Raw genomic sequence first — 111,524 nt, forward strand, 5'->3', positions numbered from 1 at the left:
GAGCCGAACGCGTGAGCGAGCGTCCCCTCACGATCTGGCTGGTGGCCGGGGAGGAATCCGGCGACCAGCTCGGCGCCAAGCTGATCCGCGCGCTGCGCGCCGTCTCGGACCGCCCCCTGGCGCTCGCCGGCGTCGGCGGCGACGCCATGGCGGCGGAGGGGATGGCCTCGCTGTTTCCCCTCGAGGACGTGGCGGTGATCGGCTACCTCGCGGTGGCGGCGCGGATCCGCCTGCTGATGCGGCGCATCCGCCAGACCGTGCGGGCCTGCGTGGCGGCCCGTCCGGACGTGCTGGTCATCATCGACAGCCCGGGCTTCACCCACGCGGTGGCGAGCCGGGTCCGCCGGCAGCTGCCGGACCTGGCGGTGGTCGACTATGTCAGCCCGAGCGTCTGGGCCTGGCGCCCGTGGCGGGCGAAGACCATGCGGGGCTATATCGACCACGTGCTGGCCCTGCTGCCCTTCGAGCCGGACGCCCACCGGCGCCTCAATGGTCCGGCCTGCACCTATGTCGGCCACCCGCTGATCGAGCGCCTGGGCGAGCTGCGGCCGGGCCCCGCCGAGGCCGAGGCGCGGCAGGCCCCCTCCCCCGTCCTCGCCGTGCTGCCGGGCTCCCGCCGCTCCGAGATCGAGCGGCTGATGCCGATCTTCGGCGCCGCCCTGGCGCAGGTGCGGGCGCGCGGCCATGCCTTCACGGTCGAGCTGCCGGCGGTGGCGCGCCACCGCGCCCTGATCGAGCGCCTCGCCGGTTCCTGGCCGGTGCCCCCGCGCCTGATCGACGGCGAGGCCGACAAGCTCGCGACCTTCCGGCGGGCGCGGGCGGCGCTCGCCGCCTCCGGCACCGTGACGCTGGAGCTGGCGCTGGCCGGCGTGCCCATGGTGGTGGCCTACCAGGTGCCGAAGATCGAGGAGGTGATCGTGCGCCGCCTGATCCAGGTGCCGACGATCGTGCTGCCGAACCTGATCCTGGGCGAGAACGCCATCCCCGAGCTGATCCAGTCCGACTGCACGCCGGAGCGCCTGGCGGCGGCGCTCGGCCCCCTCCTGCCCGAGGGCCCGGCCCGAGCGGCGCAGGACGCGGCGCTCGCCCGCCTCGACGCCGCGATGCGGCTGCCCGACGGCGACGATCCGAGCCGCAGCGCCGCCCGGATCGTGCTGGCGGCGGGACGGGGCCGGACGGCGTGACCGCTCAAGGGGTCCAGCCCCGGACGTCGGCGCCGCCGAACACGACCTGGTTGCGCAGCGGCGGACGCGACAGCCCGTAGAGCATCGGCGCGGTGCCGTCGCTCGCGGCCTCGAGCGCCGCCGCGTGCTCGGGCGACAGCCTCAGCCCGAGCGCCGCGACGTTGTCGCTCACCTGCTCGGTCCGGCTCACCCCCATCAGGGTCGAGGCGACGCCCGGCCGCCCCACCACCCAGGCGAGAGCCACGCGGGCCGGCGTCTCGCCGGCCTCGGCGGCGACGCGCCTGAGCGCGTCGACGATTCCCCAGTTGCGCTCGGTGAACAGCGTGTCGCCGAAGGGATTGTCGCCGTCGAGCCGCCGGCCGCCCGCCGGGCGCTCGCCCGGCCCTGCCGCCTCGTTCGGCACGCCGCCCCGGCGCGGCGGGCCGGCCTCGACGGCGGCGCGGTCGTACTTGCCGGTCAGGAGGCCGTAGGCGAGCGGGCTCCAGGGCACGAGGCCCATTCCGAAGGCCCGGCCGAGGGGCGCGTGCTCATTCTCGACCCCGCGCTCGACGAGGGCGTAGAAGTATTGCAGCCCGATCGGCATCGGCCCGCCGCGCAGCCGCGCCAGCGTGGCGACCTCGGCCACGTACCAGGCGGGCGTGTTGGACAGGCCCCAGTAGCGGATGCGGCCCGCCCGGATCAGGCCCGTCATCGTCTCCAGCAGTTCCTCGGCCGGGGTGAGGCCGTCCCAGACATGGACCCAGTAGAGGTCGATGAAGTCGGTGCGCAGCCGTGCCAGCGAGCGCTCGAGGGCGGCGCGGACGTGCCGCGCGCCGTTGCCGCCCTCGTGCGGGCCCCGGCCGGTCGCGAAACCGGATTTCGTGGCGATCACCAGCCGCTCGCGCAGGCCGCGTTCCGCCACGAGCCGGCCCACCATGTCCTCCGACCGGCCGCCGGCATAGACGTCGGCCGTGTCGACGAAGTTGCCGCCGAGTTCGACGTAGCGGTCGAACACCGCGCGGCTGCCGGCCTCGTCCAGGCCCCAGCGCGGCGTGCCGAAGGTCATGGTGCCGAGGGCAAGCGGGCTGACGAGGAGCCCCGAGCGGCCGAGGGCGCGATACGATTGGAGGTCCATCAGGGCCTGTCTCCTGTCTCGTCGGCGCGGGGCCGCGACCGATCCGGGGGCGAGACGCGGCGAGGATGGACCGGGGCCGGCCCGCCGATTAGACGGGGCGCACCGCACGGGTTGCTGAAGGATTCTCAGCAGTGGATCGCGATCTCTGGTCCGGGCTCGCCGTCTTCGCGGCCATCGTCGAGGCCGGCAGCTTCGCGCGGGCCGCCGTGCGGCTCGGCCTGTCGGCCTCCGCCCTCAGCCACGCGATGCGGACGCTCGAGGACAAGCTCGGCACCCGCCTCATCGACCGGACCACGCGCTCGCTGGCGCCGACGCAGGCCGGCGCGGAGCTGCTGCTGAGCCTCCGCCCCGCCCTGGACTCCGTCGAGGGCGCCCTCGAGACCCTGGCCTCGTCCCGCGCGCGGCCCGCCGGCCGCGTCCGGGTGAACGCCCATCGGACGGCCGCCGTGCACGCCGTGCTGCCGCGCCTCGCCGGCTTCGCGGCCGCGTATCCCGACATCGCGGTCGAGCTCGTGGTCGATGACGGCCTCGTCGACATCGTGGCCGAGCGGTTCGATTGCGGGGTCCGGCACGAGGGCGAACTCCAGCGCGACATGATCTCGGTCCGCATCAGCGATCCGGTGCCGCTCGTCTTCGTGGCCGCCCCCGCCTACCTCGCAGGCATTGCGCCGCCGCAGGGGCCCGACGACCTCGGCCGGCACCGCTGCCTGTGCTACCGCTACACCTCGTCCGGCACGATCCACGTCTGGGATTTTTCCGGCGGCGGGCGCCGGTTCGAGCGGACGGTGCCGGGCGCCTTCGTCACCAACGACGTCGATCTGATGCGCGACGCCGCACTCGCCGGCCTCGGCATCGCCAGCCTGCCGCAGCCCTGCGTCGAAGCTCAGATCGCGACCGGCGCGCTCGTCGAGGTCCTGGCCGGCTGGGCCCCGGTCCTGCCGCCCAACCACCTCTACTATCCGAGCCGCCGCCAGCCGAGCGCCGCCTTCCGCGCCTTCGTGGAGGCACTGCGGATCTGAAGGCGGCCGCGCCTTACCGGCCCCTCAGGTAGTCGAGCATCGTCCCGGCATCCGAGACCTTGAGGCCGACCCCGGGCGGGTCGTCGCGAAAGCCGGGCTCGACGAACATCTTGACGATCCTGCCGTCCTCGACATGCATGGAGTAGCGCCAGCTGCGCATCCCCATCCCCTGCCGGCCGCGCCTGACCAGCATGCCCATCTGGCGGGTGAAGTCGCCGTTGCCGTCCGGCAGCATGAACACCTTCTCGATGCCCTTGGACTTCGCCCATTGGTACATCACGAAGGCGTCGTTGACCGAGAGGCAGACGACCTGGTCGATGCCCAAAGCGGCGAAGTCGCCGGCATGCTGCTCGTAGCCCGGCAGGTGATCGTCCGAGCAGGCCGGCGTGAAGGCGCCGGGCACGGCGAACAGCACGATGCTGCGGCCGCCGAACACCGCGGCGGAGGTGACGTCCTTCCACTCGAACGGATTCGGCCCGCCGAGCGCATCGTTCCTGACGCGGGTGTGGAAGGTCACGTCCGGGACGGTGGCGGGCGGCATGGGCGACCTCGTTCGCTGAGCGGCGCGGATGGGCCGGAGCCTAGCCCCGGGCCCAACCTGTCGCCACGGCAAAAATCGGCTTGCCGGACGGCCGGACCGACGGCGCCGGCACGGCCCAGGATCGGAGTCGCGTGTCAGACATCGACCGTTCCCGATCGCGGCAAACCGTTCCGGCACGATTCCGCGACAAAGTCGCGCTTTCAAGAATCGTGCACCATATGTTTGTGTCTGTTGATATCCCGCCCCGGTGCCTATTTAACCTCCCGTAACGGGGGCCGGACCGCGATCCCGTGTGGCTCAGCCGACGGCACGGGGGTTCCTGATGGTCGACATCTCGGAGAAGCCGGATCTCGGCGGCCTCGGGCCCGCCGTGACGGCCCGCGGCCCGCGCGCCGTGACCGACACCCACTCGGACATCTTCTTCGCCGCCGTCGAGACGACGCGGATGCCGATGATCGTCACCGACCCGCACCAGCCGGACAACCCGATCGTCTTCGCCAACCAGGCCTTCCTGCGCATGACCGGCTACACGCCGGGCGAGCTGGTCGGCACCAATTGCCGCTTCCTGCAAGGACCCGAGACCGACCGCGAGACGGTGGCGGAGGTGCGCCGCGCCATCGCCGAGCGCAAGGAGATCGCCACCGAGATCCTGAACTACCGCAAGGACGGCTCGACCTTCTGGAACGCGCTGTTCGTCTCGCCGGTCTACGATCAGGCGGGCGAGCTGGTCTATTTCTTCGGCTCGCAGCTCGACGTGTCGCGCCGGCGCGACGCGGAGCTGGCGCTGCACCAGGCCCAGAAGATGGAGGCCTTAGGCCAGCTCACCGGCGGCATCGCGCACGACTTCAACAACCTGCTGCAGGTCATCAGCGGCTATACCGACGTGGTGCTGGCGCTCGCCGAGCACCCGACGATCGACGTCGCCCGGCTGCTCGGCGCCGGCGCGGCGATCCGCGCCGCGACCGACCGCGCCGCCAGCCTGACCCACCAGCTCCTGGCCTTCGCCCGCAAGCAGCGCCTCGACGGCCGCGCCGTGAACCTCAACACCCTCGTGCGCGGCATGAACGAGATCAGCGGGCGCACGCTCGGCGATCACGTCGTGGTCCGCACCGACCTGTCGCCCGAGCTGTGGAACTGCCGCATCGACCCGACCCAGGCCGAGGTCGCGATGCTCAACCTGCTGCTCAACGCCCGCGACGCGATGCCGGGCGGCGGCACCGTGACGATCACGACCGAGAACCTGACCGTCGACGACGAGACGGCGCTCGTCCTGATGGTGCGGCCGGGCCCCTACGCGGTGGTGCAGATGCAGGATACCGGCACCGGCATGCCGCCCGAGATCCTGGCGCGGGTGCTGGAGCCGTTCTTCACCACGAAGGACGAGGGGCGCGGCACGGGCCTCGGCCTCGCGATGGTGTACGGCTTCGCCCGGCAATCCGGCGGCACGGTGCGGATCGCCTCCGAGCCCGGGCGGGGCACCACCGTGCGCCTGCTCTTCCCGGCCACCGACCAGGCCGTGACCGCCGAGCGCCGGCCGGCGCCGCGGGCCACGGACCGTACCGGCACCGAGACGATCCTGGTGGTCGACGACCGGCCCGACGTCGCCGATACCGCCAAGGTGATCCTGGAGGATTTCGGCTACACGGTCCTGGTGGCGCACGGCGCGCAAGGAGCACTGGACGTCCTCGACGGCCACGACACGGTCGACCTGCTGTTCTCCGACCTGATCATGCCCGGCGGCATGAACGGCGTGCTGCTGGCCCGCGCCGCCCGCGAGCGCCAGCCGCGCATCAAGGTGCTCCTGACCACCGGCTACGCCGAGGCCTCGATCGAGCGGACCGATGCCGGCGGCAGCGAGTTCGAGATCATCAACAAGCCCTACCGCCGCCTGGAGCTGGCGCGGCGGGTGCGGCTGACGCTGGATGGGCCGACGGGGGTGGGATAGCGCAGCCGGCCAGCCTCGAGACGCGGAGTTCCGGCGTTTCCGACCGGCAACACGGCCGTGGCATGCCGCAAAGCAATGGCCCGCACGCCTGGTGGCCGAGCCAGGCGCAGACGGGTTTGCCGGACGGTCCCGACGGCCCCTCCTCCGGCCGGACGGGTCGTCTCAGGGTCGGCATCGCAACCTCGCCACCGGCTTTGCAGGCGACGCAGAAGGTCAAGCGGGTATGCCTGACGACCGGCGACGGCACTCGGGTCGCGCGGCACCCCCGGATCGCGGCCGCCTCCGGTGAGCCGGCTCACCAGCGCGAGGGAGCCCGGCGGACAGCATAGGGCGTGCGCAGCGACCCGGTGACGATGGCGTCGATCCGGGATGGGGCGGCGTAGCGGGCGCGGCCCTGCGACGCGACGAAGTTCGGCACGGCGGCACGACCCTCAAGGCCGCCCGGTGCGAGCGCCGGCGGGATCCCGGCCGGGGCGGTGTAGCTCTGCGCACGCGCGGACAGGGCTGAGAGCGCGATGAGGACGGCGGTGACCGGGAGCAGGGCCGGAATCGACAGGCGAGCGGACATGCGAAGACTCCAGGTTGCTGTCGGGCGCCGCGGAGACGCCCCACCTGGATGCGGATATGCTGTGCAGGACCGGCTTATCAATCGGCAGGGCCGGCACGGACATCGCGCAATCCGGCCGGAACCGCCCTCCGCCTCGACCCGGGAGAGCGTCGAGTCATGGCGGAACAGCGATTCAAAACAATGATTTGCCGGAATTTTTGAGATTTTCGCCAGACCCCGCGCGCCGCGCGCGGCCATGTGCGGTACGGTACGCACCCGCACGGTGCGCCGGCCCCACCCGGAACCCAGGACGGGTGGGACTCAGGTGCGGGCCCGCCCGACCTCGCGTGCCCCTGGCCAGATGCCTCGGCCGGTCCGTTCCGGAACCCACCGTGTTCCGCAGCACCGTGCCCGTTCTCGCCTCTCCGCCGGCCCGCGCCTATCGGTCGGCGCACCGGCCGGACGCGCCCCTGCCACGGCGCCCGGCGGCACGGAGGGCATCGCGAGCCACGCAACGAGGCGAAGACGGTCCGCAGCGGCAACACCGTGCCATTTCCGCCCTCCCGCCCTTGATCTCGCGCGCGCGGATCCGGCAGCGGCGCGGCAATCCAGGGCTGGAGCGGTGAGTGATCAGAACACGTGGAACGCCACCCCGGCCAGGAAGCTCTTCTCTTCCGTGCCCTTGAACGTCGCCGTCTCGACGTTGCCGAACTTGTTGAGCCAGTACTGGAAGCCGACGAAGACGTCGACCTTGTTGGGCTGGTCGTAGACGAGCTTGCCGACGTCGAGCACGAGGTTGGTGCGCGACAGGAATTCGAGGCCGCGCGGCGGATTGAACGCGTAGGCCGTGAGATCCCGGCTGATGCCGCGGCCCTTGGGCAGGACGATGTTGTTGAACCCGGTGACGCTGAGCGGCAGGCCGGTGAAGGACAGCGGAAAGCTGTAGACGATCTCGAATTCCGGGACGGTGTTGAAGCTCTGGTCGCGGTCGGGCTGCGTGTTGAACCCGTTGCGGTTCCACTCCTTGTAGGCATGGGCCGAGAGGTTGAGGAAGCCCGCCGGCACGTCGAACGCGATGTTCAGGCCGCCGACGACGTCGCGCTTCTTCGAGCCGAAGGCGTCGTTCTGCGAGTTGGCGTCGAAGCCGAAGGAGAGCGACACGTCCTTGACGAGGCCCGCCACCGCGAAGGCCTTGGTATTGGTGAGCGCGTTGAGGCTCAGCGTGCCGCGGTAGAGGCCGTAGGCTTCGGTGTTTCCGTAATCGGCGAAGTAGGGCGCCCCGATGCTGCCCGGCGGGTTGGTTGTGCCGGCGGGAAACTGCGAGCCCGATTTCAGGATGTCGAGCGAGAAGAAGTTGGTGCCGTAGGCCCAGGCATCCGCGTGCGCGATGTTGAGGATCTGCTTGGGCGCCTCACGGCTGCGGAAGGTCCCGTTGGCCTGCAGGATCTGGACTCCGGGTGTCACGGTCGGGAACTGGTAGCGGTAGCTGATCTGGGTGTCCGAGAACACGAAGAACGACGCGTCGACCGGCGGGACCACCGCGGCCGGAGCCTTCTTGGCCGGAACATCGGCAGCGCCGGCCGGACACATCGCCGCCACTCCGAGAACGGCCGCGGTGAGAATCCTGGCGAACATCGGCTCATTCCTTCCAAAAGTCCGCCCGTCCCGCAGCAACCGATGTGCCAGTCACGGAGAGCCCCATCCGGTCGACTTGCCCTCCTCAAGGGAACGTCACATTTTCGCAACATCGTGGGCGGAGAGCGCATGCGGACATCCCCGGAGCGGGCCCGTGCCGCATCACTGTGCCGGGCCACGGCCGATCGCGTGCCGAGCCGCCGCGCCCCAGACGTGGACGACCGCGGTGGCGAGCGGAGCCGTTGGCCCGTCCCTTGCTCCGACGGATGGGCCCGTCACGCCTCGCTCGCGCGAGTTCCGGAGCCGCCCGCCTTGCTGAAATCCGCCCTGATCGTCCTCGTCCTGGCCGGCTCCATGAGCGCCGCCAACGCCCAGTCCTACACGGCGCCGAGCCCCACCGACGTGCCGACCACCGCGACCCGGACCCTGAGCAAGGCCGACCGCAAGGTCGCCTGCACCGGCGCGGCGGACCGGCGCGGCCTTCGTGGACTGACCCGGCAGCAGTTCCGGGCCGCCTGCCGCGGGCGCCCGATCCCGCGATCCGTCAACTGACATGAGCGGTGAGATGACCGGTCCTCAATGACGCTCCGGCTCCGTTCTCGGATGTTCGCCCAGCCTGAGGGCCTCCAGGAGCCACCGCGTCCTGTCGGACATCCAAGTAGGGTCAGCGAGCTGATGCGTCAGCATCGTGGGCCGCCGGTACGATGCCGCCGCGCCTGTGAAAGGACTCGTTCGAAGGCGCCGAAGGCATCCTCGTCCACGCCTCAGTGGACTGTTGCACCATGGGCTCGTGAGGCTGCCGAGACCGACTCAGCTCAGAGCGCCTTGGCGAGATGGACCGCGACGCCGCCCAGAACGGCTCCTCGCGCTCGACGCCGTAGCCGGCCCGCCGGTAGAAGTCGACGTTGCTGGCATATGCCTGGTTCGTCCCAAGCTTGATCGTCGTGTGGCCGAGCGTGCGCGCATCATCCTCAGCCCGCCGCAGCATGCGCCGGCCGAGCCCTTGCCCCTGCTGCGCGGGCGCGACCGCGAGGTTCTCGACCCAGAGGTGATCGGCGCGCGGGATCGTCTCGATCAGCGCGACGAGGGCACCGTCCTGCTCCAGCAGGTCGAAGCGGTGCAGGCGCACGGCCAGCGCGTAATCGGCCGTCATCGGGACCGGCTTCCGGCCGGTCGCCGGGATCCACTTCGCGTAGGCCTGCCTCACCAGGGCCTGGATCGCAGGCACGTCCGCCTGCGTGGCGGAACGCAGGGTGTCCGCCCCATCCGGCCCCGCGACCGCCGTCACCTCGATCCTCGACGAGGGCGTCCGGCCGCGCCAGCGCCGCGACGACAATGACAGTGACGGCGGCGGGCCCGTCGGAGGCCCAGCGCACCCGGCGTACCTGCCCAAGCGCGGGACAATCGTCGGCCCGCGTCAGGAAGAATGTCGCCTTGGAGATGTCGGGCCGTCCGAGGCTGGCCGCGGCGAGCAGCGCCTCGACATTGTCCATCGCCTGCCCGAGCTGGTCTGCGAACGTCGCGTGCATCCGGCCGTCCGGCGCGACGCCGAAATGGCCCGAGACGAAAAGGGTGCGGCCGGCCGGGACCTCGCGGGCGTGAGTGTAGATCGTGCGGAACTCCTCCGGCACGGTCCAGATAGCCGGCGGTTCGATGGTCTTTGAACCGCTCCGGGTTTCCCGGAGGCTCCAACTTCTGAGAGGATGGAGGCATGACGAAGCGAACAGCCCCTTTTTCGCCTGAGGTGCGCGAGCGCGCGGTGCGGATGGTGCGCGACCATGAAGGCGAGCACGGCTCGCAGTGGTCGGCGATCCAGTCGATTGCGGCTAAGGTCGGCTGCTCGGGCGAGACGCTGCGGAACTGGGTGCGTCAGTCCGAGCGGGATCAGGGCGTGCGTCCTGGCCAGACGACGGACGAGCGCGAGCGGATCAAAGCACTGGAGCGAGAGGTTCGCGAGCTGCGACAAGCCAACGAGATCCTGCGCAAGGCGTCGGCGTATTTCGCGATGGCGGAGCTCGACCGCCGGTCTCGGCCATGATCAGCTTCATCGACGAGCATCGAGAGGTCTACGGGGTCGAGCCGATCTGCAGGGTATTGCCGATCGCCCCGTCGACCTACTACGCGCATGCTGCCCGGCGCGCCGATCCGGACAAGCAACCGGCTCGTGCTCGCAGCGACGCGGCGTTGATGATCGAGATCCAGCGTGTGTTCGAGGCGAACCTCTGCGTCTACGGCGTGCGCAAGATCTGGCGGCAACTGGCCCGGGAGGGGATCGTGACCGCGCGATGCACGGTGACGCGGCTGATGCGCCGATTGGGCTTGGCGGGGGTGGTGCGGGGCAGGACCGTACGCACCACGATCTCCGACCCGGCCGCAGCTTGCCCCCTCGACCGCGTCAACCGTCAGTTCAAGGCTCCCCGGCCGAATGCCTTGTGGGTCAGCGACTTCACCTACGTAGCGACGTGGTCGGGCTTCGTGTACGTGGCCTTCGTCATCGATGTGTTCGCTCGGCGCATCGTCGGTTGGCGAGCCTCACGCAGCGCTCAGGCAAGCTTCGTTCTGGATGCTCTGGAGCAGGCATTGCACGAGCGTCGTCCCGTCCAGGGCAGCGGGCTGGTGCATCACTCGGACCGCGGCTCGCAATATTTAGCTCTACGGTACACAGAGCGCCTGGCCGGAGCGGGCATCGAGCCGTCGGTCGGCAGCGTCGGCGACTCTTACGACAACGCCCTGGCAGAGACGATCAACGGCCTGTTCAAGGCGGAGGTGATCCACCGGCGAGGACCCTGGCGCTCCTTCGAGGCGGTCGAGTACGCCACCCTGGAATGGGTCGACTGGTACAACCACCGTCGCCTCCTCGCGCCCATCGGCAACGTCCCTCCCGCCGAGGCCGAAGCGCGCTATCATGCCCACGTCGGTGACCAAGCCCTGGCCGCCTGACCCAAGACAAACAGCCTCCGAAAAACCCGGAGCGGTTCACTTCATGGTTTTCGACTTGGCTTGCGCCCCCGTGCCCCCGAGAGATCGGGCTCCACTGCACGGGGCAGGTGAGGCCCCCGCCGCGTTCCGCGCCGGGAGGCTCGGGAAAACGCGATCCGGTGTGGGTGCAAGCGAGCGGCGAGCGGGCCGCTCAAGCTGGCGAGGAGCTAAACGCCCCCGTCACGCCGACCGCGTCGAACGCAGCGTCGACGTCGGACGATCAACGTCTGACAGACCAAGCTCATCAGATGACGCAAGGGCAAATTCCTCTTGAAGGCAACCGACCCGCTGCAAATCGTGTATGGCGATGCGGCAGTTTCAGGAGGGTCCCGACGCACAGGTCACTGATCGGGCTTCTTGGGTGTTCTCAGCCACGGAAATCCAACAGCCGACCGCTCCGCCTCCCAATCGACGGGCAGGTCCAAAATTTCGAGAAGTGTCGGGTCGCGCTCCAGCATGTGATTGAAACCTACGACCGAAGGTCGGTCGTCCTCATCGTGATCATCTCCACATAGGCACTGCCAATCGCCATCCGCGCGGCAAACGAGCAAGACTGGCCAACGCCGGTATAAGACGTGAGCGCAGACGAAGCAGGCCGTTTCCGCCATCCAACCCTTCCTCAACACCGCGTTGGACGTCTCGAACGCCCAGATACAAAACCGGAAGCTGCTCCCCGCTGGAATGGGAGGCCGCGCGACGTGTCGCCAGCCTGAGTAACTTGGCAGGACGACATTCCGTAACGACACCTTTAGCCTATCGTCGAACTCGCAAAGCAAGCTCTGTCAAGTCCCCTGCGACACCGCGCAACCGCTGACGGAATGTCGCGCGCTGCTCCCCGCAGTCAGGCGATCCGATCAGGAACCGGCATCCAGATCATATGTTATCGAACCACTCACCACGGCACACCGCATATCGAGGGAGATACCCGAATGGCGGACAAGAAGCAACAGTCTCAGTCGCACAATACTGACGACAACACCCGCCACAACCACAAGAATCCGGAAGCGCCGAACCAGGGCACCGTGCAGCACTCGGATGACGGGCGCCTGAAGGAGAACCGCGAGAAGGGCATCCATCGCGGCGACAAGGAGTAGATTTCCCCTCGACGGGAACGGGAGGGCCGCCGCGAGGCGGCCCTCTCTTTTTGGTCACGCCGCCGGGCGACCGTCGCGCCAGGGGCGCAAGGGGCCCGGGATGCGGAAATCGCGCGGCACCGCGAAGTCGCGGGCGGCGCCGTGGGCGGCCGCGAGCCCGCGCGGGAAGCCGCTGCGGTTGTGGTACTCGTAGGCACCCCGCGGGGCCGGGCGCTTGTCGGCGGTGAGGCCCTGGACGCAGGCGATGTCGGCGAGCGTCACGCCCGCCACCGCGACGGTGGCGAGCGCCAGGTTGCCGGAGCGGGGGTTGTCGCCCTCGAAGCCGGTCGCCAGGGTGGCGAGGTCGAGGGCGTCGCCCGCGACCCGGCCCCAGATCCACGGCGTCGGATCGTGGCTCATCAGGATCGCGGCACCGGTCGCGACCTCGCGGGCGCCGTAGGCCTGGATCAGGGCCTCGCGGCCCTCAAGGCCGAGGGCCCGGCAGAGCGCGCGGGGCGCCAGGATCTCGGCGAGGCCGAGCCCGATCGAGAACCAGCCGAGGCCGCGGGCCAGCGCATCGTGCGCGGAGCGCGAGCGGGGATCGACACTCCTCTTCATGGCCGGATCATCACCTTGATGCAGCCGTCCTGCTTGTCGCGAAACGTCCGGTACATCTCCGGCCCCTGCTCCAGCCCGACCGTGTGGGTGATCACGAAGGACGGGTCGATCTGCCCCTCCTCGATCCGCCGCAAGAGGTCGTCGGTCCAGCGGTTGACGTGGGTCTGGCCCATCCGGAAGGTCAGGCCCTTGTTCATCGCCGCGCCGAACGGCACCTTGTCGATCAGGCCGCCATAGACGCCCGGGATCGACAGCACGCCCGCCGGCCGGCAGGCCATGATCATCTGGCGCAGCACGTGCGGCCGGTCGCTCTCCAGCATCACCGCCTGCTTGGCGCGGTCGTAGAGCGAGTCGAGCGAGGTGGTGGCGTGGGCCTCCATCCCGACCGAGTCGATGCACTTCTCCGGCCCCTTGCCGCCGGTCATGTCGTTGAGCCTGGCGACGACGTTCGACTCCTCGGTAAGGTCGATCGTCTCGGCGCCGCCGGCCCGCGCCATGGTCAGGCGCTCCGGCACCCGGTCGATGGCGATGACGCGCCTGGCCCCGAGCAGGATCGCCGAGCGAATCGCCATCTGGCCGACCGGGCCGCAGCCCCAGATCGCCACATTGTCCTCCGGTTGGATGTCGCACTGCACCGCCGCCTGCCAGCCGGTCGGGAAGATGTCGGAGAGGAACAGGAGCTTCTCGTCCGGGATGCCCTTCGGCACCTTGATGTGGGTGGCGTCCGCGAAGGGCACCCGCAGGTACTCGGCCTGGCCCCCGGCATAGCCGCCGGTGAGGTGGGTGTAGCCGAACAGGCCCGCCGTGGTGTGGCCGAAGGCGGCCGCGGCGAGCGCGGCGTTGCGGTTGGTGCGCTCGCAGACCGAGAAGTTGCCGCGCCTGCATTGCTCGCACTGGCCGCAGATGATGGTGAACGGCACCACGATCCGGTCACCGACCTTCAGCGTCGTGTTGTCCCGGCCGACCTCGACCACCTCGCCCATGGTCTCGTGGCCCATGATGTCGCCCGACTTCATGCCCGGCATGAAGTGGTCGTAGAGGTGCAGGTCGGAGCCGCAGATGGCGCAGGAGGTCACCTTGATGATCGCGTCGCGCCCGTCCTCGATCGTCGGATCGGGAACCGTGTCGCAGCGGATATCCGCAGTGCCGTGCCAGACGAGGGCCTTCATCGCTGATCGGTCTCCGAGGCTCGTGCCGCACAAGGCCGGGATTGGCCTTTTGGCGCGCACGGACCGTCCTCCGGCAGGATGCTAATACTCCCTACCGGTAGTCGGTATTGCTCGGACAACCGATCAGCGTCGGGGCTGTTCCTTGGGGTTTCTCCTCGGTGTCGCGCGCCTTCAGCGCGGGCGGGGCGCGGCACCGCCGCGGCGCAGCTCCAGGGTCGCCCAGCCCTCGATCAGGCGGCGCCGGCGCAGGCGGAACCCTTGCGCCGCGTAGGCCGAGAGCACGCCCGGCACGTCGCGGGGGATCAGGCCGGAGAGGACGAGCGTGCCGTCGCTCGCCACCGCGCGGGCGAGGCTGGGCGCGAGCCCCCGCAGCGGCCGGGCCAGGATGTTGGCGAAGACGAGGTCGAAGGCGCGGGTGTGGCGGGCGAGCGGGTGGCGCAGGCCCGGCGCCTCGTAGAAGGCCATCCGGTTGGCCAGCCCGTTGAAGGCCGCGTTGGTCCGCGCGGTCGCCACCGCCTCCGGGTCGAGATCGCCGGCGACGACGGTGTTGTGCAGGAGGCGCGCGGCGGCGAGCCCCAGGATCCCGGTCCCGGTGCCGACGTCGAGGATGCGGTGGGGCCGGCGCCGTTTCACCTCGTCGACGAGGGCGAGGAGGCAGCCGAGCGTCGTGCCGTGGTGGCCGGTGCCGAAGGCGAGCGCCGCCTCGATCTCGATCGGCAGGTCGTTCGCCCGAACCCGGCCGCGGTCGTGGGAGCCGTGGACCAGGATGCGCCCGGCCCGCACGGGCTTGAGCCCTTCGAGCGAGGCGCGGACCCAGTCCTGCTGGTCGATCGCCGCGAAGGTGGCCGCGTCGGCGGCATCCCCGACGATCGGGCGGATCAGTTCGCGCACCGCCTCCGCGTCGGGCTCGTCCGAGAAATAGGCCTCGAGCCGCCAGGTCCTGCCGTCCTCGGCCTCGAAGGCCGCGACCGCGGTCTCGGTCGGGTCGAAGACCTCGCCGATCAGGTCGGTCATGGCGCGGGCCGCGCGCTCGTCCGTGTCGAGACGCAGCACGTGGGTCGGGCGGTGGGGCGGCAGGCCTTCGAGCATGCCGGCGCCCATAGCATCCGCGCCCGCCGCCGTCACCGCCCCGTCACGCCCGCGCGGCATCAGGTCGGCGGCCCTCGAGGCCTTGGAACCGGCAGACCGAATCGGCGTTCATAGCGGCGCCGGTCGCCAGAAGCCGGCCGTCGAAGGATCGTGCGATGCGTACCCGAGTTCGCGAGCAGGTTCGGCCGGACATGTCCGCCGGGCAGGCCCAGACTCCCGTCCGGGACACACTCAACCGGCGCCGTGCGGCGCTGCTCACCGCCGAGGACACGGCCCTGCCGGGCCGCATGCTCGTGCTGCTCAGCCGCCTTCACCGCAGCGAGATGCTGCCGAAGGCCGAGTCGGAGAAGGCCGGCGCCTGAGGCGCCGGCACGTGCTGAAGAAGGCCGGCGCCCGGGGCGCCGGCAGGGAGTGGAAAAAGCCGGCGCCCGGGGCGCCGGCACGGGGTCACGCCCCCAGCCGCGAGCCCGTGCGGGCATCCGGCACGTAGCCGCGGTTCCAGGTCGGGCTGATCACCACCTCGTTGAGGCAGACGTGCTTCGGCCGCGTCGCGACGAACAGGATCAGCGCCGCCAGGTCGTCGGGCTGGAGCATGCGGGCGCGGTCCTCGGCGCTCACCGGCACCGGGCGCTTGTCGAGGATCGGGGTCGCGACCTCGGCCGGGCACAGCACCGTCGAGCGGATGCCGTTGACGCATTCCTCCATGTTGATGCTGTGGCTCATCGCCACGACGGCGTGCTTGGCCGCCGTGTAGGCCGGGCCGCTGACCGGGCTGACGAACCGCCCGGCCCAGGAGGCGGTGTGGATCAGCACGCCGTCGCCCTGCCGGCGCATCAGCGGCAGGACCGCGAGCGAGGCGTAGAAGGCGCTCGACAGGTTGGCCCCGATCACCGCCTGCGCGCCCTCCGGCGACAGGGCGTCCCAGCGCCGCTCGCGTACGTTGCTGCCCGCATTGCTCACCAGCACGTCGAGCCGGCCGAACCGCGCGGCGATGCCCTCGACGATGGCCGTGATGCGGGCCGGATCGGTGACGTCGCCGGACTCGACCGTCGCCTGCCCGCCGGACGCCGCGATGCGCTCCGCCACCGCCCGCAGCGGCTCCTCCCGGCGCCCGGTGAGCACCACCTGGGCCCCCGCCCCGGCGAGCGCCAGCGCCGCCGCCTCGCCGATGCCGCTGCCCGCACCCGTCACCCAGGCGACCTTGCCGCTGAGGTCCTGCGTCATGTCCGTCTCCACCCTGGCTGTTCTGCGGTCCGGCGCCACGAAGGCCCGCCCGGGCCTGCGCCCCGGTCCCTTCTCTGCCAAGCCATGACAGGAGCGCGCAAGAGCGCCGGGCGGCGGATGGCGGGAGAGACCGGTCAACCCGGGCGCCGGACGTCACCGCCTGGGCCGATCGAACGCGATCCCGGCGAACTCGCCGCGACGCCACACCAGGGCGGCGCGACGCGCGAGGTTCGCGTGCCGGATGACGATCCAGAACCGGTCGGTCAGGGCGTACCGCTTCGACACTCCGATCTTGGCGCCCCCGTCGGAGAGATCGCGCACGATGCAGTGCACGCGGTCGCTGTGCGACAACAGGATCGTCGCCGGCATCGAAGTCCTGTGCCGCTGACAGGCCCTCTTCTCGTCGGCCCGGGCGCCGGACGCGCCCGCCTCGTCTCCGGTCGCGATGGTCGTAGCGTCGTTCATCTGCGCCGAGCCCTCAACCATGCATGCGCGCCCTCTTCATCATGACAGGTCGCCCCTCCACCGGGAGGACTCGACCGGAGCAGGAGGCGGCATTCTGTCCGCAAGGGTTAAGCAACTCCTGCGTGTCCTGCGTGAAAATCCATGTGCCGAACCAACGGCCGTTCCCGGCAGGGGAGACGATCTCCGGGAGGCGCGATCCGCCCGCGAGCGCGACGTGGCCCACATGCGCAGGCCGGCGACCAGGCTTGCGCCCGGTCCGGACCGTCGCTATACCGCCGCCATCCCGCCGGGCCAGCTCCCATCGTCTAGCGGTCCAGGACGTCGCCCTCTCACGGCGAAAACAGGGGTTCGAGTCCCCTTGGGAGCGCCATTTCACCCGCATCGAGACATCGCCGCCGGTCCCCTGGGCGACCCGGCAGTGATGAAGCGGGCACTTCAGAGGCCGGGACGCCTCGGGCGCAGGCCATGGCCCCCATCGCTTCTCCGTCGCTCACGGACCTCCTCCGCGCCGGACGTCCCCGACCTCCCCTCGCTCGGCGACCGTCACCGGCGCGTGACATCGCCATGAGGCCGGGCTGCGCCGGCCGCACCGCTCGCGAGCGGCACAAGACCACGCGACGATCAATCCAGTCATTCCAACCTTCAATCCATCCCTGACAATTCCAGGTTGTTAACACGCGTGAATATTTCGCCCTCACAGTGTCACAGATCGAAATCCTGGAGGAAATCGGCTTGCCTCGGATCGTCGAGGTTGATTTCACTGTTTCTTAACCCGCATCATCGGGTCATGGCGCGAAGGCAAGAGGAGCGCGATGTTCGGACGGCGCAGGGAGGCGGCACCGGCAGACGGACTGATCCGGCACCATGTCCGGCTGAACCGTGACGGAGCGGAGCAGGAAGGGTGCCTGATCTATCGCGGGGACCGGCTCGTCTCCGTGGCGATCCGCCTGGAGCCCGGCACGCCCCACCCGCCGGAGCACCGGCACAAATGGCGCGTGGCCGAGATCGACGGCCCCGGCGAGGCGCTCGCGGCGGCCCCGCTCTTCGACACGCCGGACGCCGTGGCGGACTGGATCGCCCGCCGCCTGCCGCACCCGGCACCGAGGCCGTGGCTGGACCCGCACCTGCTGCCGTGAGGCGGCCGGACCATCACTGGAACCGGGCCGTGCCGATCCGCCACGCACCCTCGATGTCGACCGCGAGGCCGAGACGCCCGATCTGCCGGCGGATGAACGGCAGCGTCCCGGGATGGTGCGCGGCGTAGCCGTTCATCGCGACCCACAGGGCCACGTCGTCCGACAGGCGCCTGGCATAGTCGCCCGAGCACCACTGGCCGCGGATGTCGAGGCCGAACCGCTCCAGGCGGGCGAGGAGGTCGCCCTCGTCGAAGACCCCGAAGCTGCGGTCCCGGCGCGGCCAGCCGCGGGCCGTCAGCCCGTACAGGACCCCGCGCGACGGGCTCCAGTACTCGAGCGCGCGCACCCGCGGCCGGAGGGCGCCCTCGGCGAGGCGGTTGCCGGGCCGGCGCTCGATCACCGCGACCGTCGCGTCGAGCCGCCCGAGCAGCTGCAGCGTGTGGACCGCCGACCCTTCGGAGAACACGATCCGCTTCGCGCGGCGCATGAACCGGACCTGGTCGGCGACGTCGTGCAGCTCCGGGTGCAGCACCGTCGCCCCGGCCCGCTCGAGGATGTTCGCGAGGTACGGCTCGCCCGCGAGCCGTCCGTCCGGCCACCGCGCCCGGGAGACGAACAGCAGCTCGATGTCGCGCGCCGGCGCGGCGTGGCCCGCCACGATCGCGTCCATCAGGTCCAGATGCGCGCGGCCCGGGCCCGGGCCGTCGAGCCGCTCGGCCTGGCGCGGGACGTGGAGCAGGCGGAACCGGGTCGGCTCGCGGACCAGGAGGACGCGCTCGGGCCCGACGCCGAAATGCGCGAGGATCTGCCAGAAGAAGGCGGGCGGCTCGCAGGCCGCGTCCGGCGCGCTGCTGAACACCAGCGGCAGACCGGGATCCGACCGGCTCGCCTGCGCGATCCGCATGCCGAAATCGGCGATCATGTGCCCGTAATGGTGGCAGACCGGACCGCACCAGATCCCGGCCGCCGCCTCGCGCCGCACCGCGGCCGGGCGCGGGCGCCGGTCGGAAGGAACCGGCAGGCGACCGCGGCAGTGCCGCGCCGCGAGTTGCCAGGCGAAACCGGGAAACACCGGCCCGCCCCGGAAGATGCCCGCGTTCCGAGCCTGCCTGAACAGACCGGCACTGTTCTTCAGATATTGTGTCGGCATGACGTCGATATGCCGGAAATCGATGAAATCTGTGTTTCCACCCATTTTATGATCACTTTATTTGTTATATTTTTTATCAAACGACGCAAATCTCTCTCGGATTTTTTGCCGCTTATCTCAATATTGCCCGATCTGACCCTACGGCGGCAACCCCTCTCGCATTAGACCGATCGACATAATGACTGTCGCGTGCCGCGCAGGCGGGACGTATCCGACGCCTCCGGCAGAGCGTCGGCGGGCCCGGTGTCGCGGCATGACTGGGGTGCGGGGACATGCCGCGATCCGGCCAGCCCGCTTCACGAGAACGGGCAGGGTCCCGGGTGCGATGCCGGCCGCCTCGGTCCGCTCAAGCCGGCCTGTCGACCCAGGTGCGCCGGCGCACGCCGTGCCGGACGGGCCGGGCCCATATCCCCTTCACGTCGCTCACGTCCCTCCGCGCCCAGACCCTGCTGGGTCCCTGTGAGACGCCGGGATGAAGACGACAGGAGGTCACCATGATCCGGTTCGTCACCGCCGCCACGGCGGCTGCCCTCGTCGCCCTGCCCCTCTCGGTCGCGCACGCCAATGGCGGCGACCGCGAGCCGGCCGGCGGCGCCTTCATGAGCAGCTACGTCACCAATCCCTACGCCACCACCCGCTCGCCCGCCGAGGCCCGGCCGCTCGACCGGCCGACGCCCTGGTTCGTGCCCGAGACGACCGGCTCGGTGCGCGCCCTCCCGGCCCGGCCGCGGACGCACCGCTGACACGACGTCATCCCGTCGCCACGGTCCCGAGGGTAAGCTCCCGCTTTCTCGATAGCGGGAGCGCCGAGGGGAAAGATGACACAGCCGTCGCTGAACCGATCGCAGCAGGCCGAGGCGGCCGAGGATGCCGGCTCGAACCCGAGCCCGAACCCGACCCTCGGCGAGGTCGTGGCCCGGCGCTTCGACCGGCGCGAGATCCTGCGCGGGGGGCTCGCGGTCGCGGCGATCTCGGCGACGCTGGCGCCCCGGGCCGTCGCGGCGGCCGGCGCGCCCGAGACCTTCCCGTTCCGCGAATTGCCGGCCGGCGCCGACGAGCGCCACCACGTGGCGGAGGGCCACGACGCCGAGGTGCTGATCCGCTGGGGCGATCCCGTCCTGCCGGGCGCGCCGCCCTTCGACCCGCACAGGCAGTCGGCGGCCGCGCAAGCGCAGCAATTCGGCTACAACAACGACTTCCTGGGCTTCTTCCCGCTGCCCGGAGCGGCGGATCCCGCCGGCCACGGCCTCCTCGTCGTCAACCACGAATACACGAACGAGGAACTGATGTTCCCGGGCCTCGGCCGGCAGGACGGCAAGGCCGCCTTCGCGGGCATGAGCCGCGACCTCGTCGACATCGAGATGGCGGCCCATGGCGGCTCGGTGATCGAGATCCGGCGCGAGGACGGGCGCTGGCGCGTGGTGCCGGACTCCCGTTACGCGCGCCGCATCACTGCGACGACCCCGATGCGGTTCTCCGGCCCCGCCGCCGGCTCGCCCCGCCTGCGCACCGGCGCCGACCCGGAGGGCCGGACGGTCCTCGGCATGATCAACAACTGCGCGGGCGGCGTCACCCCGTGGGGCACGTGGCTGACCTGCGAGGAGAACATCAACTACTACTTCCAGGGCCGCCTGCCCGAGGGCTCAGCCGAAGCGCGCAACCACAAGCGCCTCGGCGTGCCGGCGAACCTCTACGGCTGGGGCCGATTCCACGAGCGCTTCGACCTCGCCAAGGAGCCGAACGAGCCGAACCGCTTCGGCTGGGTGGTCGAGATCGATCCCTTCGACCCGGGAAGCGTGCCGGTGAAGCGCACCGCCATGGGCCGCTTCAAGCACGAGGGCGCGGCCGGGCTGGTGGCGGGCGACGGGCGCTACGTCGTGTTCCAGGGCGACGACGAGCGCTTCGACTACGTCTACCGCTTCGTCACGCGGGACCCGGTCAACATGGCGGATCGGTCAGCCAACCGCGACATCCTCGACCACGGCACCCTGTCGGTCGCCCGCTTCGACGCCGACGGGCGCGGCACCTGGCTGCCGATCGTGTTCGGGCAGGGCCCGCTGACGCCGGAGAACGGGTTTCGCGACCAGGCCGACGTGCTGGTCGAGACGCGCCGGGCCGCCGACCTGCTCGGCGCCACCAAGATGGACCGGCCGGAGGACGTCGAGGCCAACCCGAAGACCGGCAAGGTCTACGTGATGCTGACCAACAACGTGCGCCGCAAGGCCGACCAGGTCGACGCGGCGAACCCGCGGCCGGACAATCGCTTCGGCCACATCGTCGAGCTCTCGCCCGAGGGCGGCGATTTCGCGGCCGCGGGCTTCACCTGGGAGGTGCTGGTGCGCTGCGGCGATCCGTCGATCGCGGCGGTCGGCGCCACCTTCTCGTCGGCGACGACGAAGGACGGCTGGTTCGGCATGCCGGACAATTGCGCCGTCGACGGCCAGGGCCGCCTCTGGGTCGCCACGGACGGCAACTCGCCCTCCAAGACCGGCCGCACCGACGGCATCTGGGGTATGGAGACCGACGGCACCCGCCGCGGCACCGCCAAGCACTTCTTCCAGGTCCCCCTCGGGGCCGAGATGTGCGGCCCCTACTTCACTCCCGACGACACCACCTTCTTCGTCGCCGTGCAGCATCCCGGCGAGGCCGACGAGGAGGACCCGAACGCCACCCCGGCGACCTTCGAGAATCCGGCGACCCGCTGGCCCGACTTCGACCCCGCCCTGCCCCCACGCCCGGCGGTGCTGGCGATCACGAAGCGGGGCGGGGGAACGGTCGGGACCTGATCAAGATCAACCCATTGCATCGCGTCGCAGCCCGCACTCGGCCTTGCTGCTCATCCTCGCCCCTGTGCTTCGCCCGGACACCCGGGCGAGGCTGCGAACTCGCCATGCTTGTCGGCTTAGCCAGCGCCTGCGAACGAGTCCGTTCGACGACGCGGCGGTATGATCCGCCGGTCGTGCGCCTCGACGGGTGGACGCGTCGTTTCCGCTTTCGAGCAGGATGTCATCCCAGTCGATGGACTTCGACTTGGCGTCTCGCCGGGAGGTCGGTGCAACGTCCTGACGCGGTCACCGCGCGATGCGGCATATCGCGAGAACACGAGGAAGGACTGCGCCGTCGTCCGCGCTCGGCGGGCCAAAACGAAATCCCGCTCGACTCGCGCCCTCTCCAGGCGGAAGCGGCTCAACGCGAGCTTGCGCTTCATCGTACGGGAGGGCGGCACGATGTGAGTGCGTCCGATGGACTCGACGACGTCGAGACCATCGTGCCCCATCTGAAGGTTGTTCCACCACAAGCACTTGCGTGGGGAGTGGTGGGCCCGGCAGGACTCGAACCTGCAACCAGACCGTTATGAGCGGTCGGCTCTAACCATTGAGCTACAGGCCCTTAGTCTTTGTCTTCAGTAACTTAGCGCCTAGTCTGTTGTTTGGCGACAGCTTCGGCAACAGAAACGGCGACAGAAACCCCGCTCGTGGTACCCGCGCGCAGCCGTTCCGGCAAGCCCCTCTCACCGTTCCGCCGCCGGTTTGCGACCTCGGTTGCCCCGCATCGCGGCGACCGCATCGCCCCTGTGATCCGGGTGATGATGTGCGTAGTGCCGGCGCAGAACGGCCTCACCCATGCCGGCGAACCCGGCCACCTCCCAGGTGGGGATTCCCTGTTGCATGAGGTGCGTCACGGCCGAGTGCCGGAGGGTATGCGGCGAGATCCCCTCCCCCAGGCCGGCAAGCGCGACGGCATTCGCGAACCCGACCTTGACCCGCGTCACTGCCTGTCCGCGCCACTCGACGACGTAGTGCCCGCCTGCCGGCGCCGGCATGCCGGCCCGCGCGGCTTCGTCCCGTGCCTCGAGCGCCATCCGGCGCCAGCGGCGGAGATGCACCAGGATCGACGGCGGCAGGCGGACCGGCGGCTGCCGCTTGTTGGTCTGCTGTGCGCCCTCGCGGAGGCGGTAGAACACGCCGCGGTCGAGGTCGAGGTATGAGCGGCCGGCCGCCACCTCCCAGCTCGCCGTCAGCACCGCGCCCGGGCGGCTCGCGGTCGAGTAAGCGAGCAGGATGAACCGGACGAGGTGGCGCATCGTGTATCGACCGGTGGTCGTGTTGCCGGCTTTCGCGCCCTTGCCGCCGGCGACACCAGGCCGGTCACCCTCTCGAGCACGCCACGCGGTCCAGACCAGCCGGGCCACATCCGAGCGTGACAGCCAACGTTCCCGCGCCTCGCCCTTCTTCGGCAACGCCACCTTCACGAGTTCGCGGTGGTAGCCCTCTCGGTGATGGTGGCCGATCGCCGCCGAGAGATCCTGCAGATCTCGACGGGCGCCGCCCTGCGACGGCCGGGACGCCACGTAGGCCCGGCAGGTCGCACCCTTCACCTGCGCCAGGGTCTTGGTGCCCCGCCACTCCGAAAGTCGGGCGATCCGCTTCGCGATGGCTTGTGGTCGGGGTGCGGGGCAACCACGTCGTCGACGTAGATGCTCAGGACGTCGGCGATCGAGATGGCATCGAGACCACGTTCGGTGCGCGCCGGCCGGTGGACCGCCCTGAGGTAATCGGCGAGGGCTTGATGAGCCTCTGCAACTTGGCCTGGAGTGCATCCTGTGGGGTGCATCTTGGCACCGTCGCGGATGACCCATCGGGAGGCGCGGGTGATTCGGCCGGAAGCGTCTCGGCGCGCGGGGACGAGGTAGAGGCGGGGTCCTTTGGCGGGACGTGGCATAGCACCCTCATCCGCTCAATCGCGGCATGCGTTGTGACGTCTTTCCCGGCGATCCGCTCGATGGCAAGCCGGCCGCGAGACGCCTCGCGGCGCAGTCCGGCCGCAGTCATGCCGCCACCCGGGAACGCGAGACGTACGGCATCCGCCAGACGCAGCGGCGTGGTCCGCGTGATCTCGGTCGGTGCGGCAAGCGCGGTGCGCGGCATCTATACCCCCTCCCCGACACCGGCGACTCGGATGCCGGCCGCCAGCGTCGGGACGTGCATCTGGATCGCCGTCACGGCGATCCGGTCCCGGTTGTGGCCGACGAAGGCCTGCGCCCGCTCGACCTGCGCCGCGGCGTCGACCACCACGACCGGGATCAGGTCGATGCCCGGGTGAGTGGCCGCCGCGATGGCCGAGTGCTGGCTGTCGATCACCGCGAGGCCGTCTTCGGTCCAGGCGACGATCGGCCGCTTGAACCGGCGCCAGTCCCACCGCTCGACGATGCGGCGGATCGGGCGCAGTGAGGCCTCGGAGAGGTCGCGCTGGCAGCCGGCTTTCACCAGGAGGTCGGTCGGCTTGATCCAGGTCACCCCGGGTTTCGGGGTGGTGGGCTGGCCTGGGTGGATCTCGGCGAGGGCTTGGGCGGCCATCCGGCAGCGGTTCATCACTGCGCCCTCGCCAACGGAAAGGCCTGCGCGGCCGCTCGCGGAATCAGGCACACAAGCTGTTGATTCGATGCAGATTTTACCGCCGCAAGGTTCGAATTCAGGGCTGCGGAATCACTCGCCCTGAGGGCGGCCGCGAGGTGCTGCAGGTACTGGCCGCCCATGCAGGTTGCTTCGGTCTCCTCGGAGCTATGCGGGGATTTGGGTGACGAGGTCGGTCAGGGTTCGCGGTGATCAGGGTTCGGGGTGACCTCGGTCCCGTCCCGGAAGATGAGGCCGGCCACCACTTTCGGCACCTGGTTCTCGCCCATCAGCCGCCGCCAGGTCTTGGCGGCCGCCATCACGAGCTTGAATACCACCAGCTTGGCGGTCGTGGGCGAGAGCGCTCCCTTCGTGCGCACCGTCCGGTGCCGGACCGTCGCAAACACGCTCTCGATCGGGTTCGTCGTTCGCAGGTGGTCCCAGTGCTCCGCCGACATGTCGTAGAACGACAGCAGAGCTTCCTTGTCCTTTGTCAGACATTCACTCGCACGGGCATACTTCACCCCGTACTTCTCCACGAACACGTCCATCGCCACCTCGGCTTCCGCTCGCGTGGACGCGCCCAAGATCTCGCGCAGATCCGCCTTCATCGTCGATTGCAGCGACTTGGGTAGCTTGTTGAGGACGTTGGCCGTCTTGTGTTGCCAGCAGCGCTGTCCTCCAGTACCTCCCCGAACTGACCGAGGATCGCGAAGCTATCGAGTTCGCCCGCCCCGTCGCTAAGCCGCCGCGCCTGCCTTCTACCCCCGACCGGCCCGGCGGTCCGAAGCCGCCACGGCGTCTGGGATAAGGCACGCGAAAAAAACGGTCGCGGCCTGAAACCTTCCCGTCCAGCCCTCCGTACCGGTGGCTGACCTCGACTAGCGCGGGGCCAACACAAGAGGCGGGACGAGCCACATGCCAGATCTTCAGCACGAAATCGCAGATCTCGCGACTGTCGACCGGCACATCGCTGAAGTAGAAGAACGTGCTACCAAGTTGTTCATTGACATAAGGAGAAGTCGAGCCGCTAGGTTGAATACCACCGAAGCTGAGAGAACTCTCCAAGCAATCATGGAGACGCTAGACGAATGGCGCATGCGTCGGGATTTCATCGTAGACACCATGGAGCAAGGTGACCAGTAGATTCGGATGCTGGGGTCAGGCGGACGTCGGCAGGCGGGCTGCTTGCCGGCTGCACCCGGCGACGAGACCCACGCCTCCGGCTCCGTCTTCGGCCACGGCTTGATCTCCATCTTCCACCCGGTCTCGGCGGTGTGGCGGGCGTAGTGCGCCTCCATGTCCTTCATCACCGAGACGTCGCGGGAGCCGCAGGCCGAGAATCGCAGGCGCAGGGCCATGTCCGGGAACGGCAGGTCGTCCGGGAACGGGTCGGTGCTGAAGACGACGCGATGGTGGCTGCCGCAGCAGGTCGCGGCGGCCGTGGTCTCGCCTCGCACGACAATTACCCGGCGTCGATGGCGGGATCGCTCGGCCCTGCTCATCGTGGTTCGCGGCGTCTCAATCGATCTTTAGGAAAGCCCCTTGCCACCACCGCTACCAGAGCTTTGCGAGCCCTCTGACGTAGTCACCTCTCTAAACCTAAGCATGTACGGCGTTGTGTTCGGCGTTAGCCGGGCCACGCCGATGATAGCGCCGCCAGTTGCAACCTCAAGCTGTTCCACTGGGAGCTCCCCTTCTGGCATGGGGGCGAGATCCTCGGTTGGCGAGGCGCCGGTTTGGGAAGGGACTTGTACCGAGGGCATGGTCATCTCCCGGACTTGCCGCCAATCATGAAAAGGTATCCTACACTCGTTAGATCGGGAAGCCTGCGCAAATCTTGTCAGACACGCCAGTGGTGCCGCGGCGCACCGCGCCTGCCTTCCCGATCCGGCAATCTTCCGCCCTCGTCGGAAAGCGCCGGAGGAGGCAACGGATGTCGGAATATAGACAAACTGCTCATGACTCGTCCCACAGCGCCTCGGTCAAGGATCGATATGCAACTGGCGAGATCTCCGACGCCGATCTGGAGACCGTCTCTGGGGGCTTAATCCAGGAGGTGATGGCGAGCCTCACGCTTATGAGCGTAATGCTCAGCAACGTATCAAAAACTCGCAGCGAGATCTCGATGACCTTCGCGCGGAACGCCCGCGCTTAGAGCACCATACGATTCCAGTTGCTGCCTCAGTTTAGACACCTACACTCGGGCCTGTCGCAAACGCGATCGGGGTCAGGGTGTATCTTGTGGATCCGGGCGAATTCCCTCCTGCGACCACGGCGACGAAGTCCGGGCTGCGCTCGGGCCAAGTATGGACCCAGGTGATCGGGTTGTCGGTCATCCGACCGGCGCCGGCAGGATCGCCGTCTTCACCGCGTTCCGCTTCTGCGCGCCGTCACGCCCTCCCGCGCCAGCACCTCCGTGCTGTAGGCGTTCGCCCGGACCGCCGCGGCGACGTCGAGGCGCCTGCCGTCGATCTCGCGCACGGCCGGCTTCGACGGATCGGCGAGGTAGGCCGCGATCGCCGCGTCGAGTGCGTCGGCGGTCAGGAGCTTCGCCTTGTAGGCATCACCGCCGATCATGTGACCCCTGCGCAGCCGTCTCGACGATCATAAGCCGCAGCGTCGTCGCATCCGCGCTCTCACACATCGCCTCGCGCATCCGGCGCAGCGCCTCCGCCTTGTCGGGCATCAGCAGCAGTTCGAGGCTTCGGCGTCCAGGCGGGCCCGGCGTGTCGTCACGCCGTCCGGCAGGATGCTGGGGCGGCCGGCGGGCGTCAGCAGGCGTCGCGCTCCACCCGGGCCCAGCCCAGCACGCGGGCGAGCACGACGAGTTGCATGGTCTCGTGCTGCGGGCGCTCCCGCATCCCCTCGTCGGCGGGGCCGGCTCCGACATCTTCGCGTTCCAGGCCGGCGACTTCCAGGCCGGGGTGTTCGATCGGGTGACGGACTTCCACGAGGCGGCCGGGGACACCGACGTCCTGCTCTTCCAGGGAATGTCGCCGGAGAGCCTGGAGGTGATGCAGCAGGGCGACGACGTCCTGGTCAGCACGACGCAGCTGGGCGGCACCGGTGGCGTGATCGTCCAGAACTTCACCGTGGCCCAGATCCAGGATCAACTCTTCTTCAACTGATGCCGGATGAGCTCACCTGCCTCGTGGACCTTGCGGTCCGGCGCTCTGCCGGGCCGCAAACTCGATCAGTGACGACGGTCCGTCCAGAAGCTTCGCTTTGCAGGTCTCGCCGCCGGTCATCGCTTGAACTCCCAGATCGGGATCATGCCCGGCATCTTCACCGGCTCGTTCGCCTAAATGGGATCGAGGTTATCGATGGAGGCAGCACGCTCGCCGTGGGGTTCCAGGGCGCGGATGGCCGAGAGGTGGCTTTGCTCGTACCAGCTTTCGCTGCACGCGAGCTGCGCGCGCGGCTCTCCGACAACTTCAGGGCGGCAAACCGAAGGACGGAGGAAGTTGTAATCACGTAATCACGTTTTTCTTACGCCGCTCTGACCGCTGCAAGAAAGCGAGTAACCTCCGCGTCGAGGCGGCTCGCATGCTGCGCCAGCTCCTGGGCGGCACCCAGCACTTGAGCCGAGGCCGCTCCCGTGCTCCCCGCGCCGTCCTTCACCTGCACGATGCTCACCGTCACCGAGTGCGTGCCCTGAGCCGCTTGCGTGACGTTGCGCACGATCTCCTGGGTGGCAGCTCCCTGCTCCTCCATTGCCGCCGCGACGCTCATCGAGATGGTGCGCAGTTCCGCGATCGTGCGTCCAATCGCCTGGATGGCCTCGACCGCCTCGCGCGTCTCACCCTGAACAGCCGAGATGTGCCCGGCGATCGTCTCCGTTGCCTTCGCCGTCTGACCGGCGAGCATCTTCACCTCGCCAGCGACCACCGCAAACCCGCGGCCGGCCTCGCCCGCGCGGGCAGCCTCGATCGTGGCGTTGAGCGCCAAGAGGTTTGTCTGTCCGGCGATGTTGGTAATGAGCGCAACGACGTCGCCGATCCGCTCAGCGGAGGAAGACAGCTTGCGGATCATCGCGTCGGTGCGCTGCGCGTCGCTAGCGGCGCGTTCAGCGATGGCGGAGGAGCGGGTAACCTGCCCGGCGATCTCGTGGATCGAGGAGGCCATCTCCTCGCTGGCCGCCGCCACGGTCTGCACGTTGGCGGAGGCCTGCTCAGCGGCGGAGGCGACGGAGACGGAGTGCCCAGTGGTGGCAGTCGCGGTGTCATTCATCGACCGGGCGGTGACCTCCATCTCATTCGAGGCGGCAGACAGGCCCTGTGTCAGGGCGGAGACCTGGGCCTCGAATTGCTGGGTGAGTGCGTCGAGCGCCTGGGCGCGGCGCATCTTGGCGGCATTCTCGATGGCGCCGGCTTCATCCGCCTCTCGCTTGGCGATCATGGCATCCTTGAACACCTGGACGGCGCGCGCCATCGCGCCGATTTCGTCACGCCGTTCAGTGCCTTCAATCGTAACCGTAAGGTCGTTCCCGGCCAGCCGCGTCATCACCCCTGTGGTAACGAGGAGCGGACGGGTGACGCCGACCAGCACGGTAAACACACCGAATGCGCTCGCCAGTATGGCAGCCACGAGGCACATTGTCAGAAGCGTCTTGGACCATACCGCGACGGTCTGAGCACTCGCGAACTCGTTCTTCGTCTCTGTGAGTTGGTAATTCGAGAGACGGGTCAACACTTCATTCGTGGGCTGTATCATGCCGTTGAGCGAGAGATGCATGGTAGGATATTTGTCAATAGACTGATTACGCAAGAACTGAATGATATCAGCAATGGTTTTGTCATTGTTGTCAATTTGCGATTGCATGTCGTTGACGATTTTTCTCTCCTCAGGTGTGATATAGGTGGATAGATAATCCGACCAAATTTTCGCAATGTCTTTATTCAGAGACTCGATTTTTGGCGCAGCATCACTGGGAGCGAGTTGTTTCTCCCTAACAGAACGTGATGTACCGACAATCTCATCGTAGAGGGTGCGAATGCTTATGAATTGCCCGAGGCAGATCACACGATCTTCATATACTGTCTTGAGGCTCGCATTGCTGGACCAAAGGGCAATCAGACCGGCGGCAGTAGTTGCGAGCAGGAGCCCTATAAGAACGCTCAGGCAGCAGATAAGCCGGCCTTTGATGGTGCTCAACATAGGGGTTCTCTGTTATGCGGCCTAAGACGGGCTGAATTAGCAATTACGCTTCACCGTAAGATGCTTGGCTTAAATAGTTTAAAAAAAGATAAGCTGATTTTCGATGCGAGTTGATGTTTCTCATCCATGGGTTGCGCACTACGTATTCTGCACAGTTTAGCGTTACAATAGTGGCTAAAGCGTCGTTGGGCATTCTCGGCAAACGACGCTGGCCTAACCCGAATGGACACCCGCGCCGGTCTTGGATCCTAACCCCGAACGGCCGCAGCGCGTCCTTGGCCGCCGCGTGCGCCTGCGTTCCCCACCGCTCGAAAAAACTCGCCGCACTGCCGGTCCATTTCGGCTCATTCGTCGGGCTTGAGCCCGGGACAGGGCGGCACGCCGGGCGAGAGGCTGGCGAGGCCGCGGGACCGGGCGAGGATGATGGGAGCGCGCGAGATGGCGCAATGACTGCGGCGTCGGCTACAGGAACGCTACAGATTGACGTGAACCGATCGCGAACGTTCCGCGATGACCGGGGGCACTTAGCCTTGATTTTGCTCAGGAATTTCGGTGAGCCGGACGTTATGAGCGGTCGGCTCTCACCATTGAGCGACAGGCCCACGGCTTTCGTCTTCGAGACCTTGCCGCCCCATCTGCCATCGGGGGGCAGCTTCGGCGACGCGATCCTCGCCCGTAGGTACCCGGGCAGCGGCCGCCGGGCAAGACCCCGACGGTCGCGAGTCAGGACCACTCGGAGAGGATCCCGCCGAGCGGGGTGGAGAGCAAGGTGCCTGTTTTCGGCGATGGCCTCGCGGATGGCGCGCAGGGATGCAGGTGCGTCGGGGATCGCCTCATCCCCGACGCCGCGCCCCACCGCGGACTTAAGCACACCCTACCCACCCGGCACGCGGGATTGACGCCCTCCGGAAGACGCGGCCTGATCCCGCCCAAGGCCGGCCGCGCAGGACCGGCCCGCGAGGGAGACGCACGGGATGGCGCGTAGCGCTGAGCAGGCCGGGGCGATGCCGCGGCGCGGGGCACCGTGAGGGCCGGCCTGAACGGACGGGCGCCCGGCCTCGACGGGCCGGCGCCTGTCCTCGACCGACCGGAGGCCGGCCGCGACGAGGCGGAGGCGGTGCGGGCGCGGCTCCACGCGCTGCGGACCGGCCTGGAGGCGGGCCTGATCGGGGCGGCGGGCCTCGTCGAGCGGTTGCTGATCGGGCTCCTCACCGGCGGCCACCTGCTGATCGAGGGGGCGCCGGGCCTCGCCAAGACCCGGGCGGTCAAGCGCCTCGCCGACGGGCTCGACACGGGCTTCGCCCGGATCCAGTGCACCCCCGACCTGATGCCCGCCGACCTCACCGGCACCACGGTCTGGCGGCCCGACGGCGGCCGCTTCGAGTTCCTGGCCGGCCCCCTGTTCCACTCCCTGGTGCTCGTCGACGAGGTCAACCGGGCGCCCCCGAAGGTGCAGTCGGCCCTGCTCGAGGCGATGGCCGAGCGCCAGGTCACGGTCGCGGGCCTCACCCACCCGCTGCCCGACCCCTTCATGGTGGTGGCGACCCAGAACCCGATCGAGCATGCCGGCACCTTCCCGCTGCCCGAGGCGCAGCTCGACCGCTTCCTGCTCCACGTCGTGGTGGCGATGCCCGACGAGGCCGCCGAGCGCCGCATCCTCGACCTCGTCGAGGGCGAGATGACCGAGGAGGCCGCCCCGATGCCGGTGCGCCTCACCGCCGAGGAACTGCGCGCCGCCCGCGCCGCGGCGCTCAAGACCCACGTCTCGCCGGCGCTGAAGGATTTCCTCGTCCGCCTCGTCGCCGCCACCCGCGGCGGACCGGCGGCGCCCGACCTGCGGGCCGCCATCGAGCACCCGGTCTCGCCCCGCGGCACCCTGGCGCTGATGCTCGCCGGCAAGGCCCGGGCCTACCTGCACGGGCGCGACCACGTCGTGCCGGACGACGTCGTGGCGCTCGCCGGCGACGCGCTCGCCCACCGCCTCGCCCTGACCTGGCGGGCCGCCGCCGAGGGGCAGACCGCCCGCGCCCTGGTCGCCGGCCTGCTCGACCGGGTGCACCCGCTCTGAAGGGATCGTCCGTGGCACCGCCGCCCAGCCCCGACCCGCTCAGCCGTCCCGGCATCGCCGTCGAGGCCGGCGCCCTGATGGGCCTGCGCCACCTCGCCCGGCGCGGCGGGGCCGGGACGACGCGGGCCCGCGCGGGGCTGCCCGGCGGCATCGTCACGCGGCGGCGCGGGCGCGGCACCGAGCCCGACGACGTGCGCCCCTGGGCCGAGGGCGACGACGTGCGCCACATCGACCGCAACGCCACCGCCCGCACCGGGACGCTCCACGTGCGCACCCACCACGAGGAGCGCGACCGCGCCGTGGTGCTGCTGGCCGATTTCCGGCCCTCGATGCTGTTCGGCACCCGCCGGGCCCTGCGCTCGGTCGCGGCGGCGGAAGCCCTGGCGCTCCTCGGCTGGCGCATCGCCGGCGACGGCGGCCGCGTCGGCCTCTGCGTCGCCGCGGCCGAGCCGCTGGGCCTGCCCCCGTCGGGCGGCGGGCGCGGCATGGCGGCCCTGTGCGGGGCGCTCGCCCGGGCGCACGGCGCGGCGCTCGCGGCCCCGCCGCAGGCCGACCCGCCCCTGGGGCCAGCCCTGGAGCGGGCCCGCGCCCTGCTGCCGGCGGGCGGGCACCTGGTGCTGGCGAGCGCCCTCGACGCCCCGGGCGACGGCTTTTCGGACAGCCTCGCGGCCCTCGCCGAGCGGATCTCCCTGAGCCTGATCCTGGTGAGCGACGCCTTCGAGCGCGCCGCGCCGCCCGGCCTCTACCCCTACGCGATGCCCGACGGCCGGCGCGGCACCGCCCGGATCGGCGCGACGCGGCCGGCAGCGGACGACCGGCTCGGGGCCGTCGCGCATCTCGGCCTCACCGCCCTGCGCCTCGACACCGAGACCGGGCCGGAGGGCTTCGTGCCCCTGATGGAGCGGCTCGATGCCGTGCTGTGAGGCCAGTCAAGCCGCCCTCGCGGCCTTGCGCGGCCTGCACCCCCCGCCCGATCCGGGGCTGGTGCGGCCCGCGATCCTGGCGGCCATCGCGCTCGGCCTGGCGCTCGCCGGCCTGGCCGCCTGGCTGCGGCCGCGGCTTCGTGCCCGCCCGGTTAGGCGGGCCGCCCTGGCGGAGCTCGCCGCCGCCCGCGCCCTGCCGCCGGGCGAGCGCCGCGTCGCCCTGGCGCGGCTGAGCCTGCGCCTCGCCCGCAGCCTCGGGGTCGAGGGCTTGGGCGGCCTCGACGCGCGCCTGCGCACCGACTTCTTCGGGAGCGGCCCCGGCCGGGTCCTGAGCCAGGACCTCTACGCCCCGGGCCCCGCCCCCGACCTCGCCCCCGTCGAGGCCGGGCTCGCCCGCCTCGTCGCGTCCTTGCGGGCGTGAGAGGACCCGCGATGGCCGGCCTCGCCTCCCTCGACTTCGCGGCGCCGCTCGCCGGCCTGCTCCTGCCGCTGCCCCTCCTCGCCGCCCGGCTCCTGCCGCAGCGGCCGGGCGGCAGCGGCGCGCTCGCGGTCCCGGCCTCGATCGTGTCCGGGCTCGACGGCGGCGGGCGGCTCCGCGTCGGCGCCCGCGGGCGCGGCGCCCTGACCTGGCTCACCTGGATCGCCCTCGTGGCGGCGCTCGCCGGGCCGCGGCTGGTGCTGCCGGGGGCGGCGCTGCCGGCCTCGGGCCGCGACATCGTGCTGGCCCTCGACCTCTCGGGCAGCATGGAGCGGATCGACTTCTCCCTCGACGGCCGCACTACCTCGCGGCTCGCGGCGGTCAAGCGCGTCGGCGCCGGCTTCATCCGCCGCCGGGCCGGCGACCGGGTCGGCCTCGTGATCTTCGCCGACCAGGCCGACGTCGCCGCCGCCCCCTCCTTCGACACGCAAACCGTCGCCCGGGCCCTGGAGGAGGCCGAGATCGGCCTCGTCGGCCGCTCCACCGGCATCGGCGACGGGCTCGGCCTCGCCCTCAAGCGCCTCGAACCCCTGCCGGGCCCCGCCAAGGTGGTGGTGCTGCTCTCCGACGGGGCCAACAATGCCGGCCAGACCACGCCGCGGGACGTGGCGGCGCTCGCCCGCGACCTCGGCATCCGGGTCCACACCATCGCGCTCGGCCCCCGCGACCTCGCGGATGCCAACGGCGAGCAGGACGTGGTCGATTCGGACGCCCTGCGCGACGTGGCGACGACGAGCGGCGGCCGCTTCTTCCGGGTGCGCACCACCGACGACCTCGCGGGCGTGGCCGACAGCATCGACGCCCTCGAGGGCGGGCGCGACCGGGCCCCGCCGGTGCCCTTATCCCGCGACCTCTGGCCCTGGCCCGGCGCCGTGGCGCTCCTCGGCACCCTCGCGCTGCTGCTGATGCGGAGGGCGGGATGACGGAAGGCCTCACCCTCCTGCGCCCGTGGTGGCTCCTCGCCCTGCCGCTCCTCGGGCTCCTGGCCTGGCGCGCCGCCTCCCGGGCCGCCCCCCTCGGCGACTGGGTGCGGGCGGTGGAGCCGCACCTGATGGCGGCGCTCGCCGCCCGCGGCGCGGTGCGGCCGGGCCGGCGCGGCGGCCAGGCGCTCCTCGCTCTCGCGGGGATGCTCGTGGCGCTCGGCCTCGCCGGCCCGGCGCTGGAGCGCCGCGACACCGCGGGCTTCCGCAATCTCGACGCCACGATCCTGTGCCTCGACCTGTCGCGCTCGGTCGCCGAGGGCGGGCGCCTCGGCGAGGCCCGGGCCCTGGCGCAGGGGCTGGCCGAGGCCGCCGGCACGCGGGCGGTCGCGGTCGTCGCCTATGCGGGCGACGCCTATCTCGCGGCGACGCCGACCACCGACCGCGACAGCCTCGCGACGATCCTGTTCGCCCTCGACGGCGCCACCGTGCCGGACCGCGGCAGCCACCCGGCCCGGGCGCTGGCGCTCGCCCGCCGCACCCTGGCGGAGGGCGCGGTGGTGACCGGCGACGTGGTGCTCGTGAGCGACGGCGGCGGCCTCGACGACGCGGCCGCGCGCGAGGCGGCGGCGCTGGCGCGCGAGGGCCACCGGCTCCACACGGTGCTGGTGCCGGGCCCCGCCCTGCCGCCCGAAGCGCCGCGGCCGGACGGGGCCGGGCTCGCGCGCCTCGCGGCCTCAGGCGGCGGCACGGCCGGCAGCCTCGACGCGCCCGGCCCGGTGCTGGCGGCGGTGTCGGAGAGCGTGGCCCGCCACCTCGCGGACGGGGGCTACGCGGTGCTGGCCTGGCAGGATCTCGGCCGCTGGCTCGCCGGCCTCGCGCTGCTGCCGGTCCTGCTGCTGTTCCGGCGGAGCGCCTGATGCGGGCCGTCCTCCTGGCGATCGGCGCCCTCGCCCTCATGGTCCTCGCCGTCGAGCCCGCCGCCCTCGCCCGCCTCCTTCTCGGGGCCGGGCTGCCGGGGCTCGCCGCACAGGTCGCCGACGACCCGGCCTGGCGCGGCACCGCCCTCTATGCCGCCGGCCGCTACGCCGAGGCGGCGGAGGCCTTCGCCGGATCGCCCTACAACCGCGGCAACGCGCTGGCGCGCGCCGGCGATCTCAAGGGGGCGCTCGCCGCCTACGACGCCGCCCTCGCCCGCGATCCGACGGACGAGGACGCCAAGGCCAACCGCGAGCTGGTGGCGCGCCTCCTCGACACGCCCGACGCCCCCGGCGGCCGCACGGCCGGGCAGGCCAATGCCCGGGCCGACGCGGCGACGCGCTACGCCACCAAGACCGAATCCGACGCCGACGACCCCGGCACCGCCTCGACCGGCGAGGGTCTGGCCGGCCACCGCGAGGCCTCATCGGCGGCCGACTCCCCCGGCAACGCGAAGGCGGCCCGCACCGGCCGGGCCGAGCAGCGGGCGGTCGATCCCGGCCGCGGCCAGGCCCGCGGCTCGGCCAGCGACGCGGAAGGCGGCGGGCGCCAGGGCGGCGGCAATGCCAGCGTGTCCGAGGTGATCGAGCGCGAGGTGCGGCGGGTCTCGAAGAGCTTCGAGGCGCGGGAGATCCGTCCCGACCGGCACTGGCTCGCGACCCTGCCGGACGATCCCGGCCGCTTCGTGCGCCTGCGCATCCTCGCCGAGCAGACCCGGCGCCGCGCCGCCGGCACCGCGGTGCAGCCGGGGAGCAACCCATGGTGAGGTGGCTCCTCCTCCTCGTCGCCGCCTCCCCGGCCCTCCTCACCCCGGCCCTGGCGCTGGAGGACGGCGACCTGACCCTGACCGTCGCGGCCGAGACCGCCGGCAAGGCCGCGCCCTACCCGCGCGAGATGGTGCTCCTGCGCATCCGCGGCACCTACCGGGCCCAGATCGCGCTGGAGGACTTGCGCCAGCCGAGCCTGCCGCATTTCGGCTGGACCCAGCTCGGCCGCGACCGCTGGTTCCGCACCGCGATCCAGGGCCAGGAGGCCCGCGGCTTCGAGCGCACCGTCGCGGTCTTCCCGCAAGGGGCCGGCCGCTTCGTCATCGATCCGTTCGTGCATCGCCTGACCCTCGTCGACAACGGCGAGCGCCGGCTGATCGAGGTACGCTCCCCGCCCCTGCCGCTGGAGGTCGCGGCCTGGCAGGGGCCGGGCGGGCCGGACGCGCCCGAGCCGTGGTGGCTGCCGGCGCAGGACCTGACGGTGACGGACGTCTGGGAGCCCGAGCCGGAGAACCTGAAGCTCGGCGAGCCGGCCCGCCGCACCGTGACGCTGGAGGCGCGCGGCCTCACCGCCGACACCCTGCCGCCGCGGCCGGTTTTGCGCACCCGCGGCGTCCTCACCTTCGCCGGGCCGGTCGAGCGCCAGACCCGCATCACCCCGGACGGGCCGGTGGCCCGGGTGACCTATCGCTGGGACGTGCGCCCCGGCGTGCCGGAGCCGGTCACGCTGGCAGCGGTTCCGGTTCCGTGGTTCGACACGAAGGCGCGGGTGATGCGCGAGGCCGAGATCCCGGCCCGCATCGTCGGGGGCCGCGCCGCCAAGGCAGCGGACGAGGCACCGACTCCCCCGGCCTCGCCCTGGCGCGCGGCATTGGCGGGGCTCGCCGCCTTCGGCCTCGGCCTCGGCGCCTGGGGCAGGTTGCGACGCCGCGAGGCCCCGGCGGGCCCCGCCCTGCGGGCGCTCGCCCGCGCCGCCCGGCGGCGGGACGCGCGGGGCGTCCACGCCGCCCTCGCGGAGGCCGCCCGCCGTGACGCAGGCCTCGCCGCCTCCTGGCGCGCCGATCCCCGCACCGGCCCGCGCCTCGCCGCCCTCGACGCCGCCCTGTTCGGGGAGGGTCGCGCCCCGCTGCCGGATCTCGCCGGCCTCGCCCGCGATCTCGCGCGCATCCGCCCGCCCGCCTCGGCGCCGGACGCGCTTGCCCCCCTCGACGGGCCGCGGCCGACGCGGCGCTGAGCCGGCCCTCACGGGCGTGATGCCGTCGGCTGCGCGTCCTGCAGGTTCTGTCCGATCAAAGAAAAAGGCGCGACTCTCTCCCCTCCCCACGGGCGGGGAGAGGACTCGGGGATCAAAGATCCCACGTCCCGTTCAGGGAGCGCAGCAAGCCCGCGCAGCGAACCGCGGGTTCGCCGCGGGGGTGAGGGGGTGTCTCCGGATGAGGCTCCTCCGGCACCACCTCCTCACCCTCGCTCCGGCTTTCGCCTGCACTCCTCGCTTGCACGACAGGGTGCAAGCGACCCTCTCCCCGCCCGCGGCTTGCGGATTCACACAACGGCAGTGCGCATCGCCTCTCCCCGCGGGCGGGGAGAGGGCTCCGGCGACTTTATGGTCGACGGAGCGAGGCGGAGCCGATGGTGAGGGGGAGGTGCCGGAAGAGCCTCATCCGGAGATACCCCCTCACCCTCGCTCCGGCTTCGCCTGCGCTGGCTGTGTCTCCTGAACGGAGACACAGCCCTCTCCCCGCCCGCGGGGAGAGGGGTAAACCCGCGCTTCACAGTCTCTGGACAGCCCTGCCCCGTTGCTCGACCGGGACCGGGCCTGCATACCCCCTCGCTCGAAGCCTGAAGGGTCGCTGACCGCCATGACCGACACTCCCCGCCTCGGCGCCCGCGTGATGGCGCTGATCGACGATCTCGCCCGCCACACCGACGAGCCCGGCCGGCTCACCCGGCTCTACCTGTCGCCGGCCCACCGGGCGACCGCCGAGGCGGTGCTTGGCCTGATGCGGGCCGCCGGACTCGCGGCCCGGATCGACGCCGCTGGCAGCGTGGTCGGGCGGATCGAGGGGCGCGAGCCAGGGCTGCCGGCCCTGGTGCTCGGCTCGCACATCGACAGCGTGGTCGATGCCGGGCGCTACGACGGCCCGCTCGGGGTGGCGGCGGGGCTGGTGGTGGCCGAGGAGCTGTCCGGCCTGCCCCTGCCCTTCGCCCTCGAGGTGGTGGCCTTCGGCGACGAGGAGAACGTGCGCTTCCCGACCTCGCTCTCGACCTCCAAGGCCTGGGCCGGGCAGTACAAGCCGGACTGGCTCGACGGCCGCGACGCCGCCGGCACCACCCTGCGCGAGGCCTTGCGCGGCTTCGGCGGCGATCCGGACGGGATTCCGGCCCTCGCCCGCCGGCCGGCCGAGATCGCCGGCTACCTCGAGGTCCATATCGAGCAGGGTCCGGCGCTCGAGGCCGCCGCACAGCCGGTCGGCGTGGTGTCGGCCATCGTCGGGCTCACCCGGGCGCGCTGCACCGTGACGGGCGAGGCCAACCACGCCGGCACCGTGCCGATGGGGATGCGCCGGGACGCCCTCGCGGCCGCCGCCGAGATGGCGCTCGCGGTCGAGCGCCTGGGCGAGGGCGTGCCCGGCGCGGTCGCCACGGTGGGGTCGCTCGCTGTGGTGCCGGGCGCCGTCAACGTGATCCCCGGCCGGGTCGACTTCACCCTCGACGTGCGCGCGCCGGACGACGCGGATCGCGAGAGCCTGTTCCAGGCGATCCAGGCCGAGTGCCGGACAATCGCCGCGCGCCGCAGGCTCGGCTTTTCGTCCGAGACCTTCATGGACAACCAGGCGGTCGCCCTCGATCCGGGCCTGCAGGCCGCGCTGGAGCGCACCGCCCGGCGCCTCGGCCACGCGCCCCTGCGGCTGCCCTCCGGCGCCACCCACGACGCGGTGGCGATGGCCGCGCTCGGGCCCTCCGCGATGCTGTTCGTGCGCTGCCGCGGCGGCATCAGCCACAACCCGGCCGAGTCGATCACCGTGGAGGATGCCGACGCGGCGACGCGGGTCCTCCTCGGCACGGTGCGCGACCTCGCGGGCCTGACGGGCTGAGAGCCAGTTTGATCGTCTCCCAAAGGATTGACACCCTCAATGTCATTCCGGGGCCGCGCAGCGGAGCCCGGAATCCAGATGCACAGGTGATTTTTCAAGAACACAGGGTGCGTTCCGCTTTATTCTTTCAGAACCTATTTGACTGCCGAGAATGGTATAGGATGGACCTGATCTATCCCATCCTCGACCTCATCCTGAGGTGCCGGCGATCGGAGATCGCAGACTGAAAGGAGCCTCGAAGGAGGGCTCCAGATATCACAGTAATTGCTGGAGGCCTCCTTCGAGGTCAGCCGATCTTCGATCGACTGACGCCTCAGGATGAGGTTGAGAGTGGGATAAATTTGGTAGGCACGTCAAACAGGCTCTCAGACCTGAGCTTCTGGACTTCGGGCTCCGCTGCGCGGCCCCGGAATGACCAGGAGGGTGTGACGTCTTTAGTCGCCAATCAAACAGGTTCGGGGTGCTGTAGCCCGCTCGCTGTGCCTCCCTGTCGTTCGCGCCGGCCGCGGAGCGGCCGGCGCAAGAAAGCCCCTACCTCACCGCGGCGCCGGCGCCAGCGCGGCGGCGGACTTCGCGGCGCGGGCGAGGGCGACGAACTCCGCCCGGTAGCCGAACGGGTCGTCGCCTCTCGCTCCAGCAGCGAGGCGCGCGACGTCGTCGTAGCCGAAGCGGCCGGTATAGGTGCCGCCGCGCAGGATCTCGCCGAACGCCGCCACCGCGGCGGCGAAGCGGGCCTCCTGCGGCGCGTCCGCGAGGCGCTTGACCTCCCGGGACGGATCGATCGACGCCTCGATCAGCTGGCTCGTCTCCGCGTCCGGCCGCTTGTAGCGGATCGCCACATGCGCGTAGTCGCCGGACGCCGCCGCCGGTGCGGCCGGCGTCGCGCCGTAGCGCAGGGCCGGCATCACCCGGGGCCCGCCCACCGGCACCACCTCGTAGAGCGCCGTCACGGCCTGGCCCGAGCCGACCTCGCTGGCATCGACCTTGTCGTTGGCGAAGTCCTCGCGGCGCAACGCGCGGGTCTCGTAGCCGATCAGCCGGTACTCGGCGATGGTGGCCGGGTTGAACTCGACCTGGATCTTCACGTCCTTGGCGATGGGCACCAGGGTCGAGGTCGCTTCCTCCACCAGCACCTTGCGGGCCTCGTTCAGGGTGTCGATGTACGCCGCCGCGCCGTTGCCCTCCTGCGCCAGCGCCTGCATCAGCGCGTCGTTGTGGTTGCCCATGCCGAAGCCGAGCACCGACAGGAAGATCCCGGTCTCGCGCTTGCGGGCGATGAAGCCCTTCAGCTCGTCGCGGTCGGTGATGCCGAGGTTGAAGTCGCCGTCGGTGGCGAGCACCACCCGGTTGACCGCCGTCGCCGCGAAGTTCTGCTCGGCGAGGGCGTAGGCCTGGCGCAGGCCCTCCCCGCCCGCGGTGCCGCCGCCGGCCCCCAGGCCCTCGATGGCGCCCAGGATCGTCTGGCGCTCGCTTGCCGGGGTCGGCGGGAGCACCGTGCCGGCCTGGCCCGCGTAAGACACGATCGCGACCCGGTCGCGGCCGTCGAGCTGGGTCAGGAGCAGGGCGAGCGACTGCTTGACCAGCGGCAGCCGGTTCGGCCCCGCCATCGAGCCGGAGGTGTCGACGAGGAAGACCAGGTTGGCCGCAGGCCGGGTCTCCGGCGCCACGGCGTAGCCCTTGATGGCGACCTGCACCAGCTTGCGCCCGTCCGCCCAGGGGCTCGGAAACACCGCCGTGGTGATCCGGAACGGCTCCTCCGGGCCCGTCGGGGCCGGGTAGGCGTACGGGAAGTAGTTGATCAGCTCCTCGGTGCGCACGGCGTTCGGCGGCGGCAGGGCGTTGCGGTTCAGGCTGGCGCGCACGAAGGCGTAGGAGGCGGTGTCGACGTCGATCGAGAAGGTCGAGACCGGCGCCTGCGCCACCGCCTGGAAGCCGCTCGGCTGCGCCTCCGGGAACCGGTCGCGGCCGGTGGGCTCAGGGAGAGGCGCCGGCTCGTGCCTCGGCGCTGCGAGGGTCGCGACCGCGCCTGCGCTCAGCGCCCGGGTGCGCGGTGCCTCGCGCGGCTCCAGCATCGCCATGGACTGGTCCCGCGCGACGCGGCGGTGTTCCTCGATGGCGAGGGGTCGCGCCGGCGCGGGCGGCGGAGGCAGCGCGAGCGGCGCAGGGCGTGCGAGCGGCGCGAGCACGGCCGGCGGAAGCGGCGCGACGGCGGGGCTCGGCGGCGGCGCGGGGCGGGCAACCTCGGGCGGCGGTGCCGGCACCGTCTCGGTCCGGGCGGTCGGTGCCGGCACGGGCGGGGCCTTCGGGGCGGGCTCGCCCGGCCTGGTCTCGCCCGCCTTGGTCTCGCCCGGCTTGGGCAAAGCCGGCTCCGGCACGCCCGGCTGGGGGGTGCCCGCCTCCGGCGCCGGAGGTGCCTCGGGGGCGCGCTCGCGCAGGATCGTCCAGGCGGTCGGCCCGGCCAGGGCAGCGACGAGGGTGGCGGCGACGAGGGGACGGGTGCGGAGCATCAGCGGACCTCCCAGGAGGGATCGACGCTCCTTGCGACGCGCCGGCCCGGCGGAAGCTTGGCGCTGGACCGGGTTTTCCGTGCCGTGCGCCGCGTCGAACCGGGAAAGGGCGGCGGCGAGCGCGCGCTCGCGGGCCTCGGCGGAGGGGAGCGGCGCGGGGGGAAGGCGGTCGGTGTCAGGCGCCATGGCGCTCCTCCGGATCGGTCTTGAGCGGATCGCTCTTCAATCGGCGGCGGGCCTCGTGCAGGCGCCAGGACACCGTGGCCTCGGCGACGCCCAGCGCCCGGCCGGCCTCGGCATGGGTGAGGCCCTCGCCGGCGACCAGCACGACGGTCTCGCGCAAGGCGGGATCGAGGCGGGCGAGCTCCCCGGCGAGCCAGGTGCGGCGGTAGAGGTCGCGTCCGTCGGGCGCCGGATGCAGGCGCAGCAGCGTGCCGAAACCCTCCTTCATCCGCGCCAGGGTGCCGCGGCGGCGGTGATGGTCGCGGCAGGCATTGACCACGATCCCGAACATCCAGGTCGAGACCCGGGCCTCGCCGCGGAATCCCGCGATCCGCTCCACCAGGGCGCAGCAGACCTCCTGCACCAGATCCTCGGCGTCGTGGCGCGAGCCGGTCATGCGCCAGGCGATGCGGTGCATGCGGTCGTAGTGGCGCCGCAGCAGCGCCTCGAAGGCCGCACGGTCGCCCTGTGCCGCCCGGGCCGCGAGCGCGGCGTCGGGATCGGGCGGCGGCGCCCCGGACGGCTCCCGGGGAACCGTGTCCGGCGCGATCGCCTCGCTTCGCGCAGGAAGATCCGGCGCGGCGAGATGTGGCGCGGCGAGAGGCTGCATGTCCGTGTCCCGCATCGTCGGCGGCCGTCCGGCCGCAGGTCTCGAGCGTGAGACGCGGGCGGCGGCGGATTCCTTGGCGCCCGGACGATGAATGATGCAGGCGCCCGGCGCGGTGCGCGATGATCCATCGCGGCGATCGCCGCGATCGTCGATCGCGGCGGGGCGCCCCCCGATTCGGCGCGCTGGCGTTTCCCGATGCAGGAGTTACATGACCCGGACGGGCCGCGCGGCCCGCGGCAGAGGAGCGAGGCGACGTGGCGATCACCCGGGACGACGTGCTGAAGGCGCTCGCGGGCGTGACGGTCGATGCGGCGGGGACCAGCCTGCCGGCCTCCAGGCGCCTGTCGGAGATCGTCATCGACCCCTCCGGCCGGGTGGCGTTCTCCATCGGCATCGCGCCGCCGGAGGCCAAGGCCTTCGAAGCGGTGCGGCAGGCGGCCGAGATCGCGGTGCTGAAACTGCCGGGGGTCAAGGCGGCGCTGGCGAGCCTCACCGCCGAGCGGGGCGCCGGTCCGGCCCCGCGCCCTGCCGGCCCGCAGGGTGCGCCTCAGGGCGGACCCCGCCCCGGCCCGGCCCTGCCGGGGGTGCGCCACATCGTGGCGGTGGCGTCCGGCAAGGGCGGCGTCGGCAAGTCGACCACCGCCTGCAACCTCGCCCTGGCGCTTCGCGCGCAGGGGCTCAAGGTCGGTCTTCTCGACGCCGACATCTACGGCCCCTCGGTGCCGAAGCTCTTCGGCCTCGACCGCAAGCCCGAGACGGTCAACACCCCGCAAGGCCAGCGCATCGTGCCGCTGAACGGCTACGGCATCGCGGTGATGTCGATCGGGTTCCTGATCGCCGCCGACACGGCGATGATCTGGCGCGGCCCGATGGTCCAGTCGGCCCTGACCCAGCTCCTGCGCGAGGTCGCCTGGGGCGAGCTCGACGTCCTGATCGTCGACATGCCCCCCGGCACCGGCGACGCGCAGCTGACGCTGGCGCAAGGCACGCCGCTCGCCGGCGCGGTGATCGTCTCGACGCCGCAGGACCTCGCCCTGATCGACGCGCGGCGCGCCGTGACGATGTTCCGCCGGGTCGAGGTGCCGATCCTCGGCGTGGTCGAGAACATGGCGACCTTCGTCTGCCCGCATTGCGGCGGCACCTCGCACATCTTCGGCCATGGCGGCGCCCGCCACGAGGCCGAGACGCTCGGCGTGCCGTTCCTCGGCGAGGTGCCGCTCAACATGACGATCCGCGAATCCTCCGATGCCGGCCGTCCCGTGGTGGCGGTCGATCCCGACGGGCCGCAGGCCGCCGCCTACCGGGCGATCGCGGCCGGCCTCTGGACGAACCTCAGCGGCGGCGCCGGCCCGCGCCCGGCGCCCCGGATCGTGATCGAGTGAGCACGCCGCCGACCCTCGGGGTGATCCTCGCCGGCGGGCTCTCCCGCCGGATGGGCGGCGGCGACAAGCCGCTGCTGCGGCTCGGCGACAAGACCCTTCTCGAGCGGGTGGCCGAGCGCTTGAGGCCGCAATGCTCGGCCGGGCTGATCCTCAACGCCAACGGTGATCCGGCGCGGTTTCGCGCCTTCACGGGCTTCGTGGTGCCGGATTCCATTCCGGATGCGCCCGGGCCGCTGGCCGGTGTGCTCGCCGCCCTCGATTTCTGCGCCGCGCACCATCCCGACGTTCCTTACGTCGCGAGCGTCGCCGGCGACACGCCCTTCCTGCCCCACGACTTCGTCGCCCGCCTGCACGCGGCGCGCGCCCGCGACGGCGTCGAGATGGCGGTCGCGGCCTCAGGGGGGCAGCTGCATTTCGTGAACGGGGTCTGGGCGGTGACCCTGCGCCACGATCTGCGGGCGGCCCTCGTCGAGCGGGGTCTGCGGCGGGTCGGGATGTGGATCGCGCGGCACAATGCGGCCGAGGCGGCGTGGGAGACGGAGCCGGTGGATCCGTTCCTGAATCTGAACACGCCGGAGGATGTGTTCGCGGCCGAGCGGCTGGTGGCGAACGGGGACCGTTCGCCGATCCAGTAAAGCTTGGATCTGACCCTCCCCCGCAGAGGGGGGAGGGTTGAACGACGGCGCTTTACGCCGCCACGCGCATCGACGTGATCGTATCCGGATCGCGCACCGGCTCGCCGCGCTTGATCTGGTCGATCACCTCCATGCCCTCAACGACCTTGCCCCACACCGTGTACTGCTTGTCGAGGAAGCGGGCGTCCGAGAAGCAGATGAAGAACTGCGAGTTGGCCGAGTGCGGGAAGTTGGTGCGCGCCATCGAGCAGGTGCCGCGCACGTGCGGCTCGGCGTTGAACTCGGCCTTCAGGTCCGGCAGGTCGGAGCCGCCGGTGCCGGTGCCGGTCGGGTCGCCGGTCTGGGCCATGAAGCCGTCGATCACGCGGTGGAACGGCACGCCGTCGTAGAAGCCCTGCTCCGAGAGGGTCTTGATCCGCTCGACGTGGTTGGGGGCGAGGTCGGGGCGCAGCTCGATGACCACGCGGCCCTTGCTGGTCTCCATCACGAGTCGGTTGCTGTCGGTCATGGTCGGTCTCCTTGATTCGGACCAGAGTAGACGAAACGCAGGGCGATGGGACGCCCCGCGACGGCGCCGCCGAGCCCCGCCTTCAGCCGCGCCGGGGTGCAGCGGATGAGCGACGAGAGGGTCTCGGCGGTGAGCGCCGCGCGCCGCTCGGGCGGCACGCGCGCGAAGGTGATGCGGGGCTGGCCCTGCAGGCTCCCGTCGCGCCGCAGGGCGAAGCGCGCGGTGATCGCCGCCGCCCCGAGGTCCGCGGGCGGGCGCCAGCAGGCGGCGAGCCGGGGATAGAGCGCCGCGAGGGTGTCGGCGGGCCCCGACGGCGCGCTCGCCAGCGGCACCCGCACGGTCGCCCGCAGGGTGGTCGGCAGCGAGAGCACCGAGGGATTGTCATAGACGTCGAATTGCGCGGCGGCGGGCGAGATCGACACCGCCAGCGCGAGGCCGGCGCGAAGAAACCCGCCGCGCAAGGCTTACTGGCCGTCCTGCGCCAGGCTCATCCGGACGATCTTGTCCGGGTTCTGCACCGTGCCGTTCTGGGCGGACGAGCCCTTCTTGATCTTGTCGACCACGTCCATGCCGGAGGTGACCTCGCCCACCACCGTGTACTGGTTGTTGAGGAACGCGGCGTCGCCGAAGCAGATGAAGAACTGGGAATTGGCCGAGTTCGGGTCCTGCGAGCGGGCCATGCCGACGGTGCCGCGCTTGAACGGCGCCTTGGAGAACTCCGCCGGGATGTTCGGCAGGTCGGACTTGCCCATGCCGGTGCCGGTCGGGTCGCCGGTCTGGGCCATGAAGCCGTCGATCACGCGGTGGAAGACGATGCCGTTGTAGAAGCCGCGCTTCGTGAGCGTCTTGATCTGCTGGACGTGCTTGGGCGCGAGGTCGGGGCGCAGCTGGATGGTGATGCGGCCGTCCTTGGTGTCGAGGTAGACGGTGTTCTGGTCGGGCGCGGCGCTCGCCGGAGCGGCGAAACCGAGCGCGGCGACGGACAGCGCCAGGGCTGCGAGCCAACGGATCATGGATGTCTCCTGGAGTGGGGCCGCGTCACGGGGACGGGGCGAAGCGGGCGCTGAGGCGGTCGGCCACCGCCGCGGGCACGAAGGGCCGCACGTCGCCGCCCATGGCGGCGATCTGGCGGACCAGGGTGGCGGTGATCGGCCGCACGCCGGTCGAGGCCGGCAGGAAGACGGTCTGCACCTCCGGCGCCATGGCGCCGTTCATGCCGGCGAGCTGCATCTCGTAGTCGAGATCGGTGCCGTCGCGCAGGCCGCGGATGAACAGGCTGGCGCCGTGGCGCCGCGCCGCCGCGACCGCGAGGTCGGCGAAGGTGACGACCTCGAGCTCCGTGCCGGTCTCCCCGGCGAGCGGCCCGCAGGTGGCCCGGATCAGCTCCGCCCGCTCCTCGGCGGAGAAGAGCGGGGTCTTGCCCGGATGCACGCCGATCGCCACGACGAGGCGGCCGACCAGGCGGCAGGCCTGGCGCACCACGTCGAGGTGGCCGTTGGTCACCGGGTCGAAGGAGCCGGCATAGAGCGCGGTGCGGTTCATCGGGGCCCCCTAAAGCATTTTTCGGCGCAACGGAACCGCCCGTCACTTCGCGACCGCGCCGACAAGCGGCCCGAGCGGCCGGCTCAGGTCCTGCCGGCCGAGGGACGGGGCGTAGAGGCTGGACACGCTGCCGTCGAGGAAGAGCGCGTTGGGGCAGCCCAGCGCGTCGCGAAACAGCCGCGCGAAGGCCCCGAAGCTCACCGGCGCCTCCGAGATCGCGAACACCGCGGTCTGCCCGTCCGGCCGCACGCCGACGCCGTTGCGGATCTTCTGCGAGGGCCCGTCCTCGGAGATCTTGGGATGGATGCGGCCATTGATCACCAGCATCGGGCCGGACTGGGTGGCGAACTCGGCCCGCGGATGGACCTTGAGGTAGCGGCCGGTTTCGAGCACGCCGGCCCGCTCGCCCGCGACGTAGAACACGCCGTTCGGCTTCAGGTGGAAGTTGCCCGGGCCGTTGGCGGTGTTGGCGGCCTTCAGCTCGCGCCCGTCCTCGACGTAGAGGCCGACGGGCGCGAGGCCGGTGTCGTACATCCCGGCATTCATCGCGAAGGCGAGGCCCGCCTGCTGGCCGGCGAGGCGCGAGAGCGAGCCGTAGGGCAGCCCGTCGGGCCCGCGCCAGAACAGCTTCACCCGGGCGCGCCGGAGGTCGACGGTGCAGACGGCGTAGGCCTGGCCCTCGTGGCTCTGCGGCCGGCATGCCGCCGCGGGGGAGGCCGGTGCCGGCGCGGTCGGGGCCGCCGGCGCGGGTCCGGCGGCGAGGAGGCCCGCGCCCAGCAGCCACGCCGCGATCCGTCCCGCCCTCGCCGCCATGACCCTCTCCGCATTCCGCCCGCGCGACCGGTTTTCGTGATACCGGTATAGAGCGATCGTGACGTTTTGCAGCATGAACCGGAATCCGCGCTGCGACGTTCTGAGGGCCTGGGGGTCGGACACTCTCTCGAAGGGAGATCGGGTCATGAAAGGCATGTTGGCGGCGTCGGCGGCCCTGGCGGGCGCCCTGATGGTGCTTCCGGCCACCGCCGAGGCGCGGGGCTTCGGCGGCGGCGGTTTCCATGGTGGCGGTTTCCGGGGCGGCGGCGGGTTCGGCGGCTTCCATGGCGGCGGCTTCCGCGGCGGGTTCGGCGGCGGCGGCTTCGGCCGGGGCTTCGGCGGATACCGCGGCGTCGGCTTCGGCGGCTATCGCGGCGGGTTCGGCGGCTGGCGCGGCGGCTACGGGGGCTACGGTTACCGCCGCGGCTTCGGCTACGGCGCGGCGGGCCTGGGGCTCGGCCTCGGTCTCGGCCTGGCGGCGGCCTCGACCTATCCGTATTACGGCGGCTACGGCTACGGCGGGTACGGCTATGGCGGCTACGCCCCGGTCGGCTATTACGGCGATTACGGCTATGGCGGCGGCTGCTACGAGGTGCCCCGGGTGCGCTGGACGCCGTGGGGCTACCGCCGCGTGCTCGTGACCCGCTGCTACTGACGGCAGCGGCCCGGTCGCGACCGGACGAGGGCCGCCCGTCGGGGCGGCCCTTTTTCTTGGATCGGGTTCTCTCGGGTCCGGTTCTCTCGGGTCCGGTCGTTGGGCCCGGTCAGTTCCGGCGCCCCGCCGCCTCCTCCCGCCGCATCGGCATCGCGTCGATGGTCGAGAACAGCGTCTCGGCGGGAATCGGCTCCGCGGCGGTGAGCTTCGCGCCGCCATCCTTGCCGACCAGCACCGCCCGAAAGCCCGTCGCCGGCAAGCCGAGGCGGCGGCGCAGGGCGGCGGCCTCCCTCCCCTCCCCGATCGCCCGCACCACCACGAGGTCGCGCTCGCGCATCCCCGCCCCGGCCGCCTCGGCGATGCGGGCTTGCGCCGCGGCGCGGGGATCGTCGGCGGCGGCCGCGATCACCAGCACCCGGGACTTCCAGCGGTAGCGATCGAGGTCGGAGCCGGCGGCCGCGGCCGGAACGGTCGCGGCGAGGAGCAGCGCGCCGGCGAGGAGCGAGGACGGGAGCACGATCCGGATCGTTTCGCGTGTCGCCCCGGACGCACCCGGGACCCTCCTGAGGTAAAGCGCTCACACTTCGCCGCCAGCGCGGCGTTGACGCGCGGGGCCGCTGTTCCCAAGTGCGACGGTGCCGGGCACGAGCGTGGCCGGGAGGCCGGCTCGGGCCATGAAGCCCTTCAAGGCATGAACCCCCAAGGGAGGTCCCGCATGTCCGACGTGAACCGCCGCATCGTCCTGGCGTCCCGGCCCCACGGCGAGCCGAATCCGGCCCATTTCCGCCTCGAGCGCGGCTCGGTGCCGGTCGCGCGCGACGGCGAGGTGCTGCTGCGCAACCGCTACCTCTCCCTCGATCCCTACATGCGCGGCCGGATGAGCGCGGCGAAGTCCTACGCCAAGCCGGTCGAGATCAACGAGGTGATGGTCGGCGGCACGGTGGCGGAGGTGGTGGCCTCGCACCACCCGGGCTTCTCCGTCGGCGACACGGTGCTGGCCTATGGCGGCTGGCAGGATTTTTCCGTCTCGAACGGCCAGGGGCTGCGCAAGCTCGATCCCGCGTCCGCCCCCGTCACCACGGCGCTCGGCGTGCTCGGCATGCCGGGCATGACCGCCTATACGGGCCTCCTCACCATCGGGGCGCCGAAGCCCGGCGAGACCGTGGTGGTGGCCGCCGCCACCGGCCCGGTCGGGTCGCTCGTCGGCCAGATCGCCAAGCTGAAAGGGGCCAGGGCGGTCGGTATCGCCGGCGGGGCCGACAAGTGCCGTTACCTGACGGAGGAGCTCGGCTTCGACGCGGCGGTGGACCACCGCTCCGGCGACCTGCCCGCGGCTTTGGCGGCGGCCTGCCCGAACGGCATCGACGTCTATTTCGAGAATGTCGGCGGCGCGGTGTTCGACGCGGTGCTGCCGCTCCTCAACGACTTCGCCCGCATCCCGGTCTGCGGCCTCGTCGCCAACTACAACATGACCGAGCTGCCCCCCGGGCCCGACCGGGTGCCGGCGGTGATGCGCGCGGTGCTCAGCAAGCGCTTGACCTTCCGGGGCTTCATCGTCTGGGATTTCGCCGACCAGGAGCAGGCCTTCCTCTCCGATGTCGGCCAGTGGCTGCGCGAGGGCCGGATCCACTACCGCGAGGACGTGGTCGACGGGCTCGAGAGCGCGCCCGAGGCTTTCATCGGCCTGCTCAAGGGCCGCAACTTCGGGAAGCTGGTGGTGAAGCTGTAAGCTTCTGGTGAAGCCCACGGCTTCACTCCTCCGGGGGGCGCCGCGCCAGCGCGCGCAGCGCTCCCCGGAACGTCCGCACGTCCTGCTCGGTCATCGCCATGCGGTGGAACATGTCGCGCATGTTGCGGATCATCCCGTCGCGCTTATGCAGCGGGTAGTAGCCGGCGGCGTCGAGGTCGGCCTCCAGGCTCTCGAACAGGGAGAGCAAGGCCTCCCGCGGCGCGGCGCCTGAGCGCATCTCCCCTGTGAAGGGCAGCACCGCCTGCCCGGCCGCCCGGCGCCACTCGTAGGCGACGAGGAGCACGCTCTGCGCCAGGTTGAGCGAGGCGTGCTGCGGATCGACCGGGAAGGTGACGATCGCATCCGCCAGCGACACCTCGTCGTTCGACAGCCCGACCCGCTCGCGCCCGAACAGGATGCCGACCCGCTCACCGGCTGCGAGCCGCCCGGCCGCCTGCGCCAGCCCCTCGTCGAGCCCGAAGACCCGCTTCATCTGCCCGCGCTCCCGCGCCGTGGTGGCCAGCACGTAGTGGAGATCGGCCAAAGCCTCGGCGACGGTGGGGAAGACGGTCGCGCCGTCGAGGACATGGGTGGCGCTCGACGCCGTCTCGCGCACGCCCTTCATCGGCCACCCGCCCTTCGGCGCGACGAGCCGGAGCGCGTCGAGCCCGAAATTCCCCATCGCGCGGGCGGTCATGCCGATGTTCTCGGCGAGCTGCGGCTCGACCAGGATGATGGCGGGGCGAGGGGGCAGAGCGTCGGTCATGAAGCGGTTTCGAACATGGACGGTTTGCCGCCACATAAGGCCTTCCACCCGTCTCGCGAAGAGGCGCGAAGCGGGGCGGGAACCTACCGGCCTCCTCCGACGTTCTTGCATCGGACCTCCTTGCAGCCCCGGCGCCCCCGCGCCGGGGCTTTTTTCGTCGCGGCCGCGGGCCCGTCGCCCGCCCCGGCGCTTCCCCCTGTTTGTGCAGCGCGCTATGACGCGCCACGGCCGGCCGCGTTCCCTGCGCGGGCACCACGGCGGCCCGCGGATCACGGAAGGCTGGATCAGACATGGCGAAGATCAAGGTGGCGAACCCCGTCGTCGAGCTCGACGGCGACGAGATGACCCGGATCATCTGGCAGTCCATCAAGGACAAGCTGATCCACCCCTACCTCGACGTGCCACTCGAGTATTACGACCTCGGGGTCGAGCACCGGGACGCCACCAACGACAAGGTGACGATCGAGGCCGCCGAGGCGATCAAGAAGCACGGCGTCGGCGTGAAGTGCGCCACCATCACCCCGGACGAGGCCCGGGTGAAGGAGTTCAACCTCAAGGAGATGTGGAAGTCGCCGAACGGCACGATCCGCAACATCTTAGGGGGCGTGATCTTCCGCGAGCCGATCATCTGCCGCAACGTGCCGCGCCTGGTGCCGGGCTGGACCCAGCCGATCGTCGTCGGCCGCCACGCCTACGGCGACCAGTACCGCGCCACCGACTTCAAGGTGCCGGGCAAGGGCCGCCTCACCGTCAAGTTCGAGGGCGAGGACGGCACCGTCATCGAGCGCGAGGTGTTCAAGTTCCCGGGCGCCGGCGTCGCCCTGTCGATGTACAACCTCGACGAGTCGATCCGCGACTTCGCCCGCGCGTCGATGAATTACGGCCTCGCCCGCAAGTTCCCGGTCTACCTGTCGACCAAGAACACCATCCTCAAGGCCTATGACGGCCGGTTCAAGGATATCTTCGAGGAGGTGTACGAGGCCGAGTTCAAGTCGCGGTTCCAGTCGGCCGGCATCACCTACGAGCACCGCCTGATCGACGACATGGTGGCCTCGGCCCTGAAGTGGTCCGGCGGCTACGTCTGGGCGTGCAAGAACTACGACGGCGACGTGCAGTCCGACACGGTGGCGCAGGGCTTCGGCTCGCTCGGCCTGATGACCTCGGTGCTGCTCACCCCCGACGGCCAGACCGTCGAGGCCGAGGCCGCCCACGGCACGGTGACCCGCCACTACCGCGAGCACCAGAAGGGCAAGGAGACCTCGACCAACTCGATCGCGTCGATCTTCGCCTGGACCCGCGGCCTGTCGCACCGCGCCAAGCTCGATTCGAACGCCGATCTCGCCAAGTTCGCCGAGACCCTCGAGAAGGTCTGCGTCGACACCGTCGAGGCCGGCTACATGACCAAGGACCTCGCGCTCCTGGTCGGCCCGGACCAGAAGTGGCTCTCGACCACCGGCTTCCTCGACAAGATCGACGAGAACCTGAAGGCCGCGATGGCGGCCTGAGGCGAGCGGGCGGCCCCGGCCGCCCATCCCGCCTTCGATATACAGTTCCTCGCGGCCCGAGAGCTGCGGGGGACCCTTCACGCCCCGCGCACCACCAGCGTCAGCGCCGCCTCGTAGCCCGCGCCCGCCTGGTGCACCGCCGCGATGCCGCGGCCCTCGGGGTCGTCCTGGCGCAGGAGGGCGTCGCGGGCGTTGCCGATCCGGCCGCGCTTCGGGCGGCCCGCATAGTCCGGACCCTGGTACACCGCCTCGCTCACTGCGTCCGGGAAGTAGATCTGGCCCGTGAGCGCCGTGCGCCCGGCCAGGATCACCTTCACGTGCAGGTGGGGCGTGCGGCCCGGATACCAGCCCGGGAAGATCGTCCGGAAGGACACGCGGCCGGCGCGGTCGGCGAATTGCGTCCCGCGCAGGAAGGTCTGGCCCACGGTGGACCCGCCCCGGTCGCCCTGGTCGGGATAGCCCGAGTAGCGCCCCTGCGCGTCGGCGTGCCAGAGATCGACCCGCGCCTCCGGCAGGGCGGTGCAGCCCCGCAGCGTCGCGACGTCGAGGCTCACGGTGAGCGGCGTGCCGGCGCGATCCTCGCGGATGTCGGACCGCAGCAGGCGGGGATCGAGGTAGAACGGTCCCTCCACCGCCTGCGGGGTCAGGAGGCAGGTCGCCCGCGCCGGCCCGGGCACCAGGAGGCCGGCCGCGAGGGTGCCGAGCATCACGCGGCGCGTCGGACGATCCGCCATCGATCCCTCCCTCTGCCCGTCAGGGTCTCAGCTCACCCCGGTCGGCCCGTCGAGCAGGGCGCGCACCCGCCGCGCCAGCTCCATGCGGCGGTAGGGCTTGTTGATGATCTCGAACTCGCTGCCGCCGGCATCGGTCCGCTCGAGGGAGGCCTCGGCGTAGCCGGTGGTCAGGAGCACCTTGAGCCGCGGCTGGCGGCGGCGCGCCTCGCGGGCGAGCATCACGCCGTTCATGCCGCCGGGCATGATCAGGTCGGAGAACAGCAGGTCGACCCGGTCGCCGCCGTCGAGCAGCTCGAGGGCCTGGCGGCCGTCGGTGGCGAGCAGCGTGGTGTAGCCGAAGTCGCGCAGGATCGCCCGGGCGAGCTCGGCCACGTCGCGGCGGTCGTCGACGATCAGGATCGTCTCGGTGCCCGAGCGCTGCAGCCCGCGGTGGCCCGGGCCGGGGGCCGGGCGCTCCTCGCTGTCGCTCATCGGGAAGTAGAGCCGCACGGTGGTGCCGTGGCCGGTCCGCGACTCGATCACCACCGTGCCGCCGGACTGCTTGGCGAATCCGTACACCATGGCGAGGCCGAGGCCCGTGCCGCGCCCCTCCTCCTTGGTGGTGAAGAACGGCTCCATCACCCGCGCCAGGATCTCCGGCGGCATGCCGGTGCCGGTGTCGGTGACCGAGACCGAGACGTAGCGCCCGGGCTGCGGCAGGCCGGAGGGCAATTCGTCGGCGTCGAAGACGTGGTTCTCGGTCCGGATCGTCACGGTGCCGCCATCCGGCATCGCGTCGCGGGCGTTGATCAGGACGTTGAGCAGCGCGACCTCGGTCTGGGTCGGGTCGAGGCGGGCGTTCCAGAGGTCCGCGCCCAGCTCCGCCGCAACGGCGATCCCGTCGCCGAGGGTGCGGCCCGCGAGGTCGCCCATGCCCTCGACCAGGTTGTTGAGGTTCACGGCGCGGCCGTCGAGGCGCTGCTTGCGGGCGAAGGCCAGGAGCTGCTGGGTCAGGGTCGTGGCACGCTCGGCGGCGCTGCGGATGTTGTCGATCGCCCGCGCCATCCGGCGCGGGTCGGTGGCCGGGTCCTCGAGGCCCATCTGCAGGATGTCGACGTAGCCGACCACCACCTGCAGCAGGTTGTTGAAGTCGTGCGCGATGCCGCCGGTGAGCTGGCCGAGGGCCTCCATCTTCTGCGACTGGCGCAGGGCCTCCTCGGCGTCGCGCCGGCGCGAGACGTCGAGCTGCGAGCCGAAGAAATAGACCAGCTCGCCCGCCTGATCGTAGACCGGCGAGATGAACAGCGCGTTCCAGAAGGTGGAGCCGTTCTTGCGGTAGTTCAGGATCTCGGTGGCGATCTCCTTGCGCTCGGCGATGGCGCGGCGCACCTCCGCCACCGTCTCGCGGTCGGTCTCGGGCCCCTGCAGGAAGCGGCAGTTGCGGCCGACCAGCTCCTCGGGCGCGTAGCCGGTCATGCCCCGGAAGGCCTGGTTGGCGAAGATGATCGGGTTGTCCGGCTGGCGCGGATCGGTGACGATCATCGGCATCCGGGTCATCTCGACGGCGGCGAAGAAGATGTCCGAGTGCTGGTCCGAGACGTCGGTGTGCGTGCCCGCCGCCACGGTCGGCCGGGTCCCGAGCTCGGTCGGCGTTCGCTTCACACTCATCGTCGCTCCGGAGGCCCGCTGACCGAATTCCGCTCAGTCTTGAATCCTACACTCCCGGGTCAAGCACAACGGTCAATGCCGTTCGGGCCGACCGCGACCGCGCGTCGCCCCCGGGGCCCGAGACTGGCAGGCGACGCAGGGTTTCGCTCGCCGGGACCGTCATCGGCGCATCTCCGGGACCTGCCCGGCCGGCGCGGCGGCGGCCGGTGCGGTCCGGGCCGGTCTATGCTTCCGCTCCGGCAACGAAGACAGCGCGGCTCTCCGCCCCGCCGACAGGCCCCGGACACCGCCCTGCTCTCAGGCGACCGCGCGCGGCCCCTCGCCGGGCCTCCCCTCCGCCGCGCCCGAGAGGCGCAGGGCGGCGTCGAGGGCGTCGCTGATCGTGGTGACCAGGATGTCGGCGGAGGTCGCCCGGCGCAGGCGGTCGCGGCCGGCCGGGTCGCGCTCGCGCCAGATCGCCACCATCACCCGCACGCCCGGGATCGCCCGGCGGGCGAGCCGCGCCGCGAGCCGGATGTGGGAGGTGCTGATCGGCTCGATGTAGGACAGGCAGACCAGGGCGATGCCCTCGGTCTCCGGCCGCTCGCCCCGGGCGAGCGCCTCCTGGCTGGTGACGCGGGCGTTGAGGCCCTGGCGCCCGAGCACCTGGGCCAGCATGCCGGCGGCGGCGGCGTCGAACGGCCCGCGGCTCGCCACCACCAGGACCGGGGCGGGACCGCGCCAGGCGGGCGCAAGGTCCTCCGGCCGGCGCACGATGGCGGTCGAGGCCCGGTCCGGCCCGAGCGCCGCCACCGCGGCCTCGATCTCGGCGCTGCGCACCGCGGCCGCGCCCTTGCGGATCGGGATCTGCCCGAGCGTCGCCACCACGGTCTCGATCGCCTTGCCGACCGCCTGCTGGCGGTCCGCCGCCAGCGCCCCGCTCGCCCGGTCGTTCTGGGCGAGCCGGAGGCCGCCGAGCGCGATCTCGTCGTAGTAGGTCGCGAGCGCCCGTTCCTTCAGCACCTGGCGGGCCTTGTCGATCGCCTCGAGGGGATCGCCCGCCAGCATGCGCTGGTAGAAGATCTCGGAAGGAGCCAGCGCCGGCCGGTCGCCCAGCATCACGTCGAGGAAGGCCAGGCGCTCCACGTGGCGCCCGAGCACGACCAGGCAGACGGTGATCGGGGTGGCGAGCACCAGGCCGACCGGCCCCCACAGGAAGGTCCAGACGGTCGCCGCCAGGATCACCGCCACCGGCGAGATCCCGGTCGAGTGGCCGTAGAGCAGCGGCTCGACGACGTGGCCGGCGATCGGCTCGACCACCGCGAACAGCAGAACCGTGGCGATCAGCATCGACCAGCCGGGATCGACCGCCGCCGCCACGAAGAGCGGGAACGCCATGCCGATGACCGCGCCGATATAGGGCACGAAGCGCAGGATCCCGGCGAGCACGCCCCACAGGATCGGGCTCGGCACCCCGATCAGCCACAGGCCGGCGGCCACGACCACCCCGAAGGCGAGGTTGAGGCCGGCCTGGGCGAGGAAGAAGCGCGAGAGCCGCGCCACCGCGTCGTCCATCGCCGCCGTGGTGGCGCGCAGGTCGCCGGAGCCGGCGAGCCGGATGGCGCGGTTGCGCAGGTCCTCGCGCTGGGCGAGGAAGAACAGGGTGAAGAGCAGGATCAGCCCGACGGTGGCGAGCGGGTGCAGCACGGGAGCGGCCATGCTGCCGAGGGTGGTCAGAAGCCCGGCCTTCGGCTCGCGCACCTCGACCAGCACCGGCTTCTCGGCATCGGTGGCCAAGCCGCCCCGCGGCTTGTTCGGCTCGGGCGGCTGCAGATCCTGGCTCAGCTCCTGCACCGCCTGGAACAGGCGCTCCAGGGTCGGGCCGCCGCCGGCCGACGCGCGCAAGGCCCCGATCTTCTCGCGCATGGTCACGGTGTAGCGCGGCAGGTCGGAGGCGAGCTGCGCCGTCTCGTTGGCGATCAGCACGCCCAAGCCCCCGAGCGCCCCGAAGGTCGCCAGCACGACGACCAGCACCGCGAGCGAGCGCGGCAGGCGCCGGCGCTGCAAGGCCCGCACCGCCGGGGCGAGGACGAAGCTCAGGAGCACCGCCAGCGTGATCGGCATCAGGACGTCCCGCCCGAGGGACAGGAGCGCGCCGATCGCCAGGACCAGGAGGCAGGCCGCCAGCGCCGTGAAGACCGGCATCGCGTCGCGCAGGCGGCGCGCCGTCACGGGATCGTCGATCATCGATCGTGTACCGCCAGGCTTCTACGACGCGGGCGGCGTGCCGAGGGCGGCGCCGATCTGGGTCAGGAGCTTGGAGAAATCGACGGGCTTGGGGTGGTAATCGTCGCAGCCGGCCTGGATCACCTTCTCGCGGTCGCCCGACATGGCGTGGGCGGTGAGCGCGATGATCGGGATCCGGGCGGTCTCGGCGTCGGACTTGAGGGCGCGGGCCGCCGACCAGCCGTCGAGCACCGGCAGGTTCATGTCGAGCAGGATGATGTCCGGCCGGCTGGTGCGGGCCTTCATCACGCCCTCCTCGCCGTCATGGGCGAGCACCACCTCGTAGCCCCGCCGCTTGAGCCGCCGGGAGAGGAAATCCCAGATTTCCTCGTGGTCCTCGACGAGAAGGATCTTCGCCACCGCCCCCACTCCACGCTCGCGCGGATCACGAGGCGGCCGGTCCGGCCGCCTCGTGGCACCACGCCTGATCGACAGGCCCTCATCCATGCCCATCCGTCGCTGGCGCGGCGGACGGGCGGAGCATGTCGGGCCCGACTCAAGTGGGCAGGCCCGCCCGGTTGTCACCCCTCGTGCGGCAACCCGAACGCGACGCACTCGGATTCGGCGCGCTCGAAGGCCTGGATCACGTGCTGGTAGGAGCGCCAGGTCTCGCTGGCATGATCGACGTCGGTCGGGCGCAGGACGAACATCAGCATCGAGCGGCCGGTGACCGCGTAGGTCGAGCCGACGGCGAGCCTGGCGAGTTCCTGGGTGTCGGGCAGGTTGGTGTCGAGAACCCGCATCCAGGCGTCGCCGCCGACCACCTCCGGCAGGGTGAACTCGACGACGTCGTGATAGGCATTGAACATCAGCATCAGGGTCGCCTCGCCCCCGCGCCGGTGGATGCCGCTCGACTGGGCGCGACCGTCGAGGACGACGGTGAGCGAGCGCGCGCCGCCGTCGTTCCAGTTCTCGGGCGTCATCTCGGTCGCGGCGGGGGTGAGCCAGCTCACGTCCTTGACGCCGAGCTCGGCGTCGTAGGCGCCGGTGAGGAAGCGCCCGCGGCTCAGCATCGGCAGGGACCTGCGCAGGATCAGCAGGCGCTGGGTGAATTCCGCCAGGTCCCGCTCGTCCTCGCCGATCCCCCCCCAGTCGACCCACGAGATCTCGTTGTCCTGGCAATAGGCGTTGTTGTTGCCGCGCTGGGTGCGGGCGAACTCGTCGCCGGCGAGCAGCATCGGGGTGCCGCGGGACAGGAGCAGCGTCGCCAGCAGGTTGCGCATCTGGCGCAGGCGAACGGCGCGGATCTCGGGATCGTCGGTCGGCCCCTCGACCCCGTAATTGTAGGAGAGGTTGTGCGAGTGGCCGTCGCGGTTGTCCTCGCCGTTCGCCGCATTGTGCTTCTCGTTGTACGAGACGGTGTCGGCGAGGGTGAAGCCGTCATGCGCGGTGATGAAGTTCACCGAGGCCCAGGGGCGCCGGCCGCGCTTGTTGAACTTGTCGGCCGAACCGGTGAGGCGGGAGGCGAGCGCCGGCAGCAGGCCCTCGTCGCCCTTCCAGTAGCCGCGTACCTCGTCGCGGAACCGGTCGTTCCACTCGGCCCAGCCGGGCGGAAAGCCGCCGACCTGGTAGCCGCCCGGGCCGCAATCCCACGGCTCGGCGATCAGCTTGACCGAGGACAGGACCGGGTCCTGCCGGCAGGAATCGAGGAAGCCGCCGCCCTCGTCGAAGCCGTAGGGCTCGCGGCCGAGGATCGTCGCGAGGTCGAAGCGGAACCCGTCGACCCGCATCTCGGTCGCCCAGTAGCGCAGGGAATCCGTCACCATCTGCAGAACCCGCGGGTGCGAGAGGTTGACGGTGTTCCCGGTGCCGGTGTCGTTGATGTAGTAGCGCTTCTGATCGGGCAGCAGCCGGTAGTACGAGGCGTTGTCGATGCCCTTGAACGACAGGGTCGGGCCCTTCTCGTTGCCCTCGGCGGTGTGATTGTAGACCACGTCGAGGATCACCTCGAGGCCGGCCCCGTGCATGCGGGCCACCATCTCCTTGAACTCCGAGAAGGCGAAGTCCGGCACGGCGGCGTAGCGGCGGGCGGGGGCGAAGAACGAGAGGGTGTTGTAGCCCCAGTAGTTCACCAGGTCTTTTTCCAGCAGGTAGCTGTCGTTGACGAAGGAGTGGATCGGCAGGAGCTCGACCGAGGTGACGCCGAGGCTGCGGATATAGGCCAGCACCTCAGGGGTGCCGAGGCCCGCATAGGTGCCGCGCAGGCGCTCGGGCACCGCCGGATGCAGCTTGGTGAAGCCCTTGACGTGGGTCTCGTAGAAGACCGTCTTGTCCCACGGCACGTTCGGCTTCTGGTCGCGGCCCCAGGTGAAGGCGGGGTCGATCACCCGGCACTTGCGGGTGAAGGGCGCGCTGTCGCGGGTGTCGAAGGTGGTGTCGTCGCCGCTCTCCATCACGTAGCCGAACAGGGCCGGGTTCCAGGTGACGGAGCCGACCAGCGCCTTGGCGTAGGGGTCGAGGAGGAGCTTGTTCGGGTTGAAGCGATGGCCGGCCTCCGGCTCGTAGGGGCCGTGGACGCGGTAGGCGTAGATCGTGCCGGGGCGGGCGTCGGGCAGGTAGCCGTGCCACACCTCGTCGGTGTATTCGGGCAGGGCGATGCGCTCGATCTCGGTCTCGCCGGTGTCGTCGAACAGGCACAGCTCGACCTTGGTGGCGTGCGCGGAGAACAGCGCGAAGTTGACGCCGAGGCCGTCCCAGGTCGCGCCCAGGGGGAAGGGCAGGCCCTCGCTGATGCGCGAGGCGCGCCGGGCGAGGGGCGGAGCCGCCGGGTTCGCCGGGGCGGGCTTGGACGTGAGTTCCATGTTCATGGGGGCGTTCGACGATCCCGGAGGCGAGAAGCCTGACTGTGGGCTGAACGCGCCGGCCCTCGCCCAAGCTCCCGCACCGCCGCGAGAATTTTCGCGCCCTGGATCCGGAACCGGATGTCGCCCCTGAAACCCGGCGCCGCCGGGACCCCCGGCGCGCCTCGCGGGTTCCTGCAGACCGCGCGGTGAACCAGGAGGATGCATGAGTGCGACGATCGCCGACGTGATGAGCCGGGACGTGGAGTTCATCCCCGGCGAGGCCTGCGTGCAGGAGGCCGCGGTCCTGATGGGGGAGCTCGATGTCGGCGCCCTGCCGGTCGGCACGCCGGACGCCCTCGACGGCGTGGTCACCGACCGGGACATCCTCTACCGGGTCGTCGCCCGGGGGCTCGACCCTGGCATCGTCCGGGTGAGCGAGGTGCTGTCGCGCCCGGTCGTGTCCTGCGCCGAGGCCGATCCGTTACGCACCGCCCTCGACCTGATGGCCGCCCACCACATCCGCCGGCTGCCGGTGCGCGACGCGGGTGGGCGCGTCACCGGCTGGGTCACCCTGGCGGACCTGTCCCGGGCGCTGCTGCTCGGGGGCGACGCGCTCCAGACCTCGCTCAAGCACCTGACCGAGGAGGCCTGAGGACCTCCTCGCCGACGGCCGCCCCCGCGGCCATGGCCGCCTCGTTGGCGCGCTCGGCCTCCAGGATGGTCTGGCGGGCGAGGTAGCGGGTGACCAGGGTCTCGACGTCGCGGATGGTCTCCTCGACGAGATGCTCCTGGAGCAGGGCGCGGGGATCGTCGGGCCGGAGGTTCTCGCGCTCCTGGAGCCGGCGCATGGCCTGCTTGACCACCTGGTAGACCGCCTCGCGCTCCTCGCGGCTCATCGTGGGCGAGATCGCCCGGGCGACCAGGTCCGTGAAATCGGACATCGGCGTGATGCTCGTCCTTGAAGCTCGCGGGCGCACGGTGCGCCCCGGCCGCGCTCGCGGCGCCGCGACCCGCTCCATCGCACGAAACCGGGGCCGAAACGAAGGCCCGGGATGGGCATCGCGGCGCGACGGTTCACATGTTGTGGTCCTTGACGCCGGCGATGAGCAGGCTGCTGCAGCCCCAGAGCACCAGGCAGGCGAAGAACGCCACGAACAGGCTCTGGCCGCGCCTCGGCATGGTGGAGAGCTCGGGCCGGGACGGCGGCACGAAAATCGCCAGGTAGACGTGCTGGCGGTTCGCCGCCACCCGGGCGCGGTCGAGCATCGTGGTGGCGGAGTCGTTCAGCTTCTCGGCGATGGTGCGCTCGACCACGAGACCCTCGTATTCGAGGATCGCCTCCGAGACCTGCCGGCCGCCGACCGCGAGCCCGTCGCCGGTCAGCGTGTCCTCGAGCTGCTTGATCTGCTGGTTGGTGGCGGTGAGGCTCGCCACGATGGTCTGGATCGAGCGCGACTTCTCGTCCAGGCCGGAGCCCCGCAGCACCTGCAGGTCGTTCTCCGCCTTGATCTTGTCCTTGCGCAAGGAGAGGAGGGTGGTCATCGTCGCCTCGGCCGACTTCGCCGGATCGATGATGCCCCAGCGGTTGCGGAAGGTCCGCAGGGCGAGGTGGGCCTTGCGCAGGCGCTCCTCGCTCGCCGCCAGGTCGTCCTGGCTGTGCTTGAGCATGTCCTGCTGCGCCCGGGACGAGATCGTGTTGATCAGCGCTTCGGCGCGTCCGACGACGTGGCGGCTGATCGCCAGGGCGTCGTCCGGCGTGAAGGCCTGCACCGTCAGGGTGATCACGCCCGAGACCAGATCGATATGGACCTGGACGTGCTTGCGCCAGTACTTCAGCAGCTCCTCGACCGGCTTGTCGCCGGAGTAGCGCGTCCAGAAATCGGCTTCGTCGCGGGTGAACATCTGGACGACGTCGAGTTCCTTCTGGGCGCTCTCGAGCATCGGCTGGCTCTGGATGTAGTCCGAGACGATGTGGCTGTCCTGGCTGGTGTTCTTCTGGATCAGAGCCGTGTAGTCGCCGAGCGGGGCGTTGCCCATCGGCTCGACCTCGCCGCGGACGGCGAAGCGGGCCTCGACCACGTACTGGTCGGCGGCGATGAAGAAGAGGTAGAGGCCGACGACCAGGGTCGGCAGCAGCACGAAGATGGCGATGCTGCGGATCAGCCGGAACAGGACCCGGTTCTGGCCGCTCCCGTCGGGCAGGAGGGGCAGGCGGGTCCAGCGCAGCGGGTTGAGCAGCGCCGGCAGCCGCCCCCGCGGACCGGCGGGGGAGACCGGCTCGACCGTCTCGGCGTTGCGGCGCAGGTCGGGCACGGTGCGCCGCGCGAACGCGATCATGCTGCCGAGCCTGTCGCGCCGTTTGACCTCGTCCGCGTCCATTTCTGCCTGATTCCTCGTGCGGCGTCGGCAGCCGTCGCGACGCGACGGCCAGGGTGCCCGAGTGCTGCGGTTTTCGGCCTTTTTAATGGCGCCGCCTACCCGGCGAGGGCCGCGGCGAGCCGCGCCCAGGCCGCCTCGCCGGCGGGCAGGCCGAGGCGCAGGCGCTCCGGCGCGGCCTCGAAGCGCCGCACGAAGATCCCGGCCCGCCCGAGGCGCCCGAACAGGGCCGGCCCGTCCGGAAAGGCGGCGGTGCGAAACAGCCGGGTCCCGCCGATGATCCGGCCGCCGGCGGAGGCGAGCAGGGCGTCGAGCCGCGCCGCGTCCCGCCCCCGGGCGGCGGCCGCCTCCCGCAGCCAGGCGGGATCGGTCAGGGCGCGGCGGCCGACGGCGATCGCCGGCCCCGACACCGCCCAGGGCCCGATGCCGCGGCGCAGGGTCCCGATCAGCGGTTCTCCCGCCACCGCGAAGCCGAGCCTCACGCCCGCGAGGCCGTAGGTCTTGCCGAAGGAGCGCAGCACCAGGCAGGCGGGAGGGGCGGCGGCGCACAGGCTCTCGACGTCCTCGAGGTCCGCGAAGGCCTCGTCCACCACGAGCCAGCCCCCGCGCGCGGCGAGCGCCGCCGCCGCCGCCGCAAGGTCGCGCCGCGGCACGACCCGCCCGTCCGGGTTGTTCGGGTTGACCACGACCGCCACGTCGGCGTCCCGGGCCGCGGCGAGGTCCGCCGCGGTCGCGACGGCGTGGCCGGCCCGGCCCCAGGCGGCGGCGTGCTCGGCATAGGTCGGGCCGACCACCGCGACGCGGCCCGGGCGCCGCAGCCGCGGGATCAGGTCGATCAGCGCCTGCGTGCCGGGGGCGGCGACGACCTGCCCGGGGCTCGCGCCGTAGGCCTCGGCGGCGGCGGCCTCGAGCGCCGCGAGGTCCGCCGGCGCCGGCAGCCGCGTGAAGGCGCTGGCCTCCGGCGCCGGCCACGGATAGGGGATCGGGTTGATCCCCGTCGAGAGGTCGATCCAGGGCTCGGGGGCCTGCGGGAAGAGCCGACGCGCCTCGCCGAGGTCGCCCCCGTGCCGGATCGGCGCCTCCTCCGTCTCACGCGTCATGACCGCCCTGCTGCACCCGCCCGACAGCCTCCTGCTGCTCGCCCTCGCCCTCGCGGTCGAGGCCGTGCTCGGCTATCCGGACCGCCTCTACAGGCTGGCCGGCCACCCTGTCACCTGGATCGGCGGGCTGATCGCCGCCCTCGACCGCGGCCTCAACCGCGAGGGCGATCCGCCGCCGCGCCGCCGCGCCGCCGGGGTGCTGGCCCTCCTCGTCGTCCTGGCCGCGACCGGCCTCGCGGCGCTCGCCCTCGCGCTGGCCTGCGGGGCGCTCGGGGCTCTGCCCGGCCTGATCCTGTGCGCGGTCCTGGCCGCGAGCCTGCCGGCGCAGCGCAGCCTGCACGACCACGTCGCCCGGGTGGCCGCGGACCTGCGCCGCGAGGGCCTCGCGGGCGGGCGCCGGGCGGTGGCGATGATCGTCGGGCGCAATCCCGAGACCCTCGACGAGGCCGCGCTCTGCCGCGCCGCGATCGAGAGCCTGGCCGAGAACTTTTCCGACGGCATCGTGGCGCCGGCCGTCTGGCTCGGCGCCGCCGGCCTGCCCGGGGGCGCGCTCTACAAGGCGGTCAACACCGCCGACAGCATGATCGGCCATCGCACGCCCCGGCACGAGGCCTTCGGCTGGGCCGCCGCCCGCCTCGACGACCTCGTCAACCTGCCGGCCTCGCGCCTCTCCGCCGGGCTCATCGTCGCGGCCGCCCTCCTGACCCCGGGCGCCTCGGCCCGCGGGGCGCTCGCGGCCGTACGGCGCGATGCCGGCCGCCACCGCTCGCCCAATGCCGGCTGGCCCGAGGCCGCGATGGCGGGGGCGCTGTCCCTGCGCCTCGCCGGCCCGCGGGTCTACGGCACGACGCGCGTCGAGGATGCCTGGATGGGCTCGGGACGGGCGGAGGCCGGCGCCGAGGACATCCTGCGTGCGCTCGCGCTGTATCGGCGGGCCTGCGGGCTGCTGTGGGGGCTGGCGGGGGGGTTGGCCTGTCTCGTGCTGGCGGCGTGAAGGCCCGCCCTGGTCGCCGGATGGCGCCTCGGATCCACGCCGAAGGCAGACATTCAACGGGCCGTCCACGTGCAGACCGGTTTCTGTCGCGAGCCGGCGGGCGCTCTTGCGAAACCTGCCTCAGGCCCGATCCCGCGGCGAGTGCCCGAACAGCGCCTTGTAGGCGCGGCTGAAGGCGGCCTCCGACTCGTAGCCGATCCGAAGCCCGATCTCGCCGACGCGCGCGCCGCGCCGGGCCAGCATGTCCCGGGCGAGGCCGAGGCGCCATTCGTTCTGGTAGCGGAGCGGCGAGCGCCCGACGAGTTCGGTGAACCGCTCGGCGAAGCTCGAACGGGACATCCCGGCCACGTCCGCCAGTTCGCCGATGCTCCAGGGCCGCGCCGGCCTGTCGTGCATGACCGTGAGCGCACGGGCGATGCGCGCATCGGACAGGCCGCCGAGCCACCCGGACGTGTGCCCGCGATGGACCCAGGTCCGCAGCGTCCGGATGACCAGGAGATCGATGATCCGCGAGATCATCAGGGCTGCACCGGGCTGCGGGTCGACGGTCTCGCGCATCATGAAATGGACCATGCCGTCCAGCCACTCCGCCGCTTCGGCATGCCGGATGTGGATGCGCTCGGGCAGGCCGGAGATCATGCCGCGGAGCGTGTAGGGATCGAACGAGAACCGGCAGACGATGACGACGGTCGGCCCGCGCGACGACACGAGCGGTGAAGCTCCGGGACCGCGTGGCAGGAGCACGAGATCGTTCGTGCCGATGATCGCGGGCTCCTCCTCGTCGCTGCCGATCCGGAGCGCGCCCTCGGCGACGACGAGGACGTGAGCGGCCTCGGCCTCCAGCGTCAGAGGTTCCGACTGAGCGAGGGTGCACGATCGGACATCGTCGCCCGTCAGGCGGATCTGCGCCAGGACGCGCGAGAGGAGATCGCCGGAGGCGCTGCCGCGCGGCCCGTCATCCGGAGGATCGATCAACTTTTTCCGTTTTCCCGTCATGGCTCGCACCGGTCGGCGGATCTACGAATGCCCTCGACGGCAGCCGCTATCCTCCTGATCGCACTCGATCTTTCGCGATCCGCGCCGAGGGTGCGCACCCGCCGTCCCGCACGGCCGGCACCGTGCCGGTCTCCGGTTGGAAGCCTGGGCAAGAAGGGCAACGCGATGACACTCCCTGCCACGACACGCTGGTTGACATCCTACGCCTTCGCGCGCGCCGGCGTCGCCGCCGTCTGGGTCGCGGCGGCCCTCACCATCGGGCGGAGCAGCCCGCCGGCCGCGGCGGCCCTGCTCGTGGCCTATCCCGCCTGGGACGCCGCCGCCAACCTGGTCGATGCGCGGCGCAGCGGCGGACTCGCCCGCAATCCCAGTCAGGCGGTCAACGTCGCCGTCAGCGCCGTGACCGCCCTCACGGCAGCCCTGGCGCTCGGACGAGGCCCGCACGCGGTCCTGGCCGTCTTCGGGGCGTGGGCCATCCTCTCCGGCCTGTTGCAGCTCGCGACCGGATTGCGGCGCTGGAGCATCGGCGCCCAATGGGCGATGATCCTGAGCGGAGCCCAGTCGGCCCTCGCGGGCGCCTTCTTCATCGTCAAGGCGAATGGCGACGCGATCCCGGGGATCGTCGACGTCGCGCCCTACGCGGCGTTCGGCGCCTTCTACTTCCTCGTCTCGGCCGTCTGGCTGACGGCGAGACGCGCGCGGGCCGCCTCGATCGAACGCACCGCCTGACCGGCGGACGATCCGGCCCGCCAGGCCCTTGAGTGAACGCGCGTTATCCCTTCCCGGACCGGATCCGGCCCGAGAAGGGATAATGCCGCCGTCAGCGCCGGGCCGGCGCGAGCCCCCCGGCCTCGGTGGAGGCCGAGCGTCTCAGGACGCCCTGGACCACGAAGACCATGACCGCGCCGACGATCAGGCAGGCGGCGAGGAAGAGCATCGGCACGAGCTTGCTGCCGCTGACGTCGCCGATCCACGGCACGACGTTCTGGGCGATGAAGCCGCCGAGATTGCCGACCGAGTTGATCATCGCGATGCCGGCGGCCGCGGTGGCGCCGCGCAGGAAGGTCGGGGGCAGCGACCAGAAGACCGGCTGGCCCGAGAAGATGCCGGCGGCGGCCAGGCACAGGCAGGCGAACTTCACCGCGTCGCCCGGCAGCACCACGCTGAGGATCAACCCCAGCGCCCCGACGAGGGCCGGGCCGGCGATGTGCCAGGTGGTCTCACCCGTGCGCGCCGCGTGCCGGGGCACCCACCACAGGGCGAGCCCGACGCAGATCCACGGGATGATGTTGATGAACCCGTTCATGGTGTTCGAGACGCCGAAGCCCTTCACCACCGTGGGGAGCCAGTAGCTCAGGCCGTAGGCCGCGAGCGGGAAGGCGACGTAGAGCAGCGAGAGCAGCACCACGCGCGTGTCGGCGAGCACCCGGAACGGGTTGTGGTGATCGGTATGCGGGGTGGCGGCCGCCTCGCGCGCCAGGGTGTCGGCGAGCCACTGCTTCTGCGAGGCGTCGAGCCAGGGCGCCGTCGAAGGCCGGTCGGGCAGGATGAGGAACACCACGACGGCGAGCAGCACCGCCGGCACGCCGGTGGCGAGGAAGACCCATTGCCAGCCGCGGTAGCCGAGGAGGCCGTCGAGGTCGAGGAGCGCGCCGCCGATCGCCGCGCCGACGGCGTTCGCCACCGCGCTCGCGATCATGAACCAGCCGACCATCCGGCCGCGGAAGACCTGCGGGAACCACAGGGTCAGGGCGTAGAGCACGCCGGGGAAGAACCCGGCCTCCGCCGCGCCGAGGAGGAAGCGCAGGATGTAGAACATCACCGGCCCGGTCGAGAAGCCGAGCAGGATGGTGATCAGGCCCCAGGTCGCCATGATGCGGGTGAACCACACCCTGGCGCCGACCCGCTCGAGGATGACGTTCGACGGCACCTCGAACAGGAAGTAGGCGAGGAAGAACAGCGAGGCGCCGAAGCCGTAGGCCGCCTCGCTGAGGCCCAGGTCGCCGACCATCTGCAGCTTGGCGTAGGAGACGTTCTGCCGGTCGATGTAGGCGATCAGGTACATCAGGCCGAGGAGCGGCATGAGCCGCCAGGTGATCGTCGAAATGGTGCCGACGCCGAGGGCGTCCTGCTGCGGGTCTGCCATGGGGGCGTCCTCCCGGCCTTGCGCGAGCGTTGCGTCGTGGCGCGCTCCTTAATCCGGCTCCCGGCGCCGCGAAAGTGTCATCGGTCTCACACCCGCGTGGCGTCAGCTCTTGCGCGACGCAAGGTTGGCCTTCAGCGCCTCCCAGCCGTCGCGGAGGCGGAAGCTGCCGAGGCTCAGGTCGCGCAGGCCCTCGAAGGGCCGCACCTCCGGCCGCGCGCCGCGGGGATGCACCACCACGGTGGCGGTGCGCCCGACGGTGAGGCGGTCGCGGTCGACGCGCGCATCGAGGGTGACGCGCACCGGCACGCGCTGGGCGAGCCGCACCCAGGCGAAGGTCGGGTTGACGTTGGCGAGGAGCGAGGAGCCGGCGCTGCGCTCGCGGTCCTCGATGCCGGCGGCGACGCTCTCGACCTGTCCGGTGACGTCGTGGTCCTCGCCCATCAGCCGCACGGTGACGGGGTCGCCCGGATGGATGCGCTCGAGCTTCGTCTCCTCGAAGTAGCCCTGGACGTGCAGGGTGTCGCTGTCGACGAGCGCCATCACGGCCTTGCCGACCGCCACGTAGGCGCCGGGTCGCAGCTCGAGGTTGCTGATGCGGCCGTTGACCGAGGCGCGCACCTCGGAGCGGTCGAGGTTGAGCCGGGCGACGTCGCGGTCGGCCACGGCCTGGTCGTAGGCGGCGCGCGCGCTCTGCTCGGCGGCGAGCGTGGCTTCGAGCTTCTGCTGCGACACGACGTTGTCGCTGAGCTGGCGGTAGCGGGCGAGGTCCGCCTCGGCCTGGACGAGCGTCGCCTTGCGGCCGGCCACGACGGCGTCCGCCTGCCGCAAGGCGAGGGCGAAGCGGTCGGGATCGATGCGAAACAGCACGTCGCCGCGCCTGACCCGCTGGTTGTCGCGCACCTCGACGTCGCGCACGAGGCCCGAGACGTCGGGGGCGACGCCGACCACCTCGGCCCGCACCCGTCCGTCGCGGGTCCAGGGGGCTTCGAGATAGTAGTCCCAGAGCGCGGCCCCGACGACGACGGCGAGGGCCAGCATGAAGGCGGTGACGGCGAAGCGGCCGAGGAAGGCGAGCGCGCGGGTCATGGTCTCGACTCGTCAGGTCAGGCGGGCGGCGAACGTGACGACGCCGCCGAGGCACACGAGGTAGAGGCAGAGGTCGAACAGCGCCCGGTGCCAGACCAGGCGGTAGAGGCCGAGCGCGCCGATCAGCCGGCGCAGGACGAGGTTGAGGAGGAAGGCGAGGATCGCCCAGACCAGCAGGGCCGGCACGAAGACGCCGTAGAGGTCGATATCGGCCATCAGGCGGCCTCCCGCGCGATGAGGGCGCCGCCGGCGGGCGGCGCCCCGGGGAAGAGGGCGCGGCGCAGGCCCGCGAGACCGAGGAGCGCGTCGCGCCGGCCCGGCGTTCCGGCCTCCGCACCGATCTGCGCCAGCGCCGCATCGATGTGCGCGAGCAGGGCCTCGGCGGCCGGGCTGCCGGCACTCGTCCGCTCGTAATGCTCCGCCACCCCGTCGAGGGCGGCGTCGAGGGACGCGACCGCCTCGGCCGGCAGGCCGTGGCGGGCGCGGCGCAGGGAGACGAGGTTCATGCCGACCCTGAGGGCCGCCAGGGTGTCGATCCGGCGCAAGGGGCTGTCGGGTGGGGCGGCGGCGAGGCGCGGCACCAGGAGGCCGAGGCGGTCGAGCATCAGGTGGGCGAAGGCCGTCCGGTCGCCGCGCCCGCGCCGGCGCGCCGCCCGGGCGAGGTCGGCGCGGCTCACCGCGATCAGCCGGCGGGCGCCGTGCTCGGCGCCGACCGAGCGCACGAGCCGGGTCACCATCGCGGCGATCCAGATGCCGCCGACGAGGGCGAGGCTCGCATTGACGTAAGACCCGAATTCCGAGGTGTAGCGGTCCTGGACCGCCAGGAGCGCATTGCCGTTGACGCCGAGGGCGAGGCCGACCGGCAGCGTCTTCGGCGAGGTCATCAGCAGCCCGCACAGGACCAGGGGCGGGGCCAGCACCAGCGCCAGGCTGACGAAGTCGTGGACCAGCGGCATCACGCCGAACAGCAGCACGCCGATCGCGAGCGCCGCGACCCCGGTCCAGGTGGCGAAGCTCAGGATCGCCGGGACGGGATCGTCCTGGGTCGCGAACAGGCAGGTGAGCACGGCGCCCATCATCGCGGCGGTGGCGCCGTCGGGCCAGGCGGTGGCGATCCAGACGACCACGCAGGCGATCGTGCCGAGGAACGCCCCGAGGGCGGAGCGGAGCGCCATGCCGTGGTCGCGGTGGCGCGGCGCGCGCCCGCCGAACTCGCCCGCGAAGGCGAGCGGCTCGCGCAAGGCGCCGCCGCCCTTCGCGATCCGGTCCTGGAGCACCCGGCAGTCGCGGCCGATCGCCAAGAGCTCGCGCAGGCGGTCGAGGAGGCTCGCCCGCACGAGGGCGGGCCAGGAGGGGTGCGGCGGCAGCGGCCGGTCGGCGGCCGCGATGCGGGCGAGGAGCGCGTCCGCCTCGCAGGCCGGGGCGCCGGCCGCCGACCAGGCCTCGACGTCGGCAAGCAGCGTGCGCAGCTCGGGCGCCAGCCCGGACAGGCCGCGCAGGGCCGCGATGCGGTCGGAGAGCGAGGACAGGACCGGCAGCAGCATCAGCATCCGGCCGCGCAGGAGCTGCACGAGAGAGGTCGCGCGGCTCTGGGCCGAGGTGTCGTAGGCGAGGTGGGCCGCGAGCGCGTCGATCTCGGCGGCCTCCGCGGCGAGCCGCAGGCGCCGCGCCCGCAAAGCCGGCTCCTCGCCGGCGCCCGACAGGACGTCGCCGGTCCAGCGCCCGGCCTCGGCGAGCCAGGCGCCGACTCGGGCCGCGAGAACCGGACCGACGGGCTCCGGAAAAACGAGGCTCGCCACCAGCGAGGCGCAGAGGATGCCGAGCGTGATCTCCTCGGCCCGCGACACCGCGGTGTCGAAGATCGCCTCCGGGCTCGTCACCGCCGGGAAGCCGATCAGGGCCGCGGTGTAGCCGGCGAGCATGAACAGGTAGGCCCGCGGCGAGCGGTCGAGGAGCGAGAGGTAGAGGCAGCCGGCGGTCCAGAGCGCCAGGCCCAGGGTCAGCATCTCGGGGGAGTCGACCAGCGGCGGCACCAGGACGACCGCCATCGAGACGCCGATCAGCGTGCCGGCCACCCGGTACACCGCCTTCGAGCGGGTGGCGCCCGAGAGCGGCTGCATGGTGATGTAGACGGTCGCCATCGCCCAGTAGGGCCGCGGCAGGTCGACCCACAGCGCGATCCCGAGGGCGAGGAGCGCCGCCCCGCTGATCTTGAGGGCGAACAGCCACTGGCGCCAGCCGGGCAGCATCACGAGCGCCCTCCCCCGTTCACCCGCGGGGCGGGCGCGGCCTCGTCGCGGGTGTTGGCCAAGACGGTCGATCCCTTTTGGACGGTCGATCCCTTGTGAACGGTCGAATCCTTGGATTTGTCCACCTTTGATCCGTCTGCTTGGAGCACCCGCAGCACCCGCAAGGCCGCCCGCAGGTCGTCGTCGTCGAGCGCACCGAACACCACCTCGCGCAGGGCGTCGAACCGCGCCTCGATGGCGGCGGCGCGGGCGAGGCCTTCCGGCGTCAGGTGCAGCACCTTGGCGCGGCGGTCGGTCGGGTCCTCGCGGCGGGTGACGAGGCCGGCCTCGCAGAGCTGGTCGAGGAGGCGCACCAGGCTCGGCCCCTCGACCCCGAGAGCCTCGGCGAGCGCCGTCTGGCGCAGATCGCCGCCGAGACGCCCGATGAGCAACAGCGGGAGGGCCGTCGCCTCCGTGAGGCCGTAGGCGGTCACGACCTCGTCGGCGGCACGGCGCCAGACGCGCCCGGCCTGGAGCAGGGTCAGGGTGAGGGATTGCAGGAGGTCGCGTCGCATCGCCGTCGCGCCTCGGCGCGCCAATGATTGATCGGCCTCATTGATAGGATGCTAACGATTTTCGCGGAAGCGCCCCAGGCGCGGGGCGGCCATGCTGCCATGGACTACTGTTTCGCGGCGGCGTCGCGGTCGGGTGTCCAGTCGAGCTCGACCACGGTCTCGCCGTCCTCGCGGTTGTAGCGCAGGGCGGTCTGTCGCATCGCCCGCAGGGCATTGGCGTCCTCGGCCCGGGGGCACTGGACGGGATCGTGGGCGCGGCGGGTCCGGTCGAGCATGCGCCCGAAGGCGGCGTCGAGGGACGGCATCGCCGCGACGGTCGAGAACGGGGCCGACAGGTAGACGGTGCGGCCGGGCCCGCGGGCGAGGCAGTAGCGCCAGTCGGCGGCGGCCGGCGTGGCGGCCAGCAGGGCACCGGTCAGGATTCCGGCCAGAAGCAGCACTCTCATCGAATCGATAAAGCCCGGGATCGGCGTCGGGGCCGTCCCGATGCGCGGCGGTTGCGGCGCCAGCAAGGCGCGCCGCCGCGATTCAGTGCACCTCACACAACTCCCGCGGTGCCGAGGCCGCCACACTCAGCGATGCCGCCGATCGGGAGTTGTGTGAGAGACACTCAGTCCCGAGGGCGGTTCATGCCCTGCGGATCAAACCGACCCGCTCACGCCCAGGCGCCCTCGACCTCCTTGGCGTCGAGGCTCAGGCTCCAGACCCGGGCGCCGTCCTCGGCCACCAGCCAGGCCTCGCCGGCGGCGTCGCCGAACATCTCGTCGGCCCGGCCGAGCACCCGGGCGGCGGCGTGGCGCACGCTCGGCGCCTCGATCGGCAGGTCGTGGAGCGGGCGGGCATCGCCCCGGTCGTGGAGGGTGGCGCGCAGGCGGTAGAGGGGCATGACGGACGAACTCCGGAAGACGGTGTGGGGTCTGGCGATCCCGGTTGTCTGGCGTGATCGGCGGCAGCCTGAAGGTCTTGTGCCGTTCCTCCCGGCCCCCTGGCTCCGGCAGGGAGTCGGCGTCTCGTCGTCCGCGGCGGGCGGGGCCGTCGCGGGATCGTCGCTGCGGTCGCCCGACCGGCGACGCTGGGGCAACGCTTGTACCGCCTCCCCCGCACCGTTCAAGGGTTAACTCACGATAAAGTTCATCCGGAGGGCGGCGGCGAGCGACAGCCGGGGCAGGCCGTTGACATCGCGCGGAGGGTCGATACCCGATGGCGGCCTGGCTTCGCGCAGCGGGGCCGTCCGGAAAAGCGATCGGCACCAGGATAGGCGCGGGATCTCCCCTCTCCCGTGTGGGAGAGGGGCCGGGGGTGAGGGTGGCGACGGTTCTGAGTCGAACTCTGACCGTTGTGCTGGCAGCTTGACCTTCAGTGCTCAATCCTGAAGCGCGCCACCCTCACCCCACCCCCTCTCCCCCACGGGAGAGGGGATCCCGAGCCCTTTCCTGATCCGAAGGATCCCCGAACGGCTCCGCCCTCCGCGTGACGGGAGAGGAATCCACACGATGGCCACGAGGGTCGCCTGCATCGGCGAGTGCATGATGGAGCTGTCGGAGCGGCCCGACGGCAGCCTGTCGCGCGGCTACGGCGGCGATACGCTGAACACCGCGCTCTACCTCGCGCGGCTGGGCGTGGCGGTCGACTACGTCACGGCGCTCGGCGACGATCCGTGGAGCGAGGAGATGCTGGCGGCCTGGGCCGCCGAGGGGATCGGCACCGGCCAGGTGCGGCGCCTGCCCGGGCGGATGCCGGGGCTCTACATCATCCGCACCGACGCATCCGGCGAGCGCAGCTTCCACTACTGGCGCGACAGCGCGGCGGCCCGCGACCTGTTCTCGGGCCCCGGCGCGGCCGAGACCCGGGCGGCGCTCACCGGCTACGACCTCGTCTACGCCTCCGGCATCAGCCTGTCGCTCTACGGCGAGGCCGGCCGGGCGGCTCTGGCCGAGACCTGCCGGGCCGTGCAGGCGAAGGGCGGACGGGTCGCCTTCGACACCAACTACCGGCCCCGCGGCTGGCCCGACAAGGCCAAGGCGCAGGAGTCCTTCCGGGACGCGATGGCGGCGGCCGACCTGATCTTCGCCTCGGCCGAGGACCTCGAATGGCTGTACGGCGCGGCGGGCGAGGAGGAGGTGCTGCGCCATCACGGCCGCTGCGAGATCGTGCTGAAGGGTACCGGCGCGCCGCCGAGCGTCCGCGTGCTCGCGGGCAGCGACGACGTCACGGTGCCGGCCCTAGCCGTGGATGCGATCGTCGACACCACCGCGGCGGGCGACAGCTTCGCGGCGGCCTACATGGCGGCGCGGCTTGCCGGCCGCGGACCCGCCGAGGCCGCCGCCTGCGGCCACCGCCTCGCCGGCACCGTGATCGGCCATCGCGGCGCCGTGATCCCCCGGGCGGCGATGCCCGACCTGCCCTTCACCCCGGACCAGGGACGTCCATGATGACCGCCGATACCCGCTCCCAGCGCCTCGACGCGCTGCTCGCCGCCTCCCCGGTGATCCCCGTCATCACCGTGCCGGAGCTCGCCCACGCGGTGCCGCTTGCCCGCGCCCTGGTGGCGGGCGGCATCACCACCCTGGAGATCACCCTGCGCACGCCCGTGGCGCGGGACGCCGCGAAGGCGATCATGGCCGAGGTGCCGGAGGCGGTGGTGGGGCTCGGCACCGTCCTGACCCCGGCCGACCTCGAGACCGCGCACGATCTCGGCGCCCGCTTCGCGCTGAGCCCCGGGGCGACGCCGGAGCTGCTGCGGGCGGCCTCGCAGAGCGACATGGTGTTCATGCCTGGCATCGCCACGCCCTCCGACCTGATGCAGGTGCTCGCCGCCGGCTTCACCGTGGCGAAGTTCTTCCCCGCCGTGCCGGCCGGCGGCATGGCGGCGTTGAAGGCGCTGGGCGGCCCCTTCCCGCAGGCCCGCTTCTGCCCGACCGGTGGCATCGGCGAGGCCGATGCGAAGGCCTGGCTCGCCCTGCCGAACGTCGCGGCGGTGGGCGGCTCGTGGCTGGCGCCGGAGGCCGAAATCCGCGCCGGCAACTTCTCCGCCATCACCGAGCGGGCGCGGCGCACCCTCGCGGCCTTGCGCTAACGCGCCCGAACCGTGCCTGCGCCGCCACGGTGTGGCGCGGGCACAACGCCGCCTTCGCAACCGCGAAGCTCGGCCGGATTTAAGCTTGGCTTTGGAACGTGGGCGTTTACGGCTTGGCCATTGGTTCCGCCGTACGGTGCCGGTCGCGTTCGCACCGTCCTCAGCCCTGCGCTCATCCCATCCAAGAGGCTTTCATGCGCCGCTTCGTCCCCGCCCTGGCCGGGCTGGCCTGCGCCGTCACCGCCTGGGCGGCGCCCGCCGCCGCCTACGAGATCGACCCGCTCACCCGCCAGCCCCTGGACCAGCCCCTCACCGTCACGGTACGGGCGCCTGCCGCCGCTGCCGCGGCCGTCGATCCCCTCGATGCCACGGTGCCGAAGATGAGCCCGATCGCGCGCGAGACGGTGGCCTATTCCGGCCCCTACGGCGCCGGCACCATCGTGGTCTCGACCGCCGAGCGCCGCCTCTACTACGTGCTCGGCAACGGCCAGGCCCTGCGCTACGGCGTCGGCGTCGGCCGCCCGGGCTTCACCTGGGGCGGCGTGCAGACCATCTCGATGAAGCGCGAGTGGCCCGACTGGCGCCCGCCGGCCCAGATGATCCGCCGCCGGCCCGACCTGCCGCGCTACATGAAGGGCGGCCCGGAGAACCCGCTCGGCGCCCGCGCGATGTATCTCGGCGGCTCGCTCTACCGCATCCACGGCTCCAACGAGCCCGAGACCATCGGCACCGCCGTCTCCTCCGGCTGCATCCGGATGACCAACGACGACGTGATGGATCTCTACACCCGCGCCAAGGTCGGCACGAAGGTGATCGTGCAGCGCTGAGTGGGGCGGGCACGATCCTGATGTCTGGAGAGGCCGGCACATGCCGGCCTTTTTGGTATCGACTTGGACGAAATGCTTTAAAAACGTGGCGCGTGATCCCCTCTCCCGTGTGGGAGAGGGGATCACGCGAACTATCTCAGCACGTGAGATGTGCACCCTGAGCGGCGGCGCCAGCCCGCGCGGCAAAGCGACCGGCTCCCGCGGCGGGCTTCCGGTTCGGCGAAGAACCTGCACGGATCGGCACCTCGTCGAGATTGCGCCGGCGCGGACTCGACCATGCAAGAGAAGACTCTTGCTGCCCCGAGACAAAACCGGAGAATTTCGTTATCGCGGCCGCCATGACCGCGTGACGCGGCGCGCCCATCGCCTGAGAGGCCCCGATGTCGAACCCCGCCGCCCCGCTGACCGGGCTCACCGTCGCCGCGCCGACCGGAACCGGCAACGTGCTGCGCCTCGCGACCGCGCAGGCGCTCGCCGGGGCCAACGCGGTCGTGGTCTACGCCACCGGCGCCGTCATCGGCAGCCAGCTGGCGCCGGACCCGGCGCTCGCCACCCTGCCAGTCTCGATCTTCGTCGTCGGCATGGCGGCCTGCACCCTGCCGGCCGGGCGCATCGCCCGGGCCTATGGCCGCCGCGCCGCGTTCCTCACCGGCACTGCTTGCGGCATGCTCGTCGGGCTCCTGGCGGCGCTCGCGGTCGTGCTCTCCTGGTTCTGGCTCTTCTGCGCCGCGACCTTCTTCGGCGGCGCCTACGCGGCCGTGGTGCTGTCGTTCCGATTCGCCGCCGCCGACTGCGTCGCGCCGGAGCGCCGGCCGCGGGCGCTCTCCGCCGTCATGGCGGGCGGGGTTTTTGCCGGGATCATCGGGCCGCAGCTCGTCAGCCACACCATGGGCCTGTGGCCCTCGCACCTCTTCGCCGCCACCTTCCTGGCGCAAGGAGCGGTGGCGGCGCTCTCGGCGGTGGTGCTCGCCGGCGTGCGGCTGCCAAGCCCCACCGCGGCGGACCTCTCCGGCGGGCGTCCGCTCGGCCTGATCGCCCGCCAGCCCCGCTTCGTCACCGCGGTCGTGTGCGGGGTGGTGTCGTACCTGCTGATGAACTTCCTGATGACCGCGGCGCCGCTCGCGATGCACCTGTGCGGGCTGACGCAGGACGATGCCAATCTCGGCCTGCAATGGCACGTCATCGCGATGTATGCCCCGAGCTTCTTCACCGGCCGGCTGATCGCGCGCTTCGGCGCGCCCAACGTCGTGGCGGCCGGGCTCGCCCTCACCGCCGCCGCCGCGACCGTCGGCCTGTCGGGCCTGGACCTGGCCCATTTCTGGACGTTCCTGATCCTGCTCGGGCTCGGCTGGAACTTCGGCTTCGTCGGCGCCTCCGCGATGGTGCTCGACTGCCACCGCCCGGAGGAGCGGACCCGGGTCCAGTCGCTCAACGACTTCTTGGTGTTCGGCACGATGGCGGTCGGCTCGTTCTCCTCCGGCGGCCTGCTCGCGCGCTACGGCTGGGACGTGGTCTTGTGGGTGTCGTTCGCGCCGCTCGTCGTCGCGGTGGCGGCGCTCGCCGTCGCTGCGGCATCGCGGCCCGCCCGCATGGCGGCGTGACGCATCAGCGCCGCCGCGCCGGCTCCCGGCTCAGGCCCCTTGCCGCCAGCTCCTCCTCGTAGCGGGCAAAGCGCGTCGCCTGCTCCGCGCCGAGGCGGCGCAGGAAGTCGAAGGCGTAGATCCCGGTATCGTGCATGTCGTCGAAGGCGAGCTTGACGGCGTAGTTGCCGACGGGCGCCACCGACAGGATCTGGACCTCGCGCTTGCCGCCGAGCCACTTGCGCTCGGACGGCGCGTGGCCCTGCACCTCGGCCGAGGGGCTCTCGACCCGCAGGTACTCCGCCGGCAGGGCGTAGGCCGCGCCGCTCGCGAAGGCGACATGGAGGGTGCGCTTGTCGCGCGACAGCCGGATCTCGGTCGGCCAATCGGCCTGGTCTGCGGCCTGGTCTGTCATGGCTGCATCTCCCTGCTCCTCAGGCACAACTTGCCCGCCATCCCGGGAGCGCTCATATGCAGGCTGGCATCTGGCCGCCAGAGCCCGAGTCCCGAGGATTGTGAATCGCATGTGGGGTCCCCGTACCGACGAACCGACGCCGGCGGTCGCCGTGCCGGCGCGGCCGGCGCCGCTGATCGATCCGTTCCAGCGCGCGATCACCTACCTGCGGGTCTCGGTGACCGACCGCTGCGACCTGCGCTGCGTCTACTGCATGTCCGAGGACATGACGTTCCTGCCCAAGCGCGACCTGCTCACGCTGGAGGAACTGGACCGGGTCTGCTCGGTCTTCGTCGCCCACGGCGTCCGGAAGCTGCGCATCACCGGCGGCGAGCCGCTGGTGCGCCGCGACATCATGCGGCTCTTTCGCAACCTCTCGCGCCATCTCGAATCCGGCGCGCTCGAGGAGATGACGCTCACCACCAACGGCACGCGCCTGCGCCAGCACGCCGCCGAGCTGGCGGCGCTCGGCATGCGCCGGATCAACGTCTCGCTCGACACCCTCGACCCGGACAAGTTCCGGGCGATCACCCGGCGCGGCGACCTGCCCACGGTGCTCGACGGCATCGCGGCGGCGCGCGAGGCCGGGATGAAGGTCAAGATCAACGCCGTGGCGCTGAAAGGCGTCAACGAGGACGAGATCCCCGGCATGCTCGACTGGGCCCACGGGCTCGGCATGGAGATGACGCTGATCGAGGTGATGCCCCTCGGCGACATCGAGCCCGACCGCGTCGACCAGTTCCTGCCGCTCTCGGTGGTGCGCGAGCGCCTGTCGGAGCGCTACAGCCTCACCCCGCTGCCCGACCGCACCGGGGGCCCGGCCCGCTACGTGCGGGTGGAGGAGACCGGCGGGCGGCTCGGCTTCATCACGCCGCTCACCCATAATTTCTGCGAGAGCTGCAACCGGGTGCGCCTGACCTGCACCGGCCAGCTCTACATGTGTCTCGGCCAGGAGGACGCCGCCGACCTGCGGGCGGCGCTCCGCGCCTCGCCGGACGACGCCGTGGTGGCCGAGGCGATCGCGGAGGCGATCAGCCGCAAGCCGAAGGGCCACGACTTCGTCATCGCCCGCGCGGCAAAGCCCGCGGTGCCGCGCCACATGAGCACGACGGGGGGCTGACCCTCAGATCCGGAACGCCATCCGCAAGGCCCCCCAGTGCCGGCCGTGGACGCGGATCGGGCATGAGACCTCGCGAAGCGGCGGGCGGCCGGAATCGTCCTGCGGGCAGGCCTGGACCAGGAAGGCCCGGGTCGAGCGGGCGGCGGACAGCCCGATGCGGTCGTCGTAGAGCCGGCGCTGGCGGGCGTGGAGCGCGTTCCAGGCCGGCTCGCCGGTCCGCGGCGCCTGGGCCTGGGCGCGGTTGTGCACCGGGGCGTAGCCGTTGCGGTCGACCGCGATGCAGAACGCGGTGCGGGGATCGGCGAGCAGCAGCGGCTCGAGGATCGGCGGCAGGATGTCCTCGAGGACCGGCACGGCGGCGGTGAGGTAGTGCGGCGGCTCGATTCCGGCGACCGGGCGGTAGGTGGTGTCGAACAGGGCCTCGCGCGCGAGCCGGCCCGCGCTCACCGCCTGCTCCAGGGCCGCCGCCACCGCCCCGGCCCCGCCCGTCGCCGCCGCGATCAGCGGCCGGTTCTCCTCCTCGACCGCCACCAGAGCGTCGCGCATCCGGGCCTCGGAGGCCGGATCCAGGAGGGCGCAGTGGAGCCCGCGCGGGCTCGCGCCGACGACCTGCACCTGCAGCCGGCCGATGCCGCGCACGTCGAGGGACAGGCGCGCGCCGGGGGATGGGCCGCAGCCCTCCGGCGGGCAGAGGAGCAGCCCGCCCCGGCCGAGATCGAGCACGCGCCCGACGCCCCAGTTGCCGACCCGCACCGCGAGGTCGACCGGGTAGCGGTCGTGCACCCGCCGGTCGCCGATCTCCGCCTGGCGCAACGCGGTAACGGTGCGTCCGGCGAGACCCCCGGCGAGGCTGGCGACGCCGGCGCCCACGGATTCGGCACTCTCCAGGCACCGGGTCGCGCCGCCGGCAGCGGCGAGCGCCGTCGCGGCGTCCCGCCCGAGGCCGCCGGCGCAAGCGGCGAGATCCCGTGCCTCCCCGGCGAGCCGGCGGGCGCGCGCGGCCTGGGCCTCGGCCGCCGCCCCGGTCGTCGCGAAGGCGGGACGCAGGCAGGCGAGCGAGGCCGCGACGGCGGCCGTCGCCGCCCCGCCGGGGCCGGAGAGGCGGCGGCTGACAATGCGCATCTCCTCCACCGCCCGGGCGGCATCGCCCGACAGGAGCTTGACCTCCTGCGCCATCTGCCAGAGCGGCCCACCCGACGCGCCGGCCCGGGCGGCCTCGACGGTGGCGGAGAGCGCCAGCCGGTTGGCCTGGCGCGCCAGGGTCGCCATCGCCTCGACGGCGCGGGCGGCATCCTGGGCGGCGGAGGCCCATTCGGCCTCGAGGATCCGGCTCTGGGCGTCGGCGCGCTCGACGTGGCGGCCGGCCTGGACCAGCACGCCGGCGAGGCTGCCGGCCTCCTCGGCAAGCGTGTCGGCGCCGGCGCCGAGGCTGCGGCCCTGCGCGCCGGCCCGGTCGGTCCCCTCCGCCAGGGCGTCGAGGCCGCGGGTCAGGGTGGCGGCCTCGGCGGCCGCGGCGGCGGTCTCCGCGCAGCCGTCCCGGGCCGCGACCGCCAGGGCGCGGGCGGCCCGGACCAGATCCGCCTCGACCCGGTCGACGGCGTCGCGCCCGGCCCGGGCCGCATCGCGGTCCGGGCCCTCCGCCTCCGGTCCCGCACCAGGGAGCGGCAGCAGGATCTCGACCGCATCCGTGCGGTCGCGAGGCGGGTGGGGCGGGCGGAAGCTCAGGCGCATGACCGGATCAGAACGCGGTGCGCCTAAGGGACCGTTAACCCTGACGAAACCTTGACGTCGCAGAGCGCGGGCGAGTTGCGCCGGCAGGCGTGGCCGTGGCAGGGTCGGCGCCGTCGATAGCGCCCCTTCCCAACACAGGGCTGGCCGGGGACGAGGCGCAGGATCCCCACTCTCCAGGCGATGCCGGGCTTGCCCGGTATCGCTGCAAGGTGTGGGAGAGGGGCCGGGGGATCGAAGATCCCACGTGAGGGTGACACGCTGCAGTGTGAAGCTCAGGCCGTTGTGCTGACAGCGGAACGGTTCAGACCTCGTGCGGCACCGTCTCCACCCTCCCCCCTACCCCTCTCCCAAACGGGGGAGGGGATCCCGCGCCTTCTTCTTGAACCGAAGCGTCCCCGGACGGCCCTTCATCCCACGAGAGATCGCCGCCGGATGAGCCGCCTGCTCTCCCGCCTCCTGCTCCTGTCGCTGCTGGCGGCCGCCCGGCCCGCCCTCGCGGAGCCGACCCCTTCTCCGCTGCCCGCCCCGGTGCGCATCGCCACCGAGGGCGGCCATCCGCCGTTCAACTACGTCGAGGACGGCAAGCCGGCGGGGTTCGAGGTCGAGCTCGCCCAGGCCCTGTGCCAGGAGGCGGAGCTCACCTGCACGATCGTGCTCCACCAGTGGGACGGCATCATCAAGGGCCTGGAGGCCGGCGAGTACGACGCCATCATGGCGTCGATGGCGATCACCCCGAAGCGGGCCGCCCGCATCGCCTTCACGAAGCCCTACTACCGGATCCCCTTCGCCTACGTGGCGCGCCGCGACACGGCGCTGCCGGCCCCGAGCCCGGCGACCCTGCGTGGGCGGGCGGTCGGCGTGGCGGCGCACGGGCCGCAGGTCGCCTATCTCGAGCAGCGGGTCCCGGGGGCCGACATCCGCACCTTCGACAGCCTGGCGGACGCGACCCTCGACCTCCGGGCGGGCCGCGTCGACGTCGTGCTGGGCGACAAGCTCGACCTCGCGACCTTCCTGGGCAAGCCCGAGGGCGGGGCCTGCTGCCGCTTCGCCGGCGACGTGCCGGCGGGCGAGCCGCTCCTCGGCGAGGGCGTCGGCATCGGCCTGCGCAAGGGCGACCGCGACCTGCGCGAGGCCTTCGAGCGGGCGCTCGCGGCGCTCGTCGCGGATGGCCGCTACGACCGCATCCGGGCGAAGTTCATCCCGTTCGACACCAAGTGAGCGCTCTCGTTTGACGGGCGTGGGGGCGGCTCACTACACCGGGGGCCGACCGCCGCAGAATAACGGCGAGGGAGGGTTTACCGCATGGCACAGGTCGCGTTTCTGGGTCTCGGCGTGATGGGTGGTCCGATGGCCCGCCACCTCGCCGCCAAGGGCCACCAGGTCACGGTCTACAACCGCACCAAGGCGAAGGCCGATGCCTGGGTGAGCGCCCATGGTGGCAAGGCCGCGGCGACACCCCGGGAGGCGGCGGAGGGCCAGGAGATCGTCTTCGCCTGCGTCGGCAACGACGACGACCTGCGGCAGGTCACGACCGGCCCGGACGGCGCCTTTTCGGCGATGAGCAGGGGCACGGTCTTCGTCGACCACACCACCGCCTCGGCGGAGGTGGCCCGCGAGCTCGCGGTCGCCGCCGAGAAGGGCGGGTTCGGCTTCATCGACGCCCCGGTCTCCGGCGGCCAGGCCGGCGCCGAGAACGGCGTGCTCACCGTGATGTGCGGCGGTGACGCCGATACCTTCGCGCGCGTCGAGCCGGTGATCGCGGCTTACGCCCGCGCCTGCCGCCTGCTCGGCCCGGTCGGGGCCGGCCAGCTCGCCAAGATGATGAACCAGATCTGCATCGCGGGCCTGGTCCAGGGCCTGTCGGAGGCGGTGCATTTCGGCAAGCAGGCCGGGCTCGACATCGAGGCGGTGCTCGACGTGATCTCCAAGGGCGCCGCCGGCTCCTGGCAGATGGAGAACCGCGGCAAGACCATGAACGAGGGCAAGTTCGATTTCGGCTTCGCCGTCGACTGGATGCGCAAGGACCTGTCGATCGTGCTCTCCGAGGCCCGCCGCAACAAGGCGAAACTGCCGGTGACGGCGCTCGTCGACCAGTTCTACGCCGAGGTGCAGAGCCTGGGCGGCGGCCGCTGGGACACGTCGAGCCTGATCGCCCGGCTGGAGAAGTGATAGCGCGATCGATATCGCGCTCCCGACATCAAGGCGAAGCTCTCTCCCCTCTCCCGTTTGGGAGAGGGGATCCCGCGCAATCTAGTTCTTAGTCAGCGCTGGCAGGTTCACCCCGACTTCCCCACCAAGCAGCTCACCGCCTTGCGCCAGCCGGCGAGCCGGCGCTCGCGGATGCTCGGCTCCATCGCCGGGGCGAAGCGGCGCTCCAGGCGCCAGTGGTCGGCGAAGTGCTCGGGCTCCGGGTAGAGGCCGCAGGCGAGGCCGGCGAGGTAGGCGGCGCCGAGTGCCGTCGTCTCCTTCACCTCGGGCCGGTCGACCGGGGCAGCGAGGAGATCCGCGAGGCGCTGCATCGTCCAGTCGGAGGCGACCATGCCGCCGTCGACCCGCAGCACCGTGGCGCTCCCCTCCCCGTCCGGCCAGTCGGCCCGCATGGCGGCGAGCAGGTCGGCGGTCTGGTAGCACACGCTCTCGAGGGCTGCGCGGGCCAGTTCCGCAGGTCCCGTGCCGCGGGTCAGCCCGAACAGGGCGCCGCGGGCGTCGGGCTCCCAGTAGGGCGCGCCGAGGCCGACGAAGGCCGGCACCAGGTAGACGTCCTGCGCCGGATCGGCCCGCTCGGCGAGCGCGCCGGTCTCGGCGGCCGAATCGATCACCCCGAGCCCGTCGCGCAGCCACTGCACCGCCGCGCCGGCGACGAAGATCGAGCCTTCCAGCGCGTAGGTGCGCCGGCCGTTGAGCTGGTAGGCGATGGTGGTGAGGAGCTTGTTCTTCGAGGTCACCGGCTGGGTGCCGGTGTTGAGGAGGGCGAAGCAGCCGGTGCCGTAGGTCGACTTGACCATGCCGGGCCGGAAGCAGGCCTGGCCGACGGTCGCCGCCTGCTGGTCGCCGGCGACGCCCCGGATCGGGATCGCGGCGCCGAACAGCTCCGGGTCGGTGGTGCCGAAATCGCCCGAGGAATCGCGCACCTGCGGCAGCATCGAGGCCGGCACGCCCAGCAGCCCCATCAGTTCGTCGTCCCAGGCGCCGCGGTGGATGTCGAAGAGCAGCGTGCGCGAGGCGTTGGTGGCGTCGGTGACGTGCAGCCGCCCGCCGGTGAGCCGCCAGAGGAGGTACGAATCGACGGTGCCGAAGGCGAGCTCGCCGGCCTCCGCCCGGGCCCGGGCGCCCGGCACGTTGTCGAGGATCCACGCGATCTTGGTGCCGGAGAAGTAGGGGTCGAGGATCAGGCCGGTCTTCGCGGTCACCATCGGCTCATGGCCCGCCTCCTTCAGCCGCGCGCAGATCCCGGCCGAGCGTCGGTCCTGCCAGACGATGGCGCGGTGCACCGCCTCGCCGGTGCGCCTGTCCCAGACCAGCGTCGTCTCGCGCTGGTTGGTGATGCCGATCGCCGCCACGTCCCGCGCCGTCACCCCGGCCTGCTTCATCGCCGCCCGGCAGGTCTCGAGCGTCGTGCGCCACAGGTCCTCCGGCTCGTGCTCGACCCAGCCCGAGGCCGGGAAGTGCTGCGGGAACTCGGCCTGGGCGAGGCCGGCGATCGAGGTGTCGGTGCGGAACAGCAGGGCGCGCGAGGAGGTGGTGCCCTGATCGATGGCGAGGATGAGGGAGGACATCGGAGGCTCTCTCACGCGGTTGCGGCGTGTCTAGAGGGGTGGCGGCTCCAGCGTGGCGAGGCCGAGGGAGGCGGCCGCCCGGCCGAGCCGCGCGTCGAAGGTCGCGAAGGGCAGGCCGGTGACCTGCAGGAGCGCGAGGTGCAGGGCGTCCGGCCCGCGCACGCCGAGGGCAGCGTCCTCGACGATGGTGCGGGCGATGGCGAAAATCTGGCGAGTGATGGTCAGCGGGCGGGCGCGGGCCTCACACCAAGCGTCGAACTCGCCGTTGATTGTGCGTGCCCGGGCATCGTCGAGGACACGTTCTCTGACCAAGCGTGAGATCGTTGCAGAGAATTCCAGAACAACGAGGTCCGATACGACCGGGTCGATCCCCGGTGATTCGATCCAGGCTTCGATCCGGGCACTCTGCGCCTCGCTCACGAAGACAGGCACGAGAATGTTGGTGTCGCAATAGACGCGAATCACAATCCTTCGTCCCGCATCTGTCGGATGAGGGTCGTCGAATCGAATGGTTTGAGAGGGGTGACGCGATTAGCGCGCAGGCGCTCCATCTCCTCCTTCGTCACCGGTCGCGGCTCGGCCGGAACGAGCTGGATCAGATCCTGGTCGGGACGGGTGATGATCACCTCCTCGCCCGCACTCGCCTTGGCGAGCAGCTCGGGCAGGCGGTCGAGCACGTCTTCCATCCTGTAATAGGCCATGACAACCTCCGTGGCGGCATTGGCTGCCAGGATAGCGGAATCCGGCCATCCGCGCGAAGGAGAGCCGGGGCGTCACGGCCCCGGCTCCCGCAAGGTCAGCTGCGCTTCGGGGGCGAGGCCGGCCAGCTCTTGATCAGGGTGTCGTAGTCGACCGTCTCGCCCTTCGGCTTCTCGTCGGCGAGCTTGCGCTGCGGCGCCAGCGTGCCGTCCTTCTTGGCCTGCTCGTACCAGTTCTCGGCCGAGGTCTTCGGGTTCAGCTTCGGGCCGCAATCGCCCTGGACCTTCGAGCGCTCGAGACGGGCCATCACGTCGTCCTGGGCCGCCGCGAGGGCGTCCATGGCCGCCTGCGGGGTCTTGGCGCCCGAGGAGGCGTCACCGATGTTCTGCCACCACAGCTGCGCGAGCTTGGGATAGTCCGGCACGTTCACGCCGGTCGGGGTCCACTGCGTGCGGGCCGGCGAGCGGTAGAACTCGACCAGGCCGCCGAGCTTCGGCGCCCGCTCGGTGAAGGACTTGTCCCAGATGTCGCTCTCGCGGATGAAGGTGAGGCCGACATGGCTCTTCTTCAGGCTGACCGACTTCGAGACGATGAACTGCTGGTAGAGCCAGGCCGCCTTGCGCCGATCGAGGGGCGTCGACTTCAAGAGGGTGAGCGAGCCGGCATCCTGGTAGCCGAGCTTCATCCCGTCCTTCCAGTACGGGCCCTTGGGCGAGGGCGCCATGCGCCACTTCGGCGTGCCGTCCTGGTTCATCACCGGGAGACCCGGCTTCACCATGTCGGCCGTGAAGGCGGTGTACCAGAACATCTGCTGGGCGATGTTGCCCTGCGACGGCACCGGGCCCGACTCCGAGAAGGTCATGCCGGCCGCCTGCGGCGGGGCATACTTCTTCAGCCAGTCGACGTACTTGGTGACCGAGTAGACCGCGGCCGGCCCGTTGGTGTCGCCGCCGCGCTCGATCGAGGAGCCGACCGGGCGGCAGCCCTCCATGCGGATGCCCCACTCGTCGACCGGCTTGCCGTTCGGGATGCCCTTGTCGCCGTTGCCGGCCATCGACAGCCACGCGTCGGTGAACCGCCAGCCGAGCGACGGATCCTTCTTGCCATAGTCCATGTGGCCATAGACCTTGACGCCGTCGATCTCCTTCACGTCGTTGGTGAAGAAGTCGGCGATGTCCTCGTAGGCCGACCAGTTGACCGGCACGCCGAGCTCGTAGCCGTACTTGGCCTTGAACTTCTGCTTGAGGTCGGCCCGGGTAAACCAGTCGTACCGGAACCAGTACAGGTTGGCGAATTGCTGGTCGGGCAGCTGGTAGAGCTTGCCATCCGGGGCGGTGCCGAAGGAGCGGCCGATGAAGTCCTCGAGGTCGAGGGTCGGCAGGGTGACGTCCTTGCCCTCGCCCTTCATGAAGTCGGAGAGCGCGACGGTCTGGCCGTAGCGGAAATGGGTGCCGACGAGGTCGGAATCGTTGATCCAGCCGTCGTAGATGTTCTTGCCCGACTGCATCTGGGTCTGGATCTTCTCCACCACGTCGCCCTCCTGCAGGAGGTCGTGGCGCACCTTGATCCCGGTGATCTCGGTGAAGGCCTTCGCCAGCGTGCGGGCCTCGTATTCGTGGGTGGTGATGGTCTCGGAGACGAAGTTGATCTCCATGCCGGCGAAGGGCTTCGCCGCATCGACGAACCACTGCATCTCCTTGAGCTGCTCCTCCTTCGACAGGGTCGAGGGCTGGAACTCGGTGTCGACCCAGCGCTTGGCCTCCTCCATGCCGGCGAAGGCCTGGCCGGCGGCGAGGCACAAAGCGAGGGCGCTCGCGGTCTTCAGCAATCCGTGGCGTGTCATCCTGGTTGTCCTCCCTCTGGTGGTGACGAAAGCCCGCCTGGTGCCGGCTGGCTGCCGGACGTGGCGACGGACTTTTTCAGGCGAAGCGGAACATCACCGCTCCGTAAACGAGCGAGAGCGCGAGCGCCCATTCGAGGCTCGGGCCGACGAGGCCGAGCCAGGCGAGGTTGATGAAGGCGGCCCCGACCAGCGTCAGGAAGAGCCGGTCGCCGCGGGTGGTGGGGATCCGCAGGATCCCGACCTGCTCGGTCTCGGGGCGCCAGACGGCGAGCGCCGTCATCAGGGCGAGCAGGCCGGCGATGACCGCGAAGAAGAGCGCGGTCTGCCAGGTCCAGGCCATCCAGGCGAAATCAAGCATCGGACTGGCTCCCCGATCACACCCGCCCGAGGGCGAAGCCCTTGGCGATGTAGTTGCGCACGAACCAGATCACGAGGGCACCCGGCACGATGGTGAGCACGCCCGCCGCCGCGAGCAGGCCCCAATCCATGCCGGCGGCCGAGACCGTGCGGGTCATGGTGGCGGCGATGGGCTTGGCGTCGACCGAGGTGAGCGTGCGGGCGAGCAGCAATTCGACCCAGGAGAACATGAAGCAGAAGAAGGCGGCGACGCCGATGCCCGACGCGATCAGCGGCATGAAGATCTTCACGAAGAAGCGCGGGAACGAGTAGCCGTCGATCGCCGCGGTCTCGTCGATCTCGCGGGGCACGCCGGACATGAAGCCTTCGAGAATCCAGACCGCCAGCGGCACGTTGAACAGGCAGTGGGCGAGCGCCACGGCCCAGGGCGTGTCGAACAGGCCGACCGCCGAGTAGAGGTTGAAGAACGGCAGCGCGAACACCGCTGGCGGCGCCATCCGGTTCGACAGCAGCCAGAAGAACAGGTGCTTGTCGCCGATGAAGCTGTAGCGCGAGAAGGCGTAGGCCGCCGGCAAAGCCAGCCCGATCGACAGCACGGTGTTGATCGCCACGTAGGACAGCGAGTTCAGGTAGCCGCCGTACCAGCTCGGATCGGTGAAGATCCGGATGTAGTTGTCGAACGTGATGGCATGAGGCCAGAGCGTCATGCTCGCGTTGATTTCCTGGTTGGTCTTCAGGCTCATGTTCACGAGCCAGTAGATCGGCACCATCAGGAACAGGAGATAGAGCGTCATCACGACGTGGCGCGGGCGCATCAAGCGGCCCTCCGGTCGAGCGGGATGGAGGTGGCGGGGGGCAGGCTGCCGGCGGCGGCGGCATCCGCCGGGTCGCTCTCGGTCAGCACCGTGCGGTTGCCGGCATCCACATTGGTCATCACGGTGTAGAACACCCAGCAGACGCTCAGGATGATCAGGTTGTAGACCAGCGACATCGCCGCCGCCCGGCCGAGGTCGAACTGCCCGAGCGCCAGCTTGACGAGGTCGATCGACAGGAAGGTCGTGGCGTTGCCGGGCCCGCCGCCGGTGAGCACGAAGGGCTCGGTGTAGATCATGAACGAGTCCATGAAGCGCAAAAGCACGGCGATCAGCAGGACGCGGCGCATCTTCGGCAGCTGGATGGTGCGGAAGATCGCCCACTGGCTCGCCCCGTCGATGCGGGCGGCCTGGTAATAGGCGTCGGGGATCGACTTCAGGCCGGCATAGCACAGGAGCGCGACGAGGCTCGTCCAGTGCCAGACGTCCATGGTCACGATGGTGACCCAGGCGGCGAGCGCGCTGCCGGCGTAATTGTAGTCGAGGCCGAGCCGGTTGAGGGTGGAGCCGAGGAGGCCGATGTCGCTGCGGGCGAAGACCTGCCAGATCGTGCCGACGACGTTCCACGGGATCAGCAGCGGCAGCGCCATCAGCACGAGGCAGAAGGCGACCCCGCGCCCCTCCCGGGGCATCGAGAGGGCCACCGCGATGCCGAGCGGCACCTCGATCGCCAGGATGATCGCGGAGAAGAGCAGGTTGCGCCACAGCGAGTCGAAGAAGCGCTCGCCGAACTGGCTCGACGGGTCGAGCAGTTCCTGGAACCAGCCGATGCCGTTCCAGAAGAACTGGTTGTTGCCGAAGGTGTCCTGCACCGAGTAGTTGACCACCGTCATCAGCGGCAGCACCGCCGAGAAGGCGACGACGGCGAAGACCGGCAGGACGAGGAGCCAGGCCTTCTGGTTGACGGTCTTGGTCATGCGGCCTCCCCGGGCACCAGGGCGCCGTCGGCGTAGATGTGGATCTGGCGCGGATCGAGGGTGAGCGCCGCCTCGGCTCCGTCGAGGCTCTGGCCCTCCGCCACCGTGGCGACGAGGGGCCGGCCGCCGAGCTCGACCCGCGCGAGGCGCTGGCGGCCGATATCGTCGATGCGCCGCACCTGCACCGGCAGGCCGAGGCCCTTGGGGGCGAGGTGGACGTATTCCGGCCTGACGCCCAGCTCGATCCGCTTGCCCGTGGGCAGGTCGGGGTAGTGGCGGGCGAGCGGGATGGCGTGGCCCTCGATCGTCGCGGTCGCGCCCACAACCTGAGCAGGCAGCAGGTTCATGCCCGGCGAGCCGATGAAGTGGCCGACGAAGGTGTGGGCCGGGCGCTCGAACAGCTCGTCCGGGGTCCCGGTCTGCACCACCGCGCCGTCATGCATCACCACCACCGTGTCGGCGAAGGTCAGCGCCTCGGTCTGGTCGTGGGTGACGTAGATCATCGTCAGGTCGAGCTTGCGGTGCAGCTCCTTCAAGGTGGAGCGCAGCTGCCATTTGAGGTGCGGGTCGATGACGGTGAGCGGCTCGTCGAACAGGATCGCCGCCACGTCCGGGCGCACGAGGCCGCGGCCGAGCGAGATCTTCTGCTTCATGTCCGCCGTCAGGTTGTTGGCGCGGCGGTCGAGCACCCGGGTGAGGTCGAGGAGGCCGGCGATCTCCTCCACCCGCGACCGGATGGTGGCGGGGGCGACGCGCCGGTTCCTGAGCGGGAAGGCCAGGTTCTCCCGCACCGTCATGGTGTCGTAGACGACCGGGAACTGGAACACCTGGGCGATGTTGCGCCCCTCGGTCGGCACCGTGGTGACGTCGCGGTCGTCGAACAGGATGCGGCCGCGGGTCGGGACCACCAGCCCGGAGATGATGTTGAGCAAGGTGGACTTGCCGCAGCCGGACGGACCGAGCAGCGCGTAGGCGCCGCCCTGGCGCCAGACGTGGTCGATTTCCTTCAACGCGTAGTCCTGCGGCCCTTGCGGGTTCGGGCCGTAGGCATGGGCGAGGTGGTCGAGGGTGATGCGGGCCATGGATCCCCTCCGTGTCAGGCCGCCGCCGGCAGGTCGAGGGCGGCCGTGCGGCCGGATCCGTCGAACACCAGGGCGTGGCGGGGGTCGAGCCAGGCGGTCACCGCCGTGCCGGGCTCCAGCCGGCGCACGCCGGGCACGAGCGCGATCAGGCGGCTCTCGCCGGCATCGATATGGACGAAGCTCTCCGAGCCGGTGATCTCGGCGACCGAGACGGTGGCGGGGAGCGCGATCGCCTCGCCCGGCAGGGGATCGAGGGCGAGGTGATGGGCGCGAAAGCCGATCGTGTAGGCGCCGTCCGGCACGGTCGCGAGCGTTCCGGTCGCCCGGACCTGGCCGCCGGTCGGCAGGGTGACCCGGCCGCCGGCCTTCACGACGCTGAGCGTGTTGAGCGGCGGGTCCGAGAAGACCTTGGCGGTGACGAGGTCGTCGGGCCGGCGGTAGACGTCGGGCGTCGGGCCCACCTGCGTGACGCGGCCCTGGTGCAGGGTGGCGGTGCGCCCGCCGAGCATCAGCGCCTCGGCCGGCTCGGTGGTGGCGTAGACGAAGATCGCGCCGGTCGCCGCGAAGATGCGCGGCAATTCCTCGCGCAGTTCCTCGCGCAGCTTGTAGTCGAGATTCGCCAGCGGCTCGTCCATCAGCACGAGGTCGGCGCGCTTGCACAAGGCGCGTGCGATGGCGGTGCGCTGCTGCTGGCCGCCGGAGAGTTCGAGGGGCTTGCGCTTGAGATAGGGTTCGAGCCGCAGCAGTCCCGCCGCCTCGCGCACCCGCGCCTCGATCTCGGCCTTCGCGACGCCGGCGACCCGCATCGGCGAGGCGATGTTCTCGTAGACCGAGAGGGACGGGTAGTTGATGAACTGCTGGTAGACCATCGCGACGTTGCGGCGCTGCACCGGCAGGCCGGTCACGTCCTTGCCGTCGGCGATGATCCGGCCCTCGCTCGGCGCCTCGAGCCCGGCCATCAGGCGCATCAAAGTGGTCTTGCCGGCGAGCGTCTGGCCGAGCAGCACGTTGAGCGAGCCCTTCGGCAAGGCGAGGCTGACGTCGCGGATATGCGTCTCGGGCCCGACCCGCTTGGTGACGCTCTCCAGGATCAGGGTCATGGCGCCCTCCCGTCTCTTCTTGTCAGGCCGCGTTGGGCGCGGCGGCGGCGCGGCGCATGAAGTCGTCGAGGGCCGAGGCCTCGGCCGGCGTGACCCTAAGGCCGAGCTTCGAGCGGCGCCAGAGCACATCGTCGGCGGACGAGGCCCATTCGCGGCGCATCAGGTGGCGCACCTCGCGCTCGGTGAGGTCGGCCCCGAAGAGCCGGCCGAGATCGGCCATCGAGCGGGCGCCGCTCAGGATCTCCCGCGCCTCGGTGCCGTAGGCCCGCACCAGCCGGGCGATCAGCACCTCGGGCAGGCCGGGGTGCTGGCGCGTCAGCCCGGCCACCACGTCGTCGTAGCTCTCCTTGGGAAAGTTGCCGCCCGGCAGGGTGGCACCCGACGTCCACGGGGCCTTCCTGGCCGCCGGCAGATGATCCTTGAGGCGATCGAGGGCCGATTCGGCGAGGCGGCGGTAGGTGGTGATCTTGCCGCCGAAGACCGAGAGCATCGCCGGCTGGCCCTCCGGCGCGTCGAGGGTCAGGACGTAGTCGCGGGTGGCTTCCTGGGCCTTCGAGGCGCCGTCGTCGTAGAGCGGGCGCACGCCCGAATAGGTCCACACCACCTCGTCGCGGGTCACCGGCTCGCGGAAGTATTCGCTCGCGGCGGCGCAGAGATAGGTGATCTCCTCCTCGCTCGCCCTCACGTCGGCGGGATCGCCCTTATAGTCGCGGTCGGTGGTGCCGATCAGGGTGAAGTCGCGCTCGTAGGGGATCGCGAAGATGATGCGCTGGTCGGCGTTCTGGAAGATGTAGGCGCGGTCGTGCTTGAAGAGGCGCCGCACCACGATGTGGCTGCCCTGGACGAGGCGCACGCCCTCGGTCGAGTTGGCGCGGGCGACGCCCGTGAGCACGTTCGCGACCCAGGGGCCGGCGGCGTTGACGAGGGTGCGGGCCCGCACCGTCTCGCGGGCGCCGGTCTGGCGGTCCTCCACCGTCAGCTCCCACAGCCCGGCGGCGCGGGCGGCCGTGACGACCCGGGTGCGCGGACGGATGATCGCGCCGCGCTCGGCGGCGTCGCGGGCGTTCAGCACCACGAGGCGCGAATCCTCGACCCAGCAATCCGAGTATTCGAAGCCGCGGCGAAAGCCGGGTTTCAACGGCGCGCCGGCGGGGTCGCGGGTCAGGTCGAGGGTGCGGGTGCCGGGCAGGCGCTTGCGGCCGCCGAGGTTGTCGTAAAGGAGCAGGCCGAGGCGCAGGAGCCAGCCGGGACGCAGGCCCGCATGGTGCGGCAGCACGAAGCGCAGGGGCCAAACGATGTGGGGCGCCATGCCCCACAGGACCTCGCGCTCCATCAGGGCCTCGCGCACCAGGCGGAACTCGTAATGCTCGAGGTAGCGCAGGCCGCCGTGGATCAGCTTGGTCGAGGTCGAGGAGGTGCCGCTGGCCAGGTCGTTCTGCTCGAACAGCACCACGGAGGCGCCGCGGCCCACCGCGTCGCGGGCGATGCCGCAGCCATTGATGCCGCCGCCGATCACCGCGAGGTCGAACACCCCGCGCTCGTCGCCGGGCTGCTGGCGCCTGGGGCCCAAGGCCACCTCCCTGTCGAAGCCTTTCGGCTCTTTCGTTTGCATCCTGCCGCGAATCTAACCGCGAGCGAGGGCGGACGCAAGCGAAACCGAAAGCGGGAAGGTGCGAACGAAAGCCGACAACTTTCGGTTTCGGCTACTCCGCGGCGTCGGAGGTTTCCTGCTGACCCGCCTCGACGCCCGCCTCGACCAGGACGACGCGGTGGGCCGCGCACATCTCCCGCAAGGCGCCGGAGGGCAGCGCGTCGGTGACGAAGTAGTCGAGCTCGGCGAAGTGGCCGACCCGGATCGGCGCCGAGCGTTCGAGCTTCAGCTTGTCGGCGACCAGGATCACCCGGCGGGCGTTCTCGATGATGGCGCGGGCGACCCGCACCTCGCGGTAGTCGAAGTCGAGCAGCGTGCCGTCCTCGTCGATCGCCGAGACGCCGATCACCGCGTAGTCGACCTTGAACTGGTTGATGAAGTCGACCGCCGCCGAGCCGATCACCGCCCCGTCCGCCCGCCGCACCGGCCCGCCGGCGACGATCAGGCTCATCTTCGGGTGGCGGTAGAGCAGGGTCGCCACGTTGAGGTTGTTGGTGATGACGAGCAGGTCCTCGTGGTCGCCGAGCGCGCGCGCCACCTCCTCGGTGGTGGTGCCGATGTTGATGAACAGCGAGGCGCTGTTGGGGATGAGCTTTGCCGCCGCCGCGCCGATCGCCCGCTTCTCGCCATGGGCGACGAGGCGGCGCGCCTCGTACGACACGTTCTCGACCCCGGAGGCGACCACGGCGCCGCCGTGGATGCGCGACAGGAGCCGGCTGTCGCAGAGTTCGTTCAGGTCCTTGCGGATCGTCTGCGGCGTCACCTCGAACCGTGCCGCCAGGTCCTCGACGCTGACCCGCCCGTTCAGGCGGGCGAGGGCGAGGATGTCCTGCTGGCGCTGGGAAATCTGGTCGATCACGACGCGCATGCCTTGTTCTTGCCCGCGACGGCGCGGGGACGGGCATTGTCGGGGCAAGCGGGGGCGGGTGCAATCGGGTGTGGCGGCCCGTCCCGGGCTGCGTAGGGCTGAGACGCAGGGCTAGAGAAGTACCAATTTTTGATATATGCTCGTTGTGGAGTTGATCATGGCCCGCAACACATCCGTTTCGCTCGGCGAGCATTTCACTCAGTTCATCGATCAGCAAGTTGAGGGAGGTCGATACGGCTCTGCCAGCGATGTGATTCGCGCAGGATTGCGTCTTCTCGAAGAGCGCGAAACAAAGCTTGAGGCATTGCGATCCGCCCTGATCGAAGGTGAAGCCAGCGGCGACTTTCAGGATTTCGACACTGATGCTTTCCGGCCTCCTTGCACCTGTCCAGCGGACAATAAGTGGGCATCCGCCTCTCCGCAGCCGCTCGCTGGTACCTCTCGGGCATCTGGGCCTATTCGGCCGAACGCTGGGACAAAGCGCAGGCTGACCGCTCTGGTCGCGTGATCGCGGACGGCCTTGATCGCCTTGCTAGTGGTATCGCGAAACGCCGCAGCGCCGACGAAGTCCGCCCCGGGTACTTCAAACTCGCGGTTGGCTCACATGTGATCTTCTACCGTACCAGAGAGCGCGACATGATCGAGGTCGTGCGGATCCTGCATCAGCGGATGGATTTCGAGCGCCATGTGTGAGGCGACCACATCATCAAGCGTCGTCGTAGGCGCGAAGCCCTCACACGATCCCCCCACGCCCGGTACCGCCGCCGCTCCGTCAGCTCCCGCGGCCGGGCCGGGCCCAGCTCGGCCAGCATGCCCTCCACCGCCTGCGGGCTGACCGAGAGCGCCCGGGCCGCGCTCGCCACCGTGACGAGGGGCGTGCCGACGAACAGGTCGACGAGTTGCGGCAGCCGCGAGGTCCGTCGGCGCCCGGTGCAGGCGCGCAGCATCGCCTCGCGGGCGAGCGTCAGGCGGTCGAGGTCGCGCCCGCCGCTGCGGCGGCCTCGACCGCCTCGAGGAGCCCGGCCAGGCGCTCCGGCATCGGCAGCGCCCGCGACCAGCGCGCCCGGCTGTCGCGCGGGCCGAGCGACAGGGCCGGCAGGTGGGCCCTGGCCTTGGCCCGGGCCCGCAGCAGGGCCGCCGCCGCGAGGGAGCCACGATGGCCCTCGCGCGGGCTCGGGTCGAGCACCAGCCAGGCGTCGAGGGCGATGGCCGCGGCCAGCACCGCCGGCAGGTCGCGGGTCTCGTCGAGGACCCGCCGCCAGGAGCAGACCGGATCCTCGCCTGGATCGGCGTGCGGCGCCGGCCCGCCCGATGCGAAGCCCGCGAGGGCGCGGCGGATGCGAGCCAGCAGCCGGTCGATGGCGGCGAGGTCGGGGCCGGGCGCCTCCTCGTCTTCCGGGTCGGGCCGGTTCGCCTCCGTCTCCGGAGGGAGCGACGCCGCGGGGCCGGGCCCGGCGAGGAGCGCCCAGCCGTAGGCGGAGGAGGCCCGGCCCGTCGGCGCCGCGGCGAGGCGGCGGCGGTCGGCCAGCATGGCGGCGGCGCGCCCGAGGGCGTGGGTCGCGCGACGCACGTCCATCGCCGCCTCGTGCAGCACCAGGTCCTCGAGGGCGACGAACGCGCCCTCGAGGGACAGGGCGGCCTGAGCATCGAACAGATGCGCCCGGGCACGGGCGCCGTCCGCGAGGACCGGCTCGGAGCGGGGCGAGGCGCTCGTCGAGCCGCACCAGCGCGTCGGTGGCGCTCGCCACGGGACCGGCCAAGCCGCGCCAGGCAGCCGGGAGGCGGATCGGGTCGGGATCGTAAACCATTGCGGCGGCACGATGCGGGAACTCAGGCACAACGGAAGCGCCGCTTCGCTTGGCCAACAGGGAGGCCGCGTTCGGCCCAGGGGTGAACATCCCGGCCAACCGCTCTCCTTGACGTGGGCAAATTTCCCACATACATCGGACCTCGGCCGGTCGGCGCCTCGGGACGGCATCATGGCCGAGGTGCTCCGACCAAGCCGCCCCGCCCCAATTTCGCTACCCGGGCGGCCTATCGACCCGCCCGATCCACCGGCCCACCCACCGCGACGAGGCCTCCCGTGACCCACCCGGACGCCGTGCAGGAGGCGGACGTGCGCCAGACCCCCGCCGAGACGACCCCGTCGCGCGCCATCGCTCCCCTCCCGGTCGCCGTCGGCATCACGGTGTTCCGGCCGACCCCGGCACAGGTCGCGGCCCTCTGCGCCCGGGTCGAGGCCGATCCGCGCCTGACGATCGTGTTCGACAATGGCGGCCTGCCGCCGGAGGCAGCGACGGGTCTCAAGCAGCGCGGCGCCCGGGTGCTGTCGGAGGGCCGCAACATCGGGGTCGGCGGCGCCCTCGACGCGCTGGCCCGGGCGGCAACCGCGGCGGGCGCCGCCCAGGTGCTGCTCCTCGACCAGGATGCGGAGTTCCCGCCCGGTCAGGTCGCCGCCCTCGAGGCGGCGCTGGCGCGGCTCTCGGCCTCGAGCCCGCCGCCGGCTTTGGTCGGCCCGCGGCCGGAGGCGGCGCCCGGCCGCAAGGCGCCGTCCGCTCCGCGCCGGCCGGAGATCCCCGATGACGGCTCGCTCGTGCCGGTGGAGTTCCTGGCCACCTCGGGCTCGCTCATCGATCTCGCGGCCTACGCCCGGATCGGCCCGTTCCGGAGCGACTTCTTCATCGACGGCGTCGACCTCGAATGGTGCTTCCGTGCCTGGGCCCGGGGCTATGGCTGCTGGATGGAGACGCAAACCGCCCTCCCCCACCGGGTCGGCGCCGGAGTGATCCGCTCGAGGCTCCTCGGGATCGAGATGCCGCGCCAGCCGCCCTTCCGGATGGCGGCCTACCTGCGCAACAGCATCTATGCCTGGCGGCTGCCGCACGTGCCCCGGCGCTGGTGCCTGCGCCAGGCCGCCTACCTGCCGCTCCAGGCCCTGCTCTACTGGGCCGATGCGGGCTTTCGCCCCGGCATCCTCGCGGGCCTCGCCGGCGGCGTGCTCGACGGCCTGCGCGGCCGGCTCGGCCGGCCGCGGGGATTGCCGTCGTGACCGGCATCGCCATGCCCCCCGCCCTCGACGTGGTCATCGTCAACTGGAACGGCGGCGCCCTGCTGCGGGCCTGCCTCGCCAGCCTGGCGGCGGCCGAATCCGCCCTCGGCGACGACCTGGCCCTGCGGGTCGTCGTCGTCGACAACGCCTCGACGGACGGCTCGCTCGACGATCTGCCGCTCCTGCGCCATGGCCCGGAGGTGATCGCCAATCCCGACAACCAGGGCTTCGGCCGGGCCTGCAACGCCGGGGCGGCCCGGGGCCGCGCCCCCGCGATCCTGTTCCTCAACCCCGATGCGCGGGTGACGGCCGGGAGCCTCGCGGGCGCCCACGCCGCCCTGATGGCGGATCCTGGCACCGGCATCGTCGGGGCGCGGCTCCTCGACGAGGACGGCAGGGTGCAGCGCTCCTGCGCCCGGCGGCCGACCGCCGGCTCGCTGATCGGCCAAGCGCTCCTCCTCGACCGGGCACGGCTGGTGCCCTCCCACTTCATGACCGAGTGGGACCACGGCGAGGACCGGGCGGTCGACCAGGTGATGGGCGCCTTCCTGATGATCCGCCGGCCGCTCTTCGCCTCCCTCGGCGGCTTCGACGAGCGCTTCTTCGTCTATTACGAGGATGTCGACCTCTGCGCCCGGGCCTGGGGCGCGGGCGCCGCGGTGCGCCACCTCGCCGGAATCAGCGTGCGGCACGAGGGCCAGGGCACCACCCGGGCCGCGAAGGCGCACCGCCTGGCCTGCTTCCTCGAGAGCCAGATCCGCTACGCCGCCAAGCATCACGGCCGGGCGACCGCCCTCGCCCTGGTGGCGACCGCCTTCGGCGCGCAGGTCCCCTTGCGCCTCGCCCAGGCGCTGGCGCGGCGCTCGGGGCCCGAGGCCGGCGAGGTGCTGCGCGGGGCGGGCCTGCTCGCCCGGGCGCTGCCCGGCCTCCTGCGGTCGATCGGCCGCCCCTCCACCGCATGACCGCCGCCTCATGATCGCCCTGACCTACGGTTTTCCGGCCACAGCCCACGCATAATCGCGTCCGGTGCCAGTCGCGGTGCTGGCCAGCCGGCGCGGATCTCCCTAGACGGCGTAAAAACTCTCAGGTCCTCCATGCTGCACGGGAAGAAGATCGCCGTCGTCCTGCCGGCCTACAATGCCGCGGCCACCCTGCGGCGCACCTACGCGGAAATTCCCCTCGACGTCGTCGACGACGTCATCCTGGTCGACGATGCCAGCCGCGACGAGACGGTGGCGGTGGCGGCCGAGCTCGGCCTCACGACGATCCGCCACGCCCGCAATTGCGGCTATGGCGGCAACCAGAAGACCTGCTACCGCACGGCGCTGGCCCGCGGCGCCGACATCGTGGTCATGCTGCATCCCGACTACCAGTACGCGCCGCGCCTCGTCACCGCGATGGCCTCGATGATCGTCTCGGGCGAGTACGACGCGGTGCTGGCCTCGCGCATCCTCGGCAAGGGCGCGCTCGTCGGCGGCATGCCGCTCTACAAGTACGTCGCCAACCGCGGCCTCACCCTCGTGCAGAACCTTCTGATGGGCCAGAAGCTGTCCGAGTACCACAGCGGCTACCGCGCCTGGAGCCGGACGGTGCTGGAGGGCCTACCCCTCGACCGCTGCGCGGACGACTTCGTGTTCGACAACCAGATGCTCGCCCAGGCGATCGACGCCGATTTCCGCATCGGCGAGATCTCCTGCCCGACCCGCTACTTCCCCGAGGCGTCGTCGATCAATTTCCGCCGCAGCGTCGTCTACGGCCTCGGCGTGCTCAAGACCTCGCTGGCCTACCGGCTGCACCGCTGGGGCCTGAGGGCCGACCCGCTGTTTCGCGGGCCCGCCCCCGATACCCTGCGGGCGCGGCCGTGATGCGCCGCGCCCCGATCGTCGCAGGGCTCGCCGCCCTGGCGCTGCTCCCCGTCGGGCTCGGCCTCGTGGCGCCGGGCACCCCGGGCGACGTGGCCGCGTGGCTGTCCGCCCTGTGCGAGGGCCAGGGCGCCGCCGGGCCGGCCCTGCTGGTCGCGGCCCAGACCCTGATCGCGGCGAGCGGCGTGCTGCCGGCCTCGCTCCTCGGCATCGCCGCCGGCACCCTGCTGGGCATCGGCCCGGGCTTCGCCACCGCGGCGGCCGGCACGATGGCGGGCGCCCTCCTGAGCTTCTGGATCGGGCGTGTGCTGCTGCGCGGGCGCGGTTCCGGCCTCCTCGCCCGCCGCGGCTGGACCGCCTGCCTCGACCGCTCGGTGGCGGCGGAGGGCTGGCGCCTCGTCTGCCTGATGCGGCTCTCGCCGGTGATGCCCTTCGCGCCGACGAGCTACGCGCTGAGCCTCAGCAGCGTGCGGCTCGCCGACTACCTCGTCGGCACCCTCGCGGCCCTGCCGGCGCTCCTCGCCTACGTGATGCTGGGCGCGCTCGGGCGCACCGCGCTCGCCGGCGAGGCCGAGTGGCTGCGCGGCGGCGTCCTCGTGGTGGGCCTCGGGGCCACAGGGCTGCTGCTGCGCAAGCTCAAGCGCCTCGCCAGGACCCTGCCCCCCGGAAGCGCGCGCGAGGGCGAGCCCCCGTGATCGCCCGCATCGACTGGGCCGGGAGCCAGCCCTGGCTCGCCGCCTTCGCGCTCCTCGCCCTGCCGCTCTGCGTGGTCCTCGCACTCCTCGTGCCGCTCGGCGAGGTGGCGGACGAATCCGCCCACCTCCTGCGGGCGGTGGCCCTTCTCGACGGCCAGGTCGTCGGCCATCGCGAGACCGTGACCTATTCCGACGGCGTCGCCCGCCCGGCGGCCGGCGTCACCGTCGATCCGGCCTGGGAGGTGGTGAGCCGTGGCCGGCCGCCTGCGCCCGACAAGGTCCCGGTGCCGGAGCCGATGCCGGCGCCGGGCGCCCCGGCCTTCCTGCCGCTCTACACCATCGGCACCTACTTTCCGGGCTTCTACGTCCCGGCCGCCCTCGGGACCGGCGCCGGCGCGGCGCTGGGCCTGGGCCATGCCGGAGCGGCGCGGCTCGGGCGGCTCGCCAACGCGGCGGCCTACGGCCTGCTCGGGCTCGCCGCGCTGGCGCTGGCGCGGCGCGGCCGGGCGCTGCTGTTCGGCGTCCTGGTGCTGCCGATGGGCCTGTCGCTCGCGGCCTCCTTCAACCAGGACGCCCTGATGATCGCCGCCTGCGCGCTCGCCGCCGCGCTCCTGACCGGGGAGGAAGCCTGGCGCCGGCGCCTCGCCGCGCTCCTGATCGCCCTCGTGGTGCTGGCCAAGCCCCCCTATGCCGCGATCGCCGCGATGCTGCTGGTGCCGCTGCCGCCGCGCTTCTGGAAGAACCCGGTCCTCTGGCGCCGGGTTCTCACCGCCCTGCTGGTGGTGCTGCCCGGCGCGCTGTGGATCCTCTACACCACGACCAGCGTCGCGACGCCGGTGCCGCGCCTCGCCTACGAGGCCGGCCCGCTCTGGACCGGTCCGCGCCCGGCGACCTTCCTCGGCACCGACACGCGGGCGCAGGCCGGGGTGCTCCTCGCCGATCCGAGCCTGCTCCTCACCCTGCCGGCGAGCTGCCTGTTCGGCCTCAAGCGCGCCCTGACGCTCGCCGCCGGTGCGATCGGCCTCTTCGGCTGGGCCGACCGGCCCCTGCCCGCCGCCGTCTACGCCGCCTGGGGGGCCGGGCTGATCGGGCTCGCGCTCCTGTGCGGGCCCGCCCTCCGGCTGCGCCGGGCGGACCTGGCGCTCCTCGCCCTCGGGGCCCTCGTCACCGCCTGGCTCGTCGCGCTGTCGCAGTACCTGTCCTGGACCGATGTCGGCGAGGTGCGGATCTACGGCCCGCAGGGGCGCTACGTCCTGCCCCTGATCCCGATGCTCGCCCTCGCGGTCGCGCCGCGGCCCGACGCGACCCTCGCCCCCCGGATGCGCTGGACCGTCGCCCTCGGCGCGGCGGTGGCGGCCCTCGACCTCGTGGTGGTGTCGCTCGCGGCCGCGCGGATGTATTGAGGGCGGGGCGGGCCGGCCGCCTCTCACGCCGGATCGCGCGAATGTCTCCCCTCCCCCTAGGCCCCGGGCTATCGGGAAAAAGAACGGGCGCGCTTCTCTCCTCTCCCCGCGGGCGGGGAGAGGCCTGAGCTCCGAAGGGGCTCAGGGAGCAGCGAACCGCAGGTTCGCCGCGAGGGTGAGGGGGTGTCTCCGAATGAGGCTCAGGCTCCTCCGGCACCACCCCCTCACCCTCGCTCCGGCTTCGCCTGCGCTCGCCGCGTCTCCTGGACGGAGGTGGGATCTTCGATCCCCAGGCCCTCTCCCCGCCCGCGGGGAGAGGGGAAAACCCGCGCCGGCTCGAGCCAAGCAGCGCCACTACAGGACCCCATGCCCCCCTCCCCTCCCCTCTCGATTCCCTCACGATGCGCGCCCTGATCGATCTTCTCCGCGCCATGACCAAACGGGAGCGCCGCCGCGCCGGGCTGATCGGGGCCGGGCTGGCGCTCGCGGCCCTGCTCGAAGTGGTCGGCGTCGCCTCGGTGGTGCCGTTCCTGACCCTCGTCGGCGATCCGGGCGCGGCGGCGCGCATTCCGGTTCTCGCCGCGATCCGCGACGGCCTCGGTCTCGCGGACGACCGCACCTTCCTGATCGTCGTCGGGCTCAGCGCCCTGCTCGCCATCCTGACCACCTCCTGCGTCAATGCCGGGCTCACCTACGCCCAGCTGCGCTTCAGCCACGCCGTCGGCTACGGCTTCGCCCGCCGCCTGCTGTTTCGCACCATCGACCGCGAGCGGCTGTTCTTCACCACCGCCAACAGCGCCGAGCTCGCCAAGACGATCCTGAGCGAGACCGACCGCCTCGTCGTCGGCGTGCTGACGCCCGCCACCGTCATCGCCTCGCGGGCGACCTCGGCGACGGCCGTGATCGTCTTCCTGCTCGTCGTCTCGCCGCGGCTCGCCCTCATCCTCGGCGCGGGCTTCGGCGGGCTCTATGTCGGCATCTTCCTCCTGGTGCGGGCGCGGCTCGCCCGCATCGGCGCCCGCGCCGTGGCCGGCAACGAGGCCCGCTTCCGGGTGGTGCACGAGACCCTGGGGGGCCTCACCGAGCTGAAGCTCTACGGCCGGGCGGAAGGGTTTGCGGCCCGGTTCGAGGCGCCGGCCCGCGCCTACGCCCAAGCCAGCGCCGAGAGCCTGCTCACCGGGCAGCTGCCCCGCTTCGTCATCGAGGCCCTGGCCTTCGGGGGCGTCATCGTGGTGGTGCTGTTCGCGCTCTCGCAGGGGCTCGACACCGCCGGCATCCTGCCGCTGCTCGGCCTGTTCGCCTTCGCGGGCTACCGCATGCTGCCGGCCTTCCAGAACGTGTTCAACGCGCTCGCGCTCTTGCGCTTCTACCTGCCGGCGGTGCGGCTCGTCGTCGACGGGCTCGCGGGCGAGCGCCAGCCCGTCCCCCGCGGGCCGGAGCGCCTGCCGTTCCGCGATCACGTCCGCCTGGAGGGCGTCGGGTTCGACTACGAGCCCGGCCGGCCGGCGCTCGCCGGCATCGACCTCACCATCCGGGCGCACACGACGATCGGCCTCGTCGGCCGCACCGGCTCGGGCAAATCGACCCTGATCGGGCTGATCCTCGGCTTCCTCACGCCCACGCGCGGCCGCATCGCGGTCGACGGCACGACGCTCGACGCCGCCGCCCTGCCGGCCTGGCAGAACCGCATCGGCTACGTGCCGCAGGACATTTTTCTCATCGACGGCACCATCGCGGAGAACATCGCCTTCGGGCTCGACCTGATCGATCACGCGGCAGTCGAGCGGGCGGCGCGCCTCGCCGGCGCGCACGACTTCGTCGCCGCCCTGCCGGAGGGCTACGCGACGCGGGTCGGCGAGCGCGGCGCCCGGCTCTCCGGCGGCCAGCGCCAGCGCATCGGCATCGCCCGGGCGCTCTACCACGACCCCGACGTGATCGTGTTCGACGAGGCGACCTCCGCTCTCGACGACGAGACGGAACGCGTGGTGATGCGGGCGGTGCAGGGCCTGTCCGGCACCCGCACCCTGATCATGATCGCCCACCGCCTCACCAGCCTCGCCGGCGCCGACACCGTGCACGTGCTCGAGGGCGGGAGGATCGTCGCCTCGGGCCCGCCCGGGGAGGTGCTGCCGCAGGGGGCATGGGCGGAGGATCGGGATCAGGCGCGATCGGCCTGATCCCTGCGGGCGACCGCCTCCCTGGGGCGGATGCAGCGCCCGGGCCGACCGGCCCGGCGCCTTCAGGACGCAGCGGCCTCGACGATGCGGATGTCGCGCTCGGCCCCGCCCGCAAGGGCGGCGAGGGCCTCCTGATAGGCCGGGCTGTCATGCGCGGCCTGCGCCTGCGCGACGCTGTCGAACTCGATCACCACCGTGCGCTGCGCGAGCCCGGCCTCGTAGGTGTGGACCGGCAGGCCCCGCGCGAGGATCCGGCCGCCGGCCGCGACGATCGCGGGCCCGCTCAGCGTGGCGTAGGCGGCGAGCGCATCGGGGTTGCTGACCGAGCGGTACGTCGCGACCCAGTAGGCCTTGGCCATGGTCTCTCTCCTGGCGTTGGGGGCCACGGTTGCAGGCGCGCGCCGAGGCGATGAGAACGGCGCGTCCTGCGCCGGTCTCAGGTTCCGGAATCATCCGGCAACCCGGCCCCCTCCCCCTCGATCCAGGCCAGGAACGCCGCGACCGTCTCCGCCCTCCCCTCCCGCACATAGGTGCAGTAGGTCCGGGCCGGCAGGCGCGGCCCGGGAAACGGCGCGACCAGGCGACCCGCGGCGAGGTCGTCGGCGATCAGGGCCGTCGGGCCCATGGCGAGGCCGATCCCGTCGAGGGCGGCCTGGAGCGTGAGGTAGAAGTGGTCGAGGGTCAGCGCCGCCGCGGGTGCGAGGCCCGGGATTCCGGCCGCGGCGAGCCAGTCGTCCCACAGCCGCGGCAGACTCGCGCTGTGCAGGAGCGTGTGCCGCGAGAGGTCCTGGAGGGTGTCGAGCGGCACCCGCTCGCGCAGGCCGGGGCTGCAGACCGGCAGCCGCTGCTCGGACAGGAACGGCCGCGCCGTGAAGCCGTAGAAGGTGTCGGGGCCGCCCCGGATGACGACGTCGTAAGGAGCCGGCAGCGCCTCCAGCGGCTGGTTCGCGGTCTCGAGCCTGACCTGGATGGCGGGATGCTGCGCGCGGAAGCGCGCGAGCCGCGGCACCAGCCAGCGCAGGGCGAAGGTCGCCGGCGCGTTGACCCGCAGCACGCCCTGAGCCTCATGGCCGTACTGCGCCGTCGCGGCGGCGATCCGGTCGAGGGCCGGTCCGACCTCGGCGAGGTAGGTGCAGGCCGCGGGCGTCAGCACGACGCGCCGGTTGTGCCGCTCGAACAGCCGCGCCTGCAGCCACGCCTCAAGCCCGCGCACCTGCTGGCTGACGGCGCCGTGCGTCACCCCGAGCTCGTCGGCCGCCGCCTTGAAGCTGCCGAGGCGGGCGGCGGCCTCGAAGGCGCGAAGGGCGTTCAGGGGAGGCAGCGCGCGCCGCATTCGGGTGAGTTTTCCTGCCGAGTCCTGCCCGAACAAATGGTTTGTCGGGCTCGCCGGCAAGAGACAACCCTCACGCGGACATCCATGACGGAGTGTGGCCCCGTGACCGTCGCCTTCCCGACCCGTCGATCCGGCGCCGAGACAGCCGCGTGACCCTCCTCGTCCTCGGCGGCGTGATCGGCGCCGCGATCCTTCATGCGGGCTGGAACGCGGTCCTGCGCGGCGGCAGCGACCGGCTGTGGTCGATGACCCTGATGATGCTCGCGGTCGCGGTCGTCTCGGGCGCGGCGCTGCTGGTCCTGCCCTGGCCGAATGCCGCGAGCTGGCCCTATGTGGTCGCCTCGGCCCTGATCCATGCCGCCTACAACCTGTCCCTGGTGCGGACCTACCGCATCGGCGATCTCGGCCAGACCTACCCGATCTCCCGCGGCTCCTCGCCGGTCCTGGTCTCAATCGGGGCGATGGTGTTCGCGCACGAGGCCGTCACCCTCATGTCGGCGCTCGGCATCGCGCTGGTCTCCGGCGGGATCGTCTCGCTGGCGCTCCAGGGCCGGACGGTCCGGGCCGAGGTGCTCCCCGCCGCCCTCACCACCGGCGTGCTGATCGGCGCCTACACGGTCGTCGACGGGATCGGGGTGCGGCTGTCGGGCGACAGCCTCGCTTACGCCAACGCCATGTTCCTGCTGTGGAGCCTCACCATGCCGCCGCTTTTCCTGGGCCTGCGCGGCCGGCCGCCGGCCTATACGCCGGTCCAGACCGCCATGGCGCTCGCCGGCGGCGTGGTCTCGATCCTTGCCTACGGCATCGTCATCTGGGCGATGCAGTCCGGCGCGATGGGCGTGGTGTCGGCGTTGCGCGAGACCAGCGTGGTCTATGCCGCGCTCATCGGCCGGATCTTCCTCAAGGAGGTGCTGACGGCGCAGCGGGTCGCCTCCTGCCTGGCGATCGCCGCGGGCGCGGCCTGCCTCGCCCTCTGATCCCTCACCACATCGTCTGCTTCGCCCGCTCGGCCCAGGTCCTGTCGTAGGTCTCGCCACCGACGCGGCCGTCGCTGAGCCCGGCCAGGATCTGGCCGGGGGACGGCAGGGTCCTGGGGTCGACCTGGCTCTCGGCCCGCCACAGGCCGGAGCGGATCAGCGCCCGGGCGCACTGGAAATAGACCTCATCGACCCGGATCACCATCACGGTGCGGGGCGCCTTGCCCTCGACCGCGAAGGAGGCGCACAGCTCCGGATCGTCGTCGATCGCCGCCCGGCCGTTGACGCGCAGGGCGTTGCCGATGCCGGGGATCAGGAACATCAGCCCGACCCGCGGGTCGCGCACGACGTTGCGCAGGCTGTCGATCCGGTTGTTGCCGCGGCGGTCCGGCAGCAGGAGCGTGCGCGGATCGGCGACGCGCACGAAGCCCGGGCGGTCGCCGCGGGGCGAGCAGTCGAGCCCCTCCGGCCCGCAGGTCGCGAGCGACAGGAAGGGTGCGGCCTCTATGAAGCGGCCGTAATGCGGGGTGATGTGGTCGGCGACCTTCACGGTCGAGGCCTCGCCGACGGCGCCGAACGCGCCGTAGACCCGCTCGAGATCGGCCTCGGTCTCCAGGATCGCCATCGCTTTGCCTCCACTGTCCGGACGGGTCGGTCGTAGGCGATGGAGGGGGTGCTGAACATCGAGAAGATCGCAAAGCTGCGTGAGATCCGCTCACGTCGGGACCGTGTCGTCGAGGGGTTGCCAAGTGGCAACGCGCGCTGGCAACGGGCATTCTCGGGGCAACCTGGCGAGCGGCACCAACCTCCGGGCCCGGTTGCCAGGTGGCAACCGCTCCCGTCCTGGCGATGATGAATTGGCGTTAACCAAAAACCGTTTGCCTCCCTACGGCCACGCTGGCATCGTCTTACGGAATTTTTCCGTGATGCGCTCAGGAACCGTAAATGCCAGATCAGCCGCAGGAACAGGCGAGAGCCGCAGCCCGCCCCTCGATCACCCGGATCATCGCCGACGACGGCGGCGCCCTCTCGAGCGAGCTGAACGCGCTCCGGCGCACGCTCTTCCCGCCGGCCTCGCACAAGCTGCTGCGCTCGTTCTCCTCCGGCGAGGCCGCGAAGCTGATCGGGGTGGCGGATGGCTACCTGCGCCAGCTCTCGCTCGCCGGCAAGGGCCCGCAGCCCGAGATCGGCCCCGGCGGCCGGCGCTCGTACACGCTCGCGCAGATCAACGAGCTGCGCCAGCTCCTCGACGACGGGCCGAAGGCCAAGCGCTACGTGCCGCACCGCTCCGGCGAGGAGCATTGCCAGGTGCTCGCGGTGGTGAACTTCAAGGGCGGCTCAGGGAAAACCACCACGGCGGCCCACCTCGCCCAGTACCTCGCCTTGCGCGGCTACCGGGTGCTCGCCGTCGACCTCGACCCGCAGGCCTCCCTGACGGCGCTCCACGGCTACCAGCCCGAATTCGACGTCGGCCCCAACCAGACCCTCTATGCCGCGATCCGCCACGACGCCGAGCAGCGGCCCCTCGCCGACGTGGTGCGCAAGACCTACTTCCCGGGCCTCGACCTCGTGCCCGGCAATCTCGAGCTGATGGAGTTCGAGCACGACACCCCACGGGTGCTGGCCGACCGGGACGCCGAGCCGTTCTTCGGCCGCATCGCCACGGCCTTGGGCAGCGTCGCCGAGGATTACGACGTCATGATCCTCGATTGCCCGCCGCAACTCGGCTTCCTGACGCTCGGCGCGCTCTGCGCCGCCACCGCGATGCTGGTGACGGTGCACCCGCAGATGCTCGACGTGATGTCGATGTGCCAGTTCCTGCTGATGGCCTCCGACCTGCTGGGCGTGGTGCAGGAGGCGGGGGCCGACCTCGACTACGACTTCCTGCGCTACGTCGTGACCCGCTACGAGCCCTCCGACGCGCCGCAGACCCAGATGGTCGGCTTCATGCGCTCGCTCTTCCGCGAGCGGGTTCTGACCCACCTGATGCTGAAATCGACCGCCGTGTCCGATGCCGGCCTGTCGAAGCAGACGCTCTACGAGATCGGCCGCGAGAGCTTCACCCGCGCCACCTACGACAGGGCGATCGAGGCCCTCGACGGGGTCAATGGCGAGATCGAGGGCCTGATGCACCGCGCCTGGGGACGCGTGCCGGCATGAAGCGCAAGGATGCTCTCCGCGCCGCTCTCGGCGCCCGCTCCCCCGGCCGCGAGCCGGCGCCGGAGTTGCCAGCTGGCAACCCGGGCGAGGCGGCGGACACGCCGCCCGAGCCGCAACGGCCGCTGGTGCGCTCCGGCGCCGTCGGCGCCATGGGGCGCAGCCTCGGGCGCATCGCCAGCGCGGCGGCGGAAGCCCGCGCCATGGTCGCCTCCGGCGACCGGGTGGTCGAGCTCGATCCGGCCCTGATCGACGGCTCGTTCGTGAAGGACCGCCTGTCGGGCGACCCGGAGGAGCACGCCGCCTTCGTCGACCTCATCCGCGAGCGCGGCCAGCAGGTGCCGATCCTGGTGCGGCCGCACCCGAGCGAGGCCGGCCGCTACCAGGTGGCCTACGGCCATCGCCGCCTGCGGGCCGCCGCCGAGCTCGGCCGGCCGGTGCGGGCGGTGGTCAAGGCGCTCTCGGACCAGGATCTCGTCGTCGCGCAGGGCCAGGAGAACTCGGCTCGGGCCGATCTGAGCTACATCGAGCGGGCCCTGTTCGCGATCGCGCTGGAGGATCGCGGCTTCGACCGTGCCACCATCATGGCGGCGCTCGCGGTCGAGAAGACCCAGCTCTCGCGCCTGATCGGCATCGGCCGGGCGGTGCCGGCGGAGGTGGTGGCGGCAATCGGCCCGGCGCCCAAGGCCGGGCGCCCGCGCTGGACCGCGCTCGTCGAGGCGCTGGCGCGGGACGGGGCAGGGGAGGTGGTGACCCGCATCCTGGCCGCACCCGATTTCCCCGGCCTGTCCTCCGACGACCGCTTCGCCCGGCTGCTCTCGAGCCTGACCGCGCCGCCGCCGCGGCCCGCCCCGGCGCCGGCCGTCTGGACCAACCTCGGCGGCCGGCCGGTGGTGCGGATCGAGCGCGACCCCCAGCGGACCCAGCTCACCATCGACGACCGGCTCGAGCCGGACTTCGCCGCCTACCTGATCCAGAGTCTTCCCCAGCTCTACGCCGCCTTCACCGAGTCGAAGGCCCGCGACGAGACCGATTAAGATCCGCCCCATCGTCGAACCGGCGGGGCGAAGACTCGCCGGTTAGCCACAGCGATTCACAGGAATCTGGCGCTCTGCTTCGGGAATCGGCCCGACTCGACTCTGCCGATTCGGCTTTCGCGCGTTAGGACTCCGCCAAACAGAGTCACGACGCGCGTCCGCGAGGATCCGCGTCCCCGCGCGGAGCCCCTTGGTGGAGAACACGAACCCGCCGCACCCCACGTCCGAGGCGATCGAGGGCGTGCGCGACGCCGACCTCATCGAGATCGTCGAGAAGGCCCGCGGCAGCGTCGCCTACAAGGCGACCCTTGCCTTCGTGCGCGCGAGCCAGGCCAAGCGCGACGCGGAAAGCGAGGCCCGCGCGAAGCTCGTGGTGCTGAAGGCCGAGGCCGAGGCCGAGCGCGCCCGGCTGCCGCGGAATGCCCGCCGCCGCGACGCGGTCCGCGAGGTGATCGAGAACGAGCCGGCCACGCCGGAGAACATCCAGCACATCCACTCGGTGCTGGCGCTCTGCGGCCTGCCGTATCGCGAGCCGAAGGGCGTCACCAACTTCTCCCGGGAGTACGGCCGCAACACGCTCGCGATCAATGCCGGCCGGCTCATCAACCCGGCGACCGGCGACATGGAGATGCAGGGGCTGCCCTACGGCCCGAAGGCGCGGCTCCTCCTGCTCCACCTCTGCACCGAGGCGGTGCGCCAGCGCAGCCCGAAGGTCGAGGTGGCGCAGAGCATGTCGGGCTTCATCCGCGACATGGGCTTCCCGGTCACCGGGGGCGAGCGCGGCACGCTCAAGCAGTTCAAGGAGCAGCTCAACCGGCTCGCCGCCTGCTCGCTGCAGATCGGCCTGTGGGACGGCACCCGCGCCTCGACCCTCAACGTGCCGCCGTTCCGGCAGATGGACGTGTGGCTGCCGCTGCACAACCACCCGGACCAGGGCCTCTTGTGGTCCTCGACCATCACCTTCCACCGCGAGTTCTACGACAACCTGATCCAGCACGCCCTGCCGGTCGACATCCGGGCCGCCCGCGCCTTCGCGGGCTCGGCGCGCAAGCTCGACCTGCTGTTCTGGGTCGGCTACCGGCTCTCGCGCCTGGAGCGGCCGCTGCGGCTCACCTGGGACAACCTCTACAGGCAGTTCGGCAGCGAGAACGGCTCGATCCGCTCGTTCCGCCAGGAATTCCGCAAGGACGTCGCCCACCTCACCGAGGTGTTTCCGCGCCTGCGGCTCACCCTCGACGACGGGGGGATGCAGCTGCTTCCGTCCGACCCGAAGGACCTGCTGGTGCCCCCCAAGGCGGCGCTTGCGAATAAGCGTGCCCGGGCAAGGGCTTGATTCCGCCGACTTCCCTACGAGGGGGGAGGGGCGTCGGGGCGGGGCGTGGGGCCGCACGGGAGGGCCGTGCGCGGCTGTGCGCGTCTTTGTGACGTGATTTAGGTTTATATTCCTGATGTCGGTGACTTCCCCGCAGGGGTGTGCTCGCTGAACGCTCCCGACCCTTGCGGCATGGCTGTATAGGAATCGGGAAAGACGCGGATCCTCTTGTCGTGAATGGGCGATAACCTGTATTATTAATCTTTCCGGTCTTACGTCTACCGATTTAATCCTGTGGTGTGATCCGCTTTACGCTTGATCCATTCCGATACGGATAAGGCGCGGGATCCCCTCTCCCGTGTGGGCTAGCAGATTCACACAACGCGTCTGAAGCCCAACCCTTTGTAAAGGCGAGAACTTTCCCCTCCCCCTTGTGGGGAGGGGCCAGGGGTGGGGGTGGTGCCGAACGGAGCTCGCGCTCTACGCGGCACCACCCCCACCTCCAACTCCTCCCCACAAGGGGGAGGAGAGGCGCCCGATTTTCAAAAGGGAGAGAACAATCAGACCGGAATGTTTGAATACAGTGGCCGGTGTGGGAGAGGGGTAGGGGTGAGGGCGCTACGTTTCGGTGTGAAGCGCTGAGCGTCGAGCTGCCAGCACGACGATCCGAGCTTTAGTCGGAAAGGTGTCACCCTCACCCCCAACCCCTCTCCCACACGGGAGAGGGGAGGCGCGCTCTATTTTTATTCGGACAGCTCAGGATTTTTATTGGAACAGTTCAGGCAGAAATTTTATATGAGCAAAGCGAGGCTCGGAAGGCTCCAGCGCTCTCCGCGCTCTCTGGAGCCCTCCTTCGAGACTGCTGCGCGCAGCGATCTTCGATCCCAGGTCACCTCAGGATGAGGTTCACAGTATGATATCGGATGACTTCAGCAGATCCTTGGAAATCAAAAGCCTTGCATTGTTCAAGCATCTTGCTAGATTGAGATAAATTTCTCTATCAAAAATATATTTTTGCTTTGTTGATAATATAATGAAGACAACCGTGCAGATGCAGAGAGCGCTTTTTACCTGTCCCGCCACACTCACCTGCATCACCCTCCCTGCGCCGAGTTGCCTACGCCTCGCCCCCGCCGGGACCGGGCCCGGCCACGCTGAATCGCCTACGCGCCCGCCCGCCGTCCCAATGTCCCGAAGCCACCGCCTCGCCATTGAGATTCCACGCCTTTTCCGGATGCCTGCCCGCGCAGACCTGCCTACGAGGCGTGAACGACTCCACGCCGAATTGCCTACGCTCCGGCACGACCCCGCAGGCCCGCGGTAACCCTCGCAATCGGGAGGGCCCCGAGTCGCGACACAGTATTTCCAGGCTCCGCCGATGCCGCGCGAGTCGAGCGAGAGTCCCGAAGCGGGACGGCGAATCATCAGGGAGCGTCCAGGCGAGTCGGTTCCATCCGCTCAAGCCTTGCCTCGACTCATCCCCGTGGAAACGAGTCCGGCTGTTCTGGGCTTTGTCGGACGAGGACTCACGGGCGTGAGGCTGCAACGGGTGGATCGCAAACCCAAGACTCAGCGGTCAGCAGGGGAGGGGGCTCACGCTCGTTCGAGCCGAAGCCCGGATGGACCCGACCGCGCCGAACGGCCTCCGAGACCCCTAACTCCTGATGCCCAAAAGCCTTTTTATGAGAGATTCAGAATCTAGATTCCGAATCTGAATCCGTAGAGCTATATGGGTATTATATGGGGCGGCAATTTCTGCTTGTCCCATAAGGGGTTGGGCCCTGTTCGCGTAGGCAGGTCTGCGCGGACGCGCAGGCAACTCGGCGTGGCCGCGTAGGCAGGTCTGCGCGGAATCCCCGGTCCGGCGAAGGGGACTCGGCGTGGCTCCGTAGGTTAATCGGCGTGAGGCCCCGATTAACAGCTTGGAAAGCTGTGTGAATCGCGCACGCCGCCGCGTAGGCAAGTCGGCGTGCCGCGCGGGGCTGCACGCGGCCCTCGAACGGGCCCGGTGGACGAGCCCGGACACCCCGATGATCCTGCTTCCGGCACCCGCCGCGCCGGGATCGCCGGATTTTCCGCCAGGAGGCCCGTGGAGGCCCGTCGCGCCCCAGGACCGTTCTACGGCACCCGCCGGCCTCGAATCCAGCTCAGCGGCGCTCCTGGTGGCTCGGCGCGGGTTGTCCCACGGCTGTGCCCGCCCAGGCTCGGCGTCGCGCACCGGGCGATCCCCTTGCACCGACGGGGTTTCCGGGTCGCGCCGCTGCACCTGTCCCCGCTGCCGTCAACAGGAGCCCGGTTTCCGCAGGTTCTGACGCCGCCGTCATCCACAGCCCCGATTGACTCCCCCTGGAAATCGAACAAAACAGGAACATGTACGGGCGTCGGTCGGTGATGGGCATGAGATGCGGCAGGCCGAGCGAGAGCGGCAGCTCGCGGCGTTGCGCGAGCGGATCGGAGGGCTGGCGCCCGAGGCGGCGGGCCGGCCGGTCCTGCCGTTCGACGTCGAGCCGATCGACCACCACCTGCCGGGCGGGGGCCTGCGCCTCGGCGCGGTGCACGAGGTCCTGGCGGCCGGGCCCGTGGACGGGGAGGGGGCCTTGGCGGCGCTGTTCGCCGCCGCGATCCTCGCCCGGCTCCCCGGCCCGGTGCTGTGGTGCCTGGCGAGCCGCGACCTCTTCGCCCCCGGCCTCGCCGCGGTCGGGCTCCATCCCGACCGGGTCCTCTACGCCGAGACGCGGCGCGAGGCCGAGGTCTTGCCCACCATGGAGGAGGGGTTGCGCCACCGCGGCCTCGCGGCGGTGGTCGGCGAGGTCGCCCGGCTCGGCCTCACCCCGTCGCGCCGGCTCCAGCTCGCCGCCGAGGGCAGCGGCAGCCTCGCCCTGGTGATCCGCCGCTGGGGCGCCGCGGTGCCGGAGCCGAACGCCGCCGCCACCCGCTGGGCCGTCACCGCGGCGCCCTCCGCCGCCCTTCCCGTGCCGGGCCTCTCGCGGGCCCGCTGGACCGTGGCGCTCGTCCGCGCCCGGGGCGCCGAGCCCCGCACCTGGCTCCTCGAGGCTCCCGATGCGAAGGGTCGTCTGCGTGTTCCTGCCGACCTG

106 protein-coding genes, 2 tRNA genes, 3 pseudogenes and 1 other annotated feature (3 of these 112 running past the window's edge) are annotated in these 111,524 nt (G+C 71.5%); of the genes and pseudogenes, 50 read left to right on the plus strand and 61 right to left on the minus strand.

What is annotated here, in order from left to right; all coding sequences use genetic code 11:
• A protein-coding gene (locus tag EU555_RS12270; RefSeq protein ID WP_135415113.1) for an LpxI family protein crosses the window boundary here: on the plus strand, positions 1-15 show its end. It extends 879 nt beyond the left edge of the window; 15 of the gene's 894 nt are visible here — the last part of the coding sequence; its start codon lies off the left edge, out of view; its stop codon occupies positions 13-15.
• Positions 12-1,184, plus strand: coding sequence for a lipid-A-disaccharide synthase (gene lpxB, locus EU555_RS12275; RefSeq protein WP_167858524.1), 1,173 nt, complete (start codon positions 12-14; stop codon positions 1,182-1,184). The genes EU555_RS12270 and lpxB overlap by 4 nt, the downstream gene beginning before the upstream one ends.
• Positions 1,185-1,188: 4 nt before the next feature.
• Here lpxB and EU555_RS12280 read toward each other — a convergent pair whose 3' ends face one another.
• Positions 1,189-2,298 (minus strand): aldo/keto reductase, encoded by a 1,110-nt coding sequence (locus EU555_RS12280; RefSeq protein ID WP_135414934.1) that lies wholly within the window; start codon positions 2,296-2,298, stop codon positions 1,189-1,191.
• A gap of 131 nt (positions 2,299-2,429) precedes the next feature.
• Here EU555_RS12280 and EU555_RS12285 point away from each other — a divergent pair, with 131 nt between their 5' ends.
• Positions 2,430-3,317: a LysR family transcriptional regulator gene (locus EU555_RS12285; protein ID WP_135414935.1), complete on the plus strand. Its 888-nt coding sequence runs from the start codon at positions 2,430-2,432 to the stop codon at positions 3,315-3,317.
• A 13-nt stretch (positions 3,318-3,330) separates the two neighbouring features.
• On the opposite strand, the gene EU555_RS12290 is transcribed toward EU555_RS12285, so the two are convergent.
• Positions 3,331-3,858 (minus strand): peroxiredoxin, encoded by a 528-nt coding sequence (locus EU555_RS12290; protein WP_135414936.1) that lies wholly within the window; start codon positions 3,856-3,858, stop codon positions 3,331-3,333.
• Between the two features lie 322 nt (positions 3,859-4,180).
• Here EU555_RS12290 and EU555_RS12295 point away from each other — a divergent pair, with 322 nt between their 5' ends.
• The gene (locus EU555_RS12295; protein ID WP_135414937.1) at positions 4,181-5,803 is read left to right on the plus strand and encodes a hybrid sensor histidine kinase/response regulator; all 1,623 of its coding nucleotides are present in this window, start codon (positions 4,181-4,183) and stop codon (positions 5,801-5,803) included.
• 295 nt (positions 5,804-6,098) lie between these two features.
• Here the strand turns inward: EU555_RS12295 and EU555_RS12300 are convergent, their stop codons facing one another.
• Together EU555_RS12300 and EU555_RS12305 are read right to left on the minus strand one after the other, a co-directional pair.
• On the minus strand, positions 6,099-6,371 hold the full coding sequence (locus tag EU555_RS12300; protein ID WP_135414938.1) for a hypothetical protein: 273 nt from the start codon (positions 6,369-6,371) through the stop codon (positions 6,099-6,101).
• A 609-nt stretch (positions 6,372-6,980) separates the two neighbouring features.
• Positions 6,981-7,985: a hypothetical protein gene (locus tag EU555_RS12305; protein ID WP_135414939.1), complete on the minus strand. Its 1,005-nt coding sequence runs from the start codon at positions 7,983-7,985 to the stop codon at positions 6,981-6,983.
• Positions 7,986-8,297: 312 nt separating this feature from the next.
• Between EU555_RS12305 and EU555_RS12310 the strand changes: the two genes are divergently transcribed.
• Complete coding sequence (locus EU555_RS12310) at positions 8,298-8,537, plus strand: hypothetical protein (RefSeq protein WP_135414940.1); 240 nt, start codon at positions 8,298-8,300, stop codon at positions 8,535-8,537.
• A 112-nt stretch (positions 8,538-8,649) separates the two neighbouring features.
• Here the strand turns inward: EU555_RS12310 and EU555_RS36970 are convergent, their stop codons facing one another.
• Together EU555_RS36970 and EU555_RS37710 are read right to left on the minus strand one after the other, a co-directional pair.
• The gene (locus EU555_RS36970; RefSeq protein ID WP_245524274.1) at positions 8,650-9,213 is read right to left on the minus strand and encodes a GNAT family N-acetyltransferase; all 564 of its coding nucleotides are present in this window, start codon (positions 9,211-9,213) and stop codon (positions 8,650-8,652) included.
• 127 nt (positions 9,214-9,340) lie between these two features.
• Positions 9,341-9,616, minus strand: a pseudogene (locus EU555_RS37710) (RidA family protein); the annotation flags it as partial.
• Between the two features lie 80 nt (positions 9,617-9,696).
• On the opposite strand from EU555_RS37710, the gene EU555_RS12325 reads away from it, so the two are divergent.
• Positions 9,697-10,925 (plus strand): IS3 family transposase gene (locus tag EU555_RS12325; protein WP_135414941.1). Its coding sequence is split into 2 segments (ribosomal slippage): positions 9,697-9,991 and positions 9,991-10,925, totalling 1,230 coding nucleotides; the frame shifts between segments, so codons are not numbered across the junction.
• Positions 9,978-10,094, plus strand: a sequence feature (AL1L pseudoknot). (Overlaps the previous gene by 117 nt.)
• A 968-nt stretch (positions 10,926-11,893) precedes the next feature.
• On the plus strand, positions 11,894-12,058 hold the full coding sequence (locus EU555_RS36125) for a hypothetical protein (RefSeq protein WP_167858525.1): 165 nt from the start codon (positions 11,894-11,896) through the stop codon (positions 12,056-12,058).
• A 54-nt stretch (positions 12,059-12,112) separates the two neighbouring features.
• Here EU555_RS36125 and EU555_RS12330 read toward each other — a convergent pair whose 3' ends face one another.
• From EU555_RS12330 to EU555_RS12340, 3 genes are all read right to left on the minus strand, one after another.
• Positions 12,113-12,655, minus strand: a complete 543-nt coding sequence (locus EU555_RS12330) for a cyclase dehydrase (protein ID WP_135414942.1) — start codon at positions 12,653-12,655, stop codon at positions 12,113-12,115.
• The gene (locus EU555_RS12335) at positions 12,652-13,824 is read right to left on the minus strand and encodes a zinc-dependent alcohol dehydrogenase (protein WP_135414943.1); all 1,173 of its coding nucleotides are present in this window, start codon (positions 13,822-13,824) and stop codon (positions 12,652-12,654) included. The genes EU555_RS12330 and EU555_RS12335 overlap by 4 nt, the downstream gene beginning before the upstream one ends.
• A gap of 171 nt (positions 13,825-13,995) precedes the next feature.
• A complete protein-coding gene (locus tag EU555_RS12340; protein ID WP_135415115.1) occupies positions 13,996-14,913 on the minus strand; it encodes a 50S ribosomal protein L11 methyltransferase in 918 nt (305 codons plus the stop codon).
• A 155-nt stretch (positions 14,914-15,068) separates the two neighbouring features.
• Here EU555_RS12340 and EU555_RS12345 point away from each other — a divergent pair, with 155 nt between their 5' ends.
• Positions 15,069-15,275, plus strand: coding sequence for a hypothetical protein (locus tag EU555_RS12345; RefSeq protein WP_135414944.1), 207 nt, complete (start codon positions 15,069-15,071; stop codon positions 15,273-15,275).
• Positions 15,276-15,360: 85 nt separating this feature from the next.
• Here the strand turns inward: EU555_RS12345 and EU555_RS12350 are convergent, their stop codons facing one another.
• Both EU555_RS12350 and EU555_RS12355 read right to left on the minus strand, forming a co-directional pair.
• Complete coding sequence (locus EU555_RS12350) at positions 15,361-16,137, minus strand: SDR family oxidoreductase (protein WP_135414945.1); 777 nt, start codon at positions 16,135-16,137, stop codon at positions 15,361-15,363.
• Positions 16,138-16,290: 153 nt separating this feature from the next.
• Entirely contained in the window at positions 16,291-16,602 is a 312-nt protein-coding gene (locus tag EU555_RS12355; RefSeq protein WP_167858526.1) for a PilZ domain-containing protein, read from the minus strand.
• A gap of 294 nt (positions 16,603-16,896) precedes the next feature.
• On the opposite strand from EU555_RS12355, the gene EU555_RS12360 reads away from it, so the two are divergent.
• A tRNA-Glu gene (locus tag EU555_RS12360) sits at positions 16,897-16,972 on the plus strand.
• Between the two features lie 442 nt (positions 16,973-17,414).
• Complete coding sequence (locus tag EU555_RS12365; RefSeq protein WP_135414947.1) at positions 17,415-17,738, plus strand: hypothetical protein; 324 nt, start codon at positions 17,415-17,417, stop codon at positions 17,736-17,738.
• A 13-nt stretch (positions 17,739-17,751) separates the two neighbouring features.
• Here the strand turns inward: EU555_RS12365 and EU555_RS12370 are convergent, their stop codons facing one another.
• Positions 17,752-18,888, minus strand: coding sequence for a glycosyltransferase 61 family protein (locus EU555_RS12370; protein WP_167858527.1), 1,137 nt, complete (start codon positions 18,886-18,888; stop codon positions 17,752-17,754).
• Positions 18,889-19,382: 494 nt separating this feature from the next.
• Here EU555_RS12370 and EU555_RS12375 point away from each other — a divergent pair, with 494 nt between their 5' ends.
• Positions 19,383-19,631, plus strand: coding sequence for a hypothetical protein (locus tag EU555_RS12375; RefSeq protein WP_135414949.1), 249 nt, complete (start codon positions 19,383-19,385; stop codon positions 19,629-19,631).
• Positions 19,632-19,706: 75 nt separating this feature from the next.
• Complete coding sequence (locus tag EU555_RS12380; RefSeq protein WP_135414950.1) at positions 19,707-21,674, plus strand: PhoX family protein; 1,968 nt, start codon at positions 19,707-19,709, stop codon at positions 21,672-21,674.
• 528 nt (positions 21,675-22,202) lie between these two features.
• On the opposite strand, the gene EU555_RS12385 is transcribed toward EU555_RS12380, so the two are convergent.
• From EU555_RS12385 to EU555_RS12415, 5 genes and pseudogenes are all read right to left on the minus strand, one after another.
• Positions 22,203-22,278, minus strand: a tRNA-Ile gene (locus tag EU555_RS12385).
• 121 nt (positions 22,279-22,399) lie between these two features.
• Positions 22,400-23,266, minus strand: a complete 867-nt coding sequence (locus tag EU555_RS12390; RefSeq protein WP_245524275.1) for a site-specific integrase — start codon at positions 23,264-23,266, stop codon at positions 22,400-22,402.
• 550 nt (positions 23,267-23,816) lie between these two features.
• A complete protein-coding gene (locus EU555_RS12400) occupies positions 23,817-24,260 on the minus strand; it encodes a hypothetical protein (RefSeq protein WP_135414951.1) in 444 nt (147 codons plus the stop codon).
• Positions 24,261-24,478: 218 nt separating this feature from the next.
• A pseudogene (locus tag EU555_RS12405) lies at positions 24,479-24,970 on the minus strand (transposase); the annotation flags it as partial.
• A gap of 1,678 nt (positions 24,971-26,648) precedes the next feature.
• Positions 26,649-26,861 carry a hypothetical protein gene (locus EU555_RS12415; RefSeq protein WP_135414952.1) on the minus strand — a complete coding sequence of 71 codons (213 nt, stop codon included), beginning with the start codon at positions 26,859-26,861 and terminating at the stop codon, positions 26,649-26,651.
• A 263-nt stretch (positions 26,862-27,124) separates the two neighbouring features.
• Between EU555_RS12415 and EU555_RS12420 the strand changes: the two genes are divergently transcribed.
• Entirely contained in the window at positions 27,125-27,412 is a 288-nt protein-coding gene (locus tag EU555_RS12420; RefSeq protein ID WP_135414953.1) for a hypothetical protein, read from the plus strand.
• A 361-nt stretch (positions 27,413-27,773) separates the two neighbouring features.
• Here EU555_RS12420 and EU555_RS12425 read toward each other — a convergent pair whose 3' ends face one another.
• Positions 27,774-29,441 carry a methyl-accepting chemotaxis protein gene (locus tag EU555_RS12425; protein ID WP_245524276.1) on the minus strand — a complete coding sequence of 556 codons (1,668 nt, stop codon included), beginning with the start codon at positions 29,439-29,441 and terminating at the stop codon, positions 27,774-27,776.
• A 1,117-nt stretch (positions 29,442-30,558) separates the two neighbouring features.
• On the opposite strand from EU555_RS12425, the gene EU555_RS12430 reads away from it, so the two are divergent.
• The 8 genes from EU555_RS12430 (at position 30,559) to EU555_RS12465 (ending at position 38,670) form a co-directional block, all read left to right on the plus strand.
• Positions 30,559-31,509: an AAA family ATPase gene (locus EU555_RS12430; RefSeq protein ID WP_245524289.1), complete on the plus strand. Its 951-nt coding sequence runs from the start codon at positions 30,559-30,561 to the stop codon at positions 31,507-31,509.
• A gap of 77 nt (positions 31,510-31,586) precedes the next feature.
• Positions 31,587-32,432: a DUF58 domain-containing protein gene (locus EU555_RS12435; RefSeq protein ID WP_135415118.1), complete on the plus strand. Its 846-nt coding sequence runs from the start codon at positions 31,587-31,589 to the stop codon at positions 32,430-32,432.
• Positions 32,419-32,853 (plus strand): DUF4381 family protein, encoded by a 435-nt coding sequence (locus tag EU555_RS12440; RefSeq protein WP_135414954.1) that lies wholly within the window; start codon positions 32,419-32,421, stop codon positions 32,851-32,853. Before EU555_RS12435 ends, EU555_RS12440 begins: the two co-directional genes overlap by 14 nt.
• An 11-nt stretch (positions 32,854-32,864) precedes the next feature.
• Positions 32,865-33,833, plus strand: coding sequence for a VWA domain-containing protein (locus EU555_RS12445; RefSeq protein ID WP_135414955.1), 969 nt, complete (start codon positions 32,865-32,867; stop codon positions 33,831-33,833).
• Positions 33,830-34,750 carry a VWA domain-containing protein gene (locus EU555_RS12450; RefSeq protein ID WP_135414956.1) on the plus strand — a complete coding sequence of 307 codons (921 nt, stop codon included), beginning with the start codon at positions 33,830-33,832 and terminating at the stop codon, positions 34,748-34,750. The genes EU555_RS12445 and EU555_RS12450 overlap by 4 nt, the downstream gene beginning before the upstream one ends.
• A complete protein-coding gene (locus EU555_RS12455) occupies positions 34,750-35,574 on the plus strand; it encodes a tetratricopeptide repeat protein (RefSeq protein ID WP_135414957.1) in 825 nt (274 codons plus the stop codon). Before EU555_RS12450 ends, EU555_RS12455 begins: the two co-directional genes overlap by 1 nt.
• Positions 35,568-36,809, plus strand: coding sequence for a BatD family protein (locus tag EU555_RS12460; protein ID WP_135414958.1), 1,242 nt, complete (start codon positions 35,568-35,570; stop codon positions 36,807-36,809). The genes EU555_RS12455 and EU555_RS12460 overlap by 7 nt, the downstream gene beginning before the upstream one ends.
• Before the next feature lie 625 nt (positions 36,810-37,434).
• Complete coding sequence (locus tag EU555_RS12465) at positions 37,435-38,670, plus strand: allantoate amidohydrolase (RefSeq protein ID WP_135414959.1); 1,236 nt, start codon at positions 37,435-37,437, stop codon at positions 38,668-38,670.
• Positions 38,671-39,206: 536 nt separating this feature from the next.
• Here EU555_RS12465 and EU555_RS12470 read toward each other — a convergent pair.
• Positions 39,207-41,363 (minus strand): vWA domain-containing protein, encoded by a 2,157-nt coding sequence (locus EU555_RS12470; RefSeq protein ID WP_342636471.1) that lies wholly within the window; start codon positions 41,361-41,363, stop codon positions 39,207-39,209.
• On the minus strand, positions 41,353-42,009 hold the full coding sequence (locus tag EU555_RS12475) for an RNA polymerase sigma factor (protein ID WP_135414960.1): 657 nt from the start codon (positions 42,007-42,009) through the stop codon (positions 41,353-41,355). The genes EU555_RS12470 and EU555_RS12475 overlap by 11 nt, the downstream gene beginning before the upstream one ends.
• A gap of 254 nt (positions 42,010-42,263) precedes the next feature.
• Here EU555_RS12475 and EU555_RS12480 point away from each other — a divergent pair, with 254 nt between their 5' ends.
• Together EU555_RS12480 and mobA are read left to right on the plus strand one after the other, a co-directional pair.
• A complete protein-coding gene (locus EU555_RS12480) occupies positions 42,264-43,391 on the plus strand; it encodes an Mrp/NBP35 family ATP-binding protein (protein ID WP_135414961.1) in 1,128 nt (375 codons plus the stop codon).
• Positions 43,388-44,026, plus strand: coding sequence for a molybdenum cofactor guanylyltransferase MobA (gene mobA / locus EU555_RS12485; RefSeq protein ID WP_135414962.1), 639 nt, complete (start codon positions 43,388-43,390; stop codon positions 44,024-44,026). The genes EU555_RS12480 and mobA overlap by 4 nt, the downstream gene beginning before the upstream one ends.
• 52 nt (positions 44,027-44,078) lie before the next feature.
• Here mobA and EU555_RS12490 read toward each other — a convergent pair whose 3' ends face one another.
• The 5 genes from EU555_RS12490 to EU555_RS12510 are packed head-to-tail and all read right to left on the minus strand — an operon-like array spanning position 44,079 to position 46,889.
• Entirely contained in the window at positions 44,079-44,534 is a 456-nt protein-coding gene (locus EU555_RS12490; RefSeq protein WP_135414963.1) for a peptidylprolyl isomerase, read from the minus strand.
• Positions 44,531-44,995 carry a hypothetical protein gene (locus EU555_RS12495; RefSeq protein ID WP_135414964.1) on the minus strand — a complete coding sequence of 155 codons (465 nt, stop codon included), beginning with the start codon at positions 44,993-44,995 and terminating at the stop codon, positions 44,531-44,533. Before EU555_RS12495 ends, EU555_RS12490 begins: the two co-directional genes overlap by 4 nt.
• Positions 44,996-44,998: 3 nt before the next feature.
• Positions 44,999-45,547 carry a peptidylprolyl isomerase gene (locus tag EU555_RS12500; RefSeq protein WP_135414965.1) on the minus strand — a complete coding sequence of 183 codons (549 nt, stop codon included), beginning with the start codon at positions 45,545-45,547 and terminating at the stop codon, positions 44,999-45,001.
• 25 nt (positions 45,548-45,572) lie between these two features.
• Positions 45,573-46,076, minus strand: coding sequence for a pantetheine-phosphate adenylyltransferase (coaD, locus tag EU555_RS12505; protein WP_135414966.1), 504 nt, complete (start codon positions 46,074-46,076; stop codon positions 45,573-45,575).
• A 42-nt stretch (positions 46,077-46,118) separates the two neighbouring features.
• Entirely contained in the window at positions 46,119-46,889 is a 771-nt protein-coding gene (locus EU555_RS12510; RefSeq protein ID WP_135414967.1) for a phosphodiester glycosidase family protein, read from the minus strand.
• Between the two features lie 145 nt (positions 46,890-47,034).
• Here EU555_RS12510 and EU555_RS12515 point away from each other — a divergent pair, with 145 nt between their 5' ends.
• A complete protein-coding gene (locus tag EU555_RS12515) occupies positions 47,035-47,544 on the plus strand; it encodes a hypothetical protein (protein WP_135414968.1) in 510 nt (169 codons plus the stop codon).
• A 109-nt stretch (positions 47,545-47,653) separates the two neighbouring features.
• Here EU555_RS12515 and EU555_RS12520 read toward each other — a convergent pair whose 3' ends face one another.
• A complete protein-coding gene (locus EU555_RS12520; protein WP_425375111.1) occupies positions 47,654-48,064 on the minus strand; it encodes a DUF4174 domain-containing protein in 411 nt (136 codons plus the stop codon).
• 195 nt (positions 48,065-48,259) lie between these two features.
• Between EU555_RS12520 and EU555_RS12525 the strand changes: the two genes are divergently transcribed.
• A complete protein-coding gene (locus tag EU555_RS12525; RefSeq protein WP_135414970.1) occupies positions 48,260-49,273 on the plus strand; it encodes an NADP-dependent oxidoreductase in 1,014 nt (337 codons plus the stop codon).
• 22 nt (positions 49,274-49,295) lie between these two features.
• Here EU555_RS12525 and EU555_RS12530 read toward each other — a convergent pair whose 3' ends face one another.
• Positions 49,296-50,039: an RNA methyltransferase gene (locus tag EU555_RS12530; RefSeq protein ID WP_135414971.1), complete on the minus strand. Its 744-nt coding sequence runs from the start codon at positions 50,037-50,039 to the stop codon at positions 49,296-49,298.
• 290 nt (positions 50,040-50,329) lie between these two features.
• On the opposite strand from EU555_RS12530, the gene EU555_RS12535 reads away from it, so the two are divergent.
• Complete coding sequence (locus tag EU555_RS12535; RefSeq protein WP_135414972.1) at positions 50,330-51,544, plus strand: NADP-dependent isocitrate dehydrogenase; 1,215 nt, start codon at positions 50,330-50,332, stop codon at positions 51,542-51,544.
• A gap of 77 nt (positions 51,545-51,621) precedes the next feature.
• Here EU555_RS12535 and EU555_RS12540 read toward each other — a convergent pair whose 3' ends face one another.
• The 5 genes from EU555_RS12540 to glgX form a co-directional block, all read right to left on the minus strand.
• A complete protein-coding gene (locus tag EU555_RS12540) occupies positions 51,622-52,278 on the minus strand; it encodes an intradiol ring-cleavage dioxygenase (RefSeq protein ID WP_135414973.1) in 657 nt (218 codons plus the stop codon).
• Between the two features lie 27 nt (positions 52,279-52,305).
• Positions 52,306-53,925: a hybrid sensor histidine kinase/response regulator gene (locus EU555_RS12545; protein ID WP_135414974.1), complete on the minus strand. Its 1,620-nt coding sequence runs from the start codon at positions 53,923-53,925 to the stop codon at positions 52,306-52,308.
• A gap of 297 nt (positions 53,926-54,222) precedes the next feature.
• Complete coding sequence (locus EU555_RS12550) at positions 54,223-56,151, minus strand: AI-2E family transporter (protein WP_135414975.1); 1,929 nt, start codon at positions 56,149-56,151, stop codon at positions 54,223-54,225.
• Between the two features lie 21 nt (positions 56,152-56,172).
• Positions 56,173-56,550: a response regulator gene (locus tag EU555_RS12555; protein WP_099898866.1), complete on the minus strand. Its 378-nt coding sequence runs from the start codon at positions 56,548-56,550 to the stop codon at positions 56,173-56,175.
• 161 nt (positions 56,551-56,711) lie between these two features.
• Positions 56,712-58,991, minus strand: a complete 2,280-nt coding sequence (gene glgX / locus EU555_RS12560) for a glycogen debranching protein GlgX (RefSeq protein WP_135415120.1) — start codon at positions 58,989-58,991, stop codon at positions 56,712-56,714.
• A 205-nt stretch (positions 58,992-59,196) separates the two neighbouring features.
• On the opposite strand from glgX, the gene EU555_RS12565 reads away from it, so the two are divergent.
• Positions 59,197-59,625: a CBS domain-containing protein gene (locus EU555_RS12565; RefSeq protein ID WP_135414976.1), complete on the plus strand. Its 429-nt coding sequence runs from the start codon at positions 59,197-59,199 to the stop codon at positions 59,623-59,625.
• Here the strand turns inward: EU555_RS12565 and EU555_RS12570 are convergent.
• The 3 genes from EU555_RS12570 to cobD all read right to left on the minus strand — a co-directional run bounded on the left by EU555_RS12570 (position 59,600) and on the right by cobD (position 62,449).
• On the minus strand, positions 59,600-59,914 hold the full coding sequence (locus EU555_RS12570) for a hypothetical protein (RefSeq protein ID WP_135414977.1): 315 nt from the start codon (positions 59,912-59,914) through the stop codon (positions 59,600-59,602). The two genes, EU555_RS12565 and EU555_RS12570, sit on opposite strands and share 26 nt — an antisense overlap.
• 133 nt (positions 59,915-60,047) lie before the next feature.
• Positions 60,048-61,352 carry a KpsE/RkpR family capsule polysaccharide export protein gene (locus EU555_RS12575; RefSeq protein ID WP_135414978.1) on the minus strand — a complete coding sequence of 435 codons (1,305 nt, stop codon included), beginning with the start codon at positions 61,350-61,352 and terminating at the stop codon, positions 60,048-60,050.
• Positions 61,353-61,447: 95 nt separating this feature from the next.
• Positions 61,448-62,449 carry a threonine-phosphate decarboxylase CobD gene (cobD, locus tag EU555_RS12580; protein WP_135414979.1) on the minus strand — a complete coding sequence of 334 codons (1,002 nt, stop codon included), beginning with the start codon at positions 62,447-62,449 and terminating at the stop codon, positions 61,448-61,450.
• Between cobD and cbiB the strand changes: the two genes are divergently transcribed.
• Positions 62,448-63,443, plus strand: coding sequence for an adenosylcobinamide-phosphate synthase CbiB (gene cbiB / locus EU555_RS12585; protein ID WP_135414980.1), 996 nt, complete (start codon positions 62,448-62,450; stop codon positions 63,441-63,443). The two genes, cobD and cbiB, sit on opposite strands and share 2 nt — an antisense overlap.
• 120 nt (positions 63,444-63,563) lie before the next feature.
• Here the strand turns inward: cbiB and EU555_RS12590 are convergent, their stop codons facing one another.
• On the minus strand, positions 63,564-64,439 hold the full coding sequence (locus EU555_RS12590; protein ID WP_135414981.1) for an AraC family transcriptional regulator: 876 nt from the start codon (positions 64,437-64,439) through the stop codon (positions 63,564-63,566).
• A gap of 165 nt (positions 64,440-64,604) precedes the next feature.
• On the opposite strand from EU555_RS12590, the gene EU555_RS12595 reads away from it, so the two are divergent.
• A complete protein-coding gene (locus EU555_RS12595) occupies positions 64,605-65,168 on the plus strand; it encodes a DUF308 domain-containing protein (protein ID WP_135414982.1) in 564 nt (187 codons plus the stop codon).
• Positions 65,169-65,259: 91 nt separating this feature from the next.
• On the opposite strand, the gene EU555_RS12600 is transcribed toward EU555_RS12595, so the two are convergent.
• The 7 genes from EU555_RS12600 to EU555_RS12630 form a co-directional block, all read right to left on the minus strand.
• On the minus strand, positions 65,260-66,585 hold the full coding sequence (locus tag EU555_RS12600) for an MFS transporter (protein ID WP_135414983.1): 1,326 nt from the start codon (positions 66,583-66,585) through the stop codon (positions 65,260-65,262).
• A 102-nt stretch (positions 66,586-66,687) separates the two neighbouring features.
• Complete coding sequence (locus tag EU555_RS12605) at positions 66,688-67,671, minus strand: efflux RND transporter periplasmic adaptor subunit (RefSeq protein ID WP_135414984.1); 984 nt, start codon at positions 67,669-67,671, stop codon at positions 66,688-66,690.
• Between the two features lie 12 nt (positions 67,672-67,683).
• On the minus strand, positions 67,684-67,887 hold the full coding sequence (locus tag EU555_RS12610) for a DUF1656 domain-containing protein (protein ID WP_135414985.1): 204 nt from the start codon (positions 67,885-67,887) through the stop codon (positions 67,684-67,686).
• Positions 67,887-69,923: an FUSC family protein gene (locus tag EU555_RS12615; protein ID WP_135414986.1), complete on the minus strand. Its 2,037-nt coding sequence runs from the start codon at positions 69,921-69,923 to the stop codon at positions 67,887-67,889. The genes EU555_RS12610 and EU555_RS12615 overlap by 1 nt, the downstream gene beginning before the upstream one ends.
• Positions 69,920-70,474: a MarR family winged helix-turn-helix transcriptional regulator gene (locus EU555_RS12620; RefSeq protein WP_135414987.1), complete on the minus strand. Its 555-nt coding sequence runs from the start codon at positions 70,472-70,474 to the stop codon at positions 69,920-69,922. Before EU555_RS12620 ends, EU555_RS12615 begins: the two co-directional genes overlap by 4 nt.
• A 104-nt stretch (positions 70,475-70,578) precedes the next feature.
• Positions 70,579-70,920, minus strand: coding sequence for a hypothetical protein (locus EU555_RS12625; RefSeq protein ID WP_135414988.1), 342 nt, complete (start codon positions 70,918-70,920; stop codon positions 70,579-70,581).
• A gap of 209 nt (positions 70,921-71,129) precedes the next feature.
• Entirely contained in the window at positions 71,130-71,360 is a 231-nt protein-coding gene (locus tag EU555_RS12630; protein WP_135414989.1) for a hypothetical protein, read from the minus strand.
• 607 nt (positions 71,361-71,967) lie between these two features.
• Between EU555_RS12630 and EU555_RS12635 the strand changes: the two genes are divergently transcribed.
• The 4 genes from EU555_RS12635 to EU555_RS12650 all read left to right on the plus strand — a co-directional run bounded on the left by EU555_RS12635 (position 71,968) and on the right by EU555_RS12650 (position 75,978).
• A complete protein-coding gene (locus tag EU555_RS12635; protein ID WP_135414990.1) occupies positions 71,968-72,906 on the plus strand; it encodes a sugar kinase in 939 nt (312 codons plus the stop codon).
• Entirely contained in the window at positions 72,906-73,550 is a 645-nt protein-coding gene (gene eda, locus EU555_RS12640; protein WP_135415121.1) for a bifunctional 4-hydroxy-2-oxoglutarate aldolase/2-dehydro-3-deoxy-phosphogluconate aldolase, read from the plus strand. Before EU555_RS12635 ends, eda begins: the two co-directional genes overlap by 1 nt.
• 194 nt (positions 73,551-73,744) lie before the next feature.
• Positions 73,745-74,377: a L,D-transpeptidase gene (locus EU555_RS12645; protein WP_135414991.1), complete on the plus strand. Its 633-nt coding sequence runs from the start codon at positions 73,745-73,747 to the stop codon at positions 74,375-74,377.
• A gap of 380 nt (positions 74,378-74,757) precedes the next feature.
• Positions 74,758-75,978 carry an MFS transporter gene (locus tag EU555_RS12650; RefSeq protein ID WP_135414992.1) on the plus strand — a complete coding sequence of 407 codons (1,221 nt, stop codon included), beginning with the start codon at positions 74,758-74,760 and terminating at the stop codon, positions 75,976-75,978.
• A gap of 4 nt (positions 75,979-75,982) precedes the next feature.
• Here the strand turns inward: EU555_RS12650 and EU555_RS12655 are convergent, their stop codons facing one another.
• Positions 75,983-76,372, minus strand: coding sequence for a gamma-butyrobetaine hydroxylase family protein (locus EU555_RS12655; protein ID WP_135414993.1), 390 nt, complete (start codon positions 76,370-76,372; stop codon positions 75,983-75,985).
• A gap of 109 nt (positions 76,373-76,481) precedes the next feature.
• Here EU555_RS12655 and moaA point away from each other — a divergent pair, with 109 nt between their 5' ends.
• Positions 76,482-77,531 (plus strand): GTP 3',8-cyclase MoaA, encoded by a 1,050-nt coding sequence (gene moaA, locus EU555_RS12660; RefSeq protein WP_135414994.1) that lies wholly within the window; start codon positions 76,482-76,484, stop codon positions 77,529-77,531.
• A gap of 3 nt (positions 77,532-77,534) precedes the next feature.
• Here moaA and EU555_RS12665 read toward each other — a convergent pair whose 3' ends face one another.
• Positions 77,535-79,262, minus strand: coding sequence for a methyl-accepting chemotaxis protein (locus EU555_RS12665; protein ID WP_135414995.1), 1,728 nt, complete (start codon positions 79,260-79,262; stop codon positions 77,535-77,537).
• 432 nt (positions 79,263-79,694) lie between these two features.
• On the opposite strand from EU555_RS12665, the gene EU555_RS12670 reads away from it, so the two are divergent.
• Together EU555_RS12670 and EU555_RS12675 are read left to right on the plus strand one after the other, a co-directional pair.
• Positions 79,695-80,480, plus strand: coding sequence for an ABC transporter substrate-binding protein (locus EU555_RS12670; RefSeq protein WP_135414996.1), 786 nt, complete (start codon positions 79,695-79,697; stop codon positions 80,478-80,480).
• 84 nt (positions 80,481-80,564) lie between these two features.
• The gene (locus tag EU555_RS12675; RefSeq protein WP_135414997.1) at positions 80,565-81,431 is read left to right on the plus strand and encodes an NAD(P)-dependent oxidoreductase; all 867 of its coding nucleotides are present in this window, start codon (positions 80,565-80,567) and stop codon (positions 81,429-81,431) included.
• A gap of 107 nt (positions 81,432-81,538) precedes the next feature.
• Here EU555_RS12675 and glpK read toward each other — a convergent pair whose 3' ends face one another.
• The 11 genes from glpK to EU555_RS12730 form a co-directional block, all read right to left on the minus strand.
• Entirely contained in the window at positions 81,539-83,038 is a 1,500-nt protein-coding gene (gene glpK, locus EU555_RS12680; protein WP_135414998.1) for a glycerol kinase GlpK, read from the minus strand.
• A gap of 30 nt (positions 83,039-83,068) precedes the next feature.
• The gene (locus tag EU555_RS12685) at positions 83,069-83,503 is read right to left on the minus strand and encodes a type II toxin-antitoxin system VapC family toxin (protein WP_167858528.1); all 435 of its coding nucleotides are present in this window, start codon (positions 83,501-83,503) and stop codon (positions 83,069-83,071) included.
• Complete coding sequence (locus tag EU555_RS12690) at positions 83,500-83,739, minus strand: type II toxin-antitoxin system Phd/YefM family antitoxin (RefSeq protein ID WP_135415000.1); 240 nt, start codon at positions 83,737-83,739, stop codon at positions 83,500-83,502. Before EU555_RS12690 ends, EU555_RS12685 begins: the two co-directional genes overlap by 4 nt.
• A 95-nt stretch (positions 83,740-83,834) precedes the next feature.
• Positions 83,835-85,580, minus strand: coding sequence for an ABC transporter substrate-binding protein (locus tag EU555_RS12695; protein WP_135415001.1), 1,746 nt, complete (start codon positions 85,578-85,580; stop codon positions 83,835-83,837).
• Positions 85,581-85,656: 76 nt separating this feature from the next.
• On the minus strand, positions 85,657-85,938 hold the full coding sequence (locus tag EU555_RS12700) for a DUF2160 domain-containing protein (protein WP_135415002.1): 282 nt from the start codon (positions 85,936-85,938) through the stop codon (positions 85,657-85,659).
• 16 nt (positions 85,939-85,954) lie between these two features.
• Positions 85,955-86,752, minus strand: coding sequence for a carbohydrate ABC transporter permease (locus tag EU555_RS12705; RefSeq protein WP_135415003.1), 798 nt, complete (start codon positions 86,750-86,752; stop codon positions 85,955-85,957).
• Positions 86,752-87,726: a carbohydrate ABC transporter permease gene (locus EU555_RS12710; RefSeq protein WP_135415004.1), complete on the minus strand. Its 975-nt coding sequence runs from the start codon at positions 87,724-87,726 to the stop codon at positions 86,752-86,754. Before EU555_RS12710 ends, EU555_RS12705 begins: the two co-directional genes overlap by 1 nt.
• A complete protein-coding gene (locus tag EU555_RS12715; RefSeq protein ID WP_135415005.1) occupies positions 87,723-88,808 on the minus strand; it encodes an ABC transporter ATP-binding protein in 1,086 nt (361 codons plus the stop codon). Before EU555_RS12715 ends, EU555_RS12710 begins: the two co-directional genes overlap by 4 nt.
• Positions 88,809-88,822: 14 nt before the next feature.
• Entirely contained in the window at positions 88,823-89,908 is a 1,086-nt protein-coding gene (locus tag EU555_RS12720) for an ABC transporter ATP-binding protein (protein ID WP_135415006.1), read from the minus strand.
• 22 nt (positions 89,909-89,930) lie between these two features.
• A complete protein-coding gene (glpD, locus tag EU555_RS12725) occupies positions 89,931-91,478 on the minus strand; it encodes a glycerol-3-phosphate dehydrogenase (protein ID WP_245524277.1) in 1,548 nt (515 codons plus the stop codon).
• Positions 91,479-91,611: 133 nt separating this feature from the next.
• Positions 91,612-92,415, minus strand: coding sequence for a DeoR/GlpR family DNA-binding transcription regulator (locus tag EU555_RS12730; RefSeq protein WP_135415122.1), 804 nt, complete (start codon positions 92,413-92,415; stop codon positions 91,612-91,614).
• A gap of 169 nt (positions 92,416-92,584) precedes the next feature.
• On the opposite strand from EU555_RS12730, the pseudogene EU555_RS36975 reads away from it, so the two are divergent.
• Together EU555_RS36975 and EU555_RS12740 are read left to right on the plus strand one after the other, a co-directional pair.
• A pseudogene (locus EU555_RS36975) lies at positions 92,585-92,797 on the plus strand (type II toxin-antitoxin system ParD family antitoxin); the annotation flags it as partial.
• Between the two features lie 32 nt (positions 92,798-92,829).
• Positions 92,830-93,120, plus strand: a complete 291-nt coding sequence (locus tag EU555_RS12740; protein WP_135415009.1) for a type II toxin-antitoxin system RelE/ParE family toxin — start codon at positions 92,830-92,832, stop codon at positions 93,118-93,120.
• On the opposite strand, the gene EU555_RS36980 is transcribed toward EU555_RS12740, so the two are convergent.
• On the minus strand, positions 93,090-93,374 hold the full coding sequence (locus EU555_RS36980; protein ID WP_245524278.1) for a helix-turn-helix domain-containing protein: 285 nt from the start codon (positions 93,372-93,374) through the stop codon (positions 93,090-93,092). The two genes, EU555_RS12740 and EU555_RS36980, sit on opposite strands and share 31 nt — an antisense overlap.
• A gap of 17 nt (positions 93,375-93,391) precedes the next feature.
• A complete protein-coding gene (locus EU555_RS12745; protein WP_245524279.1) occupies positions 93,392-94,267 on the minus strand; it encodes a DUF1612 domain-containing protein in 876 nt (291 codons plus the stop codon).
• A 243-nt stretch (positions 94,268-94,510) separates the two neighbouring features.
• On the opposite strand from EU555_RS12745, the gene EU555_RS12750 reads away from it, so the two are divergent.
• The 6 genes from EU555_RS12750 (at position 94,511) to EU555_RS12775 (ending at position 101,613) form a co-directional block, all read left to right on the plus strand.
• Complete coding sequence (locus tag EU555_RS12750; protein WP_342636472.1) at positions 94,511-95,476, plus strand: glycosyltransferase family protein; 966 nt, start codon at positions 94,511-94,513, stop codon at positions 95,474-95,476.
• An 11-nt stretch (positions 95,477-95,487) separates the two neighbouring features.
• Complete coding sequence (locus EU555_RS12755) at positions 95,488-96,438, plus strand: glycosyltransferase family 2 protein (RefSeq protein WP_135415125.1); 951 nt, start codon at positions 95,488-95,490, stop codon at positions 96,436-96,438.
• 132 nt (positions 96,439-96,570) lie between these two features.
• Positions 96,571-97,341 (plus strand): glycosyltransferase family 2 protein, encoded by a 771-nt coding sequence (locus EU555_RS12760; protein ID WP_135415010.1) that lies wholly within the window; start codon positions 96,571-96,573, stop codon positions 97,339-97,341.
• Positions 97,341-98,033: a TVP38/TMEM64 family protein gene (locus EU555_RS12765; protein WP_135415011.1), complete on the plus strand. Its 693-nt coding sequence runs from the start codon at positions 97,341-97,343 to the stop codon at positions 98,031-98,033. Before EU555_RS12760 ends, EU555_RS12765 begins: the two co-directional genes overlap by 1 nt.
• Positions 98,030-99,436: a DUF2142 domain-containing protein gene (locus tag EU555_RS12770; protein WP_245524280.1), complete on the plus strand. Its 1,407-nt coding sequence runs from the start codon at positions 98,030-98,032 to the stop codon at positions 99,434-99,436. The genes EU555_RS12765 and EU555_RS12770 overlap by 4 nt, the downstream gene beginning before the upstream one ends.
• A 401-nt stretch (positions 99,437-99,837) precedes the next feature.
• On the plus strand, positions 99,838-101,613 hold the full coding sequence (locus EU555_RS12775; protein WP_135415012.1) for an ABC transporter ATP-binding protein: 1,776 nt from the start codon (positions 99,838-99,840) through the stop codon (positions 101,611-101,613).
• Between the two features lie 62 nt (positions 101,614-101,675).
• Here the strand turns inward: EU555_RS12775 and EU555_RS12780 are convergent, their stop codons facing one another.
• Both EU555_RS12780 and gcvA read right to left on the minus strand, forming a co-directional pair.
• Positions 101,676-101,972, minus strand: a complete 297-nt coding sequence (locus EU555_RS12780; RefSeq protein ID WP_135415013.1) for a DUF1330 domain-containing protein — start codon at positions 101,970-101,972, stop codon at positions 101,676-101,678.
• Positions 101,973-102,049: 77 nt separating this feature from the next.
• Positions 102,050-102,946: a transcriptional regulator GcvA gene (gene gcvA, locus EU555_RS12785; RefSeq protein ID WP_135415014.1), complete on the minus strand. Its 897-nt coding sequence runs from the start codon at positions 102,944-102,946 to the stop codon at positions 102,050-102,052.
• A 149-nt stretch (positions 102,947-103,095) separates the two neighbouring features.
• On the opposite strand from gcvA, the gene EU555_RS12790 reads away from it, so the two are divergent.
• Positions 103,096-103,923, plus strand: a complete 828-nt coding sequence (locus EU555_RS12790) for an EamA family transporter (protein ID WP_205820898.1) — start codon at positions 103,096-103,098, stop codon at positions 103,921-103,923.
• Positions 103,924-103,927: 4 nt separating this feature from the next.
• Here the strand turns inward: EU555_RS12790 and EU555_RS12795 are convergent, their stop codons facing one another.
• Entirely contained in the window at positions 103,928-104,548 is a 621-nt protein-coding gene (locus EU555_RS12795; protein ID WP_135415015.1) for a pyridoxamine 5'-phosphate oxidase family protein, read from the minus strand.
• A 320-nt stretch (positions 104,549-104,868) separates the two neighbouring features.
• Between EU555_RS12795 and repA the strand changes: the two genes are divergently transcribed.
• Positions 104,869-106,083 (plus strand): plasmid partitioning protein RepA, encoded by a 1,215-nt coding sequence (gene repA, locus EU555_RS12800; RefSeq protein WP_135415016.1) that lies wholly within the window; start codon positions 104,869-104,871, stop codon positions 106,081-106,083.
• Positions 106,080-107,117 (plus strand): plasmid partitioning protein RepB, encoded by a 1,038-nt coding sequence (gene repB, locus EU555_RS12805; protein WP_135415017.1) that lies wholly within the window; start codon positions 106,080-106,082, stop codon positions 107,115-107,117. Before repA ends, repB begins: the two co-directional genes overlap by 4 nt.
• 193 nt (positions 107,118-107,310) lie before the next feature.
• Entirely contained in the window at positions 107,311-108,450 is a 1,140-nt protein-coding gene (locus tag EU555_RS12810) for a replication protein RepA (protein WP_245524281.1), read from the plus strand.
• A 2,381-nt stretch (positions 108,451-110,831) separates the two neighbouring features.
• On the plus strand, positions 110,832-111,524 hold the 5' portion of the coding sequence (locus tag EU555_RS12815; protein ID WP_135415018.1) for an ImuA family protein. 48 nt of this gene lie beyond the right edge of the window; the window shows 693 of its 741 coding nt (coding positions 1-693); it begins with the start codon at positions 110,832-110,834; its stop codon lies off the right edge, out of view.
• A protein-coding gene (locus EU555_RS12820; protein WP_135415019.1) for a DUF6504 family protein crosses the window boundary here: on the plus strand, positions 111,490-111,524 show its start. 1,468 nt of this gene lie beyond the right edge of the window; 35 of the gene's 1,503 nt are visible here — the first part of the coding sequence; the start codon lies at positions 111,490-111,492; the stop codon falls past the right edge of the window. The genes EU555_RS12815 and EU555_RS12820 overlap by 83 nt, the downstream gene beginning before the upstream one ends.

Source organism: Methylobacterium nonmethylotrophicum (assembly GCF_004745635.1).
GTDB classification, from domain to species: domain Bacteria; phylum Pseudomonadota; class Alphaproteobacteria; order Rhizobiales; family Beijerinckiaceae; genus Methylobacterium; species Methylobacterium nonmethylotrophicum.

Excerpts from the sequence above, each read along its gene's own strand:
- EU555_RS12545 (WP_135414974.1), bottom strand. The coding sequence starts at position 53,925 with ATGAGTGTGAAGCGAACGCCGACCGAGCTCGGGACCCGGCCGACCGTG.
- EU555_RS12535 (WP_135414972.1), top strand. The coding sequence starts at position 50,330 with ATGGCGAAGATCAAGGTGGCGAACCCCGTCGTCGAGCTCGACGGCGAC.
- cobD (WP_135414979.1), bottom strand. The coding sequence starts at position 62,449 with ATGACGCGTGAGACGGAGGAGGCGCCGATCCGGCACGGGGGCGACCTC.
- EU555_RS12645 (WP_135414991.1), top strand. The coding sequence starts at position 73,745 with ATGCGCCGCTTCGTCCCCGCCCTGGCCGGGCTGGCCTGCGCCGTCACC.
- EU555_RS12345 (WP_135414944.1), top strand. The coding sequence starts at position 15,069 with ATGCGTACCCGAGTTCGCGAGCAGGTTCGGCCGGACATGTCCGCCGGG.
- EU555_RS12695 (WP_135415001.1), bottom strand. The coding sequence starts at position 85,580 with ATGACACGCCACGGATTGCTGAAGACCGCGAGCGCCCTCGCTTTGTGC.
- EU555_RS12425 (WP_245524276.1), bottom strand. The coding sequence starts at position 29,441 with ATGTTGAGCACCATCAAAGGCCGGCTTATCTGCTGCCTGAGCGTTCTT.
- EU555_RS12775 (WP_135415012.1), top strand. The coding sequence starts at position 99,838 with ATGCGCGCCCTGATCGATCTTCTCCGCGCCATGACCAAACGGGAGCGC.
- eda (WP_135415121.1), top strand. The coding sequence starts at position 72,906 with ATGACCGCCGATACCCGCTCCCAGCGCCTCGACGCGCTGCTCGCCGCC.
- EU555_RS12455 (WP_135414957.1), top strand. The coding sequence starts at position 34,750 with ATGCGGGCCGTCCTCCTGGCGATCGGCGCCCTCGCCCTCATGGTCCTC.
- EU555_RS12625 (WP_135414988.1), bottom strand. The coding sequence starts at position 70,920 with ATGAGAGTGCTGCTTCTGGCCGGAATCCTGACCGGTGCCCTGCTGGCC.
- EU555_RS12755 (WP_135415125.1), top strand. The coding sequence starts at position 95,488 with ATGCCCCCCGCCCTCGACGTGGTCATCGTCAACTGGAACGGCGGCGCC.
- EU555_RS12540 (WP_135414973.1), bottom strand. The coding sequence starts at position 52,278 with ATGGCGGATCGTCCGACGCGCCGCGTGATGCTCGGCACCCTCGCGGCC.
- EU555_RS12530 (WP_135414971.1), bottom strand. The coding sequence starts at position 50,039 with ATGACCGACGCTCTGCCCCCTCGCCCCGCCATCATCCTGGTCGAGCCG.
- EU555_RS12650 (WP_135414992.1), top strand. The coding sequence starts at position 74,758 with ATGTCGAACCCCGCCGCCCCGCTGACCGGGCTCACCGTCGCCGCGCCG.
- gcvA (WP_135415014.1), bottom strand. The coding sequence starts at position 102,946 with ATGCGGCGCGCGCTGCCTCCCCTGAACGCCCTTCGCGCCTTCGAGGCC.
- EU555_RS12765 (WP_135415011.1), top strand. The coding sequence starts at position 97,341 with ATGCGCCGCGCCCCGATCGTCGCAGGGCTCGCCGCCCTGGCGCTGCTC.
- EU555_RS12565 (WP_135414976.1), top strand. The coding sequence starts at position 59,197 with ATGAGTGCGACGATCGCCGACGTGATGAGCCGGGACGTGGAGTTCATC.
- EU555_RS12590 (WP_135414981.1), bottom strand. The coding sequence starts at position 64,439 with ATGACGGGAAAACGGAAAAAGTTGATCGATCCTCCGGATGACGGGCCG.
- EU555_RS12715 (WP_135415005.1), bottom strand. The coding sequence starts at position 88,808 with ATGGCCCGCATCACCCTCGACCACCTCGCCCATGCCTACGGCCCGAAC.
- EU555_RS36980 (WP_245524278.1), bottom strand. The coding sequence starts at position 93,374 with ATGCTGCGCGCCTGCACCGGGCGCCGACGGACCTCGCGGCTGCCGCAA.
- EU555_RS12465 (WP_135414959.1), top strand. The coding sequence starts at position 37,435 with ATGACCGACACTCCCCGCCTCGGCGCCCGCGTGATGGCGCTGATCGAC.
- EU555_RS12330 (WP_135414942.1), bottom strand. The coding sequence starts at position 12,655 with ATGAAGAGGAGTGTCGATCCCCGCTCGCGCTCCGCGCACGATGCGCTG.
- EU555_RS12760 (WP_135415010.1), top strand. The coding sequence starts at position 96,571 with ATGCTGCACGGGAAGAAGATCGCCGTCGTCCTGCCGGCCTACAATGCC.
- EU555_RS12635 (WP_135414990.1), top strand. The coding sequence starts at position 71,968 with ATGGCCACGAGGGTCGCCTGCATCGGCGAGTGCATGATGGAGCTGTCG.
- EU555_RS12295 (WP_135414937.1), top strand. The coding sequence starts at position 4,181 with ATGGTCGACATCTCGGAGAAGCCGGATCTCGGCGGCCTCGGGCCCGCC.
- EU555_RS12415 (WP_135414952.1), bottom strand. The coding sequence starts at position 26,861 with ATGATCGGCGGTGATGCCTACAAGGCGAAGCTCCTGACCGCCGACGCA.
- EU555_RS12515 (WP_135414968.1), top strand. The coding sequence starts at position 47,035 with ATGAAAGGCATGTTGGCGGCGTCGGCGGCCCTGGCGGGCGCCCTGATG.
- EU555_RS12600 (WP_135414983.1), bottom strand. The coding sequence starts at position 66,585 with ATGGCAGACCCGCAGCAGGACGCCCTCGGCGTCGGCACCATTTCGACG.
- glpK (WP_135414998.1), bottom strand. The coding sequence starts at position 83,038 with ATGTCCTCCCTCATCCTCGCCATCGATCAGGGCACCACCTCCTCGCGC.
- EU555_RS12365 (WP_135414947.1), top strand. The coding sequence starts at position 17,415 with ATGTTCGGACGGCGCAGGGAGGCGGCACCGGCAGACGGACTGATCCGG.
- EU555_RS12300 (WP_135414938.1), bottom strand. The coding sequence starts at position 6,371 with ATGTCCGCTCGCCTGTCGATTCCGGCCCTGCTCCCGGTCACCGCCGTC.
- EU555_RS12665 (WP_135414995.1), bottom strand. The coding sequence starts at position 79,262 with ATGCGCCTGAGCTTCCGCCCGCCCCACCCGCCTCGCGACCGCACGGAT.
- EU555_RS12690 (WP_135415000.1), bottom strand. The coding sequence starts at position 83,739 with ATGGCCTATTACAGGATGGAAGACGTGCTCGACCGCCTGCCCGAGCTG.
- repB (WP_135415017.1), top strand. The coding sequence starts at position 106,080 with ATGAAGCGCAAGGATGCTCTCCGCGCCGCTCTCGGCGCCCGCTCCCCC.
- EU555_RS12475 (WP_135414960.1), bottom strand. The coding sequence starts at position 42,009 with ATGCAGCCTCTCGCCGCGCCACATCTCGCCGCGCCGGATCTTCCTGCG.
- EU555_RS12490 (WP_135414963.1), bottom strand. The coding sequence starts at position 44,534 with ATGACCGACAGCAACCGACTCGTGATGGAGACCAGCAAGGGCCGCGTG.
- EU555_RS12280 (WP_135414934.1), bottom strand. The coding sequence starts at position 2,298 with ATGGACCTCCAATCGTATCGCGCCCTCGGCCGCTCGGGGCTCCTCGTC.
- EU555_RS12595 (WP_135414982.1), top strand. The coding sequence starts at position 64,605 with ATGACACTCCCTGCCACGACACGCTGGTTGACATCCTACGCCTTCGCG.
- moaA (WP_135414994.1), top strand. The coding sequence starts at position 76,482 with ATGTGGGGTCCCCGTACCGACGAACCGACGCCGGCGGTCGCCGTGCCG.
- EU555_RS12375 (WP_135414949.1), top strand. The coding sequence starts at position 19,383 with ATGATCCGGTTCGTCACCGCCGCCACGGCGGCTGCCCTCGTCGCCCTG.
- EU555_RS12620 (WP_135414987.1), bottom strand. The coding sequence starts at position 70,474 with ATGCGACGCGACCTCCTGCAATCCCTCACCCTGACCCTGCTCCAGGCC.
- EU555_RS12450 (WP_135414956.1), top strand. The coding sequence starts at position 33,830 with ATGACGGAAGGCCTCACCCTCCTGCGCCCGTGGTGGCTCCTCGCCCTG.
- EU555_RS12780 (WP_135415013.1), bottom strand. The coding sequence starts at position 101,972 with ATGGCCAAGGCCTACTGGGTCGCGACGTACCGCTCGGTCAGCAACCCC.
- EU555_RS12355 (WP_167858526.1), bottom strand. The coding sequence starts at position 16,602 with ATGAACGACGCTACGACCATCGCGACCGGAGACGAGGCGGGCGCGTCC.
- EU555_RS12550 (WP_135414975.1), bottom strand. The coding sequence starts at position 56,151 with ATGATCGACGATCCCGTGACGGCGCGCCGCCTGCGCGACGCGATGCCG.
- EU555_RS12670 (WP_135414996.1), top strand. The coding sequence starts at position 79,695 with ATGAGCCGCCTGCTCTCCCGCCTCCTGCTCCTGTCGCTGCTGGCGGCC.
- EU555_RS12525 (WP_135414970.1), top strand. The coding sequence starts at position 48,260 with ATGTCCGACGTGAACCGCCGCATCGTCCTGGCGTCCCGGCCCCACGGC.
- EU555_RS12630 (WP_135414989.1), bottom strand. The coding sequence starts at position 71,360 with ATGCCCCTCTACCGCCTGCGCGCCACCCTCCACGACCGGGGCGATGCC.
- EU555_RS12460 (WP_135414958.1), top strand. The coding sequence starts at position 35,568 with ATGGTGAGGTGGCTCCTCCTCCTCGTCGCCGCCTCCCCGGCCCTCCTC.
- EU555_RS12655 (WP_135414993.1), bottom strand. The coding sequence starts at position 76,372 with ATGACAGACCAGGCCGCAGACCAGGCCGATTGGCCGACCGAGATCCGG.
- EU555_RS12340 (WP_135415115.1), bottom strand. The coding sequence starts at position 14,913 with ATGCTCGAAGGCCTGCCGCCCCACCGCCCGACCCACGTGCTGCGTCTC.
- cbiB (WP_135414980.1), top strand. The coding sequence starts at position 62,448 with ATGACCGCCCTGCTGCACCCGCCCGACAGCCTCCTGCTGCTCGCCCTC.
- EU555_RS12570 (WP_135414977.1), bottom strand. The coding sequence starts at position 59,914 with ATGTCCGATTTCACGGACCTGGTCGCCCGGGCGATCTCGCCCACGATG.
- EU555_RS12510 (WP_135414967.1), bottom strand. The coding sequence starts at position 46,889 with ATGGCGGCGAGGGCGGGACGGATCGCGGCGTGGCTGCTGGGCGCGGGC.
- EU555_RS12795 (WP_135415015.1), bottom strand. The coding sequence starts at position 104,548 with ATGGCGATCCTGGAGACCGAGGCCGATCTCGAGCGGGTCTACGGCGCG.
- EU555_RS12605 (WP_135414984.1), bottom strand. The coding sequence starts at position 67,671 with ATGACCCGCGCGCTCGCCTTCCTCGGCCGCTTCGCCGTCACCGCCTTC.
- EU555_RS12440 (WP_135414954.1), top strand. The coding sequence starts at position 32,419 with ATGCCGTGCTGTGAGGCCAGTCAAGCCGCCCTCGCGGCCTTGCGCGGC.
- EU555_RS12435 (WP_135415118.1), top strand. The coding sequence starts at position 31,587 with ATGGGCCTGCGCCACCTCGCCCGGCGCGGCGGGGCCGGGACGACGCGG.
- EU555_RS12705 (WP_135415003.1), bottom strand. The coding sequence starts at position 86,752 with ATGCGCCCGCGCCACGTCGTGATGACGCTCTATCTCCTGTTCCTGATG.
- glgX (WP_135415120.1), bottom strand. The coding sequence starts at position 58,991 with ATGGAACTCACGTCCAAGCCCGCCCCGGCGAACCCGGCGGCTCCGCCC.
- repA (WP_135415016.1), top strand. The coding sequence starts at position 104,869 with ATGCCAGATCAGCCGCAGGAACAGGCGAGAGCCGCAGCCCGCCCCTCG.
- coaD (WP_135414966.1), bottom strand. The coding sequence starts at position 46,076 with ATGAACCGCACCGCGCTCTATGCCGGCTCCTTCGACCCGGTGACCAAC.
- EU555_RS12700 (WP_135415002.1), bottom strand. The coding sequence starts at position 85,938 with ATGCTTGATTTCGCCTGGATGGCCTGGACCTGGCAGACCGCGCTCTTC.
- EU555_RS36125 (WP_167858525.1), top strand. The coding sequence starts at position 11,894 with ATGGCGGACAAGAAGCAACAGTCTCAGTCGCACAATACTGACGACAAC.
- EU555_RS12290 (WP_135414936.1), bottom strand. The coding sequence starts at position 3,858 with ATGCCGCCCGCCACCGTCCCGGACGTGACCTTCCACACCCGCGTCAGG.
- EU555_RS12500 (WP_135414965.1), bottom strand. The coding sequence starts at position 45,547 with ATGATCCGTTGGCTCGCAGCCCTGGCGCTGTCCGTCGCCGCGCTCGGT.
- EU555_RS12370 (WP_167858527.1), bottom strand. The coding sequence starts at position 18,888 with ATGCCGACACAATATCTGAAGAACAGTGCCGGTCTGTTCAGGCAGGCT.
- EU555_RS12710 (WP_135415004.1), bottom strand. The coding sequence starts at position 87,726 with ATGACCAAGACCGTCAACCAGAAGGCCTGGCTCCTCGTCCTGCCGGTC.
- EU555_RS12470 (WP_342636471.1), bottom strand. The coding sequence starts at position 41,363 with ATGGCGCCTGACACCGACCGCCTTCCCCCCGCGCCGCTCCCCTCCGCC.
- EU555_RS12675 (WP_135414997.1), top strand. The coding sequence starts at position 80,565 with ATGGCACAGGTCGCGTTTCTGGGTCTCGGCGTGATGGGTGGTCCGATG.
- EU555_RS12350 (WP_135414945.1), bottom strand. The coding sequence starts at position 16,137 with ATGACGCAGGACCTCAGCGGCAAGGTCGCCTGGGTGACGGGTGCGGGC.
- EU555_RS12400 (WP_135414951.1), bottom strand. The coding sequence starts at position 24,260 with ATGAACCGCTGCCGGATGGCCGCCCAAGCCCTCGCCGAGATCCACCCA.
- EU555_RS12380 (WP_135414950.1), top strand. The coding sequence starts at position 19,707 with ATGACACAGCCGTCGCTGAACCGATCGCAGCAGGCCGAGGCGGCCGAG.
- EU555_RS12335 (WP_135414943.1), bottom strand. The coding sequence starts at position 13,824 with ATGAAGGCCCTCGTCTGGCACGGCACTGCGGATATCCGCTGCGACACG.
- EU555_RS12445 (WP_135414955.1), top strand. The coding sequence starts at position 32,865 with ATGGCCGGCCTCGCCTCCCTCGACTTCGCGGCGCCGCTCGCCGGCCTG.
- EU555_RS12720 (WP_135415006.1), bottom strand. The coding sequence starts at position 89,908 with ATGACCCTGATCCTGGAGAGCGTCACCAAGCGGGTCGGGCCCGAGACG.
- EU555_RS12575 (WP_135414978.1), bottom strand. The coding sequence starts at position 61,352 with ATGGACGCGGACGAGGTCAAACGGCGCGACAGGCTCGGCAGCATGATC.
- EU555_RS12610 (WP_135414985.1), bottom strand. The coding sequence starts at position 67,887 with ATGGCCGATATCGACCTCTACGGCGTCTTCGTGCCGGCCCTGCTGGTC.
- EU555_RS12305 (WP_135414939.1), bottom strand. The coding sequence starts at position 7,985 with ATGTTCGCCAGGATTCTCACCGCGGCCGTTCTCGGAGTGGCGGCGATG.